The organism is Lysobacter sp. TAF61 (assembly GCF_052113485.1).
Taxonomy (GTDB): Bacteria; Pseudomonadota; Gammaproteobacteria; order Xanthomonadales; family Xanthomonadaceae; genus Lysobacter_J.
In genome coordinates, this window is record NZ_JBFRDH010000007.1 from 115343 (window position 1) to 225379 (window position 110037).

General features: G+C 67.8%; 112 protein-coding genes and 2 riboswitches (2 of these 114 only partly in view). Of the genes, 51 read left to right on the forward strand and 61 right to left on the reverse strand.

Going from position 1 to position 110037, the window contains the following annotated elements; all coding sequences use genetic code 11:
• A protein-coding gene (locus AB4Y64_RS15755) for a ShlB/FhaC/HecB family hemolysin secretion/activation protein (RefSeq protein WP_441817410.1) crosses the window boundary here: on the reverse strand, positions 1-276 show its beginning. It extends 1419 nt beyond the left edge of the window; the window shows 276 of its 1695 coding nt (coding positions 1-276); its start codon is at positions 274-276; its stop codon lies off the left edge, out of view.
• Positions 277-483: 207 nt separating this feature from the next.
• Positions 484-583, forward strand: a riboswitch (glycine riboswitch).
• A 3-nt stretch (positions 584-586) separates the two neighbouring features.
• Positions 587-701: riboswitch (glycine riboswitch) on the forward strand.
• A gap of 54 nt (positions 702-755) precedes the next feature.
• Here AB4Y64_RS15755 and gcvP point away from each other — a divergent pair.
• Positions 756-3650 (forward strand): aminomethyl-transferring glycine dehydrogenase, encoded by a 2895-nt coding sequence (gcvP, locus tag AB4Y64_RS15760; protein WP_441817411.1) that lies wholly within the window; start codon positions 756-758, stop codon positions 3648-3650.
• A 56-nt stretch (positions 3651-3706) separates the two neighbouring features.
• Here the strand turns inward: gcvP and AB4Y64_RS15765 are convergent, their stop codons facing one another.
• The 3 genes from AB4Y64_RS15765 to AB4Y64_RS15775 all read right to left on the reverse strand — a co-directional run bounded on the left by AB4Y64_RS15765 (position 3707) and on the right by AB4Y64_RS15775 (position 5591).
• Complete coding sequence (locus tag AB4Y64_RS15765) at positions 3707-4282, reverse strand: hypothetical protein (RefSeq protein ID WP_441817412.1); 576 nt, start codon at positions 4280-4282, stop codon at positions 3707-3709.
• Between the two features lie 164 nt (positions 4283-4446).
• Positions 4447-4725, reverse strand: coding sequence for a DUF4242 domain-containing protein (locus tag AB4Y64_RS15770; RefSeq protein WP_441817413.1), 279 nt, complete (start codon positions 4723-4725; stop codon positions 4447-4449).
• Between the two features lie 50 nt (positions 4726-4775).
• Positions 4776-5591, reverse strand: coding sequence for a methyltransferase domain-containing protein (locus tag AB4Y64_RS15775; protein WP_441817414.1), 816 nt, complete (start codon positions 5589-5591; stop codon positions 4776-4778).
• 167 nt (positions 5592-5758) lie between these two features.
• On the opposite strand from AB4Y64_RS15775, the gene AB4Y64_RS15780 reads away from it, so the two are divergent.
• Together AB4Y64_RS15780 and AB4Y64_RS15785 are read left to right on the forward strand one after the other, a co-directional pair.
• Positions 5759-6472 (forward strand): response regulator, encoded by a 714-nt coding sequence (locus tag AB4Y64_RS15780; RefSeq protein ID WP_441817415.1) that lies wholly within the window; start codon positions 5759-5761, stop codon positions 6470-6472.
• Between the two features lie 95 nt (positions 6473-6567).
• On the forward strand, positions 6568-9423 hold the full coding sequence (locus AB4Y64_RS15785; protein WP_441817416.1) for a hybrid sensor histidine kinase/response regulator: 2856 nt from the start codon (positions 6568-6570) through the stop codon (positions 9421-9423).
• A 668-nt stretch (positions 9424-10091) separates the two neighbouring features.
• Here AB4Y64_RS15785 and AB4Y64_RS15790 read toward each other — a convergent pair.
• Positions 10092-12749: a M1 family metallopeptidase gene (locus AB4Y64_RS15790; protein ID WP_441817417.1), complete on the reverse strand. Its 2658-nt coding sequence runs from the start codon at positions 12747-12749 to the stop codon at positions 10092-10094.
• A gap of 362 nt (positions 12750-13111) precedes the next feature.
• On the opposite strand from AB4Y64_RS15790, the gene AB4Y64_RS15795 reads away from it, so the two are divergent.
• From AB4Y64_RS15795 to AB4Y64_RS15805, 3 genes are all read left to right on the forward strand, one after another.
• Positions 13112-13603, forward strand: coding sequence for a hypothetical protein (locus AB4Y64_RS15795; RefSeq protein WP_441817418.1), 492 nt, complete (start codon positions 13112-13114; stop codon positions 13601-13603).
• A gap of 124 nt (positions 13604-13727) precedes the next feature.
• Positions 13728-15440 carry a mechanosensitive ion channel family protein gene (locus tag AB4Y64_RS15800; RefSeq protein ID WP_441817419.1) on the forward strand — a complete coding sequence of 571 codons (1713 nt, stop codon included), beginning with the start codon at positions 13728-13730 and terminating at the stop codon, positions 15438-15440.
• Between the two features lie 183 nt (positions 15441-15623).
• Positions 15624-16430, forward strand: a complete 807-nt coding sequence (locus tag AB4Y64_RS15805) for a transporter (RefSeq protein WP_441817420.1) — start codon at positions 15624-15626, stop codon at positions 16428-16430.
• On the opposite strand, the gene AB4Y64_RS15810 is transcribed toward AB4Y64_RS15805, so the two are convergent.
• The gene (locus AB4Y64_RS15810) at positions 16405-17172 is read right to left on the reverse strand and encodes a DUF72 domain-containing protein (RefSeq protein WP_441817421.1); all 768 of its coding nucleotides are present in this window, start codon (positions 17170-17172) and stop codon (positions 16405-16407) included. The two genes, AB4Y64_RS15805 and AB4Y64_RS15810, sit on opposite strands and share 26 nt — an antisense overlap.
• A 176-nt stretch (positions 17173-17348) precedes the next feature.
• Here AB4Y64_RS15810 and AB4Y64_RS15815 point away from each other — a divergent pair, with 176 nt between their 5' ends.
• Positions 17349-19463, forward strand: coding sequence for a catalase (locus AB4Y64_RS15815; RefSeq protein WP_441817422.1), 2115 nt, complete (start codon positions 17349-17351; stop codon positions 19461-19463).
• 79 nt (positions 19464-19542) lie between these two features.
• Here the strand turns inward: AB4Y64_RS15815 and AB4Y64_RS15820 are convergent, their stop codons facing one another.
• The 7 genes from AB4Y64_RS15820 to miaA all read right to left on the reverse strand — a co-directional run bounded on the left by AB4Y64_RS15820 (position 19543) and on the right by miaA (position 26236).
• Positions 19543-20835, reverse strand: coding sequence for an adenylosuccinate synthase (locus AB4Y64_RS15820; protein WP_441817423.1), 1293 nt, complete (start codon positions 20833-20835; stop codon positions 19543-19545).
• 254 nt (positions 20836-21089) lie between these two features.
• Complete coding sequence (locus tag AB4Y64_RS15825) at positions 21090-21278, reverse strand: DUF2065 domain-containing protein (RefSeq protein ID WP_441817424.1); 189 nt, start codon at positions 21276-21278, stop codon at positions 21090-21092.
• A gap of 17 nt (positions 21279-21295) precedes the next feature.
• The gene (gene hflC, locus AB4Y64_RS15830) at positions 21296-22159 is read right to left on the reverse strand and encodes a protease modulator HflC (RefSeq protein WP_441817425.1); all 864 of its coding nucleotides are present in this window, start codon (positions 22157-22159) and stop codon (positions 21296-21298) included.
• The gene (hflK, locus tag AB4Y64_RS15835) at positions 22156-23274 is read right to left on the reverse strand and encodes an FtsH protease activity modulator HflK (RefSeq protein ID WP_441817426.1); all 1119 of its coding nucleotides are present in this window, start codon (positions 23272-23274) and stop codon (positions 22156-22158) included. Before hflK ends, hflC begins: the two co-directional genes overlap by 4 nt.
• Before the next feature lie 104 nt (positions 23275-23378).
• Positions 23379-24704 carry a ribosome rescue GTPase HflX gene (gene hflX, locus AB4Y64_RS15840; protein WP_441817427.1) on the reverse strand — a complete coding sequence of 442 codons (1326 nt, stop codon included), beginning with the start codon at positions 24702-24704 and terminating at the stop codon, positions 23379-23381.
• Positions 24705-24829: 125 nt separating this feature from the next.
• The gene (gene hfq, locus AB4Y64_RS15845; RefSeq protein ID WP_441817428.1) at positions 24830-25108 is read right to left on the reverse strand and encodes an RNA chaperone Hfq; all 279 of its coding nucleotides are present in this window, start codon (positions 25106-25108) and stop codon (positions 24830-24832) included.
• A 159-nt stretch (positions 25109-25267) separates the two neighbouring features.
• Entirely contained in the window at positions 25268-26236 is a 969-nt protein-coding gene (miaA, locus tag AB4Y64_RS15850) for a tRNA (adenosine(37)-N6)-dimethylallyltransferase MiaA (protein WP_441817429.1), read from the reverse strand.
• Between the two features lie 78 nt (positions 26237-26314).
• Here miaA and AB4Y64_RS15855 point away from each other — a divergent pair, with 78 nt between their 5' ends.
• The gene (locus AB4Y64_RS15855) at positions 26315-26515 is read left to right on the forward strand and encodes a hypothetical protein (protein ID WP_441817430.1); all 201 of its coding nucleotides are present in this window, start codon (positions 26315-26317) and stop codon (positions 26513-26515) included.
• 310 nt (positions 26516-26825) lie between these two features.
• Here AB4Y64_RS15855 and folP read toward each other — a convergent pair whose 3' ends face one another.
• From folP to rlmE, 3 genes are all read right to left on the reverse strand, one after another.
• Positions 26826-27725, reverse strand: coding sequence for a dihydropteroate synthase (folP, locus tag AB4Y64_RS15860; protein WP_441817431.1), 900 nt, complete (start codon positions 27723-27725; stop codon positions 26826-26828).
• Between the two features lie 242 nt (positions 27726-27967).
• Positions 27968-29863 carry an ATP-dependent zinc metalloprotease FtsH gene (gene ftsH / locus AB4Y64_RS15865; protein WP_441817432.1) on the reverse strand — a complete coding sequence of 632 codons (1896 nt, stop codon included), beginning with the start codon at positions 29861-29863 and terminating at the stop codon, positions 27968-27970.
• An 81-nt stretch (positions 29864-29944) separates the two neighbouring features.
• Positions 29945-30592 (reverse strand): 23S rRNA (uridine(2552)-2'-O)-methyltransferase RlmE, encoded by a 648-nt coding sequence (gene rlmE / locus AB4Y64_RS15870; protein ID WP_441817433.1) that lies wholly within the window; start codon positions 30590-30592, stop codon positions 29945-29947.
• Positions 30593-30684: 92 nt separating this feature from the next.
• Here rlmE and yhbY point away from each other — a divergent pair, with 92 nt between their 5' ends.
• Both yhbY and AB4Y64_RS15880 read left to right on the forward strand, forming a co-directional pair.
• Entirely contained in the window at positions 30685-30990 is a 306-nt protein-coding gene (gene yhbY, locus AB4Y64_RS15875) for a ribosome assembly RNA-binding protein YhbY (protein WP_441817434.1), read from the forward strand.
• A gap of 30 nt (positions 30991-31020) precedes the next feature.
• A complete protein-coding gene (locus tag AB4Y64_RS15880; protein WP_441817435.1) occupies positions 31021-31395 on the forward strand; it encodes an Mth938-like domain-containing protein in 375 nt (124 codons plus the stop codon).
• Between the two features lie 9 nt (positions 31396-31404).
• Here AB4Y64_RS15880 and AB4Y64_RS15885 read toward each other — a convergent pair whose 3' ends face one another.
• From AB4Y64_RS15885 to surE, 4 genes are read right to left on the reverse strand one after another with little or no spacing between them, the layout of a single operon-like run.
• Positions 31405-32202 (reverse strand): peptidoglycan DD-metalloendopeptidase family protein, encoded by a 798-nt coding sequence (locus AB4Y64_RS15885; RefSeq protein ID WP_441817436.1) that lies wholly within the window; start codon positions 32200-32202, stop codon positions 31405-31407.
• A gap of 23 nt (positions 32203-32225) precedes the next feature.
• Entirely contained in the window at positions 32226-32843 is a 618-nt protein-coding gene (locus AB4Y64_RS15890; RefSeq protein ID WP_441817437.1) for a YqaA family protein, read from the reverse strand.
• A gap of 46 nt (positions 32844-32889) precedes the next feature.
• Positions 32890-33567 (reverse strand): protein-L-isoaspartate(D-aspartate) O-methyltransferase, encoded by a 678-nt coding sequence (locus AB4Y64_RS15895; RefSeq protein ID WP_441817438.1) that lies wholly within the window; start codon positions 33565-33567, stop codon positions 32890-32892.
• Positions 33564-34364 carry a 5'/3'-nucleotidase SurE gene (gene surE / locus AB4Y64_RS15900; RefSeq protein ID WP_441817439.1) on the reverse strand — a complete coding sequence of 267 codons (801 nt, stop codon included), beginning with the start codon at positions 34362-34364 and terminating at the stop codon, positions 33564-33566. The genes AB4Y64_RS15895 and surE overlap by 4 nt, the downstream gene beginning before the upstream one ends.
• Positions 34365-34516: 152 nt before the next feature.
• On the opposite strand from surE, the gene AB4Y64_RS15905 reads away from it, so the two are divergent.
• Positions 34517-35098, forward strand: coding sequence for a Smr/MutS family protein (locus AB4Y64_RS15905; RefSeq protein WP_441817440.1), 582 nt, complete (start codon positions 34517-34519; stop codon positions 35096-35098).
• A 30-nt stretch (positions 35099-35128) separates the two neighbouring features.
• Here the strand turns inward: AB4Y64_RS15905 and AB4Y64_RS15910 are convergent, their stop codons facing one another.
• From AB4Y64_RS15910 to AB4Y64_RS15950, 9 genes are all read right to left on the reverse strand, one after another.
• Positions 35129-35368, reverse strand: coding sequence for a hypothetical protein (locus AB4Y64_RS15910; protein ID WP_441817441.1), 240 nt, complete (start codon positions 35366-35368; stop codon positions 35129-35131).
• A gap of 148 nt (positions 35369-35516) precedes the next feature.
• Positions 35517-36578 carry a tRNA pseudouridine(13) synthase TruD gene (gene truD, locus AB4Y64_RS15915; protein ID WP_441817442.1) on the reverse strand — a complete coding sequence of 354 codons (1062 nt, stop codon included), beginning with the start codon at positions 36576-36578 and terminating at the stop codon, positions 35517-35519.
• Positions 36575-37054: a 2-C-methyl-D-erythritol 2,4-cyclodiphosphate synthase gene (gene ispF / locus AB4Y64_RS15920; protein ID WP_441817443.1), complete on the reverse strand. Its 480-nt coding sequence runs from the start codon at positions 37052-37054 to the stop codon at positions 36575-36577. Before ispF ends, truD begins: the two co-directional genes overlap by 4 nt.
• Positions 37055-37064: 10 nt before the next feature.
• The gene (ispD, locus tag AB4Y64_RS15925; RefSeq protein WP_441817444.1) at positions 37065-37751 is read right to left on the reverse strand and encodes a 2-C-methyl-D-erythritol 4-phosphate cytidylyltransferase; all 687 of its coding nucleotides are present in this window, start codon (positions 37749-37751) and stop codon (positions 37065-37067) included.
• A gap of 4 nt (positions 37752-37755) precedes the next feature.
• Positions 37756-38085 carry a cell division protein FtsB gene (ftsB, locus tag AB4Y64_RS15930; RefSeq protein WP_441817445.1) on the reverse strand — a complete coding sequence of 110 codons (330 nt, stop codon included), beginning with the start codon at positions 38083-38085 and terminating at the stop codon, positions 37756-37758.
• 17 nt (positions 38086-38102) lie between these two features.
• Positions 38103-39392, reverse strand: a complete 1290-nt coding sequence (gene eno / locus AB4Y64_RS15935) for a phosphopyruvate hydratase (RefSeq protein WP_158731731.1) — start codon at positions 39390-39392, stop codon at positions 38103-38105.
• Between the two features lie 162 nt (positions 39393-39554).
• Positions 39555-40388: a 3-deoxy-8-phosphooctulonate synthase gene (gene kdsA, locus AB4Y64_RS15940; RefSeq protein ID WP_441817446.1), complete on the reverse strand. Its 834-nt coding sequence runs from the start codon at positions 40386-40388 to the stop codon at positions 39555-39557.
• Positions 40389-40454: 66 nt separating this feature from the next.
• A complete protein-coding gene (locus AB4Y64_RS15945) occupies positions 40455-42119 on the reverse strand; it encodes a CTP synthase (RefSeq protein WP_441817447.1) in 1665 nt (554 codons plus the stop codon).
• Between the two features lie 389 nt (positions 42120-42508).
• A complete protein-coding gene (locus AB4Y64_RS15950; protein ID WP_441817448.1) occupies positions 42509-42757 on the reverse strand; it encodes a hypothetical protein in 249 nt (82 codons plus the stop codon).
• Positions 42758-43045: 288 nt separating this feature from the next.
• Here AB4Y64_RS15950 and parE point away from each other — a divergent pair, with 288 nt between their 5' ends.
• Positions 43046-44953 carry a DNA topoisomerase IV subunit B gene (gene parE, locus AB4Y64_RS15955; RefSeq protein ID WP_441817449.1) on the forward strand — a complete coding sequence of 636 codons (1908 nt, stop codon included), beginning with the start codon at positions 43046-43048 and terminating at the stop codon, positions 44951-44953.
• 19 nt (positions 44954-44972) lie between these two features.
• On the opposite strand, the gene AB4Y64_RS15960 is transcribed toward parE, so the two are convergent.
• The 7 genes from AB4Y64_RS15960 to AB4Y64_RS15990 all read right to left on the reverse strand — a co-directional run bounded on the left by AB4Y64_RS15960 (position 44973) and on the right by AB4Y64_RS15990 (position 54105).
• A complete protein-coding gene (locus AB4Y64_RS15960) occupies positions 44973-46226 on the reverse strand; it encodes a winged helix-turn-helix domain-containing protein (protein WP_441817450.1) in 1254 nt (417 codons plus the stop codon).
• A 10-nt stretch (positions 46227-46236) separates the two neighbouring features.
• The gene (gene hutG / locus AB4Y64_RS15965; protein WP_441817451.1) at positions 46237-47025 is read right to left on the reverse strand and encodes an N-formylglutamate deformylase; all 789 of its coding nucleotides are present in this window, start codon (positions 47023-47025) and stop codon (positions 46237-46239) included.
• Between the two features lie 44 nt (positions 47026-47069).
• Positions 47070-48464 (reverse strand): glutathione-disulfide reductase, encoded by a 1395-nt coding sequence (gene gorA, locus AB4Y64_RS15970; protein ID WP_441817452.1) that lies wholly within the window; start codon positions 48462-48464, stop codon positions 47070-47072.
• Positions 48461-49717, reverse strand: coding sequence for an NAD(P)/FAD-dependent oxidoreductase (locus tag AB4Y64_RS15975; protein ID WP_441817453.1), 1257 nt, complete (start codon positions 49715-49717; stop codon positions 48461-48463). The genes gorA and AB4Y64_RS15975 overlap by 4 nt, the downstream gene beginning before the upstream one ends.
• A 28-nt stretch (positions 49718-49745) precedes the next feature.
• Positions 49746-51482, reverse strand: a complete 1737-nt coding sequence (locus tag AB4Y64_RS15980) for an N-acyl-D-amino-acid deacylase family protein (protein WP_441817454.1) — start codon at positions 51480-51482, stop codon at positions 49746-49748.
• An 11-nt stretch (positions 51483-51493) separates the two neighbouring features.
• Positions 51494-53485, reverse strand: a complete 1992-nt coding sequence (locus AB4Y64_RS15985) for a serine hydrolase domain-containing protein (protein ID WP_441817455.1) — start codon at positions 53483-53485, stop codon at positions 51494-51496.
• Between the two features lie 140 nt (positions 53486-53625).
• A complete protein-coding gene (locus tag AB4Y64_RS15990) occupies positions 53626-54105 on the reverse strand; it encodes an FKBP-type peptidyl-prolyl cis-trans isomerase (RefSeq protein WP_441817456.1) in 480 nt (159 codons plus the stop codon).
• A gap of 96 nt (positions 54106-54201) precedes the next feature.
• Here AB4Y64_RS15990 and AB4Y64_RS15995 point away from each other — a divergent pair, with 96 nt between their 5' ends.
• Both AB4Y64_RS15995 and AB4Y64_RS16000 read left to right on the forward strand, forming a co-directional pair.
• Positions 54202-54795, forward strand: a complete 594-nt coding sequence (locus tag AB4Y64_RS15995; protein ID WP_441817457.1) for a C40 family peptidase — start codon at positions 54202-54204, stop codon at positions 54793-54795.
• 134 nt (positions 54796-54929) lie between these two features.
• On the forward strand, positions 54930-55613 hold the full coding sequence (locus tag AB4Y64_RS16000; RefSeq protein WP_441817458.1) for a C40 family peptidase: 684 nt from the start codon (positions 54930-54932) through the stop codon (positions 55611-55613).
• Positions 55614-55759: 146 nt separating this feature from the next.
• On the opposite strand, the gene AB4Y64_RS16005 is transcribed toward AB4Y64_RS16000, so the two are convergent.
• A complete protein-coding gene (locus tag AB4Y64_RS16005) occupies positions 55760-56260 on the reverse strand; it encodes an acyl-CoA thioesterase (RefSeq protein WP_441817459.1) in 501 nt (166 codons plus the stop codon).
• Positions 56257-56865, reverse strand: coding sequence for an NADPH-dependent FMN reductase (locus tag AB4Y64_RS16010; RefSeq protein ID WP_441817460.1), 609 nt, complete (start codon positions 56863-56865; stop codon positions 56257-56259). The genes AB4Y64_RS16005 and AB4Y64_RS16010 overlap by 4 nt, the downstream gene beginning before the upstream one ends.
• Before the next feature lie 133 nt (positions 56866-56998).
• On the opposite strand from AB4Y64_RS16010, the gene AB4Y64_RS16015 reads away from it, so the two are divergent.
• From AB4Y64_RS16015 to AB4Y64_RS16025, 3 genes are all read left to right on the forward strand, one after another.
• Positions 56999-57421, forward strand: a complete 423-nt coding sequence (locus AB4Y64_RS16015; RefSeq protein ID WP_441817461.1) for a hypothetical protein — start codon at positions 56999-57001, stop codon at positions 57419-57421.
• A gap of 91 nt (positions 57422-57512) precedes the next feature.
• Complete coding sequence (bla, locus tag AB4Y64_RS16020; protein WP_441817462.1) at positions 57513-58406, forward strand: subclass B3 metallo-beta-lactamase; 894 nt, start codon at positions 57513-57515, stop codon at positions 58404-58406.
• Complete coding sequence (locus AB4Y64_RS16025; protein ID WP_441817463.1) at positions 58406-58894, forward strand: NUDIX hydrolase; 489 nt, start codon at positions 58406-58408, stop codon at positions 58892-58894. Before bla ends, AB4Y64_RS16025 begins: the two co-directional genes overlap by 1 nt.
• A gap of 46 nt (positions 58895-58940) precedes the next feature.
• On the opposite strand, the gene AB4Y64_RS16030 is transcribed toward AB4Y64_RS16025, so the two are convergent.
• Positions 58941-60227: a dicarboxylate/amino acid:cation symporter gene (locus tag AB4Y64_RS16030; RefSeq protein WP_441817464.1), complete on the reverse strand. Its 1287-nt coding sequence runs from the start codon at positions 60225-60227 to the stop codon at positions 58941-58943.
• Positions 60228-60372: 145 nt separating this feature from the next.
• On the opposite strand from AB4Y64_RS16030, the gene AB4Y64_RS16035 reads away from it, so the two are divergent.
• Positions 60373-62067: an alkaline phosphatase gene (locus AB4Y64_RS16035; protein ID WP_441817465.1), complete on the forward strand. Its 1695-nt coding sequence runs from the start codon at positions 60373-60375 to the stop codon at positions 62065-62067.
• A gap of 94 nt (positions 62068-62161) precedes the next feature.
• On the opposite strand, the gene AB4Y64_RS16040 is transcribed toward AB4Y64_RS16035, so the two are convergent.
• Positions 62162-62581, reverse strand: a complete 420-nt coding sequence (locus AB4Y64_RS16040; RefSeq protein WP_441817466.1) for a CopD family protein — start codon at positions 62579-62581, stop codon at positions 62162-62164.
• A 123-nt stretch (positions 62582-62704) separates the two neighbouring features.
• On the opposite strand from AB4Y64_RS16040, the gene AB4Y64_RS16045 reads away from it, so the two are divergent.
• Entirely contained in the window at positions 62705-63313 is a 609-nt protein-coding gene (locus AB4Y64_RS16045; protein ID WP_441817467.1) for a class I SAM-dependent DNA methyltransferase, read from the forward strand.
• Between the two features lie 126 nt (positions 63314-63439).
• Positions 63440-64711, forward strand: a complete 1272-nt coding sequence (locus tag AB4Y64_RS16050; RefSeq protein ID WP_441817468.1) for a polyhydroxyalkanoate depolymerase — start codon at positions 63440-63442, stop codon at positions 64709-64711.
• Positions 64712-64833: 122 nt separating this feature from the next.
• Here AB4Y64_RS16050 and AB4Y64_RS16055 read toward each other — a convergent pair whose 3' ends face one another.
• Both AB4Y64_RS16055 and AB4Y64_RS16060 read right to left on the reverse strand, forming a co-directional pair.
• A complete protein-coding gene (locus AB4Y64_RS16055; RefSeq protein ID WP_441817469.1) occupies positions 64834-65760 on the reverse strand; it encodes a sensor domain-containing protein in 927 nt (308 codons plus the stop codon).
• On the reverse strand, positions 65757-66119 hold the full coding sequence (locus AB4Y64_RS16060) for a PadR family transcriptional regulator (RefSeq protein WP_441817470.1): 363 nt from the start codon (positions 66117-66119) through the stop codon (positions 65757-65759). The genes AB4Y64_RS16055 and AB4Y64_RS16060 overlap by 4 nt, the downstream gene beginning before the upstream one ends.
• 185 nt (positions 66120-66304) lie before the next feature.
• Between AB4Y64_RS16060 and AB4Y64_RS16065 the strand changes: the two genes are divergently transcribed.
• Both AB4Y64_RS16065 and AB4Y64_RS16070 read left to right on the forward strand, forming a co-directional pair.
• Positions 66305-66658, forward strand: coding sequence for a hypothetical protein (locus tag AB4Y64_RS16065; protein ID WP_441817471.1), 354 nt, complete (start codon positions 66305-66307; stop codon positions 66656-66658).
• 128 nt (positions 66659-66786) lie between these two features.
• The gene (locus tag AB4Y64_RS16070) at positions 66787-67791 is read left to right on the forward strand and encodes a peptidylprolyl isomerase (protein WP_441817472.1); all 1005 of its coding nucleotides are present in this window, start codon (positions 66787-66789) and stop codon (positions 67789-67791) included.
• 63 nt (positions 67792-67854) lie between these two features.
• On the opposite strand, the gene speG is transcribed toward AB4Y64_RS16070, so the two are convergent.
• On the reverse strand, positions 67855-68427 hold the full coding sequence (gene speG, locus AB4Y64_RS16075) for a spermidine N1-acetyltransferase (RefSeq protein ID WP_441817473.1): 573 nt from the start codon (positions 68425-68427) through the stop codon (positions 67855-67857).
• A 124-nt stretch (positions 68428-68551) separates the two neighbouring features.
• Here speG and AB4Y64_RS16080 point away from each other — a divergent pair, with 124 nt between their 5' ends.
• Positions 68552-68845, forward strand: coding sequence for a hypothetical protein (locus AB4Y64_RS16080; RefSeq protein ID WP_241918785.1), 294 nt, complete (start codon positions 68552-68554; stop codon positions 68843-68845).
• Positions 68846-68867: 22 nt separating this feature from the next.
• On the opposite strand, the gene AB4Y64_RS16085 is transcribed toward AB4Y64_RS16080, so the two are convergent.
• A complete protein-coding gene (locus AB4Y64_RS16085; protein ID WP_441817474.1) occupies positions 68868-69767 on the reverse strand; it encodes a DUF2785 domain-containing protein in 900 nt (299 codons plus the stop codon).
• Position 69768: 1 nt separating this feature from the next.
• A complete protein-coding gene (locus tag AB4Y64_RS16090; RefSeq protein ID WP_441817475.1) occupies positions 69769-70569 on the reverse strand; it encodes a DUF4349 domain-containing protein in 801 nt (266 codons plus the stop codon).
• Positions 70570-70696: 127 nt separating this feature from the next.
• Between AB4Y64_RS16090 and AB4Y64_RS16095 the strand changes: the two genes are divergently transcribed.
• Genes AB4Y64_RS16095 through fdhD form a run of 3 tightly spaced genes read left to right on the forward strand, consistent with a single transcriptional unit; the run spans position 70697 to position 74012 of the window.
• Positions 70697-72979, forward strand: coding sequence for an FdhF/YdeP family oxidoreductase (locus tag AB4Y64_RS16095; protein WP_441817476.1), 2283 nt, complete (start codon positions 70697-70699; stop codon positions 72977-72979).
• Positions 72976-73212, forward strand: coding sequence for a helix-turn-helix domain-containing protein (locus tag AB4Y64_RS16100; protein ID WP_441817477.1), 237 nt, complete (start codon positions 72976-72978; stop codon positions 73210-73212). The genes AB4Y64_RS16095 and AB4Y64_RS16100 overlap by 4 nt, the downstream gene beginning before the upstream one ends.
• Entirely contained in the window at positions 73197-74012 is an 816-nt protein-coding gene (gene fdhD, locus AB4Y64_RS16105) for a formate dehydrogenase accessory sulfurtransferase FdhD (RefSeq protein WP_441817478.1), read from the forward strand. Before AB4Y64_RS16100 ends, fdhD begins: the two co-directional genes overlap by 16 nt.
• On the opposite strand, the gene AB4Y64_RS16110 is transcribed toward fdhD, so the two are convergent.
• Positions 73965-75935 carry an alpha/beta hydrolase family protein gene (locus AB4Y64_RS16110; RefSeq protein ID WP_441817479.1) on the reverse strand — a complete coding sequence of 657 codons (1971 nt, stop codon included), beginning with the start codon at positions 75933-75935 and terminating at the stop codon, positions 73965-73967. The genes fdhD and AB4Y64_RS16110 overlap by 48 nt on opposite strands.
• Before the next feature lie 216 nt (positions 75936-76151).
• Here AB4Y64_RS16110 and AB4Y64_RS16115 point away from each other — a divergent pair, with 216 nt between their 5' ends.
• From AB4Y64_RS16115 to AB4Y64_RS16135, 5 genes are all read left to right on the forward strand, one after another.
• A complete protein-coding gene (locus tag AB4Y64_RS16115; protein WP_441817555.1) occupies positions 76152-77969 on the forward strand; it encodes a DUF885 domain-containing protein in 1818 nt (605 codons plus the stop codon).
• A 109-nt stretch (positions 77970-78078) separates the two neighbouring features.
• On the forward strand, positions 78079-78507 hold the full coding sequence (locus tag AB4Y64_RS16120) for a VOC family protein (protein ID WP_441817480.1): 429 nt from the start codon (positions 78079-78081) through the stop codon (positions 78505-78507).
• Between the two features lie 3 nt (positions 78508-78510).
• Entirely contained in the window at positions 78511-79332 is an 822-nt protein-coding gene (locus AB4Y64_RS16125) for a DUF72 domain-containing protein (protein WP_441817481.1), read from the forward strand.
• 117 nt (positions 79333-79449) lie between these two features.
• Positions 79450-80409 carry an aldo/keto reductase gene (locus tag AB4Y64_RS16130; RefSeq protein ID WP_441817482.1) on the forward strand — a complete coding sequence of 320 codons (960 nt, stop codon included), beginning with the start codon at positions 79450-79452 and terminating at the stop codon, positions 80407-80409.
• Positions 80410-80412: 3 nt separating this feature from the next.
• The gene (locus tag AB4Y64_RS16135; protein ID WP_441817483.1) at positions 80413-81702 is read left to right on the forward strand and encodes an NTP/NDP exchange transporter; all 1290 of its coding nucleotides are present in this window, start codon (positions 80413-80415) and stop codon (positions 81700-81702) included.
• Here AB4Y64_RS16135 and AB4Y64_RS16140 read toward each other — a convergent pair.
• The 3 genes from AB4Y64_RS16140 to AB4Y64_RS16150 form a co-directional block, all read right to left on the reverse strand.
• Positions 81697-82581, reverse strand: coding sequence for a cyclase family protein (locus AB4Y64_RS16140; protein WP_441817484.1), 885 nt, complete (start codon positions 82579-82581; stop codon positions 81697-81699). The genes AB4Y64_RS16135 and AB4Y64_RS16140 overlap by 6 nt on opposite strands.
• Positions 82582-82672: 91 nt before the next feature.
• Positions 82673-83569: a DMT family transporter gene (locus tag AB4Y64_RS16145; protein WP_441817485.1), complete on the reverse strand. Its 897-nt coding sequence runs from the start codon at positions 83567-83569 to the stop codon at positions 82673-82675.
• Between the two features lie 72 nt (positions 83570-83641).
• Positions 83642-84043 (reverse strand): cupin domain-containing protein, encoded by a 402-nt coding sequence (locus tag AB4Y64_RS16150; RefSeq protein WP_441817486.1) that lies wholly within the window; start codon positions 84041-84043, stop codon positions 83642-83644.
• Positions 84044-84186: 143 nt separating this feature from the next.
• Here AB4Y64_RS16150 and AB4Y64_RS16155 point away from each other — a divergent pair, with 143 nt between their 5' ends.
• From AB4Y64_RS16155 to AB4Y64_RS16190, 8 genes are all read left to right on the forward strand, one after another.
• Entirely contained in the window at positions 84187-85071 is an 885-nt protein-coding gene (locus tag AB4Y64_RS16155) for a LysR substrate-binding domain-containing protein (RefSeq protein WP_441817487.1), read from the forward strand.
• Positions 85072-85163: 92 nt separating this feature from the next.
• Positions 85164-85595: a YciI family protein gene (locus AB4Y64_RS16160; protein ID WP_441817488.1), complete on the forward strand. Its 432-nt coding sequence runs from the start codon at positions 85164-85166 to the stop codon at positions 85593-85595.
• A 43-nt stretch (positions 85596-85638) separates the two neighbouring features.
• Complete coding sequence (locus tag AB4Y64_RS16165) at positions 85639-85977, forward strand: YciI family protein (protein WP_441817489.1); 339 nt, start codon at positions 85639-85641, stop codon at positions 85975-85977.
• Between the two features lie 44 nt (positions 85978-86021).
• A complete protein-coding gene (locus AB4Y64_RS16170; RefSeq protein WP_441817490.1) occupies positions 86022-86435 on the forward strand; it encodes a VOC family protein in 414 nt (137 codons plus the stop codon).
• Positions 86432-86851 carry a VOC family protein gene (locus tag AB4Y64_RS16175; RefSeq protein WP_441817491.1) on the forward strand — a complete coding sequence of 140 codons (420 nt, stop codon included), beginning with the start codon at positions 86432-86434 and terminating at the stop codon, positions 86849-86851. Before AB4Y64_RS16170 ends, AB4Y64_RS16175 begins: the two co-directional genes overlap by 4 nt.
• A gap of 28 nt (positions 86852-86879) precedes the next feature.
• Positions 86880-87326 carry a YciI family protein gene (locus AB4Y64_RS16180; RefSeq protein ID WP_441817492.1) on the forward strand — a complete coding sequence of 149 codons (447 nt, stop codon included), beginning with the start codon at positions 86880-86882 and terminating at the stop codon, positions 87324-87326.
• A gap of 19 nt (positions 87327-87345) precedes the next feature.
• Complete coding sequence (locus tag AB4Y64_RS16185; protein ID WP_441817493.1) at positions 87346-87879, forward strand: SRPBCC family protein; 534 nt, start codon at positions 87346-87348, stop codon at positions 87877-87879.
• A 52-nt stretch (positions 87880-87931) separates the two neighbouring features.
• Entirely contained in the window at positions 87932-89212 is a 1281-nt protein-coding gene (locus AB4Y64_RS16190) for an RNA polymerase sigma factor (RefSeq protein WP_441817494.1), read from the forward strand.
• A gap of 3 nt (positions 89213-89215) precedes the next feature.
• Here AB4Y64_RS16190 and AB4Y64_RS16195 read toward each other — a convergent pair whose 3' ends face one another.
• From AB4Y64_RS16195 to AB4Y64_RS16205, 3 genes are all read right to left on the reverse strand, one after another.
• The gene (locus AB4Y64_RS16195) at positions 89216-89578 is read right to left on the reverse strand and encodes a DUF1428 domain-containing protein (RefSeq protein WP_441817495.1); all 363 of its coding nucleotides are present in this window, start codon (positions 89576-89578) and stop codon (positions 89216-89218) included.
• Positions 89579-89667: 89 nt separating this feature from the next.
• The gene (locus AB4Y64_RS16200; RefSeq protein ID WP_441817496.1) at positions 89668-90255 is read right to left on the reverse strand and encodes a YceI family protein; all 588 of its coding nucleotides are present in this window, start codon (positions 90253-90255) and stop codon (positions 89668-89670) included.
• Between the two features lie 131 nt (positions 90256-90386).
• Positions 90387-90728: a TfoX/Sxy family protein gene (locus AB4Y64_RS16205; RefSeq protein ID WP_441817497.1), complete on the reverse strand. Its 342-nt coding sequence runs from the start codon at positions 90726-90728 to the stop codon at positions 90387-90389.
• A gap of 78 nt (positions 90729-90806) precedes the next feature.
• Between AB4Y64_RS16205 and AB4Y64_RS16210 the strand changes: the two genes are divergently transcribed.
• The 4 genes from AB4Y64_RS16210 (at position 90807) to AB4Y64_RS16225 (ending at position 94822) form a co-directional block, all read left to right on the forward strand.
• Positions 90807-91748: a DMT family transporter gene (locus tag AB4Y64_RS16210; RefSeq protein ID WP_441817498.1), complete on the forward strand. Its 942-nt coding sequence runs from the start codon at positions 90807-90809 to the stop codon at positions 91746-91748.
• A gap of 87 nt (positions 91749-91835) precedes the next feature.
• Positions 91836-93482: an AAA family ATPase gene (locus AB4Y64_RS16215; protein WP_441817499.1), complete on the forward strand. Its 1647-nt coding sequence runs from the start codon at positions 91836-91838 to the stop codon at positions 93480-93482.
• 4 nt (positions 93483-93486) lie between these two features.
• Complete coding sequence (locus AB4Y64_RS16220) at positions 93487-94302, forward strand: general secretion pathway protein GspB (RefSeq protein ID WP_441817500.1); 816 nt, start codon at positions 93487-93489, stop codon at positions 94300-94302.
• A gap of 124 nt (positions 94303-94426) precedes the next feature.
• The gene (locus AB4Y64_RS16225; RefSeq protein ID WP_441817501.1) at positions 94427-94822 is read left to right on the forward strand and encodes a DoxX family protein; all 396 of its coding nucleotides are present in this window, start codon (positions 94427-94429) and stop codon (positions 94820-94822) included.
• Between the two features lie 84 nt (positions 94823-94906).
• Here AB4Y64_RS16225 and dbpA read toward each other — a convergent pair whose 3' ends face one another.
• A complete protein-coding gene (dbpA, locus tag AB4Y64_RS16230; protein WP_441817502.1) occupies positions 94907-96295 on the reverse strand; it encodes an ATP-dependent RNA helicase DbpA in 1389 nt (462 codons plus the stop codon).
• A 301-nt stretch (positions 96296-96596) separates the two neighbouring features.
• On the opposite strand from dbpA, the gene AB4Y64_RS16235 reads away from it, so the two are divergent.
• The 3 genes from AB4Y64_RS16235 (at position 96597) to AB4Y64_RS16245 (ending at position 98511) form a co-directional block, all read left to right on the forward strand.
• On the forward strand, positions 96597-97229 hold the full coding sequence (locus AB4Y64_RS16235) for a hypothetical protein (protein WP_441817503.1): 633 nt from the start codon (positions 96597-96599) through the stop codon (positions 97227-97229).
• Between the two features lie 94 nt (positions 97230-97323).
• Entirely contained in the window at positions 97324-97821 is a 498-nt protein-coding gene (locus AB4Y64_RS16240) for an RNA polymerase sigma factor (RefSeq protein ID WP_441817504.1), read from the forward strand.
• Positions 97822-97860: 39 nt separating this feature from the next.
• On the forward strand, positions 97861-98511 hold the full coding sequence (locus AB4Y64_RS16245; protein WP_441817505.1) for a hypothetical protein: 651 nt from the start codon (positions 97861-97863) through the stop codon (positions 98509-98511).
• Between the two features lie 22 nt (positions 98512-98533).
• Here the strand turns inward: AB4Y64_RS16245 and AB4Y64_RS16250 are convergent, their stop codons facing one another.
• Positions 98534-99466, reverse strand: a complete 933-nt coding sequence (locus AB4Y64_RS16250) for a fatty acid desaturase (protein WP_441817506.1) — start codon at positions 99464-99466, stop codon at positions 98534-98536.
• A gap of 270 nt (positions 99467-99736) precedes the next feature.
• On the opposite strand from AB4Y64_RS16250, the gene AB4Y64_RS16255 reads away from it, so the two are divergent.
• Both AB4Y64_RS16255 and AB4Y64_RS16260 read left to right on the forward strand, forming a co-directional pair.
• Positions 99737-99988 (forward strand): GIY-YIG nuclease family protein, encoded by a 252-nt coding sequence (locus tag AB4Y64_RS16255; RefSeq protein WP_441817507.1) that lies wholly within the window; start codon positions 99737-99739, stop codon positions 99986-99988.
• 65 nt (positions 99989-100053) lie between these two features.
• Positions 100054-100275, forward strand: coding sequence for an RNA-binding S4 domain-containing protein (locus tag AB4Y64_RS16260; RefSeq protein ID WP_441817508.1), 222 nt, complete (start codon positions 100054-100056; stop codon positions 100273-100275).
• 74 nt (positions 100276-100349) lie between these two features.
• Here the strand turns inward: AB4Y64_RS16260 and AB4Y64_RS16265 are convergent, their stop codons facing one another.
• The 3 genes from AB4Y64_RS16265 to AB4Y64_RS16275 form a co-directional block, all read right to left on the reverse strand.
• Positions 100350-100484 carry a hypothetical protein gene (locus AB4Y64_RS16265; protein WP_441817509.1) on the reverse strand — a complete coding sequence of 45 codons (135 nt, stop codon included), beginning with the start codon at positions 100482-100484 and terminating at the stop codon, positions 100350-100352.
• Between the two features lie 290 nt (positions 100485-100774).
• Complete coding sequence (locus AB4Y64_RS16270; protein WP_441817510.1) at positions 100775-101950, reverse strand: hypothetical protein; 1176 nt, start codon at positions 101948-101950, stop codon at positions 100775-100777.
• A 135-nt stretch (positions 101951-102085) separates the two neighbouring features.
• Entirely contained in the window at positions 102086-103792 is a 1707-nt protein-coding gene (locus AB4Y64_RS16275; RefSeq protein ID WP_441817511.1) for a PQQ-dependent sugar dehydrogenase, read from the reverse strand.
• 227 nt (positions 103793-104019) lie between these two features.
• On the opposite strand from AB4Y64_RS16275, the gene AB4Y64_RS16280 reads away from it, so the two are divergent.
• Positions 104020-105339, forward strand: a complete 1320-nt coding sequence (locus tag AB4Y64_RS16280) for an aminotransferase class V-fold PLP-dependent enzyme (RefSeq protein WP_441817512.1) — start codon at positions 104020-104022, stop codon at positions 105337-105339.
• A 7-nt stretch (positions 105340-105346) separates the two neighbouring features.
• On the opposite strand, the gene AB4Y64_RS16285 is transcribed toward AB4Y64_RS16280, so the two are convergent.
• A complete protein-coding gene (locus AB4Y64_RS16285; protein ID WP_441817513.1) occupies positions 105347-106333 on the reverse strand; it encodes an alpha/beta fold hydrolase in 987 nt (328 codons plus the stop codon).
• 144 nt (positions 106334-106477) lie between these two features.
• Here AB4Y64_RS16285 and AB4Y64_RS16290 point away from each other — a divergent pair, with 144 nt between their 5' ends.
• The gene (locus tag AB4Y64_RS16290) at positions 106478-107311 is read left to right on the forward strand and encodes a helix-turn-helix domain-containing protein (RefSeq protein ID WP_441817514.1); all 834 of its coding nucleotides are present in this window, start codon (positions 106478-106480) and stop codon (positions 107309-107311) included.
• Between the two features lie 26 nt (positions 107312-107337).
• Here AB4Y64_RS16290 and AB4Y64_RS16295 read toward each other — a convergent pair whose 3' ends face one another.
• Together AB4Y64_RS16295 and AB4Y64_RS16300 are read right to left on the reverse strand one after the other, a co-directional pair.
• On the reverse strand, positions 107338-108039 hold the full coding sequence (locus AB4Y64_RS16295; protein WP_441817515.1) for a GNAT family N-acetyltransferase: 702 nt from the start codon (positions 108037-108039) through the stop codon (positions 107338-107340).
• Between the two features lie 90 nt (positions 108040-108129).
• Complete coding sequence (locus AB4Y64_RS16300) at positions 108130-109083, reverse strand: helix-turn-helix domain-containing protein (RefSeq protein WP_441817516.1); 954 nt, start codon at positions 109081-109083, stop codon at positions 108130-108132.
• Here AB4Y64_RS16300 and AB4Y64_RS16305 point away from each other — a divergent pair.
• On the forward strand, positions 109061-109267 hold the full coding sequence (locus tag AB4Y64_RS16305) for a hypothetical protein (protein ID WP_441817517.1): 207 nt from the start codon (positions 109061-109063) through the stop codon (positions 109265-109267). The two genes, AB4Y64_RS16300 and AB4Y64_RS16305, sit on opposite strands and share 23 nt — an antisense overlap.
• 35 nt (positions 109268-109302) lie before the next feature.
• Here the strand turns inward: AB4Y64_RS16305 and AB4Y64_RS16310 are convergent, their stop codons facing one another.
• A protein-coding gene (locus AB4Y64_RS16310; protein ID WP_441817518.1) for a winged helix-turn-helix domain-containing protein crosses the window boundary here: on the reverse strand, positions 109303-110037 show its 3' end. 1515 nt of this gene lie beyond the right edge of the window; 735 of the gene's 2250 nt are visible here — the last part of the coding sequence; its start codon lies beyond the right edge, outside the window; the stop codon is at positions 109303-109305.

The window sequence follows — 110037 nt, forward strand, 5'->3', positions numbered from 1 at the left end:
GAGCTGTTCGGACCAGCGATTGACGTCGTCGAGCGTGCGCGGCGGTGCGCCCAACCCGGCCGCGGCGGTCTGCAGCACGATCGTCGCCGTTGCTTCGTCGCTGCTGCCGGCCGGCACCACGCGGAAATCGGCTGTTGCCGGGTCCGCCGATGCACCGCCCGGCACAACCAGCAAGCAGACGACCAGGGTGAGTAGACCGGCCCGGCCGGCCCGGCCCTTTGCGCCCCCGCGGAAGCCGGACGCGGCATGGGAGGCGGGACGGTGGGTCTTGTTCACGATCGGGATCCAGGAATGCGAAGTGCCCGTTGAGCGGGGGCTGCAACGCGGGGTGCATCCTAGGTCTCTGATTCGCCGGGGATATGAGATTTGTCTGAGTTGTCCCGGCGGCGACGTGCGAGCCGGCATTCCGGCCGCCGCGCCCCCGGTGCAGGGGCCGCAGCCCGCCTCCTCCGGGCCCGGGCCATGCCCTATAATTGCCGGCACAAGCAGACGGTGGGAGAAGCGGACCAGCCTGAACGGCCGGATCCGCTGCCGAAGGCGCAAACGCCCGGAATCGCTCAGGCCCCATTACCGCCGTCGGCTCAAACTCTGGAGAGACCGGAAACCCCTTGCGGGTCACCCGGCGCCGAAGGGGCAAGAAGCCAAGCGGGGTTCACCTCCCCCGACCCCGCGCTTCCAAACTCTCAGGCAAAAGGACAGAGGGGCACTCCAAGTGCGCTGCGCGCGCACGCCCGGCTCCCATCGAGCCAAACCGGATGCCCTGCATGAGCCAGAAGACCCCTGCTTCCTCCGCCGTGAGCTTGTTTGATCTCGAGCACCACGACGCGTTCCTCGAGCGCCACATCGGCCCCAACGACGCCGAAATCGCACAGATGCTGGGCGTGGTCGGCTTCGACTCGCTCGATGCGATGACCGACGCGATCGTGCCGGCCAACATCAAGTCGCCGTCGCCGCTGGCCCTGCCGGCGCCGATCACCGAGGTCGAGGCCATCGCCAAGATCCGCGCGATCGCCGACCGGAACCAGGTCTTCCGCAGCTTCATCGGCCAGGGCTACTACGGCACGCACACGCCCAACGTCATCCTGCGCAACATCCTCGAGAACCCGGCGTGGTACACGGCCTACACGCCGTACCAGGCGGAGATCTCGCAGGGCCGCATGGAAGCGCTGATCAACTTCCAGACGATGTGCGCCGACCTCACGGGCATGGAGATCGCCAACGCGTCCCTGCTCGATGAAGGCACCGCTGCCGCCGAAGCCATGACCCTGGCCAAGCGTTCGTCCAAGTCGAAGTCCGATGTGTTCTTCGTCTCCAGCGGCGTGCACCCGCAGACGCTGGAAGTGCTGCGCACGCGCGCCGAGCCGCTCGACATCGAGCTGGTCGTCGCCGACGACGCCGAAGCCATCAGCATCGACAGCTTCGGCGTGCTGCTGCAGTACCCGAACACCTTTGGCCAGGTCAACGATTACAAGGCACTGGCCGATGCCGTGCACGCGCGCGGCGGCCTGGTTGCCGTCGCCACCGACCTGCTCGCGCTGACCCTGATCGCCGCACCGGGCGAATGGGGCGCCGACATCGTCGTCGGCAACACCCAGCGCTTTGGCGTGCCGTTCGGCTTCGGCGGCCCGCACGCGGCCTTCATGGCCTGCCGCGACGCCTACAAGCGCTCGATGCCGGGCCGCCTGATCGGCGTGTCGATCGACGCCGAGGGCAAGGCCGCCTACCGCCTGACGCTGCAGACGCGCGAGCAGCACATTCGCCGCGAGAAGGCCACGTCCAACATCTGCACCGCGCAGGTGCTGCTGGCGGTGATGGCCAGCATGTACGCGGTCTACCACGGCCCCGAGGGCCTGACCCGCATCGCCCGCCGCACCCATCGCCTCGCCGCGATCCTGGCCGGCGCGCTGCGCCAGGCCGGCCTTACGGTGGGCCCGGACTTCTTCGACACGCTGCACATCGTTGGCGTCGACGCCGCCGCGATCCACGCCAAGGCCGAGGCCGCGCGCATCAACCTGCGCCGCATCGACGGCCAGAGCGTCGGCATCAGCCTCGACGAGACCACCACCCGCGCCGAAGTGATCGCCGTGGCCGCGCTGTTCGGCGCCAGCATCAGCGACATCGACGCACTTGACGTCGCCACCGCCGAGGCCCTGCCGGCCGGTCTCAAGCGCAGCAGCGGGTTCCTCACCCATCCGGTGTTCAACACGCACCACAGCGAGCACGAACTGCTGCGCTACATGCGCGCCCTGGCCGACAAGGACCTGGCGATGGATCGCACCATGATCCCGCTGGGCAGCTGCACGATGAAGCTCAACGCCACCGCCGAGATGATCCCGGTGACCTGGCCGGAGTTCGGCAACCTGCACCCGCTGGCCCCGGCCACGCAGGCGCAGGGCTACAAGGCGCTGATCGACGGTCTGGAAGCGATGCTGGTCGAGTGCACCGGCTACGACGCCGTCAGCCTGCAGCCCAACTCGGGCGCGCAGGGCGAGTACGCCGGCCTGCTGGCGATCCGCGCCTACCACCGTTCGCGCGGCGAGGATCACCGCGACATCTGCCTGATCCCGGAATCGGCGCACGGCACCAACCCGGCCTCGGCGCAGATGTGCGGCATGCAGGTCGTGGTGACCAAGTGCGATGCCAACGGCAACGTCGATGTCGATGACATCCAGCGCGCCGCCGAGAAGTACAGCGAGCGCCTGGCCGCGCTGATGATCACCTACCCGTCCACGCACGGCGTGTTCGAGGAAGACATCGTCAAGATCTGCGAGATCGTGCACACGCACGGTGGCCAGGTCTACACCGACGGCGCCAACATGAACGCCCTGGTCGGCGTCGCCAAGCCCGGCAAGTGGGGCTCGGACGTGTCGCACCTGAACCTGCACAAGACCTTCTGCATTCCGCACGGCGGCGGCGGCCCGGGCGTAGGCCCGTGTGCGGTGAAGTCGCACCTGGCGCCGTTCCTGCCGCGTACGTTCGGTGGCGAGGGCGATGTGGGCATGGTGTCGGCGGCGAGCTTTGGTTCGGCTTCGATCCTGCCGATCAGCTGGATGTACGTGACGATGATGGGCGCCGAAGGCCTGCGCAAGGCGACGCAAGTGGCATTGCTCAACGCCAACTACATCGCCACCCGCCTGGCCCCGCACTACGAGACGCTCTACACCGGTCGCAATGGTCTGGTCGCGCACGAGTGCATCCTCGACCTGCGCCCGCTCAAGGACGCCACCGGCGTGTCGGCCGAAGACGTGGCCAAGCGCCTGATCGACTTCGGCTTCCACGCCCCGACCCTGAGCTTCCCGGTCGCCGGCACGCTGATGGTCGAGCCGACCGAGTCGGAATCGCAGCACGAGCTGGACCGCTTCATCGACGCGATGATCCAGATCCGCGACGAGATCCGCGCGATCGAGGACGGCAAGCTGGACCGCGAGGACAACCCGCTCAAGAACGCCCCGCACACCGCCACCGCGGTCACGGCCAGCGAGTGGACCCATGCGTATCCGCGCGAGCTGGCGGCGTTCCCGCTGCCGTCGCTGCGCCTGCAGAAGTACTGGCCGCCGGTTGCGCGCGTGGACAACGTTTACGGCGACAAGAACGTCATGTGTGCGTGCATTCCGGTGGATGCGTACAAGGATGATGTGGTCGAGGCGTAAGGCTTCGTTGCTGCATGAAAAAGGCCCCGCATTGCGGGGCCTTTTTTGTTGGCCGGTCAACGTCGTCGGACGGGGGCTGACAGGGTGGCCAGCATGGAGCCGACGCGGGCCATGGCGCGGGCGTTTTCGGCGATGTCGCAACGCGACACCGGCCACACGCGCGACAGGCGCATGCGGGCGACACAGGCGATCGCCTGCCAGCGATCGCCGCGATCGTTACTGGCGCGCAGCGCGACCGGTTCGCCAGCCAGCGTGCGCTGCGGCGACACGCCGCGGCGGGTGCGTGCGCCCGGCACGCCCAGCGCGGTGCGCGAACGCACCGTGCGGTACGGCTTGTCCTGGGCGTGATCTGCGTAGACGTGATCGGCGTAGACGTACACCGTGGGCAGGTCGAACACGCGCGGCTCATCAGCCGACGCCAGGGTTTCATCCGACGCCGCAGCCGTTTCCGGTTCCGGTTCCGGTTCCAGCGTGGCGACAACGCGCACGCCCGGCAGGTCATGGATCGGCAGTGAACTGGACGTCGTCTGGGCTGCCCCATCCTCCACGGGCTGCGCATAAACCACGCGCGTCGCGATCGAATGGGTGGCTGCGACCATCGCCAGTGCGGAGATCAGGGTCATCACGTTCATGGTGGCAATTCCTTTGTTCTTGACCGGACGGCGATGCCCTGCCCGCTTCCCTGGGCCGGGGGCCGCTATGGCCATGCGTTGCGATTGCGATGAAAAGGTGCTGCTGCGTCTTCATGCCGGTGGCGTTGATGCCAACGGCGCACCGGCATGAATCGGCAGTCGGGTCATGCAGGCGCCATGGTCGGGTCGAGTACCGACTGCACTTGGGCGACTGCATCAGCGGGGAACCCGGCACGCTGCGCGTGTTCGCGGATCAACGACTCGTCACTGGCCAGGTAGACGCAGTAGGTCTTGTCGTTGGCCACATACGAGTGCAGCCACTGCACGCCGGTGCCGAGCTGGTCGAGCACCTCGTTGGAGCGCTGGGCGACGTCGCACAGGGCTTCGTAGGGCTCTTTGCCGATGCCGCTGATGTTTCTTTCGATGACGTACTTCCTGAGCATGGTGGTTCTCCGGTGGGTGGCACCCGACACGGGCGCCTGGGTTGCCGGCTTCAGGCCGGTGATTTCTTCGCGCCGAGCGCGTGCGGCTTGACCGCGTGGACGTTGACGCCATAGGCATGCAGGCGGCCATGGAACTTGCGGTCGATGCCGGTGCCGGCGAAGGCCTCGAAGCGCTCGCACACGCGCGCACGCTGCAGGCCGCTGTCGGTGATGAACTGCAGCAGCGCCGTTTCGGTCGAGGCGCCACCGATGCAGGCGGCCCACAGGTCGGCGTTGGCGCGGGCGCCTGCGGCCAGCTCGCGATCGACCGCCACGTCGCCCAGGTAGAGGGCGCCGCCGGGACGCAGCACGCGCATCACCTCCGACATCACCCGCGGTTTGTCCGGTGCGAGGTTGAGAACTCCGTTTGAGATCAGGATGTCGACACTGGCGTCGGCAACCGGCAGGTCCTCGAAGGTGCCCTCATGCAGTTCCACCCGATCCAGCAGCCCCGCTTCCGCCGCAGCCGCGATCGCGCAGGCGCGCATGGCCGCCGTCAGGTCGATGCCGATCGCCCGGCCCCGCGGACCGACCGCGCGTGCGGCCAGCAGCAGGTCCATGCCGGCGCCGCAGGCGTGGTCGAGCACCACGGCGCCGGCAGGGATCGTGCCAATCCGGAACGGATTGCCGACACCGGCAAAGCGCTCGGTGCACACCGTCGGCAGTGCCGCCAGCGCCGCCTCGTCGTAACCCAGCCGCTGAACCGCATAGGCGGCGCCGGTATGGAAATGGAAGCCGCTGGCCGGGTCACGGGCGACGCGCTCGTAGACAGCGCGGACCTGGCGGCGCAGGCGATTGCTATCCAGGGCAAGCGGGCAACGGCTCATGACGGTCTCCCTGTTCCTCTCGGAAGTGCCGTCGGCCAATCCGGCGGCATGGGGACCAATCTAGAAAGCGCGCGTATCGATCCGATGTCCTCCCGCGGCGGGTTTGTAACAGCGGGTAACGACGGCCGATACTTGCAGTGCAGTAACTGTGGAAGCAGGAGCCGGTGATGGCGCATACGCCCTGTGTGCTGGTGGTCGACGACGATCAGGCGACCCGCGAGATGCTCGTGGAGGCCTTGAGCACGCATGACTTCCGTGCGCTGCAGGCCGGCGACGGCACCGCCATGCGCGCAGAACTCGAACGCGAGGCCCCGGACATCGTCCTGCTCGACATCCGCCTGCCCGGCGAGGACGGCCTGAGCCTGGCGCGGTTCCTGCGCGAGCGTTACGACGTGGGCATCATCATGGTCACCGGCTCGGGCGACGTGATCGACCGCATCGTCGGGCTGGAAATCGGCGCCGACGACTACGTCGCCAAGCCATTCGACCCGCGCGAGCTGCTGGCGCGCATCAAGAGCGTGCTGCGGCGCATCCAGGCCCGGCCGGAAGCGCCCGTGGCGAGCAGTCCCGGCCGCCGCGTCCCCTTCGGCCGCTGCACGCTCGACCTCGATGCGCACCAGGTGTTCGACGCCGACGGACTGGAAGTGATGGTCACGCACATGGAGTTCGACCTGTTGCGCGTGCTCTACGAGCACCCCGGCAAGGCGCTCTCGCGCGACCAGATCCTGACCCTCACCCACAATCGTGAATGGGAGCCGTTCGACCGCTCCATCGACATCCGCATCGCCAGGCTGCGGCGCAAGGTGGAGGTCGACCCGGACAACCCGCGCGCGATCCGCACGGTTCGCGGCGTCGGCTACATGTTCGCGCCCTCCACGTAACCGTCGCGGGCGGAATTGTTTCTGCCGCGTAACAGTGGGCCGCGGCGATGTTGCGCCCTCCTATACTCGATCAACGCCTGCTGCGGAGCACTGTCATGACGCCCGGCGACCTTCCCTCCCGGAATGCCGCGCTCGATCTCGCCGCCGAACGCGAGCGCGCACTGCGCGACAGCGAGCTGCGCCTGCAGCAGGTGCTCGACAACACCTCGGCGGCGGTGTTCGCCAAGGACCGCGGCGGCCGCTACCTGTTCGTCAACCGCGAGTTCGAACGCCTGACCGGCCAGGACGCGACGGCGATCATCGGCCGCAGCGACCGCGACCTCTTCCCCGCCGAACAGGCCGCGGGCCTGCGCCGCAACGACATGCGCGTGCTGATGGAGGCGCGCGCGATGGAGTTCGAGGAGAGCGGTGTCTTCGCTGGCGAACAGCGCACGTACCTTGCGGCCAAGTTCCCGCTGCTGGATGTGGATGGCATGCCGTACGCCGTCTGCGGCATCGCCACCGACATCACCCGGCGCAAGCAGATCGAAACGGCACTGAGCAGCTCCGCGCTGGCGGTGTCGAGCGCGCGCGGGCGCGATCTGTTCGTGGAGCTGTCGCGGTACCTGGGTGCGATCGTCGACGTCGACGTGGCCTTCATCGCCGAGATGCGCGAGGAGGACCCGGGCATGATGCGGGTGCTGTCCTTCGTCGCCGACGGCGCGCCGCGCGAGAACTTCGACTACGCCCTGGCCAATACCGCCTGCGACACGGTCGTCGGCCATGGCTTCCGCATCTACCCGGCGGGACTGGGCAACCTGTTCCCGCTCGATGACGACTTCATCGAACTGGGTGCCGAGGGCTATGCCGGCTATCCGCTCACCGACACCCAGGGCCGGCCACTGGGGTTGATCTCGATCGTCTCGCGCCGCCCGCTGGAGCAGGCCGAGTTCATCGAGTCGGTGATGAAGATCTTCGCCGTGCGTGCATCCGCGGAGATCGAGCGCCAGCGCGCCGATGCCGCGCTGCTGGCCTCGCAGGTCAGCTACCGGCAGATCTTCGAGGCCAGCGAGGACGCGATCATAGTCTACGACCAGGCCGCCGACCGCATCGTCGACGTCAATCCGAAGGCCTGCTCGACCTCCGGCTACAGCCACGACGAACTGCTGCACATTGCCGTCGACAAGCTCGGCTCCGGCGAGCCGCCCTACACCGGAGCCGACGCCGCCGCGCATCTTGAGATCGCACGCGAACACGGCTCTGCACGCTTCGAATGGCGCCGTCGCAACAAGGACGGCAGCCTGCACTGGGACGAGGTGTTCCTGAAGTCGGCCAACATCGGCGGAGAGCCGCGCATCCTGGCCTTCATGCGCGACATCACCGAACGCAAGCTCGCCGAAGAGGCCGCGCAGCGCAATGCCGAGCACCTGCGCGCCACGGTCAACGCGGCGCTGGACTGCATCATCGCCATGGACGAGCACGGCACCATCATCAAGTTCAATCCGGCCGCGGAGACCTGCTTCGGTTACCGCGAGCGCGAGGCGCTCGGTCAGTCGCTGGCCGAGCTGATCATCCCCGAGCGCTACCGCGAGCGTCACCGCCAGGGAATGCAGCGCTTCCTGTCCGGTGGTCCCGGGCCGTACCTGCAACGGCGACTGGAAGTCACTGCGCTGCGCGCCGACGGCAGCGAGTTCCCGGCAGAACTGGCCATCGGCGTGGACGAGAGCCCGTCGGGGCGGATCTTCATCGGCTACCTGCGCGACATCACCGAGCGCATCGATGCCGAACAGAGCCGCTGCCGGCTCGAGTCGCAGCTGCTGCAGGCCAAGAAGATGGAGGCGCTGGGGCACCTCACCGGCGGCATCGCCCACGACTTCAACAACCTGCTCGCCAGCATCATGGGTTATGTGGCACTGGCTTCCGAGCGCAGCGTCGGCGGCGGCGACGCGCGCCTGGGCGGCTATCTGGAACACGCGCTGCAATCGTGCGAGCGCGCACGCGATCTGATCCAGCAGATGCTGATGTTCAGCCGCGGCCAGAAGGGCGAGCCGCGCGTGCTCGACCCCGCCCAGTGCATCGAGCAGAACCTGGCGGTGCTGCGCCCGAGCATTCCGTGCGATGTCGATGTGGACGTCGACGTGGTGGCGGGCGTCGGTGCGGTGAGCTTCGATCCGGTGCAGTTCGGCCAGGTCATGCTCAACCTGTGCCTGAACGCCTGCGATGCGATGCAGGGCGCGGGCCGGCTGCAGATCGCGTTGCGCGATGCGAGGGAGGACGGGCGGTTATGCAGTGCCTGCCAGCAGCCGGTATGCGGCAACTACGTCGAAATTGCCATCGCCGACACGGGCCCGGGCATCGAGCCGGCCGTGCTGGAGCGCATCTTCGATCCGTTCTTCTCCACCAAGCCGCCGGGCAAGGGTGCGGGCATGGGCCTGGCCACCGTGCACGGCATCGTGCATGAGCACGGTGGTCATCTGCTGGTCGAGTCGGAACCGGGGCGCGGCACCACGTTCCGGGTGTTGTTGCCTGTGTGCGAGGTGGACGCGGACGAGGTCGTGAGCCAGCAACGTGCGAGCACGCCGTCGGCGCATCCGCGTCTGAAGGGGCGCGTTCTGGTGGTGGACGACGAGCGCAGTGTCGGGGAGTTCATGTGCGAGCTGTTGTCGGGCTGGGGTGTGGAAGCCGATTTCGTTGCCGCTCCGGCGCAGGCGCTGGAACGTGTGCGGCAATCGCCAGCGCACTACCAGTTGCTGATCACCGATCATTCGATGCCGTCGATCACCGGCATCCAGCTGGCGCAGTCGCTGCAGTCGGTCGCGCCGCAGTTGCCGGTGCTGCTCTATACGGGCCTGGCCGACCGCGTCGGCGAGCAGCCGCTGCCGTCCAACATGCTGCGCACGGTCCTGCGCAAGCCGATCGATCATGCGCAGCTTGCGCGCGAGCTCTCTTCGATCCTTGAGGCTGCGTCTTGAGCCCCTCCCGCTTGCGGGAGAGGGGTTGGGGTGAGGGATAACGGGCCGCTTGGGCCCGTTGTTGTTTTGCACGCGTGGTCAGTGGGGGAGGAGGTGGGGTGCATTCCGTGAACCTCCGCTTCGCTCCGTTAATCGTTCACGGAATACACCCCACCCCCTCCTTGCCGAAGTTGCAGCCGTTTCATTGACTTCGCGTGTTGGCGCTCGTGCGCTGTCCGCGTGGCTGGGCTGCAACGGTGGGACTCGGGCTGCAGCGATCAAGGGCGGTGTCCGTGCCCTACTCATTCGCGCGTCCGCTCGGTGAGCTCGGTCCCGAACGCCCGCGAAAGGATCCAGTGGTTCAAAAAGAAAAGACGCGCGCCCGTCATTCCCGCGAAGGTGGGAACGACGGCTTTCCGGACGGCTTTCGGACGAAGACCGGGCAATGAATTACTGAAGCGTCGTTCGACGGGCCGGGGATTGATCCGCAGCGGGACATGGATGTCCCGCGCCCCGCATCGGACAAGGATGTCCGACTAAGGGGCGGAGCAATCCCCGGCCCGGCGGACGGCGCCACGGCGGAGTGGGCGCGATGCAACGACAGAACGGACGCGATGCAACGACCACTTGGACGCACACCCTCACCCCAACCCCTCTCCCGCGCGCGGGAGAGGGGCTCGATGCAGGCGTCAGCTGCCGTGCTTCTTCAACCAGGCATCCACGTCCGGCAGGCGCTCGTTGCGCACCTTCAGACGGTACGTCACGTTGGCGACCGCGGTATCGGCGTCGCGGCGGGAACCGGCGGCCAGGTGCTGTTCGGCGTACGCCTGGACCTTGCCGATCATCGCCGGATCCAGCGACTGGTTGGCCAGGCCCGGGTAGTAGCGGCTGCGCGAGGACGAGTCGACGCGCTTGTCGATATCGGCCAGGTGCGCGATCGCGAAATCGAACGCCAGGTCCGCGTGCTGCGAGGCGACGGCGCGGATCATGCCGGCGCTGTTGGTCGCACCCGGTTCGTCGGTCAGGGCCAGATCGAGTGCGCGCTGCGCCAGCGCCTGGTCCTGCGTCGAGGACAGCATCTGGTACAGCTCGTCCTTCATCAGCGGCGTGGTTTCAGCCTTCGCTTCGGCGTGCAGCTTGTCCCACGTTGCGGCATCGGCGTTATACGCGACAACGCCGAGGATGGTCTTGCGCAGCGCCGCCGGCATGGCCGCCGGATCCTTGTCCTGCGCGGCGTAGCGACGGCGCGCCTCGGCCACCACCTTGTCGTCGCCCAGCGCGCTGAGCGTCTCGATCAGGTGCGTGCGCAGGATCTTGACCGGATCGGATTCGCCCTGCTTTTCGTTCCAGCCAACGCGCGCGAACACCGGCGCCAGCTGGGCGATGGCGAAGCGGCGGAAGCGGGTCTGGCGCGCGACGTCACCTTGGTAGTAGTCGTTGAGGCCGTCGAGCTTGCCGGCGATATCCTCCCAGATCTGCGGGTCGGCGCCGGCCGGCGTGGCCTTGACCAGATCCAGGTAGTTGGCCGGCGACTGCAGACCGCCCATGCCCAGCGCCCAGGTGTCGCTCATCAGGCCGAGCTGGTCGATCGGCTCGAGCTTGGCGAAACCATCGCGGATCGATGCGAACTGCTGCGCCGAGTACAACGTGCGGTAGTAGCCGCTCTGGCCAGCATTGACCACGACCGGGCCGCAACCGGGCACGTCGAGCGAACCGGAACCGCCCTCGACTATCGTGCGCACCGGCTCGCCGCCCACGGACTGCGCGATCACCGGCACGCGCCACGACAACGGCTGCTTGCCGGGACGGTCCTTGGTGAACTCGCCCTGGCTCAGCTTGAGCGTGGTCTTGCCGTTGCTGCAGGTCGCCGACTCGACGGTGATCATCGGGATGCCCGGCTGCAGGGTGAAATCGTGGGCGATATCGAGGATCGGCTTGCCGGCGGCGGACTGCACCTGCTTCCACAGATCGTCCGACACCGTGTTGCCGTAGGCATGCGCCTTCATGTAGTTGCGCACGCCCTCGCGCCACGCGTCTTCGCCGACGTAGCCTTCGAGCATGCGGATCACCGCGCCGCCCTTCTGGTAGGTGATCGCGTCGAAGGCCTGGCTGGCCTGCTCGACGGTTTCCACGTGCTGCACCACCGGATGGGTGGTGGCCACCGCATCGCGGCTCATCGCACCTTCGCGGCCCGACACGGAGTACAGGCGCGTGTTCCATTCCGGATGCAGCTTCTGCGTGGTGCGCGAGGCCATCCAGGTGGCGAAGCCTTCGTTGAGCCACAGGTCGTCCCACCAGCTCATCGTCACCAGGTCGCCGAACCACTGGTGGGCGATCTCGTGCGCGGCGACGGAGAACACGCGCTGCTTGTCGGACTGGGTCGAGAAGCCCGGGTCGAGCAGCAGGGTGTGTTCGAAGGTGAAGATCGCGCCCCAGTTTTCCATGGCGCTGAAGAACTGGCTGGCGCCGGGCGAGGCGACGTTGTCGAGCTTGGGCAGCGGGTAAGGCGTGCCGAAGTAGTCGTTGTATTCGCGCAGCACATCGACCGAGGAAGCCAGCGCGAAGCGCGCCTGGTCGACCACGCCCTTCTGTGTGACCACGCCGACCTCGGTGTCGCCCATTTTGGCGGTGGCGCGGTCGAACTCGCCGACGCTGAAGAACAGCAGGTAGGTCGACATCTTCGGCGACTGCGCGAAGCGCACGCGGGTCATGCCGTTGCCTGCATCGGTGGTCGCGGTGGCCGGCATGTTGCTGACCGCCATCTCGCCGCTCGGCACGGTTGCTTCGAGGGTGAAGGTGGCCTTGTGCGACGGCTCGTCCCACGAGGGGATCATGCGTCGCGCATCGGAATTCTCGAACTGGGTGAACAGCGCGCGCTTCTTGCCGGCCTTGGTGTCGTAGTCGATCGCGAACAGGCCGTTGGCCTGGGTGCCGATCTTGCCGGCGTAGTCCATCGCCAGGCGATAGCTGCCCACGGCGAGCGGCTTGTCGAAGGTGAAGGTGGCGGTCTGTGCGTCGGCATCGACGGCGACCTTCGGGGCGGCGGCCTTGCCCTTGCCGCTGGCCGGCGTCAGCTTGACCGAGGCGAAGGTCATGTCGATCGCCTGCAGGGTGATGCTCGCGGTCGGCTCGAGCACGTCCAGGGTGATCGTCACCTGGCCGTCGAACGTCAGCGACTGCGCATGCGGCGTGATCGCCACGTCGTAGTGCGTCGGCCGGACGTTGCGCGGCAATTGCGTGGTGGTGGACGACTGGACAGTGGACGTGGACATCGGTGCAGCAGCCATGGCGGTGACACAGGTGCCGGCCAGTGCCAGCGCGATCGCGGAAACCAGAAAACGACGCATCAACTTCCCCAAATGAATAACGGTATGAACGGCCCTCGCGGGCCTGTACTGGGTTGGCGGCGGCGGTTGCTGCGTCCCATGCGGCAACTTGCCCCAGACTGGCTGTGCCGGTCCTGCCCGCTTCGAACCGGCTTTGCCGGTCCTGCCAATTTGAACCCGCTGTGCCGGTCCTGCCCGCTTGGGAGCTGATCGCAAATTGGGCCGTTTGACCAGAACCGGAAGTCATGCCGGATCGACCCTGGTTCACATTGCCGCCGCGGAGGCACGCTGGGGCGCCCGGGCGGCGATTACACCCGCCTGTCTTGCGGCGCTGGCATCATCGGGCGACCCCGAACGGTGGAGGCTCCATGCAGGTCAATTCCATGAGACTGGCCGCAGCGCTGGCCCTGGCGCTGCTCGTTCCGGTGGCAGCAGCGGCCCAGCAGGCCTATGTCCCCATCGAGCAACGCCTCAGCGCCGCGCAGCTGCGCGAAGTGGGCCTGTCGCCGCCCCAGCTGGAAACCCTGAACCGGATGCTGCGGGAGGCTCCCGTGCAGGGAGCGGCCGCGTCGCCGGCACCTGCTGCAGCGGTCGCGCCCCGTGCGGCGCAGGAAGAAGCCGCAGCGCAGCACGAAGCCAGCGAACTGGGCGGCCAGCCGATCCGCAGCCGGCTCAAGGGATCGGTCGCGAGCTGGGAGCCGGGCACCGTGTTCGAGCTCGAGAACGGCCAGCAATGGAAGGTGCTCAAGGGCAGCGGGAAACTGCGCACACCGCTGGATGCCCCGGAAATAGTGGTGGTGCCTGGCATTGCCGGCCGCTGGTTCCTGCAGGTCGACGAGGACCTGCCCAAGGCGCGCGTCTACCGGATCGACTGAGGCCGCCTGGCCGCCGCGACGCGCCCTTGACGTCGTTGTGCGGTAAACATGGCGTGCCGCCGCGGGTACGGGGTCGCGGGTGGCGTGGCCATGCGCCCCCGGGGATGCCAACGCCAGGACTTTCATGAGCACAGCAAACGGTCTTGCTTTGCGGCCCGGTCCGGTCCGGCACCTGCGCGCGGTGCTGCTCGCAACGATGCTGATCGCGGGCATGGCGCTGGCGCTGTCGGCGAACGCGGCGCTGCCGACGCTGGACGACGTCACCGCCCCTGCCGATGCGGATGCCGCCCCGCCGCCGGCGGCCGAAGCCACGGTCAAGTTCTTCAACCGCGACATCCTGACCCTGCGCAGCACCTTCCTCGGCCGTTCGCCCGAGCTGCGCGCGCGCACCGCCGAAGCCAACATCGAGCGCGTGGTGCAGTTGCCGGGGACGCCGAAGGTCGAGTTCCAGAACATCCCGCAGGGTTCGATGCTGATGCTGGGCGGGCAACTGGTGGGGATGGTCACGCCCGACGATCTGGACGCGCTCAACCACGAGACGATGGACCAGGCGCGCGCCCGGATCGCGCGCAACCTGGGCCAGGCCGTGGCGGCCGCCGAACGCGACCACGCGCCGCGCCAACTGATCAACGCCATCCTCAAGTGCCTGATGGCAACGGTCATCGCCGCGCTGGTGATGCTGGTGCTGCTGTGGTTGCGCCGGCAGGTCGAATCGCGCTTCCAGCGCTGGATCGAAGGCCGGGTGCAAACGCTGCGCCAGGAATCCACGCGCCACGTCGTCACCAGCATGCGCACCTTCGTCAACTGGCTCAAGCGCCTGGTGTTGTGGCTGGTCGCGCTGCTGGTGCTGGAGGAGTGGCTGCGCTATGTGCTGGGCCAGTTCGGCTTCACCCAGCCGTGGTCGCAGCGCATGACCGGCTGGATCGTCGACCTGTTCTCGTCGTGGGGCCAGGCCATTGCAGCGGCGGTGCCCGGCCTGGTCGCGGCGTTCGTGATCCTGTTCCTGGCCCGCGTGCTGACGCAGACCCTGGGCATGACGTTCCGCGCCGTGCAGAGCGGTCGCTTCCAGTTGTTCGGCATCGACGACCAGCTCGCCGAACCCACGCGCAAGCTGCTGGTGGCGGTGATCTGGCTGTTCGCGGTGGCCATGGCCTACCCCTACCTGCCCGGTGCCCAGACCGACGCATTCAAGGGCCTGAGCGTGCTGGTCGGCCTGATGATCTCGCTCGGCGCGTCGAGCATCGTCGGCCAGGCTGCGGGCGGCTTCACCCTGCTGTATGCGCGCACGATGGCGATCGGCGACCTGGTGCGGATCGGAGATGTTGACGGCCAGGTCCTGCAGATCGGCCTGTTCACCACGCGGCTGCGTAACCTGATGGGCGTGGAGATCAGCATCCCCAACAACGTCGTGCTCGGCGGCCAGCTGCACAACTACTCACGCAATCCCGACGGCCCCGGCCTGTGGCTGGAGACCGGCGTGACTATCGGTTACGACTCGCCGTGGCGGCAGGTGCACCGGTTGCTGCTCGACGCCGCTGCCAAGACCGCGAAGATCCAGCAGACCCCGGCGCCTTACGTGCTGCAGACGGCGCTGTCGGACTTCTATGTCGAGTACAAGCTGCGCGCGCGGATCCTGGAGCCGTTCCTGCGGCCGTTCGTGCTGACCGAGCTGCACTCCCACATCCAGGACGAGTTCAATGCGGCTGGCGTGCAGATCATGTCGCCGAACTACGAGGCCGATCCGGAGCTGCCGAAGATGGTTGCGCCGGCGCACTGGGAAGGTGTGCCGTTGCAGGAGGGCGCGGCGCCGGCTCACCGGCCGCACAAGCACGAGTGACGCCGGTTGCGCAGGGGGGCAGCGTTGTTGACTGCCGGCGTGTCGTTCGGAGGTTGATCGCGCGCCGGGGGGCGTTGAAGCTGGAAACACCTTCTGGCGACGTGATTTTTCTGTGAGAGCCCCCGCACGGCACCGCTAGTACGATCCGCCAACCGGCACGACCCGATGGCGAGGGACTCCTTCATGATGGCGCTCCGAGCGGCAGTTGCATTCGTACTGGGCGCATCATCGATCGTCCGCCCCGCGCACGCGCAGGACGCCGACGAACTTGCCAAACAGCTTTCCAATCCCGTCGCCAACCTGATCAGCGTGCCGCTGCAGTTCAACTACGACGACGGCATCGGGCCCGCCGATGACGGCAGCAAGGCCTTGCTCAATGTGCAGCCGGTGATTCCGGTCTCGATCAGCGAAAAGTGGAACCTGATTTCACGCACGATCATTCCGATCGCCTACCAGGACGACATCTTCCCGGGCGCGGGCAGCCAGTTCGGCTCGGGCGACATATTGCAGTCCTTGTTCTTCTCGCCCAAGGCGCCGACCAGCTCGGGCTGGGTCTGGGGCGTGGGGCCGGTATTGAACCTGCCCACCGCGAGCAACGACCTGCTCGGCGCGAACCAGTGGGGCGCGGGACCGACCGCCGTCGTGCTCAAGCAGACCCATGCCGGCTGGACCTTCGGCACATTGGTGAACCATGTCTGGTCGTTCGGCGGCGGCGACAATCGCGCCGACATCAGCAACACGTTCCTGCAGCCGTTCGTGTCGAAGGGCCTGGGTGAGGGCCGGACTGTCACCGTCAACCTGGAGTCGACGTACGACTGGAAATCCGAGCAATGGACGGTGCCTATCAACTTTGGTTACAGCAAGGTCAGCAAGATCGGCAAGCAGCTCGTCAGCTACCAGGGCGGCGTCCGCTATTACCTCGAAGCTCCCGACAGCGGCGCCGAATGGGGCCTGCGGTTCGCCTTCACTCTGCTCTTTCCGGAGCACTGACGAACAGCAGTTCCCGCAGCGCCAGCGCATCCGGAACTGCGCGCCCTGCGGCCGTGTTGTCGAAGATCACCCACGGCGGCTGAGCCATCGAAACGCGCGACACCTGGCCAGCGAGCCCGGCAAGGTCGTCCTGCGAGTAGCCGCTGTAGTACATCTTCGGCGATCCATGCAGACGCCAGTATCGGAACGATCCTTCCGCCGGTACGCGCGCCTCATCGCACGGTGGCGGGTCTGCAGCAACCATGCCCATGTCGAACTCGGCCAGGCTATCGCGCGCCTGCGCCGTGAACCAGCTGGAATGGCGCGGCTCGCAGACGCACCCACCCGTCCACCGCTCCCTGAGCGTGCGCAAGAAGGCACCCGCATCGCGCGCATGAAAATCGAGACTTGGCGGCAATTGCAGCAGCAAGACCGACAGACGATCTCCGAGTCCGGTCACTTCCGCGATGAAGCGATCCAGCAATCCCGCGGTGCCACGCAGCCGTGCAACGTGGGAAATGCTCTTTGGCACTTTGGCCGAGAACCGGAACGACGCCGGGACGCTCGCTGCCCAACGCTCGTACGTCCTGCGTTGATGGGGCCGGTAGAAAGAGGAATTTATTTCGACGGCGTCGAACACCGTCGCATAGCGCGAGAGAACGCTGTCGCCTTGGCCGAACGCGTCGCGGTTCGCGGCAGGAATGGACCAGCCGGCGCAACCAACGCGAGCGTGCGGAACCTTCCGGACAAGACGGGTGGACATGGAGAACTGCTCCTGGGCCGCCTGCAGGGGCAGGATCGCACCTGGGCAGCCTGACTGCAGTCAGGTTCGCACCAGGCGATGCGCGCGTTAAGGCGCGCGCGTTAAGGCGATAGACACACCATTCACTCCGCCGTCGCCAACATCACGACAAGCCCGGAGTCGACTGGAGTGGAGCAATGGCGACGAAGAAGAAGACCACCCCTCGCAAACGTCCCGGTGCAGTCAGGAGCGACGCCAGATCCGCTGCCGACCGACGCGGCAATGGCGACGAGCTGCACCAGCGCAGCGGCGGCACGCATCCGGCGCTGACCACCAACCAGGGCATCCCCGTCTCCGACAACCAGAACTCCCTGCGCGCCGGGCATCGTGGCCCGAGCCTGCTGGAGGACTTCGTCCTGCGGGAGAAGATCACCCACTTCGATCACGAGCGCATCCCCGAGCGCATCGTGCATGCGCGCGGTTCCGGTGCCCACGGTTACTTCGAACTGAGCAAGTCCCTGCAGCGCTACACCACGGCCCGGCTGCTGACCGAGGTGGGCGTGCGCACGCCTGTGTTCACCCGCTTCTCCACCGTGGCTGGCGGTGCCGGCTCGGTGGACACGCCGCGAGACGTGCGTGGCTTCGCCGTCAAGTTCTATACCCAGGAGGGAAACTGGGATCTGGTCGGCAACAACATTCCGGTGTTCTTCATCCAGGACGCGATCAAGTTTCCGGACCTGATCCACTCGGTGAAGATGGAGCCTGATCGCGGTTTCCCCCAGGCGGCGTCGGCGCACGACACATTCTGGGATTTCATATCGCTCACACCCGAAGCGATGCACATGATCATGTGGGCCATGTCGGACCGGACCATCCCGCGCTCCTTGCGGATGATCGAAGGCTTTGGCATCCACAGCTTCCGTCTGATCAATCGCAAAGGCGAGAGCACCTTCGTGAAGTTCCATTGGCGCCCCCGGCTGGGACTGCAATCCACGGTATGGGACGAAGCGGTGAAGCTGGCCGGCGCCGACCCGGATTTCCACCGCCGCGATCTGTTCGAATCGATCCAGTCGGGAAATTTCCCGGAGTGGGATTTCGGCGTGCAATTGTTCACCCAGGAGCAGGCCGACCGCTTCCCATTCGATCATCTCGATGCCACCAAGCTGATCCCCGAAGAACTGGTGCCACTGCAGATCATCGGACGCATGGTGCTGGATCGCTGGCCAGACAATTTCTTTGCCGAGACCGAACAGGTCGCCTACTGCCCGGCCAACATCGTGCCGGGTATCGATTTCAGCAACGATCCGCTGCTGCAGGGACGCCTGTTCTCCTATCTGGACACGCAGTTGCTGCGCCTGGGCGGGCCAAACTTCCACCAGATCCCGGTCAACGCGCCCAAATGCCCCTTCGCCAATCTGCAGCGCGACGGACACATGCAGATGGCGGTGCCGCATGGCCGCGTAAGTTACGAGCCCAGCTCGCTGCAGCCCGACACGCCAAGGGAGACGACCGCAGGCTTCAGCAGCCACGCAACTCCCGCCGAGGCGGAGGACAAGGGAAGGATCCGAGCCGACACCTTTGCAGACCATTACAGCCAGGCGCGCCTGTTCTTCCGCAGCCAGACGCCGCCGGAACAGGCGCACATCGCCTCGGCTCTGGTATTCGAACTGTCGAAGGTGGAGACAGTCCACGTGCGTGCCGCGATGGTGGGTCACCTGCGTCACGTCGATCCGGAGTTGGCCAGGCGCGTTGCCACCGGGCTGGGCATGGCGCAGATTCCTCCGGCGCCGGCGGCGGCCGTGGCGCCGATCGACATGAAGCCTTCCCCTGCCCTGCAGATCATTGGCAAGATGAAGGACACGCTGGTCGGCCGCGTCATCGGCATCCTGGTCAACGACGGCTCCAGTGCCAACACGGTGCGCAACCTGCGCAAGGCCGCAGAAGACGCCGGAGCCCGGGTGAAGATCGTCGCGCCCAGGGTCGGCGGCGTCACCCTGGACAATGGCAAGCCGCTCGCCGCCGATGGCCAGCTGGCAGGCACGCCGTCGCTGGTGTTCGACGCGGTGGCGATCGTGTTGTCTGACGAAGGTGGCGAACTGTTGGCGCAGGAAGCCGCCGCGGTGGACTTCGTCCGCGATGCTTATGGCCATCTCAAGGCCATAGCCTTCGACGTGGGCGCAACCGCCCTATTGCAGGCGGGCGGCATCGACGAGGATGCCGGCGTGGTGATGGCAAACGATCGCGAAGCGTTCATTGCCGCCGCCAGGACCCGGCAATGGGATCGGGAGCCGCTGCTGCGTACGCTGGCCTGACGTGTTCCTTGGAACAAAAAAAGCCCCGCATTCGCGGGGCTTTTTCCTGTGCTCAGGCAAGTCTGATCACGCAACTCGATCAGGCAAACGGATCCTGCAGCACGATGTTCGCGTCGCGGTCCGGACCGGTCGAGACGATCGCCAGCGGGCAGCCGGCCAGCTCTTCCAGCGCGCGCAGGTAGGCGCGTGCGGCAGCCGGCAGCTTGTCCCACTCGGTGACGTTGTGGGTGTTCTCTTCCCAGCCCGGGAACTCCAGGTACACCGGCGTGCACTCTTCCCAGCCGGCCGCGTCGAGCGGTGCGTACTCGGTGCGCTTGCCGCGGTACTCGTACGCGATGCAGATCTTCAGCTTCTCCATGCCGTCGAGCACGTCGAGCTTGGTGATGCACAGACCGGTGATGCCGTTGACGGCCACCGCGCGACGCAGCGCGACGATGTCCATCCAGCCGCAGCGACGCGGACGACCCGTGGTGGCGCCGTATTCCGCGCCGCGATCACGCAGGCCCTGGCCGACCTCGTCGTCGAGCTCGGTCGGGAACGGACCGCCACCGACGCGCGTGGCGTAGGCCTTGGCGATGCCGAGCACGTAGTCGATCGCGTCCGCGCCCACACCGGTGCCGGCATACGCGCCACCGACGGTGGTGTTGGACGAGGTCACGTACGGATAGGTGCCGTGGTCGATGTCGAGCAGCGAACCCTGAGCGCCTTCGAACAGCACGCGCTTGCCCTGCTTGCGCAGCTCGTGAAGGATGCCGGCGACGTCGGACTTCATCGGCTCGACGTACTCACCGAAGGCCAGTGCCTCGTCGAGCGTCTGCTGGAAGTCGACCGCGTCCACGCCCAGGTACTTGGTCAGGACGAAGTTGTGGTAGTCCATCGTGCTGCGCAGCTTCTCGGCGAGCTGCTGCGGGTAATGCAGGTCTGCGATGCGGATGCCGCGACGCGCCACCTTGTCCTCATAGGCCGGACCGATGCCGCGACCGGTGGTGCCGATCGCCTTGCCGCCGGCGGCCTTCTCGCGGGCCTGATCCAGGGCGATGTGGTACGGCATGATCAGCGGCGTGGCCGGGCTGATCTTCAGGCGCGAACGCACTTCGACACCGTTGCCCTCGAGCTCGCCGATTTCCTTCTGCAGCGCGGCCGGGGACAGCACCACGCCGTTGCCGATCAGGCACAGCGCGTCGGGGCGCAGGATGCCGGACGGAATCAGGTGCAGGACGGTCTTCTTGCCGCCGATGACGAGGGTGTGGCCGGCATTGTGGCCGCCCTGGAAGCGCACGACGGCGCCGATCTCCTTGGTGAGCAGATCGACGATCTTGCCCTTGCCTTCATCGCCCCATTGGGCACCGAGAACGACGACTGACTGACCCATTGCCAAGCTCCTGACTCCGTTGCATTGAGGACCGGCGCAATGCCGGGCTGCCGCGAGGACCCGCAAACAGCAAGAAAGCCGGAGGGGCGCAGGGCCCCGTCCGGCTTTTGTGCATTATCCGGGTTTTGGGGTACCGGGGCCACCCCGAAAGCGGGATTGGACAGATTCAGACGGGTGGACCGTCACCTCGCCTTCACCCCAATCCCCACCCCGGCCCGAGCGCATGGCGCCAATCCGAAGACCTGGCTTTTGATTTAGAGCCGCACCAGCCACAAAGACAGCAGCCCCAGCCCCACCACCACCGCCCCGACCACCCGCAGGTGCCGGTCCGGCAGCGCGTGCAGCTGCTCGGCGGCACGCTTCCAGCCACGCGGCGCTATGAAGAGGAACAACCCCTCCAGCACCGCCACCAGGCACAGCGCCGACACCAGCTCCAGCACCATGGCTCAGGCGCGCCCGGTCAGCGGTCCGACTTGAGGTATTGCAGGAACGGATCGTCGCGATCGAGCACGATCACGCCCTCGCCGTCGGCGAACGCCTTGCGGTACGCCTCCAGGCTGCGCTGGAACGCATAGAACGACGGATCCTTGTTGGCCGCCTGCGCATACAGGCGCGTGGCCTCGGCATCGCCCTCGCCGCGCAGCTTCTGCGCATCGCGCTCGGCCTCGGCCACGATCACCAGCTTCTCGCGATCGGCCTGGGCACGGATCGCCTGCGCCTGCTCGACGCCTTCGGCGCGCAGCTGGCTGGCCACCTGCAGACGCTGGCTGCGCATCTGGTTGTAGACCGAACCGACCACGTTGCTGTCCTGCGGCAGCTCGATGCGCTTGATGCGGATGTCGACGATCTTCACGCCCAGCGTCGCCGCGCCCGTATTGATCGCGACCAGCTGCTTGCCGATCACCGAGGTGCGGTCACCGGAAACCACCTGCTGCAGCGTGCGCGCATTGATTTCGTTGCGCAGCGAGTCCTTGATGATCGGCGCCAGGCGCTCGACCGCGGTGACCTCGTCGCCGCCGGTGGCGCGGTAGAACGCACGCGAATTCTCGATGCGGCCCAGGGCGAAGAAATCGACGCTGACGTTCTGCTTGTCGGCCGTCAGGTAACGCTCCGGCTCGGCGTCGAGCACTTGCAGGCGACGGTCGAACACGCGCGCGGTTTCAACCAGCGGCCACTTGAAATGCAGGCCCGGACCAATGTCGGTGCGCACCACGCGACCGAGGTTGAGCACGATCGCGGTACGGCCTTCGGTCACCACGAACACCGAGCCGAGCAGCGCGAACAGGGCGGCCACCACGGCGGCGATCCAAAGGGAGAATCTCATCGGGTCACCTCATCACGACCGGTCGGCCGGCTCGGTCGCGTGCTGCGACCACTGTCGGCGGGCTCGTTGGTAATCGTCGGCGGCAACAGCTCCGGCGTCAGCAGCGGCGCACCGGCCGCTGTCGAACCACCACCGCGCTTGTCCGGCATCGGCACGTAGATCAGCTGGCGCGAATCGCCGCCGATGATCTTGCGGTTGTCGCTGAGCACTTCCTGCAGCGTGTCCAGCCACAGGCGCTTGCGGGTCACATCCGGCGCGGCCTTGTACTGGTCGACCAGCAGCGAGAAGCGGTTGGCGTCGCCTTCGGCGCGGGCGACCGACGAGGTCTTGTAGCCCTCGGCCGCAGTGCGCACGCGCGAAGCTTCACCGCGCGCTTCCGGCACGACCTGCTTGGCGTAGGCCTGGGCCTGGTTGATCGCGGTGGTCTTGTCGGCGGCGGCGCGCTGCACTTCGTCGAACGCGTCCTTCACTTCATCCGGCGGACGCGCGTTGGGCAGGTTCAACTCGGTCACGACCAGGCCGGTGCGGTAATCCTGCAGGGAGGCCTGCAGGCGATGGCGCACGGTCACCGTCAATTCGGAGCGCGCATTGAGCACGGTATCGAGATCGGAGCGGCCGACCTGCTCGCGCACCGCACTCTGCGCGGCTTCCTTGAGCACGCGGTCGGCATCGCGCGAACCGAACAGGTACAGCTGCGGATCGCCGATGCGGTACTGCACGTTGATCTCGACGTTGACCATGTTGGCGTCGCGGGTGAACACGGGCACGGTGTCGCTGTACGCGTTGGACTGGGTCGCGTTGACCTTGGTCACGCGCTCGATCGGCCACGGCGCCTTGAAGTGCGGGCCCGGCTGCAGCACGCGCGAAAACTGGCCGAAACGCAGCACCACGCCGCGCTCCTGCTCGGTCACCAGCACGAAGCAGTTGAACACCAGCCACAGGCCGATGACGATCGCCACCCAGCGCAGGACGTTGCCGCCGCCGCCGGCGCCACCTCCGAAGAGGCCACGCAGGGGGTCGAGCAAGGCATCCAGGCCGCGGCCATTGGGTCTGCGCCGCGGGGTTCGACCGTTCGAACCGCCGGAATTGTCACTACCGGGTGTATTCCAGGCCATGCCTGCTCCAAGAAGGGGATGCATCCGCTGCCGCGTTCAGACATGCGGGCGTCGGTCGATTCTAGGTGGGGGTGCGACGGGGCTCAAGCAAGGCGATTGCCCGCTCAGGCGGCATATTCGTCTTCTTCGGGCGGCAACAGCGGCCGCAGGACCTCGCCGTGGGCCTGCACGAACAACCTTTGGGCATCGGCCAGGGCCAGGTCGACATTGATGACCCAGCCGTGTTCGTCGTGGTCCTCGCTGCGCACCGCGCCCAGTTCGTGCAGTCGCGCGCGCAGGCGCGCCGCTTGTGGCGGCAGGCGCAGTTCGCCGGTGACGTGGCGCAGCTCCAGCGCTTCGGCCAGGCCCTGGCGCAGCAGGTCGAGGCCACGGCCGTCGCGGGCCGACAGCCACACGCGCATGCGACCTTCGGCCGGACGGTCCAGTCGCGGTTCGACCGCTTCAGCGCTTTCCGCGCCAGCACCGAGCTTGTCGATCTTGTTGAACACCAGCAGCTGCGGCAGGTCGCCGGCCCCGATGTCCTTGAGCACGGCGTCGACCTGGGCAATGCGCTCGTCGCGCAGCGGATCGGCGGCATCGACCACGTGGATGAGCAGATCGGCCTCGCGCGCTTCCGACAGGGTCGAGCGGAATGCGGCCACCAGTTCGTGCGGCAGGTCGCGAACGAAACCGACGGTATCGGCCAGCACCACGTTGCCGCCCGACAGCTCGATGCGGCGCACGGTCGGGTCGAGCGTGGCGAACAACTGATCGGCGGCATAGGCCTCCGCGCCGGTCATTGCATTGAACAGCGTCGACTTGCCGGCGTTGGTGTAGCCGACCAGGGCGACGCGCGGCATCTCGCTGCGCATGCGGGCGCGGCGCATCTGGGTGCGCTGAACCTCGACTTTTTCCAGACGCTTCTGCAGTTGCTCCAGGCGCTTCTGCAGCAGGCGCCGGTCGGTTTCCAGCTGGGTTTCACCGGGGCCGCGCAGGCCGATCGAACCGCCGCGCTGGCGCTCAAGGTGGGTCCAGCCGCGCACCAGGCGCGTGGCCATGTGCTTGAGCTGCGCCAGTTCGACCTGCAGCTTGCCGTCGTGGCTGTGCGCACGCTGGGCGAAGATGTCGAGGATCAGGCCGGTGCGGTCGACGACGCGACGCTTGAGCTCGCGCTCGAGGTTGCGCTCCTGGCCCGGCGACAGCGGATGGTTGATCAGGATCAGGTCGGCACCGGTGGCCTCGGCCGCGGCCTTGACCTCTTCGAGCTTGCCGCTGCCGATCAGCATGGCCGCGTTCGGGCGGTCGATGCGCGCGGTCAGGACCGCTGCCACGGTGGCTCCGGCCGAGCGTGCCAGATCGGCGAACTCTTCCAGCAGGCCCTCGTCCGGCGGACCGCCGGCATGGGGCTGGATCAATAGCGCGTGTTCGCCTTTTCGGGATCTTTCAAACAAGCCGGGTCATGCCTGAGCGGGGGACAGGATCACAAGATGGGCATGAACAGCCCCGCAAACAAGGGCGGCAGCCCCTGCCCGGTCGCGGGAGGGGCTTGAGCATGGCCGCTGGCGCGCTGGACGGCTTATTCGGCCTCGTCGACCGGGCCTTCGCCATCGCCTTCGGGAGACTGCACGTAACCGCCGCCCGGCCCGACGCGGACGTTGCGCGCCGGCACGACGGTGGAGATCGCGTGCTTGTAGACCATCTGGCTCACGGTATTGCGCAACAGCACCACAAACTGGTCGAACGACTCGATCGTGCCCTGAAGCTTGATGCCGTTGACCAGGTACACCGAAACGGGCACGCGTTCGCGGCGCAACGCATTCAGGAAAGGATCCTGCAAAGACTGTCCCTTGGACATGGTGTAGCTCCCCAACTCGTTCTAGTTATAAGGGCGGCGTGGTACAGGGTGGCATGGCCGACAAGGTCGCCAGAACCTGTCCCCACAGCGGCGACCGGGACCGATGGTAGCGCAAACCCCCCTGACGCACCCGTCTGGATGCCGCCCTTTGCGACCGGGTCAACGCCTCGCCGGGATGTCCATGAACATCGCCCGGGCCTGCTCCAGTCGCGGCCGTTGCAGTTGCGGGTCGAACCACTGCGCATCGAGCTCGCCACGCAGCCAGGTGAGCTGGCGCTTGGCCAGCTGGCGGGTGGCGTAGACCCCCAGGTCGCGCATCTGCGCCGCCGTGCTGGCCCCGTCCAGATGCTCCCAGGCCTGGCGGTAGCCGACCGCGCGCAGCGCTGGCAGCTCCAGCGGCCGGGGATGATCGCGCAGCCCGGGTTGTGCGCGCAGCGCCCGGACTTCGTCGAGGAAGCCATCTGCCAGCATCTGGTCGAAGCGGCGCTCGATCCGCGCGTGCAGCAGCGCGCGGTCGTCTGGCGCCAGCACCAGCTTGAGCACTCGCAGCGGCAGGCGCGGCACCTGCGCGCGATCGCGCCGCCAGTCGCTGATGCTGCGTCCGGACAGGCGGTGGACCTCGAGCGCCCGCTGGATGCGCTGGGCGTCGGTGGCGTGGATCCGGGCCGCGGCCTCGGGGTCGATGCGGGCGAGCTGCGCATGCATCGCGGCCCAGCCGCATTGGCCGGCCTCGGCTTCGATCTGCGCACGCACGGCCGGGTCGGCCTCCGGCATCGGCGACAGACCCTGCAGCAGCGCGTGGAGGTACAGGCCGGTGCCGCCGGCGAGGATCGGCAGGCGACCACGGGCGACGATGTCGTCGAGCGCGCGCCGGGCATCCACCGCGAACTCGGCGGCCGAGTACGGCTGCCAGGGTTCGCGCAGGTCGATGAGGTGGTGCGGCACGCGCGCCCGTTCGTCGGCGGTCGGCTTGGCCGCGCCGATGTCGAGCCGGCGGTAGACCAGAGCCGAATCGACGCTGACGATCTCGCCACCGAACCGCTCGGCCCACTCCAGCGCAAGCGCGGTCTTGCCCGAAGCGGTCGGGCCCATCAGGGCAATCGCGATGGGACGCGAGTCGGCGGGCATGGGACGGCGGGCGGTTGGCGATGCGGACGCGTAGCCTCGCACAGGCACCGGTCGGGCGGAACCGTTGCCGGTGCAACCGTGTCGCGACGCACCATCGCGGCGCGACGCGCTGGCCTCTCCACAGTTCTTGTGGAGAACCACTGGGGCAAGGCTGTTGATAACCTGCTCCACGCCTTTGCCAGCAATGCTTCCCGGGTGTTTGTCCATTTTTTGGCCAGCGTGTTCGCGCTGTCCACAATGCCTGTGGACAAACCTGCGGACAGCGATGTGGGCAGATGACGGACAGGCTGCTGTGACGGGGCCTGCACCATCCTGGCCAATAAATCACCAGCGAAATTTGTTGACTTGGCGCACGGATTCGGCATGTCCGCGGCGACCGCCGTCGCCGTGATCGCATCGACGCCCTGGTGCCCGGAATGGTCACCTTGCGGGCACTTCACGGCCACCATGGGCTTCTATCCACAAAGCCTGTGGACAAGCCTGCGGACAGTTGTGTGGAGAGCACGCTGCACGCCTTGCGGCATAAGGAATGCAAGAGGGGTGGCGAACAATTGACCAGCAAAAAAGGTTGACTTGTGCGGTGTGCGCACTATTCGTCGTCGGGCCACCTGGGCATGGACGGCGTCGACTTCGCCCGCGGCAGCGTCTGCGCAGCCAGCGCGCTCCACACCTTCAGTGCATCCACGGTTGCTGCGACGTCGTGCACGCGCACCAGCTTCGCGCCGCGCTGCGCGGCGATCAGGTGGGCCGCCACCGAGCCATGGACGCGATCACGCGGCTCGCTGCGGCCGGTGATCTCGCCGATGGTCTTCTTGCGCGAGAGCCCGGCCAGCACCGGCACACCGAGTTCGGCGAAGCGTTCGAGTTGCGCGAGCAGCAGCAGGTTGTGCTGCGTGTCCTTGCCAAAACCGAAACCCGGATCGACGACGATGTTCTTCTTGGCGATGCCGGCCATCTCGGCGGCAAAGATGCGCTCGGCGAGGAAGCGATGAACTTCGGCAACGACGTCGTCGTACTGCGGCGACTGTTGCATCGAGCGCGGCTCTCCCCGCATGTGCATGAGCACCACCGGTACGCGCAGCTCCGCCGCGGCATCGAGCGCGCCTTCGCGACGCAATGCGTACACATCGTTGATCATGCCCGCGCCGGCCTGCACCGCAGCGCGCATGACTTCGGGTTTGGAGGTGTCGATGCTGATCGGCAGCGTGGTCTCGCGCGCCAGGCGCTCGATCACCGGGATGGTGCGGCGCAGTTCTTCCTCGAGGCTGACTTCATCGGCACCGGGGCGCGTGGATTCGCCACCGATGTCGAGGATGTCGGCGCCCTCCCCCGCCAGCTTCAATCCGTGCGCTACCGCGGCTTCGAGGGTGTCATGCGAGCCGCCATCGGAGAACGAGTCGGGCGTGACGTTGACGATGCCCATCACGCGCGGGCGATCGAGCACCAGCGGGCGGCCGTTGCAGTCGAGGGTGAGGGTGGTGTCGAACATGCGGGGGTCCTGGGCGTGTGCGTGCGCAGGGTAGCCCGGTGCGGCTCGGGGGGGAACCTGCCGGGTTGGGGGCGGCGCTGCGCTTCCTTCGACTTCGCTGCGCTACGCTCAGGACGAACGGAGTCCCCCCTCACCGTTCGTCCTGAGCGTAGCGCCGCAGGCGCGAAGTCGAAGGACCGTCGCGCCCACAAACAAAAAGGGCCGGGAATCACCCCGGCCCTTCCATTCGCTTCCCAATCCGATCAGGTCTGCGCCGCAGGCCCGCCAATCGCGCCCGGGCGCTCGCCGTCGTCCTTCGACGTCTTGCCCGACTTCGACCAGTCCGCCGGCGGGCCCGGCACACGGCCGGCCATGATGTCGTCGATCTGGTGCGCGTCGATGGTCTCGTACAGCAGCAGCGCATCGGCCATCGCGTGCAGCCTGTCGAGATTGCCCTTGAGGATCTCGGTGGTGCGGCCGTAGGCCCTGTCGAGGATATCGCGCACGACCTCGTCGATCTTGCGCGCGGTCTCGTTGGAGACGTTCTTGTGCTGCGTCACCGAGCGGCCCAGGAACACCTCGTCCTCTTCCTCGCCGAAGGTGATCGGACCCAGTTCGGACAGGCCCCACTTGGTGACCATGTTGCGCGCCATCTTGGTCGCGCGCTCGATGTCGTTGGAGGCACCGGTGGTGACCTTGTCGACGCCGAAGATCAGCTCCTCGGCAACGCGGCCGCCATACAGCGAGCACAACTGCGATTCGATCGCGGTGCGGTTGTAGCTGTACTTGTCGCCCTCGGGCAGGTACATGGTCACGCCCAGCGCGCGACCGCGCGGAATGATCGTGACCTTGTAGACCGGGTCGTGCTCGGGAACCATGCGACCGACGATCGCGTGGCCGGCCTCGTGGTAGGCGGTCAGCTTCTTCTCGTCCTCGCTCATCGCCATCGAGCGGCGCTCGGCGCCCATCAGGATCTTGTCGCGCGCCTTGTCGAAGTGCTCCATGCGCACGTCCTTGGCGTTCTCGCGCGCGGCGAACAGGGCGGCCTCGTTGCAGAGGTTGGCCAGGTCGGCGCCGGAGAAACCCGGGGTGCCACGGGCGATCGTCATCGGCTCGACGTCGTCGTGCAGCGGCAGCTTGCGCATGTGCACGCGCAGGATCTGCTCGCGGCCCTTCACGTCCGGCAGGCCGACCACGACCTGGCGGTCGAAACGGCCCGGACGCAGCAGCGCCGGGTCGAGCACGTCGGGACGGTTGGTCGCGGCGATCACGATCACGCCCTCGCCACCCTCGAAGCCGTCCATCTCGACCAGCAACTGGTTGAGGGTCTGCTCGCGCTCGTCATGACCACCGCCGAGGCCGGCGCCGCGATGGCGGCCGACCGCGTCGATTTCGTCGATGAAGATGATGCACGGCGCGTGTTTCTTGGCCTGCTCGAACATGTCGCGAACGCGGCTGGCGCCGACGCCGACGAACATCTCGACGAAGTCGGAACCGGAAATGCTGAAGAACGGCACCTTGGCCTCGCCGGCGATGGCGCGGGCGAGCAGGGTCTTGCCGGTACCGGGCGGGCCGACCATCAGCACGCCGCGCGGAATCTTGCCGCCGAGCTTCTGGAACTTGGACGGGTCGCGCAGGAACTCGACCAGCTCGCCGACTTCTTCCTTGGCCTCGTCGCAACCGGCGACGTCGGCCAGGGTGACCTTGACCTGGTCCTCGCCCTGCAACTTGGCGCGCGAACGGCCGAAGCTCATCGCGCCCTTGCTGCCGCCCTGCTGCATCTGCCGCATGAAATACACCCAGATGCCGATGAACAGCAGCCATGGGAGCACGTTGATGATGATGTAGAGCAGCGACGGCCCGCTCTGCGGCGGCGCCTGGTCGATGACGACCTTGTGCGAGATCAGGTCGTTGATGAGGTATTCGTCGCCGGGGCTGTAGGTGACGAACTTGCTGCCATCCTTGCGCTCACCATTGATGGTGGTCCGATCGTCGCCGATCTTGACCTCCTTCACGCGGTCCTGCTGAACCTGCTGGACGAACTGGTCGTAGGCGAGCGTCTCGCTGCCTGCCGCGCGCGGTCCGAACGCCTGGAACACCACCATCAATACGACGGCGACGATTACCCAGAGCAGCAGATTCTTGGCCAAGTCGTTCATCAATTCCTACCTGTCGCCCTCATGGCGTGGTTACAGCGGGGGCGGCGCCGGGGCGCCTGTACATCTCGGGGTTGTCGCACATTACTTCATAACCGCGCGCTTGCCCTGTGCCAGCGCGTACACCTCGGGCGAGCGCTTGCGCGATGCCTCCGGCTTGCGGATGACGACCTTGTCGTAGCGTCGCCGCAGCTCCTTCACGTACTCGTCGAAGCCCACCCCCTGGAACAGCTTGATCAGGAAGTTGCCGCCGGTACGCAGGTGCTGGTCGGCGAAGTCCATCGCCAGTTCGGACAGGTACATCGCCCGCGGCATGTCGACCGCATCCACACCGCTCTTATTGGGGGCCATATCCGACAGGACAAGGTCCACGCGCTGGCCCTCCAGGGAGGCGACCAGCTGCGATAGGACCTCATCCTCCCTGAAATCGCCATGAAGGAACTCGACCCCGGCCAGCGAGGGCATCTCGAGGATGTCCAGGGCGATCACCCGGCCCGGCCGGGCCGGATCCAGGCGGTCGAGCTCCCCGCGCAGCCACTGCGACCAGCCGCCAGGGGCGGCGCCGAGGTCGACCACGACCATTCCGGGCTTCAGCAGGCGGTCACGCTCGACCAGTTCCTCGAGCTTGTAGGCCGCGCGCGAGCGCAGTCCTTCCGCCTTGGCCTTCTTCACGAAGGGGTCGGAGAAATGTTCCTTGAGCCAGCGCTGGCTGGATTTGCTGCGAGTCGCCATCGGGCGTGGGGTGCCGGCGTGGAGGGGCCGTGGGGGCCGTGGGGGCGGTCATGATACCCTGCGCAGCCTACCCCCATGCTCCCCGTGCCCCAATGCAGACCGTCCTGACCGCCGCCCAGACCCGTTTCCTGCGCGGCCAGGCCCATGATCTGAAGGCCATGCTGCAGGTTGGCGGCAAGGGCGTGACCGAGTCGCTGATCGCCGAGGTCGCCCTGGCCCTGGAGCATCACGAGCTGATCAAGATCAAGGTCGCCGCCGAAGATCGCGACGCCCGCGACGCCATGATCGACGACATCGCCGCGCGCACCGGCGCTGCCCTGGTGCAGCGCATCGGCCACACCGCGATCCTGTACAAGCCCAGCCAGGACCGTCGCCAGATCGTGCTTCCGCGCGCCTGACCCCCGGCTCGAAGCGAGCGTCCTTCGCCGATGCAGCTCAACCTCGAACATCCCGACCAGGCGTTCTACCTGCGTGCCGCCGACGGCGCCTCGGCGCTGGTCAACGATCGCCGGCTGTATTCGAGTTTCATTCTTTCGCCCGACCGCCTGGTCGAGGACTGGCCCGTGCTTTCGGTCAAGGCGATCACCGCGCAGGACCTGGAGCCGGCGCTGGCGCTGGATCCGGAAGTGATCCTGCTCGGCAGCGGCGCCACCCAGGTGTTCCCGACGCCTGCCGTCATGGCCGCCTGCCTGGGCCGCGGCGTCGGCCTGGAAACCATGACCAATGCCGCCGCCGCGCGCACGTTCAACGTGCTGGCCGGTGAAGGCCGGCGCGTGGTCGCGGCCTTCGTGCTCAATCCCTGACGGCGGCGGTTACTTCTTCGGCAGGTACAGCAGCGGGTCGACCGGCTTGCCGTTGTAGCGGACTTCGAAGTGCAGCATCTCGCGCGGTGCGCCGCTGCGGCCCATCTCGGCAATCTGCTGCCCGGCCTTGACCAGCTGGCCTTCGTTGACCAGGCGATTGCGGTTGTGGCCATAGGCCGACAGCCACTGTTCGTTGTGCTTGATGATGATCAGCTCGCCGTAGCCGACCAGGCCCGAACCGGAATACACCACCACGCCATCGGCGGCCGCGCGCACCGGTGCACCGCTGCTGCCGGCGATGTCGATGCCCTGCTTGGTGGGTTCGCCGGCGACGTAGCGGCCGATCAGCTCACCGTCGGCAGGCCAGCGCCAGTTGAATCCGCTGGCGACCGGGGCCGCCTGCGGCGGAGGCGGCGTGGTGGCCGGCGGACGAGGAGTGGCGACTGGCGGCTTGCCCGTGGATGCCGGCCGCGGTGCGGCGGCGCCACCGGAGCTGGCAACCGGGTTGTTGCTGCCCGAACCCTGCGGATACAGGCGCAGGCGCTGGCCCGGATAGATCGTGTAAGGCGCGGGAATGCCGTTCCAGGCCGCCAGGTCGACGGCGCGGATGCCGTTGCTGGAGGCCACGCGGTACATCGTGTCGCCGCGCTGCACGACCACCGTCTTGCCGTATTTCGGAACCGAGGGCTTCACGGTCGTGGCGGTGGAACCGCCGCCCGGAGCGCGGGTGACCTTCGTGCTCGCGCAACCGCCCACGGCGGTGGCCAGCAATGCGGCGATGAGGAATGGGCGTGCAACTGCGCTCATGCGTGCTGGTGTCCTGCTTGCGCTCATGCTGCGAACTTGGCCTTCCATACCAGCCACGCCACCAGCGCGGCCAGCAACAGCAGCGCCGCCCAGCCGATCGGTTCGATATAGCGGCGCAGCGCCGTTTCCGCACGCGGCCCGCCGATGCGGATCGCGGCGGCGAGCAGGAACACGCGCTTTCCGCGGCCGATCGCCATGCTCAGGATGTATTGCAGCATGGGCACGCCGACGATGCCCGACGCCCAGGTGAAGATCTTCATCGGAATCGGCATGAAGCCGCCGAGGACGAGGAAGGTGAAGACCGCCCACGGCGACTCCGCCATCTTCGCCTGGACGATGCGGATGCCAGCCTCGATGGAATCGAGCATGCCCAGCGAGGCAAACAGCGGCTTGATCGCCTCGAAGGCGTAGTGGCCCAGCGCGTAACCGACCAGCGCCCCCAGCATCGAGCCGGCGAGGCTGAGCGTGGCGAACCAGAACGCACGCTGGGGCTTGGCCACGCACATCGGCGCGAGCATCACTTCCGGCATCACCGGGAAAATGATGGCTTCGACGAAACTCAGGCCGAAGAGGTAGGCAGGTGCATGGCGATGGCGCGCCCAGGTGATGGTGCGCTCGTACAGCGGTCCAAAGATCTTCAACGCCAGTCCTTCCGGTGCGTTACCTGGGTGGTTGCCGGTGCGGTGTTCAATCGATCATCCCTGACAGCAGCGGCACGAATACGACCGGAGCCAGCGTGTGCTGGGTGATGACGCCCTCGGCGTCCTTGTGCAGCTTGAGCAGCGATTGCGACGATGCACCGCCGACCGGTGCGATCAGCGTCCCGCCCGCGGCCAGCTGCGTGGTCAGCGACTCGACCAGTGCAGGCGCGGCCGCGGTGACGATGATGGCGTCGAACGGTCCGTTTTCGGCCCAGCCGATGCGGCCGTCGTCGTGCTTGCTGCGGATGTTCATGCCGAGCTGGCGGAAGCGCTTGCGCGCGGTGCGCAGCAGCTCGCCGATGCGCTCCACGGTGTGCACCTCCAGGCCCAGCGCGGCCAGGACGGCGGCCTGGTAGCCCGAGCCGGTGCCGATCTCCAGCACCTTCTTCGGTTCGGCCTCGAGCACGGCCTCGGTCATCTTCGCCACCACCCAGGGTTGCGAGATGGTCTGGCCGTGGCCGATCGGCAGCGCGGTGTCCTCGTAGGCGCGGGTCGCCAGCGCCTCGTCGACGAACAGATGGCGCGGCACGGTGCGGATGGCGTTGAGCACGCGCTCGTCGCGGATGTCGTTCTCGCGCAGGCGTTCGACCAGCCGGTCGCGGACCCGCTGCGAGGTCATTCCCGAGCCGATGGCTTCGGGCTGCAGGCGCATGCGCAACGTCATGCGCCCTGCCCCTGCCGGACCGTGCCGCGGTCGAGCGACACCGCCAGCCCGTCGACCCAGCTGGCCACCTGGTCGAGCGCCTGGTAGCGGGTCAGGTCGACATGGATCGGGGTGATCGAGATGTTGCCGGTGCGCAGCGCATGGAAATCGGTGCCCGGGCCGGCGTCCTGTTCCTGGCCTGCAGCGCCGATCCACCACCACTCGCGGCCGCGCGGATCGTGCTGCGGGATGCAGGCCTCGGCACGATGGCGATTGCCCAGGCGGGTGACTTCGAAGCCACGGACCTCGTCCCAGGGCAGGTCGGGCACGTTGACATTGAGGATGGTGTCGGCCGGCAGCGGGTCCACACGCAGGCGGGCAATGATCTCGACCGCGGCGCGCGCGGCGGTCTCGTAATGGCGGCCGGTGTGGTCGACGGTCTGCAGCGACATCGCCACGGCCGGCAGGCCGAGGAAGCGCCCTTCCATCGCCGCGGCGACGGTGCCCGAATAGATCACGTCGTCGCCAAGGTTGGCGGTGTTGTTGATGCCCGACACGACGATGTCCGGCTCGACCTCGAGCATGCCGGTGATCGCCACGTGCACGCAGTCGGTGGGGGTGCCGTAGACGCGCCAGGTCGATTCGTCGAGCCGCTGGACGCGCACGGGCGCATCCAGGGTGAGCGAATTGCTGGCGCCGGAGCGGTCCCGGTCGGGGGCGACCACCAGCACCTCATGGCCGGCGGCACGCAGGCCTTCGGCGAGGACGCGGATACCGGGGGCGTCGACGCCGTCGTCGTTGCTGACCAGAACTCGCATGAACTCCCTTGATGGTGGATTGACCGCCGGATGCAGGCGGCCCGGCGCGATGTGAATGCGCCTGCCGGACCGTGCGGTACCCATGATAGCCGATGGGGATCGGCCGGCATGCCCGGCGCCGGCGCGCGATCCACTTCGCCTAGACTTGCGGCATGTCCGACAAGCGCGACGAAGACGACGACGCCGAACTGTTCCGCGCCGCGATTGGCCCGGTGCGGCGGCTGCGCGACACCACGCCGCCACCGGCCGCGCCCAAGCCCCGTCCGCGCGCCCGTATGGCCGAGCGCGACGAGGCCCACGCCCGCGAACAGTTCCGCCATGCCCTGGATGAACACCCGCTCGATGCCGGCGACGCCCTCTCCTACCGCCGCGATGAAATCTCGCCGCGGCTGCTGCAGAAGCTCAAGCGTGGCGAGATCTCGGCGCAGGAGGAACTCGACCTGCACGGCGCCGACGCGCGCGAGGCCGAGCAGTTGCTGCGCGCATTCCTGCACGACGCCCGCCTGCACGGCGTGGGCTGCGTGCGCGTGATTCACGGCAAGGGGTTGCACGGCAAGGCATTGCACGGCGCCGCCTCGATAGCGAGCAGCGGCGCGCCCGTGCTGAAGAACCTGGTCGACCGCATGCTGCGTCAGCGCGCGGACGTCCTGGCTTTCCACTCCGCACCGCCCCCGCAGGGCGGCACCGGAGCGGTGCTGGTACTGCTCGCGCCCCGTCGCCTTCGCTCGTCCTGAGCCCGGCAACCGGGACGCCAGGCAGTGGTGTTACTGGTGACCGGTTTCCTGCGCGACCTGCTCGGCCGTCTTGCGCGGCGAGTTCACCCACACCACGTCGATACCGCGGCGGCGGGCGACGCGTTCGACATAGGCGATGTAAGCCTCGTCGTTGTCCATGATCGACGGTGCTTTCGGCTCGGGCACATAGGCGGTCCTGCTCTGCATGCCGGCACAGGCCGCCAGGCCGAGGACCGACACCAACACAGCCATGCGTAACGATGCGTTCATGACGACATCTCCATGACGTGATCGCCGTACCCGACGGGTACGACGGCACAAGGCCAAAAACACCTTGTACGATTTCGGCTTATACGCCGGCGCTTTAGGCGCACCAGTGCCAGCAGATGCTTTCCGACGAACGGTCGAAGTTACCCGTTCAGCCGCCACGACCGAGCGCGAGAACGTCACCCAGTTCGGCCAGAACGACAGTGGCATAAGTACCGGGTGGAAGGCTGAAAGCCAACTGGAGTACATCGCCGTCGAGCCACTGCCAGGTCAGGTCGGCCGGCTTCAGGCGCAGCGCGCGCCGCTCCTGTTTCAGGCCTTCGGCCTCCAGGCCTGCACGCAACGCGACAGCGTCTTCGTCGGACATCGCCGCAAGTTCAACGGCCGCCGCCGCACCCTGGCTGCGCAGGTCGCCCTTCCCCCACAGCGCGCCGCTGGGATGGATGTCGAACGCGGCCAGGCGTTGCGCAAGTTCGTCGCTGAAAGGTTCCGGCCCGAACACGCTGCGGCTGCCGTCGAGCAACCAGACCTCACCGTCCATGGCCTGGTTCCAGCTGCCGGACTCCACGCGCGCCGCCAGTGCGCGGTTGAACAACTCCGAACGCGCGGCCGAGATCAGCAGCGTGCGCTGCTCGCGGCGCACGCGCCGGCCGGCGAACATCGCCAGCGCGTTGGCGACGTTGTCGCCTTCGCGGCCGAAGCGCTGCTCGCCAAAGTAGTTGGGCACGCCGTGCGCCGCGATGGCCTGCAGCCGCGATTCGATCGCGCCGCGCTCGCCGGCGACTTCGCGCAGCACCAGCACGAAGCGGTTGCCGGCCAGCGCGCCGCGCGGCAGCTTGCGCGAATGCCAGGCGTTATCGAGCACACGCAGGCGCTCGCCGCCGTCCTCACCGGTCGCCAGCGTCGCCAGGTCGGGCGCCACGCGCTTGGGCAGGTGCACGCTGAAACGCTGCCGGGTCACGGCATTGCGGTCCTTGAGGCCGGCATAGCCGATCGCGACCTCACCCACGCCAGCCCATTCGGCGATGCGCCGTGCGGCGAAGGCGGTGTTCACGCCGCGCTTCTCGATGGTCAGCAGCAGGTGCTCGCCGCTGCCGCTGGGTTCGAAGCCGGACAGCTCCTCGACCAGGAAATCCTCGGCCGTGGTGCGCATGTTGGCGCTCAGCACCGGCTCGCCGTGCGCGCGCGGCAGCCTCGGCTCCTGCGCGTTCACGCGCGCACCAGCAGGCACACGGCCATCGCCGCGATGCCCTCGCCACGACCGGTGAAGCCGAGCTTCTCGGTGGTGGTGGCCTTGATGCTGACCGCGTCCTCGGCCAGGCCGAGATCGCCCGCCAGGAGGTGCCGCATCGCCGCAGCATGCGGGCCGACCTTGGGGCGTTCGCAGATCACGGTGATGTCGGCGTTGCCGAGCAGCCAGCCGCGTTCGGCGATGAGCGATTGGCAGTGGCGCAGGAAGGCGCGGCTGTCGGCGCCTTTCCACTGCGGGTCACCCGGCGGGAAGTGCTGGCCGATGTCGCCCAGCGCAAGCGCGCCGAGCATCGCGTCGCACAGCGCGTGGATGACGACGTCGCCGTCGGAGTGGGCCACGATGCCGCGGTCGTGCGGCACGCGCACGCCGCCGAGCATGACGTGATCGCCGTCGCCGAAGGCGTGTACGTCGACTCCCTGGCCGATGCGCATATTCATCTGTTCTGCCTCAACCCCGGTTGGAAATCAGATACCGCGCCAACGCCAGATCCGCCGGCGTCGTCACCTTGAGGTTGTCCTCGCGGCCTTCGACCAGCGCCGGATGGGCGCCAGCGCGCTCCATCGCCATCGCCTCGTCGGTGACCACGATGCCGGCCGCTTTCGCCTGCTCCAGCGCGGCCGTCAACGCGCCGCGGCGGAATGCCTGCGGCGTGAACGCTCGCCACAAGCGCTCGCGTGGCTCGGTGGCGGCGATGTTCGCCGCGCCGTCCGCGCGCTTGAGGGTGTCGCGCACCGGCGCGCCGAGAATGGCGCCGTCGGCATGGGCACTGGCCGAGGCGATCAGGCGATCGAGGTCCTCGCGGCGCAGGTTCGGCCGCGCCGCGTCGTGCACCAGCACCAGCGCGTCGCTGCCGACATCGGCGGGCAGCGCCTGCAATGCCGCCAGCACCGAATCGGCGCGCTCGCCGCCGCCGACGCAGCGCAACACCGGCTTGCCGTGCAGGTTGGCCCAGCCGGGCCAGAGCGCGTCATTGTTCGACAACGCGACCACGGCGCCTGCAATGCGCGGGTGCGAGAGCAGCGCATCGAGTGCGTGTGCGATCAGCGGGCGACCGGCGATCTCGAGGTACTGCTTCGGGGTCTCGCCGCCGAAGCGCGAGCCACGACCGGCAGCGGGAATGACGGCCCAGATCACGGGGCTACTCGCTTTTCGGCTCGGTGCCCGCTTCCGGCGCCGGCGCCGTGCCTTCCGGCTCGACCACGCGATAGAACGTCTCGCCCGGCTTGATCATGCCCAGCTCGCTGCGCGCGCGCTCCTCCACCGCCGCCTCGCCGGACTTGAGGTCCTCGACTTCGGCGGCGAGCGCGTCGTTGCGCTGCTGCATGCCCTGGTTCTCGTGCGACTGCTGCTGCACCTGCTGCTGCAGGCGGGCGACCGAGCGGCTGCCGCCCTCGCCCACCCACAGCCGGTACTGCAGGAACACCAGCAGTCCGGCCAGTGCCAGCAGCAGCAGTCGCAAGCCGCGCATTCGCCGGGTCTCCTGGCTCAGCGCTTGAGCGAGATGAAGGCGTCGCGGCCGGCGTACTTCGCCGCCGCACCCAGCTGCTCTTCGATGCGCAGCAGCTGGTTGTACTTGGCGACGCGGTCACTGCGGCACAGCGAGCCGGTCTTGATCTGGGTCGCGGTGGTGGCCACCGAGATGTCGGCGATGGTGGTGTCCTCGGTTTCGCCCGAGCGGTGCGAGACGATCGAGGCGTAACGGTTGGCGTCGGCCATCGCGATCGCTTCCAGGGTCTCGGTCAGGGTGCCGATCTGGTTGACCTTGATCAGGATGGCGTTGGCCACGCCCTTGTCGATGCCTTCCTGGAAGATCTTCGGGTTGGTCACGAACAGGTCGTCGCCGACCAGCTGCACCTTGTTGCCCACGCGCTCGGTCAGCAGCTTCCAGCCGGCCCAGTCGTTCTCGGCCATGCCGTCTTCGATGGTGATGATCGGGTACTGCGCGGCCCAGTTGGCGAGGAAGTCGACGAACTGCTCGCTGGTCAGGCGCTTGCCTTCACCGGTGAGGTTGTACTTGCCGTTCTCGAAGAACTCGCTGGAGGCGACGTCGAGGCCGAGCAGGATGTCTTCGCCGGCCTTGTAGCCGGCCTTGCCGATCGCCTCGAGGATGGTCTCGAGGGCTTCCTCGTTGCTGCGAAGGTCGGGGGCGAAACCGCCTTCGTCGCCCACCGCCGTGCTCAGGCCGCGGCCCTTGAGCACCGACTTGAGCGCGTGGAACACCTCGGTACCGGCGCGCAGCGCCTCGGCGAAGTTGTCCACGCCCACCGGCAGGATCATGAATTCCTGCAGGTCGACGTTGTTGTCGGCGTGCGCACCGCCGTTGATGATGTTCATCATCGGCACCGGCAGCACGGCCTCGCGGCCACCAGCCAGGTACTTCCACAGCGGCAGCTTCTTCGATGCGGCCATCGCGTGGGCATTGGCCAGCGACACGCCGAGCAGCGCGTTGGCGCCCAGGCGGCCCTTGTTCTCGGTGCCGTCGAGGTCGATCAGGCGGCGGTCGAGGCCGGCCTGGTCGGCGCCGTCGAAACCGGCCAGCGCCGTGGCGATCGCGCCGTTGACGTTCTCGACCGCCTTGCGCACGCCCTTGCCCAGGTAACGGGTCTTGTCGCCGTCGCGCAGCTCGACCGCTTCCTTGGTGCCGGTGGAGGCGCCGGACGGCACCATCGCGCGGCCGAAGCTGCCGTCGGCCAGGGTGACCTCGGCTTCGAGCGTGGGATTGCCGCGGCTGTCGAGGATCTCGCGGGCGTGGACTTTGGCGATGGTCGTGGTCATGTCTTCGAGGGAATGGTCGTCGTGGGAATGGTCAAAGGGGGGCCGTGGCCAGAACGATGCCGGCCGGTCGGGCGCCAGCCGGGGACGATAGCCGAGTTGGGGCGGCGCCGCGCGGTGGCGGCGCCGGAACGAGGTCGCAGGAGGCGGCGGCGCCCGGCATGATCAGGCGTCGGATTCCAGGAAACCGTTGCGCTTGGTGATCTCGTCGAGCTGCTTGAGCGTCTCCAGCAGCGCGCGCATCTTCGGCAGCGGCCAGGCGTTGGGGCCGTCGGACAGCGCCTCGTCCGGGACCGGGTGGGTCTCCATGAAGATGCCGGCGATGCCGACCGCCATCGCCGCACGCGCCAGCACCGGCACGAACTCGCGCTGGCCGCCGCTCTTGCCGTCGGCGCCGCCGGGCAGCTGCACCGAGTGGGTTGCGTCGAACACCACCGGGCAGTTGGTATCGCGCATCACGCTCAGCGAGCGCATGTCCGAGACCAGGTTGTTGTAGCCGAAGCTGGCGCCGCGCTCGCAGGCCATGATCAGCTCGTTGCCGGTCGCCTTGGCCTTGTTGGTGACGTGCTTCATCTCCCACGGCGAGAGGAACTGGCCCTTCTTGATGTTCACCGGCAGGCCGGTACGGGCCACGTTCTGGATGAAGTCGGTCTGGCGGCACAGGAACGCCGGGGTCTGCAGCACGTCGACGACGCTGGCGACCTCGTTCATCGGCGTGTATTCGTGCACGTCGGTCAGCACCGGCACGCCGATCTGCTTCTTCACTTCGGCCAGCACCTTCAGGCCCTCTTCCAGGCCGGGGCCGCGGAAGCTGGTGCCGGAGGTGCGGTTGGCCTTGTCGAAGCTGGACTTGAAGACGAAGTTGATGCCCAGCTCGGACGTGATCTCCTTGAGCTTGCCGGCAACGTCGAGCTGCAGTTGCATCGACTCGATCACGCACGGACCGGCGATCAGGAAGAAAGGTTGGTCGAGGCCGACTTCGAATCCGCAAAGTTTCATGCTTTGTGCTCTGAAGCCCTCCCCTTCAAGGGGAGAGTTGGGAGGGGATGGGTTACAGGCGTCGAATCACTCGGTCGCTTCTTTCAGCAGCCTTCCACCGGCCTGCGCCTTGTGCTCGCGCGCAGCGCGGACGAAACCGATGAACAACGGATGGCCGTCGCGCGGCGTCGACAGGAACTCCGGGTGCGCCTGGCAGGCCAGGAACCACGGGTGCTTGTCGCGCGGCAGCTCGACCATCTCCACCAGCAGGTCGTCCATCGACTTGGCCGAGATCACCAGGCCGGCGTCCTCGAGCTGGCTGCGGTAGCGGTTGTTGAACTCGTAGCGATGGCGATGGCGCTCGGCGACCACGTCGGCGCCGTAGACCTCGCGCGCCAGCGTCGCCGGCTTCAGGCGCTGCTCCTGCAGGCCCAGGCGCATGGTGCCGCCCAGGTCGCTGTCTTCACTGCGGCGCTCGATCTCGCCGGTGGCGGTGCGCCATTCGGTGATCAGGCCGATCACCGGATGCGGGCTGGCCTTGTCGTTCTCGGTGCTGTTGGCGCCGTCGAGACCGCCCAGGTGGCGGGCGACGTCGACCACCGCCGCCTGCATGCCGTAGCAGATGCCGAAGTACGGCACGCCGGCTTCACGCGCGTACTTGGCGGTGAGCACCTTGCCTTCGAAACCGCGGTCGCCGAAACCGCCCGGCACGAGGATGCCGTCGACGTCCTTGAGCGAACTGACGCCCTCCTCTTCGATCTCGCTCGATTCGAGCCACTTCAGCTTGACCTTGGTGCGCTGGCGCAGGCCGCCGTGCTTGAGCGCCTCGGCCAGCGACTTGTAGGCGTCCTGGTGGTCGATGTACTTGCCGACCACCGCAATGCGGACTTCGTCGACCGGATGCTCGCTGGCATCGACCACTTCGTCCCATTCGGTCAGGTCGGCCGGGCCGGCGTTGATGCGCAGGCGGTCGAGCACGATCGCGTCCAGGCCTTCCTCGTGGAAGCGGCGCGGCATCTTGTAGATGTTGTCCAGGTCGACGGCCGAAATGACGGCGCGCTCGGGAACGTTGGTGAACAGCGCGATCTTGCGACGCTCGCTGTCGGGCAGCGGCTGCTCGCTGCGGCACAGCAGCACGTCGGGCTGGATGCCGATCGAACGCAGCTCCTTGACCGAGTGCTGGGTCGGCTTGGTCTTGAGCTCGCCGGCGGCGGCGATGTACGGCACCAGGGTCAGGTGCATGAACAACGCGCCTTCCGAGCCACGCTCGCTGCGGATCTGGCGAATGGCTTCAAGGAACGGCAGCGACTCGATGTCGCCGACCGTGCCGCCGACCTCGACCAGGGCCACGTCGAAGCCTTCGGTGGCCTCGATGATGCAGCGCTTGATCTCGTCGGTGATGTGCGGGATCACCTGCACGGTGCCGCCCAGGTAGTCGCCGCGGCGCTCCTTGCGGATCACGTTGTCGTAGATGCGACCGGTGGTGATCGAATTCTTGCGGCTCAGGCGGTTGCGCAGGTAGCGCTCGTAGTGGCCCAGGTCCAGGTCGGTCTCGGCGCCGTCGTCGGTGACGTACACCTCGCCGTGCTGGAACGGGCTCATCGTGCCCGGATCGACGTTGATGTAGGGGTCGAGCTTCATCATCGTCACGCGCAGGCCGCGTGCTTCGAGGATGGCCGCCAGCGAGGCTGCCGCAATGCCCTTGCCAAGCGAGGACACCACGCCGCCGGTGACGAAAATCAGGGGAGTCATGGTTTTGCTACCGCTGGAAAGCCATAGTCTACAGGCTGCGTCGCTTTCCGGCGAGCCGTCCGGGCTCCGCAGGGCCGTTCAGATGGCCTGAAAACACTTCCACCCTTCGACTTCGGCCTGCGGCCTACGCTCAGGACGAACGGTGGTGGGAAGGCTACGGCCTGCGCGCTCAGGACGAACGGTGGGGGAAGGCTACGGCCTGCGCGCTCAGGACGAACGGTGGGGGAAGGCTACGGCCTGCGCGCTCAGGACGAACGGTGGGGGGAAGATTCCGTTCGTCCTGAGCGTAGGCGCATGGCGCCGAAGTCGAAGGACCTGCCGCAACCTCACAAACGGCGACGCCCCGGCAAGCCGGGGCGTCGCGGGTCAAGCCTGTTGAGCCGGACGGCTCAGCGGTCGTCCTCTTCCTCCGGCTCGACCTCCGGCCGGGACTTGGACTTGTCCTTCTTGCCGGCCTTGTTGGCGTCGGACTGGCCCTTGTCGGCCTTGCCGGCCTGCGCTGCATCGGCCTTCTGGGCCTGGGCAGCCTGTTCCTTGGCCTTGGCGTCGGCCTGGGCGTCATGCTGCTGCGCGAGAGCCAGCGGCGACGCGAGGATCGCGGCGATCAGGCTGGGGAGCAGAAGCTTGCGGGTATTCATGCGAAGAACCTCCTGGGGAACAGTTGCGACTTCGGCGTCACCATCTTACTTGCGTAACGCGTCACGGGACGCGGGGTTGACGACCGGGCGAACCCTAGCCGCGCGCACCCGAGCCGGGACTGAACGGCCTGCGCGAACTCGCCTGGACGCCGTCGCGGCACCCTCCCGATGTGCGGCCGGAACCCTGATGCTTCAAGGGCGCACGTCGCGGGCCGGAGCGCGCGGTTGAATTTCCGTCGCCACACGCCGACCATCCCCGCTCCTGTCCCCCGCGCTGTCGTGCCCAGAATGAGTTCCCGTTACAACGCAGCTGATATCGAAGTCCTGTCCGGCCTGGATCCCGTCAAGCGCCGGCCCGGCATGTACACCGACACCACGCGCCCGAACCACCTGGCGCAGGAAGTCATCGACAACGCGGTCGACGAGGCGCTCGCCGGCCACGCCCGCTTCATCGAGGTCACCCTGCACAGCGACGGCAGCTGCTCGGTCGGCGACGACGGCCGCGGCATGCCGGTGGACATCCACCCCGAGGAGAAGATCCCGGGCGTGGAGCTGATCCTCACGCGCCTCCACGCCGGCGGCAAGTTCAGCAACAAGAACTACACCTTCTCCGGCGGCCTGCACGGCGTCGGCGTCAGCGTGGTCAATGCGCTGTCGACCCTGGTCGATGTGCGCATCAAGCGCGACGGCAACGAATACCGGATGACGTTCAACAACGGCGACCGCGCCACGCCGCTGGAAGTCATCGGCACCGTCGGCAAGAAGAACACCGGCACGCGCGTGCACTTCTGGCCCGACCCGAAGTACTTCGACACGCCCAAGTTCAACCTGCGCTCGCTGCGCCACCTGCTGCGCGCCAAGGCCGTGCTGTGCCCGGGCCTGACCGTGCGCCTGTTTGATGAGGCCAGCGACGAGCGCAACGAGTGGTACTACGAGGATGGCCTGCGCGACTATCTGCGTGGCGAACTCAGTGAACGCGAGCTGCTGCCGCCGGACCTGTTCGTCGGCAAGCTGACCAAGGACACCGAGACCGCCGACTGGGCGGTGGCGTGGGTTCCCGACGGCGAGCTGGTGCAGGAAAGTTACGTCAACCTGATCCCGACCGCGCAGCACGGCACCCACGTCAATGGCCTGCGCACCGGCTTCACCGATGCGCTGCGCGAGTTCTGCGACTTCCGCAACCTGTTGCCGCGCGGCGTAAAGCTGGCGCCGGAAGATGTGTGGGATCGCGTCGCCTTCGTGCTCAGCATCAAGATGACCGACCCGCAGTTCAGCGGCCAGACCAAGGAGCGGTTGTCGTCGCGCCAGGCGGCCGGCTTCGTCGAGGGCGCCGCGCACGATGCGTTCTCGCTGTGGCTCAACCAGCACACCGAGATGGGCGAGCGGATCGCGCAACTGGCGATCGAGCGCGCGAGCGCGCGCCTGAAGACCGAGAAGCAGGTCATCCGCAAGAAGATCACCCAGGGCCCTGCCCTGCCCGGCAAGCTGGCCGACTGCAGCAGCCAGGACCTGTCGCGCACCGAACTGTTCCTGGTCGAAGGCGATTCGGCCGGCGGCAGCGCGCGCCAGGCCCGAGACAAGGACTTCCAGGCGATCCTGCCGCTGCGCGGCAAGATCCTCAACACCTGGGAAGTCGCCTCCGGCAGCGTGCTGGCATCGCAGGAAGTGCATGACCTCGCCGTCGCGATTGGTTGCGACCCGGGCAAGGACGACCTGTCGGGCCTGCGCTACGGCAAAGTCATCATCCTCGCCGACGCCGACTCCGACGGCCTGCACATCGCCACGCTGCTGACGGCGTTGTTCCTCAGGCACTTCCCGTCGCTGGTCTCGGCCGGGCACGTGTTCGTGGCGATGCCGCCGCTGTTCCGCGTCGACGTGGGCAAGCAGGTGTTCTACGCGCTGGACGAGGAAGAGAAGCGGATCCTGCTGGAGAAGATCGAGCGCGAGAAGGGCGACCGCAAGAAGGGCTTCAGCGGCCAGGTCAACACCACCCGCTTCAAGGGCCTGGGCGAGATGAACCCGTCGCAGCTGCGCGAGTCGACCATCCACCCCGACACCCGCCGCCTGGTCCAGCTGACCGTCGACGACGACGTGGAAACCCACTCGCTGATGGACATGCTGCTGGCCAAGAAGCGCGCCGGCGACCGCAAGCAGTGGCTGGAAACCAAGGGCGACCTGGCGACGCTGGAGGTCTGACGCTGCACCGCGCTGCGCCTCAGCGCACCGCGGCCAGTTGTGTTTTCACCATGCGGGCGAACGATGCGGGGCGGCACCGCCCCAGCGTGACCCGCGGTGTGCCGTGCCAGCGCGCGCAATTGTCGATGGCGCGGGCGATGTCTGCGGCCAGCGCGTCGTCCGCCACCACGCCTTCCTCAAGGTAAAGCGCCTTCACTTCGAACGTGCCGTCCCGGCGATGCGCTTTCGCATCCAGCCGGCCAACCAGCCGTCCACGCACCAGGATCGGCAGCACGAAGTAGCCATAGCGACGCTTGGGTTCGGGCGTGTAGCACTCCAACGTGTAGTCGAAGCCGAAGAACTCGCTGACCCGCTCGCGATCCCAGACCACAGGGTCGAATGGCGACAGCAGCGTGGTGTGGCTGGGGCGCAACTTGCCGGCGCGGGCCAGCGCCAGTTGCGGCGCCAGATCCGGGTGGACATAGCCGGGCGCCTGCCAGCCCTTGACCTCGACGCGCAGCAACGCGCCCTCCTCCACCAGGCCGTCCAGGTCGGCATCGCGCAGGCGCGGGCGCAGCCGGTAGTAGTCGGCGATCCAGCGTGCCTGGGTGATGCCCAGTGCGCGTACCGATTTCAGCAGCAACTCGCGCCGCGCCAACGCGGTGTCCAGCGACGCGCGCTCCCAGTCCGGCTGGACCTGACCTACCACACGCTCGGCCAGGTCATAGACGCGATGGAAGTTCTCGCGCCGGGTGACCATCAGCCCGCCCAGGGCGAAGGCGGCCTCGAGCCAGCGCTTTTCGTTCTTCCACTCCCACCAGCCGCCGCCCGTGCCGGCCTCGCGCTCGAAATCGGCCGCCTTGACCGCGCCGTGGCTGCGAACGTGATCGAGCAGGCCGGCGATGTCGGCGCCATGCGCCTCGTGCGTCCTGCGGGCGCTACGGATGGCCCAATGGTGGTCGCGGTGCTCGATCGCGCTGCGCATCAGCGTGTAATCGGCGATCGGGGCGAAACACGCCTCGTGCGCCCACAGCTCGAAGATGTCGCGCTGCGCCAGCAATTCCTCCAGCCACGCCGCGGGATAGTCCCCCACGCGCGAAAACAACACTAGATAAGGACTGCGCGCGACGACGTGGATGGTGTCGATCTGCAGCAACTGCATGCGCGCGATCGCCGCCAGCAGATCGGCCTTGCCGGCGCGCCGGCGCGGGCGGGTGGCCAGGCCCTGCGCGGCAAGATGCAGGGCGCGCGCCTGTGCCGGCGGCAACGGCGGCAACGCGACGGCAACGGTCACGCCGCGGCCTTCACGACTTCAACGTGGCCTGCAACAGCGCCGAGATCACCTTGCGCAGGTGCCCGGCCTTGGTGGCGTCATAGGCGAAACTGTCTTCGTCCATGTAGTTGCGCTGGCTGATTTCCAGTTGCACCGCGTCGATGCCACGCTCCGGCTGGCCGTAGTGGCGGGTGATGTAACCACCCTTGAACCGGCCGTTGACGACGAAGTCGTACTCGTCCTGCGCCGACAGCACGGTTTCGAGCCGATGCTGCAGGACCGCCGCGCAACTGACGCCGGCAGACGTGCCCAGGTTCAGATCGGGCAGCCGTCCTTCGAACAGGAACGGCAGGTCGCTGCCGCGGATCGAATGCCCTTCCCACAGCACCGCGTGGCCGTGCTGTCCCTGGATGCGGTCGAGCTCTGCGCGCAAGGCTTCGTGGTAGGGGCGCCAGTAGGTTTCCACGCGCTGCGCCACTTCGTCCGGCGACGGCGCCTGTCCTTCAAGGTACACCGGCTCGCCGCTGAACTGCACCGCCGGGCACAGGCCGGTGGTGTTCTGCCCCGGGTACAGCGAGGTGTCGTCGGGCGGGCGGTTGAGGTCGACGACGTAACGCGAATGGCGCGGCACGATGATCGACGCGCCAAGCTCGCGGGCGAAGTCGTACAGGGTCGAGACGTGCCAGTCGGTATCGGGCGCGATCCGTGCACGCGCGGTCATGCGTGCGGCCAGTTCCTGCGGAATGTGGCTGCCGTCGTGCGGCAGGCTGACCAGCAGCGGCGCGGTGCCGCGGTGCAGGGTGTAGATGTCGGTGCTCATTGCGGTGTTTCCTGGGCTCGTCCGGGACACATGGTGGCGGCGCGTCAGCGCATCAACACCACTTCCTCGGCGCTGGTCGGGTGGATCGCCACGGTATCGCGCAGGTCCTGCAGGGTGATGCCGCGCTTGAGCGCGACCGCGAAGCCCTGCAGGATCTCGTCGGCGGCTTCGCCCATCAGGTGGATGCCCACCACGCGCCGCTCTTCGCCGATGCAGACCAGCTTGAACAGGCTGCGATGCGGCACGTCGGCCAAGGCGAACAGCATCGGCCGGAACTCGGCGCGATAGACGTGCACTGCCGCATCGCCGTGCTCGGCGCGCGCCTGCGCTTCGGTCAGGCCGACCTGACCGATCGGCGGGTGCGAGAACACCACCGTCGGGATGTCGCGCTGGTCCAGCACGGCCTGGCTGCCGCCGTAGACGCGATCCATCAGGCGACGGGCGGCAGCGATGGCGACCGGCGTCAACTGCGCGTTGGCGGTGATGTCGCCGACGGCGTAGATGCCCTCAACGCTGGTCTCGTGACGCTCGTTGACCACGATGCAACCATCGGCATCGGTGGCGACGCCGACGGCCTCCAGACCCATGCCCGCGCTGTTGGGACGGCGTCCGGTGGCGAACAGCAGCGCATCGAAGCGACCGCTGGCGTTGCCGTCGGCGCCGCGCAGGCGCACGCCGGCCGCCGCACCCGCGCCCGCGCCCGTGCCCGCGCCATCGGCCTCGACTGCGACCAGCCGATGATCGAAATGCAGGCGCACGCCCGACTGGCGATAGTCCTCGGCCAATTGCGCGGCCACTTCGTGATCGAACTCCCTGAGCAGGCGCGGGCCGCGCACGAACATCTCGACACGGCTGCCGAGCGCCTGCAGCACGCCGGCCAGCTCCACGGCGATGTAGCCGCCCCCCACTATCGCCACGCGTTCTGGCGCGGCGCGCCACTGGAAGAAATCGTCGGAGACGCCACCAAGTGCGGCGCCTGGGATGTCAGGCCGCTCCGGCCGCCCGCCGGTAGCGATCAGCAGGTGCCTGGCGCGCAACCGCGCACCGTTTTGGCATTCGATGGTATTCGCGTCGACCAGGTGCGCGCGCATCGGCGCCAGTACGATCCCGGCCGCGTCGAGGCGGCGCCGGTAGCTGGCGTGGATGTTTTCGATGTAGCGCTCGCGGTGGACGATGAACTCGGGCCAGTCCAGCGGCGCCGGCTGCACCGGGAATCCGAGGGTCGGTGCAAGTTGCAGCCTGGCGGCCACATCCGCGGCCAGCCACATCGCCTTTTTCGGTACGCAGCCGACATTGACGCAGGTGCCGCCGAGCAGGTGCGGCTCGAGCAGGGCCACGCGCGCGCCGTGCTCGGCCGCGCGGAAGGCTCCGGCCAGTCCACCCGAACCGCCCCCGATCACGATGAGGTCGAATTCGCTGGTGGCTGGCTTGGCATTCATCCGAATCGCTCGATGCGGTAGGGCGTGGGGTCGATCTCCGGCGTGCGCCCGGAAATCAGGTCGGCGACCAGCTGGCCGGTCGCCGCGCTCATGCTGACGCCCATCATGCCGTGACCGGTCGCCAACCAGATGTGATCGCGGCGCGGCACGCGGCCGATGATCGGCACGTCGTCGCAGCTCATCGGCCGCCAGCCGAACCATTGCTCCTGCTTCTGCGCGCCGACCGGCTCGTGCAGGTATTCGCCGGCACCGCGCTCGAGCGCGGCAAGCCGGCGCGGGTTGAGGCTGTCGTCGTAGCCGCTGAACTCCATGGTGCTGCCGAGGCGGTAGCCGCTGCCCCAGGCGGTCACGCAGACCTGGCGCTCGCGCAGCACCAGCGGCCGCTTGGGCACCAGGGCCGGCGACGAATAGGTGATCGAGTAGCCCTTGCCGGGCTGCATCGTGCGTTTCAGCGACGGCGCGCCAATCTCGTCGGCCAGCTTCGGCGACCACGCGCCCAGCGCCATGACGACGTCGCCCGCCAGGACGCGGCCGTGTGCGGTGGTGACGCGCACGCCGCCCTGTTCCGGTTCGGCACCGATGAACGCGCAGTCCTCGACGATGGTGCCGCCGCGTGCCCGCACCACCCGCGCCAGTTCGGCGACGTAGCGGTCCGGGCGCAGCACGGCGTCGCCGTTGAAGCGGATTGCCCCCGCCAGGCCGGGCTTGAGTGCCGGCTCCATTGCCTCGTAGGCGCGGCCGTCGACGACATCGACCGACACGCCCAGCTCGCGCAGGAAGCCGACTTCGTCCTGGGTGTGTTCGAAATAGTCCTGGGTGCGGAAGATGTAATCCTCGCCGGACGGGGCGAACTCGCAGGCCAGTTCGTAGTTCTCCACCCAGTGCGGCAGGCGCGCGCGCGAATCGTTGAGGATGGCCGACTTGGCCACCGCGCTGGCGCGCCAGTCGCGCTCGTTGCAGCGCAGGGCGAACCGCAGCAGCCAGGTCCACAGGCGCGGATCGAAGCGCGGCGGGACGTACAGCGGCGCGTCGGGCGTCAGCATCCAGCGCAATGCCTTCAACACCACGCCGGGCGCAGCCAGCGGCGGCGCATGGCTGGGGGTGATGGTGCCGCAGTTGCCGTGCGAGCTGCCGCCGCCGATGCGACCGGCATCGATCACCCGCACGCTGCGACCGGCTTCGAGCAGGGCCACGGCGCAGGCCAGGCCGATCACGCCTGCGCCGACGATCAGGACATCTTCGCGTTGTTCCATGGGGGCAAGTTTAGTCGCTTGGGAAGGCTCATGGCTGGGCCGGTGCAGTGCCCTTCCAGCCCGGACCGCGCACCACGCGTCCCGGCTTGGCGCCGGTGTGTTCGCCGCCGCCGAGCACCTGCACGCCGTTGACGAACACGTCGCTGACGCCGGTGGCGTACTGCTGCGGCTTGTCGTACGTGGAATGGTCAGCGATCGCGGCCGGATCGAACACGGCGATGTCGGCAAAGCAGCCAACGGCGAGGCATCCGCGATCCTTGAGTTTCCAGTTGCGCGCCGGCAGTCCGGTCAGGCGGAAGATCGCCTGCTCCAGCGGCATCAGCTTCTGCTCGCGCACGTAGTGGCCGAGGAAGCGGGCGACGTTGCCGTAGGCGCGCGGATGCGTGCTCGACTTCAGGAACACGCCCTCCGGCGCCGACGACTCGGCATCCGAGCCCAGGCTCACCCACGGCTGGCGCAGGCCGAGCGCGACATTGTCCTCGCTCATCAGGAAGTAGGCGGTGTCCACGCGCGAATCGTCCTCGACGATCAGGTCGATGGCGGTGTCCTCCGGCGACGTGCCACGGCGCTTGGCGACATCCGCCAGGGTCAGGCCGGTCAGCGGCTTGAGCTTGTCGCTCTTGAAGCCGATGAACAGCACGCGCTCGGGCGAGCCGGCCTGCAGGCGCAGGTTCTCCCAGTCGCCGTCGCTGCGCTTCATCTCGGCGATGATGCGCGCGCGCGTGGCCGGATCCTTGAGTCGCTTGATCATCGCGTCGTGGCCGCCGTCCTGCACCCACGGCGGCAGGCTCGCGTCCAGGCCGGTCGCGCCGGCGGTGTAGGCATACATGTTGGCGGCGATGTCGACGCCCTGGCCGCGCGCGGCATCGATCCGTTCGATCGCCTGCGCCATCTTCGGCCAGTTGCCCTGCCCGGCCGCCTTCAAGTGGTAGACCTCGACATGCCGGCCACTGGCGCGACCGATCGCGATCGTCTCGTCCAGCGCTTCGAGCATGCCGTTGGCCTCGCTGCGCATGTGCGCTACGTAGCCGCCGCCGGATTCGGCCGCGGCCTTGCTCAGCGCGATCAGCTCGTCGGTGCGCGCGTAGAAGCCCGGCGGATAGATCAGCGAACCGCCGACACCGAGCGCGCCCTCGCGCATCGCCAGCCGCACCTGGTCCTGCATGCGCGCCAGTTGTTGCGCGTCGGGCTGGACATCGGCTTCGCCCAGTTCGTGGATGCGCACGGTGGCGGCACCGACGAACGAGGCCACGTTCGGGGTGATGCCGCGGTGCTGCAGATAGTCCAGGTACTCACCGAGCGTGGTCCACTCGATCGGGTAACGGATGTCGCCCTGCTGTTTCACCGCCTCGGTCTTCATTGCCGGCGTCAGCGGGCCCATCGACCAGCCTTCGCCGAAGATCTCCAGTGTCACGCCCTGGCGTGTGTCGCTCTGGCCGCGGCCGTCGGCGATCAGTGATTCGGTCGCCCAGCTCAGCACGTTGATGAAGCCCGGCGCGACGGCGTGACCATGCGCGTCGATTTCCCTGGTCGCCTTCGCCGGCGCACCGGGCGCGAGCAGCGCGACGACACGATCGCCGCGCACGGCGACATCGACCCGCCGGGCCGGCGCACCGCTACCATCGAACACCTGGCCGTTGCGGATCAGCAGGTCGTACTGGGCAACCTCCCGCGCAGGTTCCGGGCCGCTGCAGGCAGACAGCATGACGGTGGACAGCGCGACGGCAAGCGCGGCCGCGGCAGCAACAGGTTTCAGATGCAGCACGGGCAATCTCCTCAGAGTTTCCAGCCAACCATGTTCCAGGACCACATCAGCACGGCAGCGAAGGCGAAGATCGCCACCGCGCCGGTGTGCCGCAACTTGCGCCAGAAACCCCAGTGGCGCGCGCGCCACGCCGGCCACAACTGCACGATGCACACCACCGTCAGCAGCATCACCGGCAGCGCCCACCACAGCGCCAGGCGCAGTGGCACGCCGGGGTAACTGAACATCAGCGCGTTGCCACCCTTGGCGATCCCGAATGCGGCGATCGCCAGCAGCAGCGCCAGCAGCAACCACGCCGCCGCGGTGGCGTAGAGCCATTGCGCACTGCGCATGGCCGACATCGCCTCGCCGTTGCGGCGTTTCCAGCGGCGCATCCAGGCGCCGGTGATCACGCCCAGTGCGGTCAAGGCCGACAGCACGATCATCGCCATCAGCAGCTGCGAATCGTCCAGTGCGCCGGCGCGGTCGTAAACGTCATGCCCGCCCGGAGTGACGAAGCCGGTAATCGCGCCGTCCTGGCCAACCAGGAAAGCGAGCCGGCCAGGACCCTGCACGGCGCGGAACACGTTCGGCTTCTCTTCGACCCAGCGCGTGCTCTCCTCGCCACTGGTCAGGGTCAGGTATCCGTCTTCGGTGACCGCGACGGTGGCCGCGCTGGCCAGCAGCAGTTTCTCGAAACCGAGGAACGGGCGGCGTTCGCCCAGGTACTTGCCGGCGTAGGCCAGGCCGCGGGTCGCGAAATCCTTCGGCGGCGACGGCAGGGCGTCGTCGCGGGCCCGCGGGAAGTAGCGCTGCAGCAGCAGTTGCGGCAACTCCGCGGCCAGGCGCACGCCGCTGTCGGTATTGGTCGAGACGAACACGCCGAAGCCAAGCTCCGGCACCGCAACCAGATTGGAGTGGAAGTACATCGTCGCGCCGCCATGCTCCAGGCTCTGCACCTGGCCATAGCGCTTGCGGAAGAAGCCATAGGCGAAGCCGGTGGCATCGGGCGCGTTGCGGAACAACGGCTCGCCTTCCAGGCGCGCGAAAGCCGCGGCAGGCACGATGCGCTGGCCATCGAGCTCGCCGCGGTTGACCAGCATGGTAAGGTAGCGCGCCATGTCGGCGGCGTTGCTGGACACGCTGCCGGCCGGGGCGATCTGCGCAATGTATTCGAACGGTTCGCTGGCGTAGCCGCCGCCCTCGCGCTTGAAGCCCTGCGACCACAAACCCTGGAACCGCGCGTCGGCATTGCGCGCGTCGCCCTGGCCGAGCGGCTCGCGGAAGGTGGTGAGCTGCATGCCCATCGGTTCGAACAGGTCGCGCTCGGCCAGCGACTCGAACGGAACGTCGTTGACCTTTGCCAGCACGGCGCCGAGCAGCGCCAGGGAGTAGTTCGAGTAGACCGCATGCGTGCCGGGGGCGCGCACGCGTGCCGGACGGTGGTGCAGCAGGTAGTCGTGCAGGCTGAGGGTGGTTTCGGGCTTGCTGGCGAACAGGTGGCCGAGCGCGGTGTCTTCGTAGCCTGCGCTGTGGGTGAGCAGGTGGCGCACCAGCACCGGCGGGTAGCCGTCGTCGGGCAGGTGCAGGTCGGACGGGAGGTAGTCGTTGACCGGGGCATCGAGCAAGAGCTTGCCGGCATCGATCAGCTTGAGTGCCTCCAGGTAGGTGAAGGTCTTGGACACGGAGCCGACGCGGAAAAGGGTCCGCGCGGGGTCGACTTCGCGGTGTGGCGATTGCGCGGCCATGCCGTAGCCGCGAAGCAGGAGCGGGCCCTGCTGGTCGACCACCGCCACGGTGACTCCGGCGATGCCCAGGCGGCGCATGTAGCCGTCGATCACGCCGTCGACGTAGGCCGACAGGTCGGTGGCATCGACTGCGCGAGGTGGCGGGAGTGGTGTGGTGGCGTCGGTGGCCGGCGTTGCGGTTTGCGCTGCCGGCGCTGCGGCGGTTGCCACCGCCGTTGCGGTCAGTGCCATCGCCAGTGCGATTGCGCGCGCCCAGTGCGTGCGTGCTGCTGCCATCGACGCTACCCCTCCCCAGGAGAAGGGCCGATTAAAGCACGCTCGGGCGGCGATCTCCGGAGTGACGTTGTCCACAGGAGCGCAAAAACAAAACGGCCCGCTTGCGCGGGCCGTCTGCCATCCCGGTGAGGGAGCGCGGGTCAGTGCTGGTGGCCGCCTTCACCGTGGACATGGCCGTGCTCGACTTCTTCGGTCGAAGCCTCGCGCACTTCGACGATCTCGATCGCGAAGTGGAGGTCCTTGCCGGCCATCGGATGGTTGAGGTCGACGTCGACCACGCTCATCCCGACCTTCTGGATCGTGACAGCGCGCGGACCGAAGTTGGTCGGCAGCACCGCCTGCATGCCCGGCTCCAGGCGCGCACCCTGGAAGTGCTTCTTCGGCACGCGCTGGGTCAGGCCCTCGCGGCGCTCGCCGTAGGCGTCGACGGCAGCGACGTCGACTTCGAACTTGTCGCCGGCGACGTGGCCTTCCATCGCCTTCTCCAGGCCCGGGATGATGTTGCCGTGGCCGATCAGGATCGCCAGCGGCTCGCGGCCTTCCGAACTTTCAAGCGTCTCCTGGCCCTGCTCGGAGACGGAGTAGTGGAACAGGACGACGCGATCTTTCTCGATGTTCATTGCAAGGGGGCTCGGCATGGGGTGCCGCCAGTCGGTACGGTTCGGCGGCAGGGGGCGGCGACGGCTTGACCGTCGGCAACATGAACGGCCAAGCTAATGGCCGTGACGAAAGCGCCGCATTATCCCGGCAAGACCGCCCCCGCGCCACTGCGCGGGGCGCGCGCCGTCTGGGCCACAACCTCCCTTGCGCTCCTGTGCCTGGCGCTGGCCGCCTGCGGCGGCAGCCACGAAGTCGTGCGCCGGTCGCGGCCGCCGGCACGGACCTGGCCAGTCGTGCAGCCGCAGGACCCGGCGGCGGCCAACGCGGTCCTGATGCGGGCGATCAGCCTGGTCGGCACGCCCTACCGCTACGGCGGCAATACGCCGGAAGGCGGCTTCGACTGCAGCGGCCTGGTCAACTATGTCTACCGCGACATGCTCGACCTGCGCCTGCCGCGGACCTCGCGCGAGCTGGCCGGCTTCCAGGGCCCGCGCATCGTCCCCGAGCGGCTTGCCGCCGGCGACCTGGTGTTCTTCGGCCAGGGCGGAAACGTCAGCCACGTCGGTATATACGTAGGTGAAGGCCGCTTCGTGCACGCCCCCAGCACCGGCGGCACGGTCCGCCTGGACACCCTCGACGGCAGCTACTGGCGCGACCATTACAGCGGCGCCAAGCGTGTGCTGAATCAGGCGGCTCGACCAAATTCCTGAACAGGGACTTGGGGTTAGCGGTGGCATGATTTGTGACAACCCGCCCGCCCGTTAATGCATTTTTAACGAAATCTGAACCCAATCCACCTGTTTCACAGGCATGATCGCCCGGTCGACGACTTCGTGATGACCGCGTGACGCCCAACCCGCTCCGCCCCGGCCAAGCCGCCGCAAATCCCCGCCGCCCGTTCCGGGTGGGTGTTCAATTCTTCCTCGCCGCCGCACTGGCCCTGCTGGCCGTGCCGGCGCTGGCACAGCAGATGCCGTCGTCGTCGCTGGCCGCAGACTCCGCCGATGGCCCGGCCGCTGCCACCAGCACGATGCTGCCGGAGGCGATGAGCCTGTCCGACCGCGCCCTGCTGCTGGCAACCGACCTCAACCGTCTGCTGGCCCCGGGCTCCTCCGACGCCGCCGCCAACGTGCCGCCGGCCCAGCAGGGCAAGATCGCCTCGGTGCTGCAGCGGGCCATGGCCCTGCTCGGCACCCCGTACGTCTGGGGCGGAACCGACCCCAACAAGGGCTTCGACTGCAGCGGCCTGGTCGGCTACGTGTTCCACAACGCCCTGGGCATCGACCTGCCGCGCGTCTCGCGCGAAATGGCCAAGAGCGGCGAACTGGTCACCGACCGCGCCAAGCTCAATGCAGGCGACCTGGTCTTCTTCGGCCGCCGCGGCCGCGTCGACCATGTCGGCATCTACGTTGGCGAAGGCCGCTTCGTGCACGCCCCCAGCCGCGGCAAGGACGTCCAGGTCTCCAACCTCGACACCGGCTACTGGAGCGCCAAGTTCATGCAGGCCCGCCGCCTCGACGGCATCTGACCGCCTCCGCCCCCGTTCCCGAAAGGCCGCCCCAGGGCGGCCTTTTTCATTGGCGCCTCCGGCCACCGCGAACAACGTCCATGGATCCCCGGCCCGGCGGACGACGCCCTTCGAACGACTCACCCCGCCAGGCGCAGCCCGGCAACTCAGACCACCTGGGCCGCCTTGCTCAACTCATTCATCGTCGCCTCGATGCCCTTGCTCAACTCCATCACCTTGAGCGCGTACTCGCCCAGATGGCGATCGACATCGTTGACAGGATTCCAGGTCGGCACCGGCGTCGGCTTGCCGTCGGCCCCGTCGAGCGCGACGAAGACAATCACGCAATGCGTGCACAGACGATCCTCCTCCGGCCCCTGCATCGGATCGCGCGCCTTCACATCGACCGCGAAATGCATGCTGGTCGTGCCCGTGTGCACCAGCTTGGTGTGCACCGTGACCATGTCGGAAATGCGGATCGGCGCCACGAAACGGATGCCGCCCACCGCCACCGTGACACTGTAGGTACCCGACCAGCCCACCGCCGCCGCATAACCGGCCTGGTCGATCCACTTCATCACCACGCCACCGTGGACCTTGCCACCGTAATTGACGTCGGACGGCTCGGCGAGGAAACGCAGGTTCAATTCACGCTGTGTACCGCTCATGACGGGGCTCCGGTGGAAGGATCGGAAAGAGTCGCGCGCAGGTGGCGCACCACGGCATTGGCCACTCCGTGCACACCGTTCCTGAGGCGATCGTCGTTGAGGATGCCGTAGTCGGGCAGCTTGTCGGCCGCCTGACCTACCGCGACCTGCTGCGGCACTACCAGCAACCCGAGTTTGGCAAGCGCGTCGCGCAGCACCAGCAGCGAACGCAGGCCACCGAGCGGCCCGGGCGAGGCCGACACGATGCCGGCCACCTTGTCCTGGAACAACGCGACGCCGGACCCGCCGGCGTCGGTCGGCCGCGAAATCCAGTCCAGCGTGTTCTTGACCAGCGCCGGCATCGAACCGTTGTACTCCGGCGTGCTGATCAGCAACCCGTCGTGCCGGCCCATCAACGCCTGCAACTGGCGCACCGCATCGGGCATGCCGGCGGCCTCGATGTCGCCGTCGTAGACCGGCAGCGAATAGTCGCGCAACTCGATCAGCGTGACCTCGGCGCCGGCCGCGCGCGCACCGTCGGCCAGCACATGGACCAGGCGCCGGTTGTAGGACCCCTGGCGGAGGCTTCCGGCAAAAGCGAGCAGGCGTGGAACGGCAGCAGGCATCCAAGGCTCCGGAGGAACGGCCACACACCGGCCGCAGGCGCTCGATTATGCGCGGCGCGCGTGAGCTTGCAGCATGCGCGCCCGCGGGCGATCCTCGCGGCCTGGCAAGGACAGGCAACGCGAGGAGCACACAATGGGACGGACGATTCTGGGCATGCTGGCCGGTGCCGTGGTTGCCGTGGCGGTGATCCTGCTGGTGGAACTGATCGGCCACGCGGCCTATCCGCCGCCGCCGGGCCTGGACATCACCGACCCGGCCAACGAGGCCGCATTCGCCGCGTTCGTCGCGCAGATGCCGTTCGGCGCCAAGGCCACCGTGCTCGTGGCCTGGGTGCTGGGCACCTTCACCGGCGCCCTCGTCGCGGCGAAGATCGCGCGCCACCAGACCGCCGCCGCGCTGCTGGTCGCGCTGGTGGTGATCTCGGCGGTGCTGGCGATGATCCTCAAGTTCCCGCATCCGACCTGGCTGGCGATCGCCGGCCTGGTACTGCCGATCCCGGCGGCGTTGCTTGCGGTGCGACTGGTCTACCGGCGCAGCACGCTGCCGCGCTTGTGATCGCCGCCCGCGCAACCACGGGGTGAACACCGGCACATATCGGCAGGGTCGAAATCGCCGAAACTGTGCGCCCCCACGCGAGCCGTCGCCGATGCCCCTGCTGCGAATCTCCACTGTCGCTTCCGCGATTCTGCTCGCGGCCTCCGCTCCCCTGTTCGCCGCCCCGGCGAAGCGGCCCGAGGCGGTCCTGCCGCCGTCGCACGCTTACGAATCCTCCGACGAATGGCGCCAGCCGGTCGCGCCGTTCCGCATCGGCGAGCACACCTGGTACATCGGCACGGCCGGCCTGAGCGCGCTGCTGGTGAAGACCGACGCCGGCGCCGTGCTGATCGACGGCGGCATGCCGCAGGCCGCCGACATGATCCTGGCGCACATGCGCGAGCTCGGCGTCGCCCCATCCGACCTCAAGCTGATCCTGCACAGCCACGCCCATGTCGACCACGCTGGCCCGCTCGCCGCGATCCAGCGCGCGACTGGTGCGCGCGTGATCAGCAATGCCGAATCGGCTGCACTGCTGGCGCGCGGCGGCAGCGCCGACCTGCACTTCGGCGACGACATGCTGTTCCCGCCGGTGCACGCCGACCGCCTGGTGATGGACGGCGAAACGGTCGAGCTCGGTGGCATCGCCTTCACGGTGCATTTCACGCCCGGCCATACCCCGGGCAGCATGAGCTGGACCTGGGACGACGTTCGCGAACGCAAGCCGTTGCACATCGCCTATGTCGACAGCCTGTCCGCGCCCGGTTACCGGCTGGCCGGCAATCCGCGCTATCCGCACATCGTCGACGACTACCGGCGCAGCATCGAAACCGTGCGCGCCCTGCCCTGCGACGTGCTGATCACGCCGCACCCGGATGCCAGCGGCTGGACGCCCGGCAACACCGGTGCGCCGCACCCGCAACCGCTCACCTGCGCCGACTATGCGAGCCGCGCAGCGGGTAGGCTCGATGCCCAGCTCAGGACCGAATCCGAGGCGAAACACTGATGCCGTACACCCCGATCGTGGCCACCTTGGGCTACGTGCTTTCGCCCGACGGGCGCCAGGTGCTGATGGTCCACCGCAATGCGCGGCCGGATGACCACCAGCTCGGCAAGTACAACGGCCTGGGCGGCAAGCTCGAGCCGCTCGAGGACGTGGTCGCCGGCATGCGCCGCGAGATCCACGAGGAAGCCGGCATCGACTGCGAGGAGCTGCAATTGCGCGGCACCATCAGCTGGCCCGGCTTCGGCAAGCACGGCGAGGACTGGCTCGGTTTCGTGTTCGTGATCACCCGCTTCAGCGGCACGCCGCACGCGAGCAATCCGGAGGGCACGCTGGAATGGGTGCCGCTGGACAAGCTGCACGAACTGCCGATGTGGGAAGGCGACCGCAACTTCCTGCCACTGGTCTTCGACGGCGACGCGCGCTCGTTCCACGGCGTGATGCCATACCGCGACGGCCGCATGCAGTCGTGGAGCTACTCGCGGGTGTAGCTCGTCACAGCGTGCGCATCACTGCGGACGCATCACAGCGTGCGCATCACAGCCGGCCGATCTCGGCCTTCTCGCCCTCGGCGATGCCCAGGTTGCTCGACGCCGCCTCATACACCTCGCGATCGAGCAGCCCGGTTTCCTTGGCCACCAGCACCGGCACCAGCATCTGCCCGGTGACGTTGGTCATCGTGCGCATCATGTCGAGCACGCGGTCGATCGCCACCAGGTAGCCGATGCCTTCCAGCGGCAAGCCGGCCGCCGACAGCACCAGCGTCACCATCACGATCGCCGTGCCCGGCACGCCGGCGGTGCCGAAGCTGCCCAGCACGGAGGCTATGAGAATGGTGAAGTACTGGCTGGGCTCCAGGTGCAGGCCGAAGTACTGGGCGACGAACATCGACGTCAGCGCCGGATAGATCGCGCCGCAGCCGTCCATCTTGATGCTCGCGCCCAGCGGCACGGCGAACGCGGCGTAGTCGCGGTCGACGCCGAGGTTGTGGGTGACCGAGCGGATCGCCGCCGGCATCGCCGCGAAACTCGACGAGGCCACGAACGCGACCTGCATGCCCGGCGCCGCACCGCGGAAGAACTTGAGCGGATTGAGCCCGTGCAGCAGCAACAGGCTGCCGTAGACGAAGACGATGTGCAGCGCGCACGCCAGGTACAGCGCGAACACGAACGTGCCCAGCGGCAGCAGCTTCTCGAAGCCGTAGGCGCCGACCAGCGAGGCGATCAGCCCGAAGGTCCCCAGCGGGGTCAGTTCCAGCACGAAGCGGGTGACCTGCACCATCGCGTCGCTGGCCTCGGCGGCCAGCTTGCGCAGGTTGGCCGTGCGCTCGCCGAGCCTGACCATGGCGAAGCCGAGCAGGCCAGCGAACACGATCACCTGCAGGATCTTGCCGTCGCTGAGCGCCTTGAACGGATTGGTCGGGATGACATCGAGCAGCACCTGCGTCGGCGTCGGCACTTCGCGCACGGTGTAGTCCGGCGCCACCGTCAGACCGGCCAGGCCATGTCCGGGCTGCAGCAACCAGCCCATCGACAAGCCGACACAGACCGCCAGCGCGGCGGTGATCGCGAACCAGACAAAGGTGCGCCCGCCCAGCGCCGCCACGGACTTCTGCCCGTGCAGGCTGCTGATGGCGTTCATCACCGCGAAGAACACCAGCGGCACGGCGATCATCTTGATGCCGTTGACGTAGATCGTGCCGAGCGGACCGAACCAGGTTTCGGCGGAATGGCCGAACAGCCAACCTGCGAACGCACCCAGGACGAATCCGGCCAGTACGCGCTGCCAGAACGGGATGCGGAGCCAGGCCGAAACCACCTTCATCGAGACCTTCGCTTTGCCTTGCTTGTCGGTTTTGCACGATATCCCAGCCCGGACAGGCCTGCGACCCCGTGAATGCAACGCCGGTGTCCCAGCACTGCAATAACGCCCTGCATAATCGCGGTTTGCCTGTCGACGCCACGTGCCCATGCCCCGACTGTCCAGTGTTTGCCTGACTGCCGCCCTCACCCTGCTCGCCAGCGCCTGCTCCAGCCAGGGCGTGCGCAACGAAAGCGCATCGACGCCGCTGAACGTCGAGGTGCCCACCATCCAGCGCCCCGGCGGCGAGACGCCGGCCTGGTGGTTCCGCGACGGCGCGGCCCAGGCGGCGCAGCGCGGTGCGATGTCGGGCAAGGCCCGGAACGTGATCCTGTTCGTCGGCGACGGCATGAGCCTGACCACCGTCGCCGCCGCGCGCATCCTCGATGGCCAGCGCAAGGGCGGCTCCGGCGAGGAGAACCGACTGAGCTGGGAGCGCTTCCCGGCCACGGCACTGAGCAAGACCTACAACACCAACTCGCAGACGCCCGATTCGGCCGGCACGATGAGCGCCATGGCCACCGGCGTGAAGACCCGCGCCGGCGTGCTCAGCATCGGCCAGCAGGCAGCGCGCGATAACTGTCCGCAGGCATTGCAGGCACCGGTGCTGACGCTATGGGAACTGGCCGCCAGCCAGGGCCTGGGCACCGGCGTGGTCACCACCACCCGCGTCACCCATGCCACGCCCGGCGCGACGTTCACCCACTCGGCCGACCGCAACTGGGAAAACGACACCGACCTGCCCGACGACGCCAAGGCCGCCGGCTGCCTCGACATCGCCCGGCAATTGATCGAAACGCCCTACGGCAACGGCCCCGACGTGCTGATGGGCGGCGGCCGCGGCGAGTTCATGACCGCGCAGCAGTCCGATCCCGAGTACGACGACAAGGTCGGCCAGCGCCTCGACGGCCGCGACCTGATCGCGCAGTGGAAGCAGCGCCACCCGGACGGCAACTACGTCTGGAATGCCCAGCAGTTCGCCGCCGCGCCGACGCAGGGCCCGCTGCTGGGCCTGTTCGAACCCGACCACATGCAGTTCTCCTACGACCGTCCGAAGGACGGCGCCGGCGAGCCGACGCTGGCCGAGATGACCCGCGCCGCGATCACGCGCCTGCAGCACAACCCCAACGGCTACGTGCTGCTGGTCGAAGGCGGCCGCATCGACCACGCCAACCACTACGGCAACGCCTACCGCGCCCTGACCGACACCATCGCCCTGAGCGAAGCGGTGCAGGCCGCCGTCGATGCGACCTCGGCCGACGACACGCTGGTCCTGGTCACGGCCGACCACTCGCACACGCTGAGCTTCGTCGGCTACCCGGTGCGCGGCAATCCGATCCTCGGCAAGGTCCGTGGCGCCAGCGGCGAGGAAGGCGAAGCCGGCGACTATGCCCTCGACTCACAGGGCCTGCCCTACACCACGCTCAGCTACAGCAACGGCCCGGGCTATGTCGGCGCGAGCGCGCAGCAGGGCGAAGGACCGAAGAGGTTCCAGCACACCGTCAGCGGCGTGCAGGTTCCCAAGCGCGGTCGCCCGAACCTTCGCAACGTCGACACCGAGGATCCCGACTACCTGCAGGAGGCGCTGGTACCGATGAGCTCGGAATCGCACGGCGGCGACGACGTCGGCATCTGGGCGCGCGGCCCCGGCAGCGATGCCGTGCGCGGCAGCGTCGAGCAGAACGCGATCTTCCACTTCATGCTGCAGGCGATGCCGAAGCTGCGCGATGGCCTGTGCAAGGCCGGCGACTGCGATCCGCACGGCGTGCCGGTGACGCTGCCGGACCCGGCGAAGTTCCGCTGAGGCCGGCCCGCCGTCGCGGCCTGATCAGAACGGCCTGATCAGAACGGCCTGATCAGAACGGCCTGATCAGAACGGCCTGATCAGAACAGCTTGATCAGAACGGCTTGGCGATCACCAGGTACACGATCGCCACCAGCAGCAACACCGGCAACTCGTTGAACCAGCGCAGTGCCTTCGACGAAGGCAGTGCGCGACCGGCGTCCACGCCCTTGAGCCAGCGCCCGGCGACGATGAAGTACGCCAGCATCACCGCGACCAGCGCGAGCTTGGCGTGCAGCCAGCCGCCGCTGATCCCGAAGTGCAGCCACAGCGTCAGGCCGAGCACGAAAGCCAGGCCGAACATGATGTGGCCGAAGCGATACAGGCGCTTGCCCATCAGCACCAGCCGCGCGCGCACCGCCGCGTCGTCGCCGGCCTCGGCGATGTTGACCAGGATCCGCGGCAGGTAGAACACGCCGCCCATCCAGGCCATTACGAACACGAGGTGGGCGGTCTTGGTCCAGAGATAGGCCATGGGTTCTGCTCCGAAATGCGGGCAATAGGATGGCATACCCGATCTGCGTCATCCCGGCGTACGCGGGGATCCACCGTCCGGTTACGATGCCCCGTCCCGCGCCGGTCGCAATCCATCCAGACGATGAGCAAGCAGTACGACCAGAGTTACTTCGATCGCTGGTACCGCAAGGCCGCCAGCAAGGACCACGCCGTGGGCAGCGGTGCGCGCCTTGCACGCAAGGTCGCCCTTGCCGTGGCCACCGCCGAGTACCACCTGGAACGGCCGATCCGCAGCGTCCTCGACATCGGCTGTGGCGAGGGCGCCTGGCGCGCGCCGCTGCTCAAGCTGCGGCCGAAGCTGCAATACCTGGGGTTCGACAGCAGCCAGTACGCGATCGCCCGCCATGGCGCGCGCCGCAATCTGCACTTCGCCCGCTTCGGCGACTTCCAGCACCTGCGTCCGTGCCCGCCTGTGGACCTGGTGGTCTGCAGCGACGTCATGCATTACCTCGACACCCGCGAACTCGACCGCGGCCTGCCCGCGCTGGCCGAGTTGTGCGGCGGCGTCGCATTCCTGGAAACCTTCACCCGCGAGGACGAGACCGACGGCGACAACGACGATTTCAAGCAGCGGCCCGCGCGCTTCTATCGCCAGCGCTTCCAGGCCCTGGGCCTGATCGCGCTCGGCTCGCATCTGTGGTTGTCGCCTGCGCTCGCCGACCGCCTGGTGGCCCTGGAGCGCCCCGTCTGAAGCGCGTCCTGACGGGCTTTCCCGCCAATTCATCCAGCCATTGGACCGATCCGCTATGCTGCGATGCAGCATGCAGGCATGCCTTCGACGCACCACCCCGCCCTGATCGATAACCGGATTCGACGAATGCTCTATCAGATGCACGAGCTTGGACGCGCCTGGATGGCCCCGATGACTTACTGGGCCGAAGCGAGCGCCAAGATGTTCGGCGCCAATGGCGGGTGGATGGGGTCGTTGCCCGGCGCGGCCCAGGTCGCCGCCGGTTATGAATTGATGTACCGGATCGGCAAGGACTACGAGAAGCCCGAGTTCGGCATCCATTCGATCGACATCGAAGGCGTCGCCTACCCGGTGGTCGAACGCGAGATGCTGCGCAAGCCGTTCTGCCGGCTGCTGCGCTTCAAGCGCTATGCCGACGACGCCGGCAACCTCAAGGACCTCAAGGACGATCCGCCGGTGCTGGTCGTGGCGCCGCTGTCGGGCCATCACGCCACGCTGCTGCGCGACACCGTGCGCACCCTGTTGCGCGACCACAAGGTCTACATCACCGACTGGGTCGACGCGCGCATGGTGCCGACCAGCGACGGCGCGTTCTCGCTCGACGACTACGTCGCCTACATCGAAGAGTTCATCCGCCACATCGGCGCGAAGTCGCTGCACGTGATCAGCGTTTGCCAGCCGACGGTGCCGGTGCTGGCGGCGGTGTCGCTGATGGCTGCGCGCGGCGAGGACACGCCGCGTTCGCTGGTGATGATGGGCGGCCCGATCGACACCCGCCAGAACCCGACCAAGGTCAACGACCTGGCCACCGACAAGCCGCTGTCGTGGTTCGAGAACAACCTGATCCATCATGTGCCGCCGAACTATCCGGGCCATGGCCGTCGCGTCTACCCGGGTTTCCTGCAGCACGCCGGCTTCGTGGCGATGAACCCCGAGCGCCACTTCACCTCGCACTGGGACTACTACCAGGACCTGGTCAAAGGCGACCTCGACGATGCCGCCGCGCATCGCCGCTTCTACGACGAGTACAACGCGGTGCTCGACATGCCGGCCGAGTATTACCTGCAGACCGTGCGCATCGTGTTCCAGGAGCACCTGCTGCCGCGCGGCCTGTGGGACGTCAACGGCGAACGGGTCGATCCGTCGCGCATCCACGGCACCGCCCTGCTGACCATCGAGGGCGAGCTCGACGACATCTCCGGCCAGGGCCAGACGCGTGCTGCGCACACGCTGTGCACCGGCGTGTCCGAGGCCGATCGCGAACATCTCACCGTCAAGGGCGCCGGCCATTACGGCATTTTCAGCGGTCGCCGCTGGCGCACCGAGGTCTATCCGCAGGTGCGCGAGTTCATTGCCCGCTATGCGGTTCCGGCCGACACCACGGTGGACGTCGCCTAAGACACTGGATTCCCGCCTTCGCGGGAATGACGGTGGTCGACTGTCATCCCGGCGAACGCCGGGAACCACTTGCCGACCGTCATCCCGGCGGACGCCGGGATCCATTTGCTCTTGCTACAGCATCAGCTGTACTGCGCCGTCTTGACCAGCATGTGCTTGGCCAGCAGGCCATGCAGCTGCCCGAACAGGCGCACCAGGTGCATCGTTGCGAACAGCAGCAGCACGCCACCGACGATCACCAGCGGCCACAGCCACGGCTCGGATGCGCCGAACACCATGATGTCGTCGACGTACAGGTGCGAGCCGAAGCCCAGCAGCAGTGCGATCGGCGCGGCAATCATCGACAGCGACACGGTCAGGCCAACCACCGTCACCGTGAAGTACAAGATCCCCAGCGGCAGCATCATCAGGAAATACAGCTGCGTCGCCCACGTGCGCGGGTCGATGAAGAGGTCCTTGATGCGCTCCAGCAACGGCTGGCCGCGGCTGCCATAGAGGGGACGGCGCGGCATGCGCTCGCCCAGCATGGTCTCGACGATGCGGCCCTCGACCAGCGACAGCATCTTCACCGAACCGAAGTACAGGATCACGAACGGGATGCCGATGATCAGCACGCCAAGGCCGGCAGACATCGAGATGCCCGTCACCACCCAGGTGAAGTAGAAGATGCCGGTGGCCAGCGACAGCAGCATGTAGAACAGCGCACCGTACGTGCGCGGCTCGGCGATCACGCCGAAGAACTGGCCCAGCATCGACTTGCGCGGCGGCGGCGCCGGCGGTCGCAATGCGGTCTGCACCTTGACCTCGGTGTCGCGATAGATGTCGGCGACCTCCTCCGGCGCGCCATAGCTGCTGGCGACTGCCACGATCACCTCGGCCTCGGTCCTGCCGGGGTTCTCGGCCAGTTCCGAACGCAGGTATTCCTCGGCGTCGTACAACGCGTCCTGCACAAGCGCCGGATCGGCCCCGGCAAGGGAACGGCGCAGGTGTTCGAGGTACTCGGGGATCGTGGTCGGCAGGCCGGCGCTGCTGGAATTGAACGCGTTCATTTGTCAGGTCCTTCAAGGACGGTATCGACGGAATCACGGGTGGCGCGCCAGGCGGTGACCCATTCCTGCAGGACCGCACGGCCAGCTTCGGTGATCTGGTAGTAACGACGGGGCGGTCCCGCCATCGACGGCTCGACGTGGCTGTCGAGCAGGCCGGCGGCACCGAGGTTGCGCAACACCGGGTACAGCGCGCTCTGCTTGCCGCTCAGGACGCCCTCGGTGCGTTCCAGGCGCTTGGCGATCTGGTAGCCGTACATCGGCTCACTCGCCGCGGCCAGCACTGCCAGCAGCACCAGCGACACGGTGCCGGCACTGAGCTCCTTCTGGAATTTGCGCAGCTGGATGTCGAGATCGGTCATGGCGCGGTGTCCACGGAATGGTGCGGGTCGGGGGCCCCGCTATGCTGGTGGCAACACTACTATCAAGTTCTATATACAGAACCTGCCATTAGTAATACCCCCGTTCAGGCCGTTGCCGCCGCCTCCACCGCCACCCTGTTATGCATGGCCTGCGCCGCACTGCAGGCGGCGAGGAGAGCATCGCGATGCCACGGGGTGACAAGTCCGCCTACACCGACAAGCAGAAGCGCCAGGCCGAACACATCGAAGACAGCGAGCGCCAGCAGGGCCGCTCCGAAGAGGCGGCCGAGCGCATCGCCTGGGCGACGGTCAACAAGCAGGACGGCGGCGGCAAGAAGTCCGGCTCCGGCCGCAAGACCGCGAAGAAGGCGACGAAGAAGGCGACGAAGAAAGCCGCGAAACGGCCGGCAAAGAAGGCGGCAAAGAAGGCCACGAAGAAAGCCGCCCGCAAGGCGACGAAGAAGGTTGCAACAAAGGCAACGAAGAAGACCGCCAAGAAGGTAACGCGCAAGCGAGCCTCCAACGGCGCATCGTCCTGATCGATCTGCGACCCCGGTCGATATCCTGACCATCGGCGCGCCTGCGCAGCCGAAAGGGCTGGTGGTGGCGCGGGTGCTGGGCCAGAATCGGCCTGTTCATCTCCGGGGGTTCCATCGTGTCGAAGCCAATGAAGTCGCGTATGTGGCGCAATGCCGTGCTGTCGTCGGCGCTGCTTGCCGCAATGACCGCCATTCCTGCCGTTGCCGCCGTCCCGGAGCCGGCAGCACCGGCAGCGAAGGTCCGTTCGATGCAGGAGATCATCGATGCATCGGCGCCGTCGGACTGGCGCGTGCCTGACCCGAAGAACACGCTGTACGTCGACCTCGACAGCGGCCGTGTCGTGATAGAGCTGGCCCCGGCCTTCGCCCCGGCGCACGTCGCCAACATCCGCGCGATGGCCAAGAACGGCTACTGGAACGCGATGAGCATCAACCGTTCGCAGGACAACTTCGTCGTGCAGTGGGGCGACCCGGCCGAAGAGGACAAGGACCGCAAGCCGATGGGCCGCGGCACCAAGCCCAAGCTGCCGGCGGAGTTCGCACGCAAGGCCGATGGCCTGGCCTTCGACCGCCTGCCCGACAGCGATGGATGGGCACCGGAGGTAGGCTTCTCCAACGGCTTCCCGGCCGGCCGCGATCCGGCCACCAACACGGCCTGGATGGCGCATTGCTACGGCACCGTCGGCGCCGGCCGCGATGTCGCCGCCGATTCCAGCAACGCCACCGAACTGTATGTGGTGACCGGCCAGTCGCCGCGCCAGCTCGACCGCAACATCACCGTCGTCGGCCGCGTCATCAAGGGCATCGAGCTGCTGTCGGTGCTGCCGCGCGGCACCGGCCCGCTGGGGTTCTATGAGAACCCGGCACAGCGCACGCCGATCCGCTCGGTGCGCCTGGCCGCCGATGTGCCGAAGAAGGATCGCGAGGCCATCGAGTTGCTGCGCACCGACACGCCGCTGTTCACCGACCTGGTCGAGTCGCGGCGCAACCGTCGCGACGAGTGGTACAAGCACATGGCCGGCCACATCGACCTGTGCAACGTACCGCTGCCCACGCGTGCACCGCCGGCGAACCCGGTGAAGCCGGCGCCGGCACCGAAGGCCAAGGCGAAGCCGAAGACCAAGAAGGGCTGATCGCGCCCGGGGAAGCATGGGTCCCGGCGTTCGCCGGGACGACGGCCGGGGCAGCATGACGCGCTAGGTTTTTGTCCGCTGCTGCCTCGGTTCGCCTGTCAGCACCTCGTTCTGCAGCACCTCATTCTGGAACAGGCACATCCGCACCACGTCGTGGTAGCGGCCGTCGCTGAAGAACTCCTCGATCAATACGCCTTCGCGGCGGAAGCCGGCTTCGTCGTAGATCCTGATCGCGCGGTCGTTGTCGACGTCGACCAGCAGGTAGAGCTTGTAGAGGTTCAGCACGCGGAAGGCGTAGTTGATCGCCAGCCGCGTCGCCTCGCGGGCGTACCCGTGGTTCTGCTGTTCGGGCGAGATCATGATCAGGAATTCGGCGCGCCGGTGCAGGTGGTCGATCTCGACCAGTTCCACCAGCCCGACGCGCTCGTGCGCGCCGTCCTCGACGATGAAGCGGCGCTCGGACTGGTCATGGATGTGCTTGCGGTACAACTCTTCCAGCTCGACGAACGATTCGTACGGTTCCTCGAACCAGTAGCCCATCACGCTGCGGTTGTTGTTGAGCACGTGGACGAAATGCAGGTCGCCGCGCTCCAGCGGTCGCAGGGTAACGCCGGCCGGTGGGGTCCTGGTATCCATGCCCGCAACCCTACTCCATCGTCGTGACATCCTGGCGCAACCGGTGCGCAACCGGCGCGCCATCACGCGGTCTTATCCCGCCGCTCAATAGCCTGCCAGCGTCCCCCTCCGCAAGGTCCGCGCCATGCCCTTGATGCGTCTTCGAGTGACCGGCAGCGACGACAGTGTCCGCGCCATCAGCAACCTCCTGACGAGCCTGGACGGCATCGAGCACATCGAAGAGGTCGATGACCTGATGTCGCACCTGGACGACGACGATTCCAGTTCCGCCGGCCTAATCGACGACCAGGGTCCGGGCCAGCACGCGCTGGAGATAGAGGCGCCCAACCTGGCGACCGCTGCACGCGTGCGCGACGCGGTCGAGGCGCTCGCCTTCGACCTCGACGTGCTGGTGGAATTCGACACCGAGGAGGACTGACCGCGCGGATCGGCCTGTGGCCTCAGGGCAACGCCTTGAGGGCCGTGGCGATCCCGGGCAGCAGCGCTTTCACGCCTTTGTCCTGCGACAGGTCGGCCTCGACGTAGAGCGCTTCCAGGAACGCGTTCAGATCGTGGCGGCGCGCCAGCCATGCGCTGTCGCGCCAGGCCAGCGACGGATCGCCCAAGCGCGGCAGCAGGGCGGCGAACCAGGCCGACCAGGCCGCCTCGTCGCGGATGCCGCGCTGCGCGGCATACAGCACCGGCGCCGCCATCCGCTGCGGCTCGCCGAAGACGTAGGCGTGGGCACTGGCTGGAACGACCTGCACCGCGACCGCATCGACGATGCGATTCATCTGCGGCGCGTCCAGCGCCGGATTCAGGCTCAGCTGCATCAGCCAGTCGGCACCGTGGGCAACGCCGTGGCGCCAGCCGACATCCGGCTCGAAACCGCGGTAATCACGCACCGACTCGAAGTACACGCTCGCGCGCACCACCATCGTCGCGCGCTCGGCCGGGGTCATCCACGGCGCGATGCGATCGGTGCGCGCCACCTCCGACAGCACCAGCGCCGCGAACGGCCAGCGCACGCCAGCAGGGTCGGGCTCGGCGAGCATCGCGTACAGACGTTCGCGCATCGGTCGCAGCGTTTCAGGCGTCAGTTCGCCCTTGCGCATCCATGCCGACAGGCCTTCGAAGGCGATGCCGTCGCGCAGTTGCGGGTCGGTTTCGCCGAGGCAGTCGAGCAGACCCATGGCGAGCGTGGCGCGTTCACCGGCATCGGCAAGCGCGAACTGCGATTGCTTCAAGGCTTCAAGCAGGTCGCGGCCCCAGCCCGCGGGCGGGCACGCCTCCGCATTGGCAGCCACCGGGATCGACGACAGCAACAACAGCAGCGCGATAGACGCACGTGTACGCCACATCTCAATACCCTCCCCGACGGCGCAGTCGCCGCCATGCCCAGGCCGCGATCAACAGCACGACCGCCAGCGGGATCAGGAATGCGGCGGCGCGGATCGTCCACGCCGTGCCCACGGCCAGCGTCTGGCCGAAATCGCGCAGCGCCTGGCCAATCTCGCCGCGACCGCTTTGTGACGATGGCGGGAAGAACGAGATCGTCAGCTTCTGCGTGTCGATGCGCATGCGGTGCTGCGCCCCTTCCTGCTCGGCCGCCTGCAACTGCGCGTCGACATCGGCCAACTGCCGCGACAGCGCGATCATGTCGGCCACGGCTAGGTCGCGGCGTTGCTGGAAGGCCTGGAGCTGGCTGCGTTCGTTCTGCAGGCGCTGCCGCTGCAGGTCGTTGTCGCGCACCGCAACGGCCAGGTCTTCGGCATGGGTGCGGCGGTGGCCGACTTCGCCATCCTTGCCGGCCATCGCAACCAGCGGTTCGACACCGGCCGGTGCCACACGCACGGTCAGGCTGGCGTTGGGCGAGTCGCCGGCCTGCTGATCGACGTCGAGTACCGTGCAGTCGCCCAGGCGCTGGCTGTTGCAGGCGTCCTGGACCGTCTTCAGCCGCTGCGGAATCTGTTCGGCCGCCAGCCAGATCGAGACATCGTGTTCATAGGCCAGCATCGATCCGGCACGGTTGGCGGTGGGCCGCGCCGAGGCCGACCCGCCGGCGTCCATTGCGTCACGCTTTTCACTGCAGGCCACCAGTGCGACCAGCATCGCCAGCAGGGCTGGCAACAGGACCCCGAGCCGCATTCCGTTCCGCGCCATGTTCGGCATCCCCGCCCCTCGTCGAATGAACGGCGCGACTATGCCACGAGCGGATGCGTGCCTGTTGCCACAACCGGCCTATCATCGGCGCATGCGGGCTGACCGCCGGCACACGATCACTGCAGCGATGACCGACAACAAACCCATCGACCCCTACGACAAGCCTGCCGGCGGCTGGGATGCGCTCAGGAGCTCCTGGCATGCGCTGCGCGAGCAGCAGGTGCTGGTCAAGGGCGCCAACACCCTGTTGCGCGCCAACCAGCCGCGCGGGTTCGACTGCCCGGGCTGTGCCTGGCCCGACCGCAATGTGCACTCGACGTTCGAGTTCTGCGAAAACGGGGTCAAGGCGGTCGCCAACGAAGCCACCTCGAAACGGGTGACGCGGGAATTCTTCGCCGCCAACAGCGTCAGCGAACTGGCGCAGTGGGAAGACCGCCTGCTCGAAGCACAGGGCCGCCTGACCGAGCCGATGATCTATGACCCGGCCAGCGACCACTACCGGCCGCTCGATTGGGACGGCGCATTCGCGCTGGTGGCCGAAGCGCTCAACGCCCTGCCCTCGCCCGACGAGGCGATCTTCTACACCTCCGGCCGCACCTCCAACGAGGCCGCCTTCCTGTACCAGCTGTTCGTGCGCGAGTACGGCACCAACAACCTGCCCGATTGCTCGAACATGTGCCACGAAGCGTCAGGCGTGGCGCTGACCGAGCAGCTCGGCAGCGGCAAGGGCTCGGTCACGCTCGAGGATTTCGAGCACGCCGATGCGATCTTCATCTTCGGCCAGAACCCCGGCACCAACCATCCGCGCATGCTCGGCGAGCTGCGCACCGCGGCGCGCCGTGGCTGCCGCATCGTGGTGTTCAACCCGCTGCGCGAACGTGGACTGGAACGCTTCGCCAACCCGCAATCGCCAGCGGACATGCTCGGCGGCAGTGGCACGCGCATCGCCTCGGAGTACCACCAGCCCCGCATAGGCGGCGACCTCGCGGTGGCGACGGCGCTGTGCAAGGTGGTGGTCGAGCGCGATGCAGTCGATGCCGATTTCATCGCCACCCACACCAGTTGCTTCGACGACTTCGCCGCCGACCTGCGCGCAACCGCCTGGGATGAACTGGAACGCGAGTCCGGCCTCGGCCGCGCCGAGCTCGAACAGGCCGCGCAGACCTACATCGACAGCCCGGCGACGATCCTGTGCTGGGGCATGGGCATCACCCAGCATGCGCGCAGCGTCGCCACGATCCAGATGCTGGCCAACCTGCTGCTCCTGCGCGGCAACATCGGCCGGCCCGGCGCAGGCCCGTGCCCGGTGCGTGGCCACTCCAACGTGCAGGGCGACCGCACGATGGGCATCTACGAGCAACCCTCGCCGCGATTCCTCGACCGCCTCGGCGCCGAGTTCGACTTCCAGCCGCCCCGCGCGCATGGCCACGACACCATCGCCGCGATCGAGGCCATGCACGACGGTCGCGCCGGTGTGTTCTTCGCCATGGGCGGCAACTTCGCCGCGGCCACGCCCGACAGCGCCCGCGTGATCGATGCACTGCGCCGCTGCCAGCTCACCGTGCATGTCAGCACCAAGCTCAACCGCTCGCATCTGGTGCACGGGCGCCAGGCGCTGATCCTGCCGTGCCTGGGCCGCACCGAGATCGATCTGCAGGCGTCGGGCCCGCAGGCGGTGACGGTGGAGGACTCGATGAGCATGGTGCACCTGTCGTCGGGGATGAACCCGCCGGCGTCGGAGCAGTTGCTGTCGGAGCCGGCGATCGTGGCGCGCCTGGCGGCGGCGACCTTGCCGCACAGCCGCACGCCGTGGCTGTGGCTGGTCGAGGATTACGACCGCATCCGCGACCGCATCGCCCGCGTGATCGATGGCTTCGAGGATTTCAATACTCGCGTGCGTGCCTCCGGCGGCTTCCACCTCCGCCATCCCGGACGCGAGCGCGAATTCCCGACGGCCAGCGGCAAGGCGACGTTCCACACGCATGCGCTCACGCGCGCGCTCACGCCTGACTCCCGCGCCCGCGAGCGGGAGAGCGATCGGGGTGAGGGCAAGCTGTTCACGCTGATGACCGTCCGCTCGCACGACCAGTACAACACCACCATCTACGGCCTCGACGATCGCTACCGCGGCGTGCACGGCCTGCGTCGGGTCTGCTTCATCAATGCCGCCGACCTCGAGCGCCTGGGTTTCCAGGATGGCGAGCTGGTCGACATCACATCGGTATGGGCCGACGGCGAGCGCACCGTGACCGCCTTCCGCCTGGTCGAGTACGACATTCCCGAAGGCTGCCTGGCCAGTTACTTCCCCGAGACCAATGCGCTGGTTCCGCTCGATCATCACGCCGAGCGTGCACGCACGCCGGCATCGAAATCGATCCCGGTGCGCCTTGGCCGGAGTCAGGCGGCATGAGCGAGGACACCGCCCTGGCGCTGCTGCAACTGCTCGCGCAGGAGGACGGTCAGTCGATCCATCGCGTCGCCAAGCGCCTGGGAATGAGCCTGAGCGAACTGCAGCGCCTGCTGTCGGCACTGGGCAGCGATCCGCGCTTCGACGGGCTGGATCTGGTGGAGCCGCGCGAGGATGGCGAGCGCACCGTGTTGTGGCTCACCTCGCGGGGGCGGCAACTATGCGGGACCGTGTAAGCGAACCTCTGAGCGACGTGCAGGCGCTGCGCCTGCGCGGCGACACGCGCACGCCGCACGACGACCGCGTCATCGTCGAAACGCCGGTGGCGCTGCTGTACAACGGCGAGCCGTTCGTGGTGATGATGGCCACACCCGAATCGCTGCCCGACTTCGCCCTGGGCTTCGCCCTCAGCGAAGGCATCGTCGCCAGCGCGGGCGAGTTCCGCCTCGTCGATGTCGTCCGCCACGAGCAGGGAATTTCCCTGCACGCGGCCATTCCACAGGCCCGCTTCGACGCTCTGCAGGATCGGCGTCGCGGGATGGAAGGCCGCAGCGGATGCGGTCTGTGCGGCGTCGAGTCGTTGCAGGCGGCCCTGCGCCCGGTACCACGCGTTGCCGCGCCCGCGCCGGTGGGCATGGCGACGATCCAGGCCGCACTGGCCGCCCTTGCCAGTCAGCAACCGCTGAACCAGCACAGCGGCGGCGTGCACGCGGCCGGCTTCGCCCATGCCGGGCGGCTGCTGGTGCGCGAGGACGTCGGCCGCCACAACGCACTCGACAAGCTGATCGGCGCGATGGCGGCGCAGGACCCGCCATTGCGTGCGCAGGACGGATTCCTCGTCATCACCTCGCGCGCCTCCTACGAGATCGTGCACAAGGCGGCGACCGCCGGCATCGCCGTGGTCGTGGCCATTTCCGCCCCGACCGACCTGGCCATACGCACCGCCGAAGCGGCCGGCATCACCTTGGCGGCGTTTGCACGCGGCGAGTTACTTAACGTCTACGCCCACGCCGGTGGCATCGCCGGCGCTCCATGACGGCGCGACGATAAAGCTGCCGGCGAGGAATTCCAGCACCGACTCGTAGTATTTCCTGCGATTCTTCGCGTCGTAGAATCCGTGCGTTTCATCTGACGGGAAATAGCCGCGGAACCTGATCCCCTGCGCCTCCAGGGCCGCGCGCATCTTGCGCAGGTGCTGTGGCGACACGCGGTCGTCGCGCATGCCCTGCACCAGCATCACGCGCGCATCGATCCGGTCGGCATGCGCCGAGGGCGACGCATCGCGCAACTTCGCCATGTCGTCGCCGAGGACCCTGGTGAGGTAAGTGCGCCCCCATCGCGAGCGGTGCGTATCGCCCCAATCGAATATGGTCGGCAGGTCGTAGGGGCCGGCCATGCCGATCACGCAGCGGTACGTGCCCGGCTCGCGCACCGCGCCCATCAGCGCGGCGTAGCCGCCGTAACTTTCTCCCCAGATGCAGATGCGCGATGGATCCACGCCGGCATGCTCGATCGCCCAGTGCGTGGCGTCTGTGATGTCGTCCTGCATGGCGCGCCCCCATTGTCGGTAGCCCGCCTCCTCGAAGCTGCGGCCGCGCCCGTCGGAGCCGCGGAAGTTCACCCGCAGCACCGCGTAGCCGTGCGTCGCCAGCAGCTGTGCGTCGTCGTTGTAGGTCCAGCTGTCGGACACGCCGAAGGGCCCGCCGTGCGGCATCAGCACCAGCGGATGCAATCCGTCGCCCTGCGGCCGGTTGAGCCAGCCGGCGATTTCAAGGCCATCGCGGGCCTTGAACCGCACCGCTTCCACCGGCCGCATCGACGCCGCCTGCAGCCACGGCCGAGTCCGCGCCAGCAGTTTCATGTCGCCACTGGCCGGTTCGAGCAGGTAGTAGCGCGCAGGCTCTACCGCGCTCTGCACCGTCACCAGCACCTTGCGCCCGTCGCGACTGGCGCTGGTCACGCGCGCCAGCTCGCCGGGGAACGTCTGGATCAGCTCGCGCGACAGCGCGGCGTGCGGATGGCTTTCGTCGAAGAAGGCGATGCGCGGCTTCATCCCGCCGTAGACGGCGCCGATGGGCTCGTGCCCGTCGAACGACCACACCAGCGCCTGCGGATCCTCGTTGTCGTCGCCGGCCACGGTGTCGCGGGCGCCCGTCTGCAGGTCGATGCGTTCGATGACGTCGCCGCCCTTGAGCCGCTCGCTCCAGAGAAAGCCATAACGGCGGTCGTAGCTGGTGCCGATCGGCGTGGTTTCGATCCCGGACACGGCCTCGTCATTGATCGATTGCCACTGACCATCGCGCAGCAGGAAGACCTGCTGGCGATCGTCGTCGTCGCGGTTCCAGCTGAAGCGCACGGTGCCGGCACGGTCGGCGAGGAAGTCGGCGTCCGGCACCGGCGCATCGACGATCTCCTCGCGCTGGCCCAGGCCATCGGTGCGCGCCTTGCGCACGCGCGTCCAGCAATGGCCGAGGGTGACCTTGCGGCAGTCGGCGGTCAGCACGTGCTCCGGATCGTCGATCAACGGGTCGATCACATAACCTTCGAATGCCCGACCGCTACGACCGTCGACGTCGAGTGTGTACTGGTTGGGCAAACGGTAGGGCTGTTCGAGCGAGCCAAAGCGCATCGAGACCGATGCGAACAGGCGGGTATCGGACACCCAGAATCCGGAGTCGACGAAGCCGTCCTTGCCCGGATCCAGCGTGGCAACGATCTTCAGGTCGCTTGCGCGCAGGATGACCATCACCGTTCGCTCTTCCAGCGGCACCCGCGCGGCCAGGTAGTCGCCGCGGGGCGACAGGGTCATCGATTCGAACTGCGCAAGGCGCAGGAAATCGTCGAGCGCCGGTGCAGCCGGCCTTGCCGGCGCGGCCGGCGACGCTGCCGACGTGGTCGCCGGCCACGCACAGTTGAACCCGGCCAGCAGCAGCGCCGCGGCCATCCTGAGCTTGCTCATCCTTTCCCCAATCCCCGACCCCTCCCCGGGGCCTTCCTGGCCGCGACTCTAGCGCGCCACGCCGGTCGCGCGACAGGACCCAGGGCGGCAGGGCGACAGATTCGGCAAGGTCGTCGGCGCCCGACTCAACCAACGGCCCATGCCGCCGGGTCGCCACTGGCGATACTCTGGGGAGATCGCGGCCTGCCGCCTGTTCCGAGACCTGCCATGCGTTCGTTGCGCCCCCCCCTTCTCGCCGTCGCCGTGCTCAGCGCGACCCTGGCCGCCTGCCAGCCGCAGACCCCGCCGGCTCCGGCCGACACCGCCGCCACGGCGCCTGCCGCCCCTGCCTCCGATGCCGCCACCGATGCACGCTTCGCCGAGCTGTCGCAGCGCTGGCTCGACGGCTGGCTGCAGCTCAACCCGGTCAGCGCCACGCAGATCGGCAAGCACGACTTCGACAGCGAGGTCGACGACCTCAGCGCGGCCGGCCGCACCAAGCTGGTCGACTTCAGCAAGAAGCTGCTGACCGAGCTCGATGCGATCGACACCAGCAAGCTCTCGCGCGAGAACCAGATCGACGCATCGATCCTGCGCAACCAGATCCGCGGCGACATCTGGGGCATCGAGACGCTGCAGAGCTGGGCCTGGGATCCGCAGGTCTACAGCGGCCTGGCCGGTGGCGCGATCTACAACCTGATGGCGCGCGACTTCGCGCCGATGCCGCAGCGGCTGAAGTCGGCCACCGCGCGCATGCAGAAGATCCCGGGCATCTACGCGCAGATGCGCGAGAATCTGGACCCGGCACGGGTGCCGTCGATCCACGCCGAGACCGTCGCCAAGCAGAACGCCGGCGTGCTCAGCCTGATCGACACCTTCATCGTCCCCAACGCCGACCAGCTCAAGGGCGAGGACCGCAAGCAGCTCGACGCCGCCATCGCCGGCCTGCGCAAGGCCGTCGCCGAGCAGCAGACCTGGCTCGACAAGACCCTGGTGCCCAACGCCAAGGGCGACTTCCGCATCGGCCAGACGCTGTATGACGAGAAGCTGCAGTTCTCGCTGAACTCCTCGCTGTCGCGTGCGCAGATCAAGCAGCGCGCCGAGTCCGAGCTCAAGCGCGTGCGCGGCGAGATGTACGCCGTCGCCCAGACCGTGCTCAAGGACAAGCCGAACGCGCCCGAGCTCCCGGCCAACCCGAACGCCGACCAGCAGCAGAAGGCGATCGAGGCCGCACTCGAACTGGCCTACGCCGACAAGCCGGCACGCAACGAGGTGGTCGATTTCGCCAAGAAGACCCTGGCCGAGGCGACCGACTTCACCCGCAAGCACGACCTGGTCACCGTGCCCAACGACCCGGTCAAGATCATCCTGATGCCGGAATTCCAGCGCGGCGTCGCCGTTGCCTACTGCGATTCGCCCGGTCCGCTCGACAAGGGCCTGGACACCTACTACGCGATCTCGCCGATTCCCGACGACTGGGACGACAAGCAGGCCGATTCGTTCCTGCGCGAATACAACAGCCGCATGATCCACCTGCTGTCGATCCACGAGGCGATGCCGGGCCACTACCTGGAAGGCGCGCATTCGGCCAAGTCGCATTCGACGCTGCGTTCGGTGTTGCGTTCGGGCCTGTTCGCCGAAGGCTGGGCGGTCTACACCGAGGACATGATGGCCGACGCGGGCTATCTCGATAACGACCCGCTGTTCCGCCTGGTGCAGCTCAAGTTCTACCTGCGCACGATCGCCAACGCGATCCTCGACCAGGGCGTGCACGTGGACAACTGGAGCCGCGAGCAGGCGATGGAGCTGATGACGAAGCAGGCGTTCCAGCAGGAGCGTGAAGCGGCCGGCAAGTGGGTGCGTGCGCAGCTGACCTCGGCGCAGCTGCCGACGTACTTCGTCGGTGCGCAGGAGCACTTCGACATGCGCAAGGCGGTGGAGGCCAAGCTCGGCGACAAGTTCAACGCCAAGGCCTACCACGACCAGGTGCTGTCGTACGGCGCGCCGCCGGTACGTTTCGTCCGCGAAATGATGCTGGACGAACCGATCAAGTGACGTTCTGACCCACGCGCTCCGCTTCCGCAAGCGCCCAACCCCTCTCCCGCACGCGGGAGAGGGGCTTTCGTTTCCGCTATCCTCCCGGTTCCCACGCGAGGAACCCGCCATGTCCCCCGGCAGCACGGTCATCCCCACCCTGGTCTACCGCGACGCCCCCAAGGCCATCGACTGGCTGTGCGACGCGTTCGGCTTCCAGCGCAATGCCGTCTACGCCGACGGCGATGTCGTCCTCCACGCCCAGCTCGTCCATGGCACCGGCACCGGAAGGGGCATGATCATGCTCGGCTCGGCCAACAAGGACGGCGACTGGTCGAAGCTGATGATCCATCCCGACGAAACCGGACAGCGCGCCACGCAGAGCATCTGCGTGATCGTCGTCGACGCCGACGCCCACTACGCGCAGGCGACGAAGTGCGGCGCGCAGATCGTGATCGACATCGCCGACCAGCCTTATGGCGGCCGCGGTTACGCCTGTCGCGACCTCGAAGGCCATCTGTGGTGGTTCGGCACCTACGATCCGTGGAAGGACGCCTGAGCGATGGATGAGTTCGGCAGCGGTCCCAAGGCGGTCGATGGCATCCGTGCCGGTGTCGGCGGCTGGACCTACGCGCCATGGCGCGACAACTTCTACCCGAAAGGTCTGGTGCAGCGGCGCGAGCTCGAATACGCCAGCCGCCACCTGAGCGCGATCGAGGTCAACGGCACCTTCTACGGTTCGCAGAAACCGGCGACCTACGCCAAGTGGGCCGCGGAAACGCCCGAGGGTTTCCTGTTCTCGGCCAAGGCGCCGATGCGGATCATGCAGTCGCGCACGCTGGTCAAGACCGGCCCGCAGATCGAGGACTTCCTCGGCGGCATCGCCTCGCTCGGCGACCGGCTCGGGCCGATCGTCTGGCAATTCGACCAGGGACCGCCGCTGCAGCGCGACGTTTTTGCCGAATTCCTCGCCCTGCTTCCTGCCGAAGTGGGAGGTCGGCGGCTGCGCCATGTCCTCGACGTGCGCGACCCGGCATTCGTCGACCAGGACTATGTGACGCTGCTGCGCAAGCATGGTTTTGCCGGCGTGTTCACCGACTCGTCCGAGCATCCATCGTTCGCCGACGTCACCGCCGACTTCGTCTACGCGCGGCTGATGCAGACGCGCAGCGACATCCCCGACGGCTATCCCGATGCCGAACTCGACCGCTGGACGGCGCGTGCGCGCGAATGGGCGCAGGGCGGGCAACCGGCCGACCTGCCGTACCTTGCAGCGCAGCAGGCCGGGGCCGGGAAGCGTGATGTGTTCGTCTATTTCATCAGCGCCGCCAAGGAGCGCAATCCGGCAGCGGCGATGGCGTTGCTGCGCCGGCTGGGGGCCTGAGGGCGAGCTGCCTCCCGTCGAAACCCGGGGCATGGCCGATCCCTGCCAATCGGCACTCTCCCGGCGCGCTCGCAACAGGGTCACAATCCGTCCTCCTGTGCCGGAAGAGATCACGCCATGAGCAACCGTCGCGAGTTCATTTCCACCGCCGCCCTGACAGCCGCAGGCATCGCCTTCGCGCCCTTGGCGGCGTGCAGCAAGGAAACCGAACCGGGCGCGGCGACCGACGCCGCGCCGCCGCCGTTCAAGGGCCCGCTGATTACGCGCGCGGTGCCATCGAGCGGCGAGAAGATCCCCGTCATCGGCATGGGCACGTCCGGCAGTTTCGAGGTCGGTTCCGAACCGCCGGCGCGCGCACAGTTGCGCGAAGTGCTCGACACCTTCGTCGCGGCCGGCGGCAGGCTCATCGACACCGCCCCGACCTACTCCACCGCCGAAGACGTGCTCGGCGACCTGGTCGCCGACGCCCGGGCACGCGAGAAACTGTTCATCGCCACCAAGCTGTCGGGCGTCAGCGGCAGGGACCAGGGCCTGGCCCAGTTCGAGGATTCGCTGCGCCGGCTCAAGACCGACAAGGTCGAACTGCTGCAGGTCCACAACCTGCGCGACACGGCCACGCAGATTGGAGTGGCGCGCGAGTTGAAGCAGCAAGGCAAGACCCGCTACGTCGGCCTTACCCATTACCGCGAGGAAGGCCAGTCGCAATTGGCCGAGGAAATGCGCCAGTACAAGCCCGACTGGGTGCAGATCAACTACTCGCCGGTGTCGCGCGGGGCCGAGAAGGCGATCTTCCCGCTGGCGCAGGAGCTGGGCATCGCGGTGATGATCAACCGCGCCTTCGAGGACGGCCAGCTGATTTCGCAGACGCGCGACAAGCCGCTGCCGGCGTGGGCGGCCGAGGTCGGCGCCGATTCGTGGGCGCAGCTGATCCTCAAGTTCGTCCTCAGCCATCCGGCGGTGACGGTGGTGATACCGGCCACGTCCAAGGCGCGCCATCAGACCGACAACCTGAAGGCGGGCACCGGCGAGCTGCTCGACGCAAAGCAGCGCGACGCGCTGGTCGCGGCGCTGGCCTGACGGATGGCGAACTGGACCCACAAGATCGCCGCCCTCTTCGGCGTGACCGAAGAGGAAACGCCGCCGGTGCTGGCCGGGGCCCTGGTCTTCTTCCTGCTGTTCGCCGGCTATTTCATGCTGCGGCCGGTGCGCGAGACCATGGGCGTCGCCGGTGGCGTCGACAACCTGCAGTGGCTGTTCACCGGCACCTTCGTCGCGACGCTGGCGGTGATGCCGCTGTTCGGCTGGATCGCGGCCAAGGTGCAGCGGCGACACATCCTGCCGTGGACGTTCGGTTTCTTCGCCGCCAACCTGGTGGTGTTCGCGCTGTGCTTCCAGGCCGATCCCGAGAACCTGTGGGTCGCGCGCACGTTCTACATCTGGATCTCGGTGTTCAACCTGATCGCGGTGTCGGTGGTGTGGAGCGTGTGCGTGGACCTGTTCCCGACCGCACAGGCCAAGCGTGTGTTCGCGCTGATGGCCGCCGGCGCCAGCCTCGGCGGACTGGTCGGGCCGCTGCTGGGCATCGCGCTGGTGGAGCAGATCGGCCACGCCGGGCTGCTGTGGCTGGCGGCAGCGCTGCTGGTCGCGGCCATCTTCGCCGCGCGCCACCTGCAACGCTGGCGCGACGCCCATCCCGTGCGCGAGGAACTCACCGCCGGCGCGCGTGCGCGCCCGCTCGGGGGCAGCCCGCTGGCCGGCATCACCACGGTGATGCGCTCGCCCTACCTGCTCGGCATTTCCGCGTTCGTGCTGTTGCTGGCCAGCGTCAGCACCTTCCTCTACTTCGAACAGGCGCGCCTGATCGAACTGCGCTTCCCCGACCGCGCCGACCAGACGCAGGTGTTCGGCACGATCGATGTGATCGTGCAGAGTCTGACCATCGCCTCGCAGCTGTTCCTCACCGGGCGCCTGGTGCAACGACTGGGGCTGGGTGCGCTGCTGGTCGCGGTACCGCTGGTGACCATGCTCGGCTTCCTCTGGCTCGCGCTGGCGCCGACGTTCGCGGTGATGGCGGTGGTGATGGTGGTGCGACGATTCGGCGAGTACGCCTTCGTCCGGCCGGGCCGCGAGATGCTGTTCACCGTCGTCCCGACCGAGGCCAAGTACAAGGCCAAGAGTTTCATCGACTCGGTGGTTTACCGCGGCGCCGATGCGGTCAGTGGCTGGGCCAAGACGTTCGTCGACATGCTCGCGCAGCAGCCGGCCATCGCAGCGCTGGTGGGCGCGGCCATCGCCCTGGCCTGGGCGGTGACGGGTGCGAGCCTGGCGCGTGCGCAGGCACGGATTGCCGACGAGCCGGACGAGCTATAGCCGCGCCATCGCGCGCACGGGGAACGTGCCCGCGCCCTTCACCTTCGGCGGGATCGCGCTGAAGGCGAAGCCTTCGTCCGGCAGCGCCGACAGGTTGCACAGGTGCTCGACGATGAGGATGTCGGCACCCAGCAGGGTCGTGTGCACCGGACGTTCGCCGCCGCGGGTGTCGTCGATGTTCATCGAGTCGATGCCGACCAGGGCGACGCCGCAGTCGCGCAGATAGGCGGCCGCGTCTTCGGTCAGGAACGGGTGGTCGACGGCGTAGGCGGCTTCGCGCCAATGGGCGTCCCAGCCGGTGTGGACGAGCACGGCGCGGCCGCGCAGTTCCTTGTCGCGGAACCAGGAAGCTTCGATGGCGCGGACTTCGCGATGGTCGGCACGGACGACGATGCCGTCGAGGTCGGCGAACGCCGCGATTCTCACTTGCGACAGATCCTTGCCGTGCGCGTACCGGTGCGACGGGCAGTCGATGTAGGTGCCGGTGTTGGCGACCATCTCGATCTTCGCGATCTGGAACTGCGTGCCCGCCGCGTACTTCTCGCGCGATTGCTCGCGGCTGAGGTAGTCGCAGACGCGTGCCGCCGGCAGGCCGGGGTAGGTGACCAGGCCGTCCTCGATCACGTGGCTGAGGTCGACGTACACGCGGCCGCTTGATGCGCTTTCCGCCTTGCGCTTGTGCGGCTCGGTGATGATCTTCTTGTTGAGGATGCGGGCGGGGCCGACCATCAACAGGCGCAGGTCGCGGACGATGTAGTCGACCAGGGCCGCATCGGCGATGTCGTCGCCATCGATGTCGAGGCGGAAGTCCTGGCCCTGGATGCCGCCGCCGTTGGTGAATTCCAGGTCGAAGTCGAAAACTACGCGCTTGTCGGGCATGGGGTCCGTTCCATGGATTGTGTGGTGGATCCCGGCTTTCGCCGGGATGACGCATTGGCAAAGCCGTGCGTGGAGCGCACGGGCCAATGCGTCACTTCGCTGTGCGCTGGCTCAGGGCCACGCTGCCCAGGATCATCGCGCCGGCAATGCCCATCTTCAGCGTCAGCGGCTCGTCCAGCAGCATCCAGGCCCACGCCACGCCGAACACCGGGATCAGGTAGGTCACAGTCGAGGCGCGACCTGCGCCGATCCGGGCGATCAGGCGGTAATACATGACGAATGCCAGGCCGGTACAGAGCACGCCGAGCATGCCCGCCGACAGCCACGACTTCGTCGCGATGGCATGCGTCGGCCAGTTGGCGATGGCGAACGGCAGCGTCAGCAGCGCCGAGGTGCCGAGCGTCGCCGAGGCCACGGCCGCCGGCGGCAGGCCGGTCAGGTGGCGGCGCACCAGGTTGAGGCCGAGGCCGTACAGGAACGACGCGCCGGCACCGGCCGCCACCGCCCAGCCGATGCTGGCGCCGGCAGTCTTGTCGCTCGCCAGCACCACCACGCCGAGGAAGCCGACAAGCAGCGCGATCGCGCGGCGCGAGCCGATCTTCTCGCCGAAGAACAGGAAACCGACCAGCGCGGTGAACAGCACCGTCATCGCATTGGTGATCGCGCCCACGCCGGCCGGCGCGGACTTCGCCGCCCACGCGAACAGCATGAACGGCATCGCCGAATTCAGCGCGCCGATGATCGCTATCTTCGGCCACAACCGCGCCGGGAACTGCGAGCGCGCGCGCAACAGGAACGGCAGCAGGACCAGCGAGCCCAGCGCCAGGCGCATCTCCACCAGCGCCATCGCGCCGAAGTCGCCGACGGCCACGCGCATGAACAGGAACGAGCCGCCCCAGATGGCGCCAAGCACGCCCAGTTCCAGCGGCGTGATCCAGCCGCGCTCTTGCGTGTCGGGAAGCGTCGAAGCAGATGCAATGCTGGTCATGCCAAACCTCTTGATGAGGACGTACTCGTGGGGGAGGACGTGTGCGGGAACGAAGGCCAGCGCGCGGGCGGATCAGCCCTGCGTCGGGTGGTAGCAATGCGTGATCGATTCGGGGCTGCCGCCGGCAGCAAGGAACGAAGCGTAACGAAGGTTGACGCCGATCATCTGCACGCCGGTTTCGGTGCGCGGACGGTGCCGGCTGTCGGGCGCGAAGTACACGTATGTCCCGGCGCCGTGACGGGACTCGCCCTCGATCACTTCGCCGCTGATGACGTAGTAGGACTCGCCGGTCTCGTGATGATCCAGCACCGGCCACTCCGCGCCGGGCGCCATTTCGACCACCCACATGCGCAGGCCGGGGCCGGCCGGCAGGTCGCGGCGCAGGCAGCCCGGGCCGACCTCGATCGCCGGTACGGCATCGATCGACAGCGCCTGCATCCGTGATACCGCCATGACTTCGTGCAGCTGGCCCATTGTCTTCCCGCTCCTGCGTTCCGGGGCCGGGTCGGCGCCCATCGACTAATCTGGCTCTTGCCAGATCGCTATTGTGATTCCGTCCGCGCGCCGCACAAGCGCATACTTTGGCTGTCAGACACAAACCATATTTGAGGCTCGACATGGCACTGCGCGCGGACTGGCTGCCGGCCCTGACGGCATTCGAATCGGCGGCCCGGCACCAGAACTTCGCCCACGCCGCCGAGGAGCTGCACCTGACCGCCAGCGCGGTCAGCCACCACGTCCGCAAGCTGGAGTCGCGGCTCGGGGTGGCGCTGTTCCAGCGCCATGCGCGCGGGGTCGCCCTGACCGCCGAGGGCCGCAAGCTGGCCGATGCCGCCGGCAGCGCCCTGGCCGATGTCGACGGTGTATTGCGCAGCCTGCAACTGGGCCGCGAGGACAGCGACCGCATCCGCTTCACCACCCTGCACTCGCTGACCTACACCTGGCTGCTGCCGCGACTGGCGGCGTTCACCGATGCCCACCCGCACCTGCGCTTGAGCGTCGATACCGAGGTCGCGCTGGCCCGCTTCGATGACCCCGGCCCGGATTTCGGCATCCGCCACGGACCCGGGCACTGGGCCGGATTGACCGCGCACTTCCTGATGGACGAAGGGCTGCTGCCGGTGATCTCGCCGGCCTATCCCGGGCTGCAAGGGATCACCCAGGCCTCCGACCTGGCCGGGCACCCGCTGATCTCCGACCACTCGCGCCAGGGCTGGCACGACTGGTTCCGTGCCGCCGGCGTGCACGGGGCCAAGTTCGAGGAGCGGCTGACCTTCAGCGACAGCACCGATGCGATGAATGCCGCGGCGTTTGGCATGGGCATCGCACTGGCCCGTTCGCGCATCGTCGTGCCATACCTGGAGAGCGGGCGCCTGCAGCGCTTGCCGGTGCCGACCGTGAAGGCGCGCTGGGGCTACTACATCGTCTACCCGTCGCACCGCCGGCTGCGCGCAGCGGCACAGACGTTCGTGGACTGGCTGCTGGCGCTGCCGACGGACTGAAAAAAACTCTGCGGGCGTGTCGATCCCGCCCGCCCCCGTTCGTCGTCCTGACAAGAGCCCCACTGCGGCGGTTCGAAAAACAGGAGACGACGATGCGCTTCATGGTGATCGTCCGCGCCAATGCGGACTCGGAAGCCGGCGTGATGCCGAGCGAAGAACTGCTGACCCAGATGGGCCAGTACAACGAAGAACTGGTGAAGGCCGGCGTGATGGTCGGCGGCGAAGGGCTGCACCCCAGCAGCAAGGGCGCCCGCGTGCGGTTCTCCGGCAAGCAGCGCACCGTCATCGACGGCCCGTTCGCCGAGTCCAAGGAACTCATCGCCGGCTACTGGCTGTTCCAGACCGGCTCTCTGGCCGAGGCGGTCGAGTGGGTCAAGCGCGCGCCTGCGTTGTTCGACGGCGACGAGCCGTGCGAGATCGAGATCCGCCAGATCTTCGAGGCCTGCGACTTCGGCGCCGAATTCACGCCGGAGCTGCGCGCCCAGGAAGACCGCCTGCGCGAACAGATCGCCGCGCGCCAGTGATCCGCTCCCCTCTCCTTCCCCTCCCAAGACACCAGGCTTCCCCATGCAGTTCCTGATGCTCTACACGCCGGACGCCGCGCAGGCCACGCAACCTGGTTGCGACGACCACATGCAGGAGATGCAGGCTTTCATCGAGCGTAGCCGCGCTGCCGGTGAACTGCTCGCCACTGGCGGCCTGTTCGCCAGGCCCACGCGCGTGCGCCGCAACGACAGCCACTACACGGTCACCGACGGACCCTTCAGCGAAAGCAAGGAAGTCATTGCCGGGTTCGCGCTGATGCGGTTGCCCTCGGAAGAAGCCGCGCTCGATGCCACCCACAAGTTCCTCGCCATCGCCGGCAACGGTGTGTCGGAGATCCACCGCGTCGCCGGCGCCGACTGATCCTTTCACCCCCTCCATCCCCACTCCACTCTCAAGGACGTCCCATGAAGATCAACGCCTATCTCACCTTCAACGGCAACTGCGAGGCCGCCATGCGCTTTTATGCGCAGGCGCTTGGCGGCACGCTCGATCCCATCACCAGATTTGGTGACAGCCCGGCCTGCGACCACGTGCCGGCCGACCACCACGACAAGATCATGCACGCGCGCCTGCACGTCGGCGACCAGGTGCTGATGGCGTCGGATGGCATGCCGACCGACAACTACGAAGGCATCAAGGGCTGCGCGATCGCGCTCAACGTCGACTCCGCGGCCGAGGCCGAGCGCGTGTTCAAGGCGCTGTCGGAAAAGGGCCATGTGGTCATGGCGCTGGAGAAGACCTTCTGGGCGGTCAGTTTCGGCATGCTCGTCGACCACTTCGGCGTGTCGTGGATGATCAACTGCGAGCGCGAGGCATGACCGCCATGGGCAGCCAGATCTACGTCAACCTGCCGGTCAGCGACCTCGACCGTTCCGTCGACTTCTTCGAGAAGCTCGGCTATTCCTTCAACCCCGACTTCACCAACGAACAGGGCGCCTGCATGGTCGTGTCCGACAGCATCTACGTGATGCTGTTGACGCAGGCGTTCTTCCAGACCTTCACCCGCAAGCCGGTCAGCGATGCGACCCGGTCCACCGAGGCGATCGTGTGCCTGTCGATGGACAGCAGCAACGCGGTCGACAGCATCGTCGCCAAGGCCGTGGCCGCCGGCGCGAAGACGCACTTCGACGCCAGCGACCAGGGTTTCATGTACGGACACGGCTTCGAGGACCTGGACGGCCACCTGTGGGAGTTCATCCACATGAAACCCGGCGCCGTGCCGGCCAACTGCTGATCCACCCACCGCCACGGGAGCCGCCGCCATGCGATTCATGATGCTGATGATCCCCAAGGGCTACGAGTCCGCCGAGCCGGGGACGATGCCCGACGCCGATGCCGTCTCGGCAATGATGAAATACAACGAATCGCTGCAGAAGGCCGGCGTGCTGCTCGCCCTCGATGGGCTGCACCCGCCGTCGATGGGCGCGCGCGTCAGCTTCACGGATGGCAAGCCGCATGTCACCGACGGCCCCTTCAGCGAAGCCCGGGAAGTGCTGGGCGGCTACTGGATGATCCAGGTGAAGTCGCGCGAGGAGGCCATCGCCTGGGCCTCGCGCTGCCCGGCTTCCAACAACGAAGTGATCGAGGTCCGGCAGGTGCAGGAAATGGCCGACTTCCCCGCCGATGTGCAGAAGGCCGCGGCGGGATTCGAGCAGATGCAGCAGCACGCCGGACCGCCCACACCCATCGATTCGAAACCGAAACATTGACCCCCTAACGGAGCCACGCATGTTCAAGTTCATCGCCATAGCCGTCGTCGTGTTGATTGCGGCCGTCCTGCTCTTCGCCGCGACCCGCCCCGACACCTTCCGCGTCGAACGCCGCGCCCATATCCAGGCGCCGCCGGAGCAGGTATTCGCGCAGATCAACGATTTCCGCCGCTGGCAGGCGTGGTCGCCGTACGAGAAGCTCGATCCGCAGATGCAGCGCGAGATCGGCGGCGCGGCGCAGGGCACCGGCGCCACCTACCGCTGGGATGGCAACAGCAAGGCCGGCGCAGGGCGGATGGAGATCGTGCAGTCGGTGCCGTCGTCGCGGATCGAGATCCAGCTCGACTTCAGCCGCCCGATGCAGGCGCGCAGCACTGCGCAGTTCACCATCGTCCCGCAAGGCAACGGCAGCGACGTGACCTGGTCGATGAACGGCGACCAGCCGTACATGTCCAAGCTGTTCAGCGTGTTCGTGAACATGGACCGGATGATCGGCAAGGACTTCGAAGCCGGCCTGGACAATCTCAGGCAGTTGTCCGAGCGCGGCAGCTGATGCTACTTCGAGCACTTGCAACGGCATTGCGTCGGTGGTGTGATCGGTCGCCATGACGGCGACCGACATCCACCGCAGCATCGATGCCGTATGGCGCATCGAATCGGCACGATTGATCGCAACGCTCGCGCGCATGGTGCGCGACGTTGGCCTGGCCGAGGAACTGGCACAGGACGCGCTGGTCGCGGCACTGGAGCGCTGGCCCGAAACCGGCGTGCCCGACCAGCCCGGCGCGTGGCTGATGGCCACCGCCAAGCACCGCGCTATCGACCGCCTGCGCCGCAGCAAGCTGCTGCAGCGCAAGCACGAGGAACTGGCGCGCGAGCTCGAATCCGAACAGGAAAGCGCCGACGACGCGCACCTGGACAAGCTCGACGATCCGATTGGCGACGACCTGCTGCGCCTGGTGTTCACCGCCTGCCATCCGGTGCTGTCGACGCCGGCGCAGGTGGCGCTCACGCTGCGCCTGCTCGGTGGCCTGAGCACCGACGAGATCGCACGCGCGTTCCTGGTGCCGGAGCCGACCATCGCCCAGCGCATCGTCCGCGCCAAGCGCACGCTGGCCGACAAGCAGGTGCCGTACGAAGTGCCGCGCGGCGAGGAACTCGCACAGCGCCTTTCTTCGGTGCTTGCAGTGGTCTACCTGATCTTCAACGAAGGCTATGCCGCCACTGCGGGCGACGACTGGATGCGCCCGGGCCTGTGCGAGGACGCGCTGCGCCTGGGCCGCATCCTCGCCGGGCTGGTGCCGAACGAACCGGAAGTCCACGGCCTGCTCGCGCTGATGGAAATCCAGGCCTCGCGTGCGGCGGCGCGCGTGGACGGCAACGGCGAGCCGGTGCTGCTGCTCGAACAGAACCGCGCCCGCTGGGACCAGTTGCTGATCCATCGCGGGCTGTCGGCGCTGGAGCGCGCGGAGAAACTGAGCGCCATGCGTGATCCGCCGCGCGGCCCGTACACGCTGCAGGCCGCGATCGCCGCCTGCCATGCCCGTGCATTGACCGCCGAGGAAACCGACTGGGCCGGCATCGTCGGCCTCTACGGCGCGCTGGCGCGGCAGGTGCCGTCGCCGGTGGTGGAGCTCAATCGCGCGGTGGCCCTGTCGATGCTGTTCGGGCCGGCAGCCGGACTGGCCGTGGTCGACGCGCTCACCGGCGACCCCTTGCTGAAGGATTACCACCTGCTGCCCAGCGTGCGCGGCGACCTGCTGCGCAAGCTCGGCCGCTTCGACGAGGCGCGCAGCGAATTCGAGCGCGCCGCGGGCATGACCCGCAACGCGCGCGAACAGACACTGCTGCGGCAGCGCGCCGCAGAGTGCCTGGCACAAGGCTGACCGTCAGAGCGAGACGATCGGCTTGAAGCCGCCCCAGAACATGCGCTTGCCGTCGAACGGCGCGTTCTTCGGGTTCATCATGTCGGCCAGGCGCGGATCCTCCATCACCTGCTTGTTGATCTTGTCGCGCTGCGCGCGCGACTTGTAGACGATCCACGAGAACACCACGACCTCGTCGGCCTTGAGCTTCACCGCCTGCGGGAACGAGGTCAGCTTGCCTGGCTTGACATCGTCGGCCACGCATTCGTTGACCTCCAGCGCGCCGTATTCGCGCCAGATCTTCCCGGCCTTGCGCGCCATCGTGCGGTAAGCGGCCAGGTTCTTCTTCGGCAGCGGCAATACATATCCATCAACATAGAAAGCCATCGTCTGCTTCTCCTTCTGTGGTGACCGTGTGGTCGGATGGTCCGGCATGCACCGTTAGCGCACCGGCAAGAATCTCTTTGCGCTTCCCGTCAAGGCGCCTGCACCGCCTCCACCTGGATGCGCAACGTCACGTTCATGTCGAAGCCGAAATCCTTGCCGGCATCGATGCCGAACTCGTCGCGGCGGAACGTGCCCAGCGCATCGGCGCCGCACAGCTCGCGCTTGTACATGGGGTGCGGGACGCACTTGAAGCGGTCGATGGTCAGGTCCAGCGGCCGCCTCACGCCGCGCAGGGTCAGTTCGCCGTCAACGCGGGTCGGAGCACCGTCGCGGAAATCGACCAGGCGCCCCTTGTAGACCGCCTTCGGGTACTTGCCGCTGTCGAGCAGGTCGGCCTCGCGCGCCTTGTCGTTCATCACGTCCAGGCCGTAGTCGACGCTGGCGGTATCGATGGTCACTTCCACCGAACCGGTGCTGGCTGCCTTGTCGAGCGAGATTTCGCCCTGGCTGCTGTTGAACTTGCCGCGCCACACCGACACGCCCATGTGGTCGGCCTCGAAGCTCGGATAGGTGTGGGCCGGGTCGATCTCGTAGCGGACCGGTTTGGCCGATGCGGCCGCGGCCAGGACGAGAAGCGAGGCGGCAAGCAGGACGGGGGCGGAGCGATGGCAGGTCATGACGGGTTCCGGGTGTGGACGAAGTGAGGCGGCCCGGCGCTGCGCGTTCGACGCGCGGTGGCTGCCTTCACTGTCACGACGAACGGGCCGGCGCGAAATCGACATCGCCGCGCAAATTCGTTCGCCCGCCGCTACATCCGGCGCTTGGACGGGCTCTTGCGCAGCGCGGCGGCGTAGGCCAGCTCGGCCCAGGGCTTCATCGCCTGCGGCGATTCCATGGCCGCCGCCGGCACCGACCAGTAGCTCATCCTGATCGGCAGCTGCTGGCCCAGATAGATGTACGGCTCGCTGCCCGCGGCCTCGAAATGCAGGCGGGTCTCGTTGTCCACCTTCAGGTACAGGGCTTCCTCGATGACGACGCCGACCAGGGCGCCGTCGAGGTAGATGCCGTGTCCGCCGAACATGGCCCGGGTGCTGACCCGGCCCAGCCCGTCCAGCAGGTCGTGCAGATGGGCGATGAAGGCGTCGCTCATGATCGTGCGATCCCTCGGTTGTTTCTTCCTGGTGCCTACAATAGCGCCCCACGCCCCCACACGCCCCGCCAGGACCGAATGAGCCCGACCAGCAAGGCGCAACTGCAAATCCATTTCTGCGTGATGCTGTGGGGCTTCACGGCGATCCTCGGCAAGCTGATCACGCTGCCGGCGTTGCCGCTGGTGTGGTGGCGCATGCTGATCGTGGTCGCCGCGCTGGCGCTGCTGCCGCGCGTCTGGCGCGGCCTGCGGGCAATGTCGCCGCGGTTGATGCTGGCCTATGCCGGCATCGGCGCGCTGGTCTCGCTGCATTGGCTGACCTTCTACGGCGCGATCAAGCTGTCCAACGCCTCGGTCGGGGCCACCTGCATGGCGCTGGGCACCGTGTTCGTGGCGATGATCGAACCGTGGCTGACCCGCACCCGTTTCTCCAAGCGCGAACTGGCGCTCGGCCTGATGGTGCTGCCCGGCGTGGTGCTGGTGGTCGGCGGCGTGCCGGCCGGGATGCGCGCGGGCATTGCCGTGGGCGCGATGTCGGCGCTGCTGGTGGCGCTGTTCGGCTCGCTCAACAAGCGCCTGGTCGAACACGGCGATCCGCTGACCGTGACCGCGCTGGAGCTGGGCGCCGGCACGTTGACCCTCACCGTGCTGGCGCCGCTGATGCCGCTGGTGTTCCCGGCGTTCGCCGGACCGCTGCTGGTCGTTCCCAGCGGCCACGACATCATCCTGCTGCTGGGCCTGTCGCTGGCCTGCACGCTGCTGCCCTTCACCCTGTCCCTGGTTGCGCTGCGCCACATGAGCGCGTTCGCGCAGCAACTGGCGGTGAACCTGGAGCCGGTCTACGCAATCGTGCTGGCGGCGCTGCTGCTGGGCGAACAGCACGAGCTGACCCGGCTGTTCTACGTCGGCGTGGTCATCATCCTGGCTGCGGTGTTCGTGCATCCGTTGCTGGGCAAACCTCGGCGCCTGCAGCATCCGCAAGTGCTGGGAACCGCCGAAGCCAAGGGCGCGGCCGACTAGCCGCCGGCACGCGGGCACGGCCCATGGCGGCCCGCTCCACCCGGTTTTTGTGGCAGGCTTGGCGCCATCACTCCCTGCAGGTTGCGCATGTATCTCGAGCACTACGGCCTGACCGAGCCGCCGTTCTCGATCACGCCGGACCCGCGTTTCGTGTTCCTCAGCGAACGCCACCGCGATGCGCTCGCGCACCTGCTGTTCGGCGTCGACCAGGGCGGCGGTGGCGGTTTCGTCCAGCTCACCGGCGAGGTCGGCACCGGCAAGACCACGTTGTGCCGCTTGCTGCTGGAGCAGATCCCGGTGACGACGCGGGTGGCGCTGGTGCTGAACCCGCGCCTGACCCCGGTCGAACTGCTCGAGACGATCTGCGAGGAACTGCACCTGGACCTCGAAGGCCGGCGCGGCAGCCTCAAGGCGCTCGTCGACGCGCTCAACGCGTACCTGCTGGACGCCTACGCGCAGGGCCTGCGCGTGGTGCTGATCATCGACGAGGCGCAGAACCTGTCGGTCGACGCGCTGGAGCAGGTGCGCCTGCTGACCAACCTGGAAACGCCGACGCAGAAGTTGCTGCAGATCATCCTGCTGGCCCAGCCCGAGCTGCGCACGATGCTCGACCGCGCCGAACTGCGCCAGCTCGCCCAGCGCATCACCGCGCGCTACCACCTCACGCCACTGGATGCCGCCGAGACCGGCGAGTACCTGCGCCATCGTTTTCGCGTCGCCGGTGGCCAGCACTTCCCGTTCAATGCCGCCGCGGTCAGGCGCATCCACGCGCATTCCGGCGGCGTGCCGCGCCTGATCAACAACATCGCCGAACGCAGCCTGCTGGCCGGCTATGCCAACGATGCCCGCCTGGTCGACGGGCGCTGGGTCGATCGCGCCGCAGCCGAAGTGCTGCCGCGCAAGGCGCGCCGATGGTGGCCGCCGAAAGCCGTGCTGGCGATACCTGCGGCCATCGCCGCCATCGCGTTGCTCGCCCTTGCCGTGACGCTGTGGTGGCCGCGGGCTCCGGCGCTGTCGCCTGCCACCGCATCCACTCCCGCCGCGCCGGCGATGGCAAAACCGGTCCGGCCCTCGACGCCAGATCGCCTGGATGCGACAGGATTTGCCGCACGTCTCGCTGCGGCGGCGGCAACGCCCACGGCCGCCTGGGGCCAGTTGCTGGCGCGCTGGCAATTGCCGTCGGCGGCGTCCGATGTCGCCATCGCCGCGGCGTGCCCGCCGGTGCTGGCCGAAGGCGTGTATTGCCTGCGTGGCCGCAGCAGTCTCGACGCGCTGATTGCCCAGGACCGCCCGGTGCTGTTGCGCCTGCGCCAGGGCAGCGGCGAGGAGGACGGCACCGAGGCCTGGGCGTTGCTGGAAGGCGCGGATGCGCGACAGGTGCGGCTGCGGCTGGGCAACGAGGTGGTCGCGGTCGACCGGATCGCCCTGCCGCAGTTCTGGGACGGCGAACTGGCCGCACTGTGGCGCGGCCCGGCGTTCCTCGCCGAGGCGCCACGCCTGGGCAGCCAGGGCGCAGCGACCGACTGGGTACGCGCGCGCCTGCAACCGCGCTACCTGCCGGCGCAGGCAGGCGCCGCGGGTTTCGATGTCGCGATGCAGGACGCGGTGCGCAAGTTCCAGCGCGATCGCGGCCTGGCCAGCGATGGACTGGTGGGCCCGGCGACGTTGCTGGCGCTGGCCGCGATCGATGGCGACGGGCCGCGCTTGCGCGCGCCTGGCGAAGACGGGGAATGAATCGATGTCGCTGATCCTCGACGCCCTGCGCAAGTCCGAAGCCGAGCGCCGCCGCGGCCAGGCGCCGGACCTGTATGCCGAGCTGCCGCCGCTGGTGACCCGCCCGGTGATGCGCCGGCCGGCCTGGCCATGGTGGCTGGCCGGTAGCCTGGCCGTGCTGGCCACGCTGTGGTGGGTTCGCGATCTCCGGTCCACGGCCGGAGTGGTGGCCGTCAGTGATGCGCCTGCACCGCAGGCCTCGAGCCAGCCGCTCGAAGCCGCATCGGCGCCCACGTCCGCAGTGACCAGCGCCAGCGCCCGTACCGCGTCGCTGGAGCCGGCTGCCGCTGCAACGGCGCCTGTGCGCCCGATCCCTGCCGCGCTGCCGCCGCCAAGCGAGCCGACAGCGGCGACCAAGGCCGCGACGCGCGTTGCCGACACGGCCGTTTTGGCTCCTGCGGTGCCCTCGCCCTTGCCAGGGCGTGCCTCGCAGGAGCGCGCCTCGCCGCAGCCCGCCCCGCCGCAGCTTTCGTTGCCACCGCCCCCACCGTCATCCCAGCCGGTCGCCGTTGCGCCTCCCGCGCCGGCGCCTGTCAGCGCTGGAGCGGCGCCTGCCCCGATGCGCCTGGCCGACCTGCCGGTCGGCGAGCGCGAGCAGTTGCCCGCGCTGAAGATCAGCATGCACATGTGGGGGCCCACGCCTGCCCAGCGTTTCGCGATCATCGACGGCGCCCGCGTCGGCCAGGGCGACCGGGTCGGCGATGCGGTGGTGGAGGAAATTGCCGCCGACAGCGTGATCCTCAACTGGCACGGCGAGCGCGTGGCCCTGCCGATCCGCTGACCGGCGGCCCGCCGCAGTTGCGCCGGAGGCCACGCTGGCGTGACCATCAGCACGTCCGCCCCCATTCAAGCAGTCGCTTCCCGTCCTTTCAGCCAGCCACGTCCAGTCACCAAGGGGTTCCGCCATGAATAGCAGCACCCAGCAAGACTCCGGCAAGTTGATCCTGCGTATCGCGCTCGGCGCTCTGGTTTTCCTGCACGGCATCTCCAAGCTCGACGGTGGCCTGGAGGGCATCACCAAGATGGTGGAAGCACAGGGTTTCCCGGGTGTTTTCGCCTATGGCGTGCTGATCGGCGAGATCCTTGGGCCGCTGCTGGTGATCACCGGCTTCTTCTCGCGCATTGGCGGGATCCTGGTCGCGATCAACATGCTGTTCGCGCTGTACCTGGTGCACCAGGGCGACATTGGCCATCTCAACCAACAAGGTGGCTGGGCGATCGAACTGCAGATCATGTACCTGGCCACGGCCGTGGCGATCGCGCTGCTCGGGCCGGGCAAGTACGCCTTCAATCAGCGCTGACCGCGCAGAAGCCCCTCTCCCCTTTCAGGGCGAGAGGGCGCTGCTTGCGAGCCACTGGCTCGCGCGCACTCGGGGTGAGGGCGGCTACATCCGGTTGACGCGGAACTTGCGTCCCTTGATCTTGCCTTCGCGCAGCCGCGCCAGCGCCGGTGCGGCCTGCGCGCGTGCCACCGCTACATACGAGCGCGTGGCGAACACGTCGATCTTGCCGACCGCGTCGGCCTTCAGCCCGGCATCGCCGGTGAGCGCACCCAGGATGTCGCCCGGCCGCAGCTTGTCGGTTCGGCCGGCATCGATGCGCAGCGTCACCATCGCCGCCGCCGGCACGCCCGATGCCTTGCCCGCGAGCGGGGTGGCCTTGTACCAGATCAACGGCAATCCCTGGCGCTCTTCGATCGCGCTCGCGCGCGCCTGCTCGCGTGGACTGCACAGGCTCAAGGCGACGCCTTCGCTGCCGGCGCGTCCGGTGCGGCCGATGCGGTGCACGTAGATGTCCGGGTCGGGCGGCATGTCGTAGTTGACCACCATCGCCAGTTCCTTGACGTCGAGGCCGCGCGCGGCGACATCGCTGGCGACCAGCACGGTGCAGCTGCGGTTGGCGAAGCGCACCAGCACTTCGTCGCGGTCGCGCTGCTCCATGTCGCCGTGCAGCGCCAATGCGGTGAATCCGTAGTGCGCCAGCGAAGCGGCGACCTCGTCGACATCGCGGCGCATGTTGCAGAACACCACGCACGATTCGGGCTTGTACTGCAGCAGCAGCGCGGCCAGCAGCGGCGTCTTCTTCGTCGTGTCGGCTTCGTAGAAGCGCTGGTCGATGGCGGCATGCTGTTGGTCGCCTTCGACGGTGACCTCAAGCGGTTCGCGCAGCAGGCCGCGGCTGATCTCGCGCACGGCCTCGGGGAACGTCGCCGAGAACAGCAGGCCCTGGCGCGACTTGGGGGTCTTGCCGACGATCTCGCGGATCGCCTCTTCGAAGCCCATGTCGAGCATGCGGTCGGCTTCGTCGAACACCAGGGTGCGCAGCGCCGACAGGTTCAGGGCGCGCTTGCGCAGCAGTTCCTGGATCCGGCCCGGCGTGCCGACGACGACGTGCGGTGCGTGTTCGAGCGAGGCCAGTTGCGGCGCCAGCGGCATGCCGCCGCACAGGATCGACAGTTTCAGGTTCGCAATGGCGAAGGCGAGCTTGCGCAGTTGCTTGCCGACCTGGTCGGCCAGTTCGCGGGTCGGGCACAGCACCAGTGCCTGGGTCGCGCTCTGGGCGGGGTCGAGGCGGTGCAGCAGCCCCAAGCCAAACGCGGCGGTCTTGCCGCTGCCGGTCGGCGCCTGGGCGATCAGGTCGTGCCCGGCCAGGATCGCCGGCAGGCCGGCGGCCTGCACGGGCGTCATCTTCGTATAGCCCAGCGCCTGGACGCCCTGCAGCAGGGCCGGTTCCAGGGTCAGGGAGGTGAAGTCGTCGGAGAGCGTGTCGTTCATGCCGCCATGATCGCAGCTATCGACCGAGCACGGGCTCGGCGCCTTGCGCTGCTGGCTTCTCCCAGGAGAGGGGTTGGAGTGAGGGCTGACGAAGACCATGAAATGAAGTGCCGGAGCGTCGTCCGCCGGGCCGGGGATTGCGGAGCAGTGGGCCACGGATGGCCCACGCCCGGCATAAAGACAGGATGTCGTCTGCCGGGCGTAGCAATCCCCGGCCCGGCGGACGACGCCGCCCGGAATCCGCGGAAGCCTCGAAAAGCAGAGACCAGGATGGATGCCAGCGTGCGCCGGGAGTATGGGAATGAGGCGCTATGCTCCCGCCATCGGCCTGCCGGCCTGCCTGGATCGCCGTGGCATGACCACCGACCCGCAGTTCACGCATATCCGCATCGTCCTGGGCATTGTCCTGGGCCTGGCGCTGACCACGCTGCTCAAGGGCATGGCCCGCTTCGTCCAGCATCCCGGCCGCGACCAGATCTACTGGGTGCACCTGGGCTGGGCGCTGTCGATGTTCATCGTGCTGGTGCACTTCTGGTGGTGGGAGTTCGGGCTCAGCCACGTCCACCCGTGGAGCTTCATCGCCTACGCCTTCCTGATCCTGTACGTGGTGGTGCTGTACGTCCTGTGCACCCTGCTCTTCCCCGACGACCTGGCCGACTACGCCGGCTGGCGCGACTACTTCACCTCCCGACGCGGCTGGTTCTTCGGGATCATGGCGCTGCTGTACGTGATCGACTTCGGCGACACCCTCATCAAGGGTCACGAGTACTACCGCCGCTTCAGCCTCGAATATCCGCTGCGCAACCTCGTCCTGATCGGCCTGTGCCTGGCCGCGATGAAGATCCGCTCGGAAACCTTCCACCGCTGCTTCGTCGTCGCCGCCATCGTTTACGAACTGAGCTGGATCTACCGCCTGTACGACTACATCGACTGATGGCTTTCGCGCCGGCTGTGACGAATCGCCCCCGCCCGCGAATCATGCAGTCGACCAGGCAAACAACGGTATCGACATGGAGCAGGCGGCCAGCATGACGGCGGACACCCGGCAGCAGTTCCAGACCCTGCTGGAGGCCCACCGTGGCATCGTCTTCAAAGTGGCCGCGACCTACGCCAGCCATGCCGAAGACCGCGCCGACCTGGCCCAGGAAATTGCCGCGCAACTGTGGCGCGCCTTCCCCGGCTACGACAGGCAACGCCCGTTCCCCACCTGGATGTACCGCATCGCCCTCAACGTGGCGATCTCCTGGCTGCGCGGCGAGGGCCAGCGCCGGCGCCAGACCGTGCCGCTCGACGACAGCCTGCACGAGCTGCCCGACGAGCGCGGCATCGACGCCGAAACGCGGCAACGCCTGGAGGTGTTGCAGCGCTTCATCGCCGGGCTCGACCCGATGCACCGCGCCCTGCTCCTGCTCTATCTGGAGGAACGCAGCACGCGCGAAATCGCCGAGATCCTCGGCATCAGCGAAACCAACGTATCCACCCGGATCAGCCGCCTCAAGCAGCGCATCCGCCAGGGCATGGCGTGACCTCCCGTTACGCCCGGCCCCAAGCGACAAGGAACGAACATGGAACTCGATGAACTGAAAGTGGCCTGGCAGACCCTCGACCGCCGCCTGCAACAGCAGACCGCGCTGAACCTGCAGCTGCTCACCGAAACCCGCATCGACAAACTGCGCTCGCGGCTGCGGCCGCTGTGGTTCTGGCAGTTGCTGCAACTGCTGACGGGCGTGGCGCTGACGGTGCTGTTCGCGCGCTTCTGGGTGGCCAACACCGATTCGCCGGCGCTGCTCGCCAGTGGCCTGTTGATGCACGCCTGGAGCGTGCTGCTGATCATCTCGTCGGTGATGGAACTGCTGTTGATCACCCGGATCGACTACGCCGGCCCGGTACTGACCATCCAGAAGTCACTGGCGCAACTGCGGTTGTGGCGCACGCGCGTGGCGCCGTGGCTGGGACTGCCGTTCTGGCTGCTGTGGATGCCGCTGGTGGCGATCGCCTTCAAGCAGCTGTTCGGCGTGCAGATGCACCCGGTCGTGTACTACGTCGGCATTCCGATTGGCGTGGCCGGCATGCTGGCGACGGTCTGGTTCCACTTCTGGGCGCATCGCCCGCAGCGCCGCCATATCGGTGAAGCGATCGACGCCGGCAGTGCCGGGCGCAGCGTGGCGCGCGCCCAGCAGTGCCTGGATGAGATCGCGCGGTTCGGTCAGGAATGAGCCTGGCCGAACCGCAAGCCGGTCAGGCCGTCGCCCGACGCGGGAAGCCGACCATGCGCTGGGTCTCTTCGCACCACAGCTTCAACCGTGCGCTGCGCAGGCTGGTCCACATCGTCAGTCGCGGCGCCGCCTGCAGCAGCGGGCTGGATTCGAACGCCTCGCGCAGGCGGTAGTTGGGAATGCGGCTGGCGAGGTGATGGATGTGGTGGTATCCGATGTTGCCGGTGAACCAGTGCACGACCCGCGGCAGGTCGAAGTAGGAACTGCCTGCGACGGCGGCGCGACCGGAATCCCAATCCTCGCGACGGGCCCAGTAGGCCTCCTCGAAGGTGTGCTGGACGTAGAACAGCCACACACCGGCGGCGCCGGCGATCAGCACGACCGGCAGGTGCACCATCAGCACCGTGTGCCAGCCGATGCTGAAACCCAGCGCAAGGAAGGCGACCACCAGCATCAGGTTGTTGAGCAGCACGCTCGCCCATTCCTTCTTCCAGGTGAAGGGAAGGTCGAACGGGAAACGGTGCTTGATCACGAACTGGTAGAACGGACCCACGCCCAGCAGAACCGGCGTGCTGCGGTACAGGCGGTAGCCCAGGCGACGCAGGCGCGGCAGCGCGCGGTACTCGGCGACGGTCAGGGTGTCGATATCGCCCATCTCGCGGCGGTCGAGATTGCCCGAGGTGCCGTGGTGCACGGCATGGGTCTTCTTCCAGTAGCCGTACGGGAACAGCGTGACCAGGCCGAGGCAGCGACCGACGATGTCGTTGGCGCGCTGGCTGGCGAAGAACGAACCGTGTCCACAGTCGTGCTGGATGATGAACATGCGCACGTACAGTCCCGCGGCCGGCAGCACCAGCAACAGCGTCCAGCCGAAGCCCCAGCCGTCGACCACGCTCCAGGCCATCAGGGCCCACAGCGCAATGAATGGAACGAGGGTGTTGATCAATTGCCACACGGCGCGACCCAGGTGCGGTCGGGCGAAACGGGCGCAAAGCTGGCGGAGGGTGGCGGCAGTAGGTGACGCGGAGGCTGGGGCGCTCAAGGCACTTCTCGGTGTGGACGCTGCATTGTGGGTGCGCGGATCGACGGCCACAATGACGTTCGTATGCGTATGGTGATGAGATCGTTCCGAAACTGCGACGCCGGCAGCGGCGGCAAGCCCGCCCCACGGCGGTTCACGCCCGCCCTCGCCAGCGCGACCGCTCCTACGCTAGGCTGCGGCTGCATGAACGCCTGGTATGTCTATTTGCTGGAGTGCCGCGACGGCAGCCTGTACACGGGCATCACCACCGATGTCGCGCGCCGCTATGCCGAGCATGAATCGGGCAAGGGCGCCAGATACACCCGCGCGCGTCCCCCGGTCCGCCTGCTGGCGCAGTTCCCCTACCCCGACCGTGCCGCCGCCAGCCGCGCCGAATACGCGATCAAGCAACTGCGGCCCGACCAGAAGCGCGCGTTGTGCGCCACCGCCGGCTGACGCCGGCACCATTGCGCAATGCCAGCCCGGCTGCGACCCTGACCGCCCTTCACGACCCCACCGCCATGCAACAGATCGAATTCGAACTCGACCGCGACCACGTCGAACTCAACCAGCTGCTGAAGCTGGTCGGCCTGTGCGACAGCGGTGGCGCCGGCAAGGCGATCGTCGCCAGCGGCGCGGTCAGCGTCGACGGCGCTGTGGAGCTGCGCAAGACGTGCAAGATCCATGCGGGCCAGGTCGTCACCATCGACGACGTCGAGATCAGTGTGGTCCAGGCTGCGTGATCCAGGCTGCGTGATCCAGGCTGCGTGATCCAGGCTGCGTGACCCAGGCCGCGTGACCGAAGCGGGCGGATGACTCAGGCCAGCGCCGAGAAGATCTTCGCCAGCAGTTCCTTCAGCGGCACCTGCATCAGCACGACCGGCAACAGCGGCAGCGCCGAAGCAATCGCGAACTGGATCAGGATGAAGCGCTGCAGCGGCACCGTCGCCATGTTGCTGACGGTCGCGTAGACACCGGTCAGATCGCACAGCGCCGACGAATCGCCGGCTTCGAGAATGGGCGAAGCGCCGCCACGCGCGCGACCGAGCCACTTGTTCTCGAAGCCTTCCGAGCAGTCGGTGCCCAGCGCGCCGTAAGCCAGCAGGCTCAGGGACGATCATCACTCATACCCGACCCCCAAACCCGACGATTGGGCGCGACGGACCCGCGCGCGTCGGGGCATGGTGACTGCAGCGACGTGACGAACGGCTCACGCCGCGCACGCGCCGGGAGCGGCTGCGATCAGCTCTCGCCGGCGTGCGCCTGCTTGACCGCCTGCTGCGAAACACCGTCGGGCTGCTTGCCGCCCGGAACCAGCGCGGTGCCCGGATCGAACTCCGACAGCGGACTCTCTGCCGGGCATGCCTGGTCGGGGAAGCCGAAGTCCTTGCGCAGGTTCAGGCCGCAGGTATTGAGCGCATCCAGGTCGGTGTTGGGCGTCTTGCAACGCTTGTCGAAGGCGCGCACGAACGAATCGCGGCGGCTGACGAAATCCTCGCCGCACTTGCGCATCAGGCGCAGGCGGTCGAGGTCGTCCTGGGCCGGATTGACGCCGTCGAGTCCGTACAGTTCCAGTTCCTCGACGGTGAGCAGGCGCAGGCCGCGATTGGGCACGGCCATCATCAGGTCGGCCACTGCGGTCGCGGCGCCGTTGCGCTCGAGGTAATCGCGCACGCGGTCGTAGACCACGCGCAGTTCGGCATTGAGCTGCGCGCGCGTGGTCGCGGTCGAGCTCATGCGGATGATGCGATGGATGCCGACCTGCCCGGCGATCATGCGGGTGTCGCCGGCGCTGAGGATGAACACGCAGGCGCTGTGGCAGATCGCGCCTTCGCGCACCCAGATGGTCCAGCGCGACTCGGCGATGAAGTCGCCGGCCTTGATCGCATCCTCGACCTGGCCGCCGGCCGAATCGATGTCGAGCACGCGCTTGTGGATGCCCAGTTCATCGGCGACGTGCGTGACGCGCTCCATCAGCGAACCGAACTCGGCAGTGATCTTGCCCTTGTAGCGCAGGCGCGCCACGCCGCGTTCCACGCAGGGCTTGAGCGCCTCGGCTATCCCTGCCTGGTCGAACTTCGCCAGCACGTTGCCATCGCCCAGGGTGGCGTAGTCGAGTTCGCAGCTGATCGAGGCCTCGCCCGAGGTCAGGTTGAGTTCGGACCAGTCGATCTTCGGATTCTCCTGCTCCTTGCCCTTGGCCTTGTCGCGCACGCTGGTCTTGGCCTTGCGCGGGCCTTCCGGTGTCGCCGGCGGTAGCTTGACCGGCGCGGTGCTGATCGCGCCGCCGTCCTGGGGACTGTTCACCTCTTCGATGACCATGGCCTGGGTCGTGACCGGTTCGGCGCGCTGGCAGGAAGCCAACACCAGGCAGACGAGCAACGTCCAGGAAACCCTGGGCCATGAGTGCTTGAGCATGTATCGCAAGAATGTTCCGCTCGTATCGGGGATGAATGCGCGCCGCCGGCGCGTGCGTCCACCCAAGGATACGACGTGCGGGCTGACTGACGGCCTAGCGCGGGCCCCGTCGAACGGGGCTCGCGCCGACAGCGGCTAGGGCCGCCTCACGCCCGCGTCCCTGCGACCGCCGAACCGCCTCGACAGCCCCTCGCGCAACAGCTGCTGCGGCGACATCTGCGAGGCCGCCCGCGGGGCCCCGAGCGCGGCACTTTGCGGGATGCCCAGGGCATCGGTCTCGATCACGAAGATCTCGCCATCGAAGTCGACCAGGTAGACCTGGCCGGCATTGTCGGCATTGATGCTGACGATGTTGGTGGGCGCGCCGGTGTCGGGAGTGAAGTCGCCATTGCGCAGGGTGAACTCGTTGGCCTGCAGCGTCGTCCCCGGCACCAGGCGCGCGATCGGCAACGACCAGATGTTGGGGCGGACGAAGTCGGCAAAGATGTATTCGCCCAGCAGCGACTCCACCGGCCCGCGGTAGACCAACCCGCCAGTCACCGAACTGCCGTTGACCGGCCCGGTGCCGTGCGAGTACTGCGCCACCGGGGGCGTCATTCCCGCCGTCGGCCCGCCGCGGAATACCGCGGTGCCCTCGAGGATCGGCCAGCCGAAATTGGCACCGCCGTCGCCGGGGCGCATCAGGTCGATCTCCTCGATCGCGCCCTGGCCGACATCACCGATCAGCAGGTTGCCGGTCTGCGTGTCGAAATTGTTGCGGAACGGATTGCGCAGCCCGTACGCCCACACTTCCGGTGCGCCGCCGGCGCTGGCGAACGGGTTGCCGGCCGGGATCGCGTAGTCGCGGTCCGGATCGGCGGGGAATGCATCGCCGGCCGGGTCCAGGCGCAGGATCTTGCCCAGCAGCGTATTGGTGTTCTGGCCGTTGTTGTCCGGATCGCCGGCGCCGCCGCCGTCGCCGATGGCGACATAGAGCATGCGATCGGGTCCAAAACCAATCCAGCCGCCGTTGTGGTTGTTGCGCGCGTGCACCACGCGCAGGATCGCGTCGCCGCTGGTCGGATCGGCGCGGTTGAGGTCGCCGGCGATGGTCAGGTAGCGACGCACTTCGATGGTTCCATCCGGCGCGGTCACGAAGACATAGAAGCGGCCGCTGGTGAAGAAGTCCGGCGCGGTTGCAAACCCGAGCAGGCCGCGCTCGCCGTCGATCGAGATGGTTCCGGTCAGGTCGAGGAATGGCGTGGCCGACACCGAGCCGTTCGCGGTCATGATGCGGATGCGGCCCTCGCGTTCGACCACGAACAGTCGCCCGCTGCTGTCGGGCATCGGGGCGATGAAGATCGGGAAATTGAGCCCGCTCGCGATCCGGCGCACGCGGAACGCCGCGCCGCGCACATCGGTGACGGTGATCGAAAGCGACTGGGTGACGCTGACAGTGCCGTCGCTCGCGGCAATGGTGACCAGATAGACGTTGTCGCCGTTGGCATCGACCGGCTGTTCGAAGTCCGGTGCGGCGACGAACGACAACGCGCCCGCCGAAGTGATGCGCAGCCGCGCCTGGTCGACGCCACCGGCCAGGGAGAACGTGATCGCATTCCCGTCGGGGTCGGTTGCGGTCGCGGTGTAGAAGACCGCCGCGGTGTCCTCGGGAACCGTCGCCGTCGCGCCCGACGTGAAGACCGGCGGCCGGTTGGCGGGCGACGGCGGGGGAGAGACGCTGCCCCGCGGTCTGCCGCCACCGCCGCCGCAGGCAGCGAGCGCCGCGGTCAGCGCGGCAACCAGCCCAGCAAGAAGAATTCGGGCAACCCATCCCCGTGATGCGCGTCGTCTGGTCTGCACCATGGCGCTGCTCCTTCGTACCCGCGACGGGCCGCGATGGCCCGACGACGGGACGGCGCGGAAGAGGCTCGCAGAACCCGCGCCGTTCGGGCGTGAAGAGCGGCTTCACCGGGATTGGACGGTCGCCTTGTCCGACCTGCGGTCGCTCTGGCCGCCGCTTGGCGTTTACCTGGTTTGAACCGCGCCGGGCGCAGGCTGCGCCGGTCGCGAACGCCTCCCAGGAGAACGCCATGAGCCCCTCTGTTTCGCGCCGCCAGTTCCTGGCCCTGCCCGCTGCCGCCGGCGCGGTCGCCCTGTTGCCCGCCGGGCTGCTGGCCGCCATTGCGGCGGAGACGCCCGCACTGCCCGACCTGTCGGACTGGGGCAAGGTCCGCGCGCAGTTCGCACTCGACCCGGGCTACGCGCACTTCGCCAGCTTCTTCATCGCCAGCCACCCGGCGCCGGTGCGCGATGCGATCGAAGCCTATCGCCGTTCCATCGACCAGAACCCGTTCCTGGTGATCGAGCAGGGCCTGTTCGAGGACGCAGCTCACAACGTGCCGATGCAGGTGCAGAAGGAACTTGCCGCCTACCTTGGCGGCGAGCCCGAACAGGTCTGCCTGACCCGCAGCACCACCGAAAGCCTGGCGCTGGTCTACCACGGCCTGCCGCTGAAGGGCGGCGACGAAGTCCTCACCACGGTGCACGACCACTACTCGCACCATGAGTCGATCCGCCTGGCGTGCCACCGCACTGGCGCGACGATGCGCAAGATCACCCTGTTCGAAGAAGCTTCCAAGGCCACCACCGACCAATTGGTGGAGCGGCTGTTGCAGGGCATCAAGCCCGGCACGCGCGTGGTCGGACTGACCTGGGTGCACTCCGCCACTGGCATGCGACTGCCAATCCGGCAGCTCGCCGCCGCACTCAAGGCCCGCCATCCCGAGGTGCTGCTGGTGGTCGACGGTGTGCATGGCATCGGTGCCGCCGACGAGACCGTCGCCACGATGGGCGCCGACTTCTTCTGCGCCGGCTGCCACAAATGGATGTTCGCGCCGCGCGGCACCGCGTTGATCTGGGCGAAGAGCGAAAACTGGGCACGCCTGCGCCCGACGGTTCCGACCTTCAGCGACATCGAGGTCTACAACGCCTGGATGGAGGACCGCGAACCGGCTACGCCATCCAACGCCGCGCGCATGGCGCCCGGCGGTTTCCATGCATTCGAGCACCAGTGGGCGATGTCGGCCGCGTTCCGGATGCACGCGGCCATGGGACGGCCACGCGTTGCCGCCCGCATCGCCAGCCTCAACGACCAGCTCAAGAAGAACCTGGCGCAGAACCGCAAGATCACCATCCATACGCCGATGTCGGGCGATCTGTCGGCGGGCCTGGTCGCCTTCGAGATCGACGGCCTCAAGACCGAAGACGTGGTCAAGCGCCTGCTCGAACGCAAGGTCATCGCCAGCAGCAGCCCCTACGCCGTCAGCTATCCGCGCCTGGCGCCGAGCCTGGTCAACACGCCCGAGGAGGTGGACCGCGCCGCACGCGCGGTCCACGAGATCGCCGGCTGAGGCGGCCTCACACGCCCCACAGCGCGCGCGCTTCCTCGGCGATCACTTCCGGGAACTCCTCCGGGAAGAACAGCTTCGCGCCTTCGATGCGGCGGATCCCGCGCGAATTGCCGAAGCTGCGCTGCAGATGCTGCGCGCCACGCTCGGAGAAGATGTCGTCGCCGGTGCCCCAGATGATCCGCGTCGGCCCTTCGAAGCGCGCCAGCGACGGGCCGATGCCGTGCAGCCACGGGCGGTCCAGTCCGATCGCATAGGCATGCGTGCGGTCGGCATTGCGGACCAGCGGACCGAGATAGGTATCGACGGCCTCGTCGCTCGGGTGGGTCGGATAGGTGAACGTCTGCCCACCCAGTCCCTGCTTCGAGCGCGCCAGCGTCTTGTCGGCCAGCCACGGCGCCAGCCACTCCTCGACGAACTTGCCCTGCCTGGCCAGCTCGATCACCGGCATCAGCGCCGGCGGCGGGCATTCGATCTCCGAGTCGCAGTTGGTCAGCAACAGCGACCGCACCCGTTGCGGATACTTCGCCAGGAACAGCTGCGCGGCCTGGCCGCCGCTGTCGTTGGCGACCACGTCGACGCGGTCGATGCCGAGGCGATCGAGCAGATCGGCCAGCATCGCCACCTGCGCATCGGGCGCCACGCTCTGCCCGGCTGCGACCTCGGTGTTGCCCAGTCCGAGGAAGTCCGGCGCGATGCAGCGACGGTACGGCGACAGGCGCTGCAGCGCGCCGCGCCACTGGAAGCCGTTGAGCGGGAAACCGTGCAGGAACAGCGCCGCCTCGCCGCTGCCGCGCTCGGCGTAGGCGATGTTGCCGAACGGTGTCTTCATGAAGCCACTGGCCGCGCGGAACGCCGCAGCCGCGGCCGCGTCGTCGCCGGCCGCCGCGGCACCACCACCTGCGGCCGGCTGCACGCCCAGCGCCGATGCGCATCCGCCCAGCACACCGGCTGCCAGGGCGCCCACTGTCATTCCAAGGAACTGCCTGCGAATCATGGTCGTCATCTCCACGGGGCGTCCCCCCCGTCGTTGACGCAAATGATTGACCTGGCATGGCATGCGATCAACGAAGCGCGAGGTCATGACGTCATGACCTGGGAGGTCATGGAACTCGCGGCAGGCCGCCCTTATGCTGCGGCCGTGAACAATCTCGCCGCCCCCAGGCCGCAATCGCGACCCCGCCCCCAGGTAGGCGCGCTGCTGCGCGAATGGCGCGCGGCGCGGCGCCTGAGCCAGCTCGACCTCGCCCTCGATGCGGGCATGTCGCCGCGCCACCTGAGCTGCCTGGAAACCGGCAAGGCCCAGCCCAGCCGCGACATGGTCACGCGCCTGGCCGATGCCCTCGACATGCCGCTGCGCGAACGCAATGCGCTGCTGGTCGCCGCCGGCTACGCACCGCGCTATCCGGAAACGGCACTGGCGACGCCGGAACTGGCGCAGGTGCGCCGCGCGATCGAGTTCATCCTCGCCCAGCAGGAGCCCTACCCGGCCTTCGTCCTCAACCGCCGCTGGGACGTGCTGATGGCCAACGAAGCGGCCATGCGCGTCAATGGATTCGTGATGCGCGGCCGCGCCAGTGCGCACCGCAACATGATCCGGCAGATATTCGATCCCAACGATCTGCGCCCGGCGGTGGCGAACTGGGAGGAAGTGGCCGGCGACCTGATCCACCACCTGCACAGCGAAGTCGCCGCCGCCCCGACCGACCTGGCGGCGCGCGAACTGCTCGACGAAGTACTGGCCTACCCCGGCGTGCCGGCACGCTGGCGCATGCGCGATCTCGACAGCGCGCCGGCACCGCTGCTGACCACGGTGCTGCAGCGCGACGACCAGCAGCTGCGCTTCTTCTCGACGATCACCACCTTCGGCACGCCACGCGACGTGACCCTGGACGAGCTGCGGATCGAATGCTGCTTCCCGGTCGACGAAGCGACCACGCAGTTGTGCCGGGAACTGGCCGCAACCCCGACCTGACGCCAGCGCGCCCCAGGAAGCGCGCCCTAGGAAAGTTCGGCCCGTCGCAACGACCAGAAGCCGATGTCGCGGCGGTCGCGGTAACCGCTGCGTTCGTAGAGCTGCTTGGCGCGCAGGTTCTCGTGGCTGACATGCAGGTACGGCGTGCGGCCACGATCGAGCACGTCGTTGCTCAGCCACGCCAGCAGATGGCGTGCATAGCCGCGACCGTTGAAGTCCGGATGCGTGCACACGGCGCTGATTTCCTGGAACTCGTCCATGCCCATGCGCTCGCCGATGATCGCCGCCAGGCGGCCGTCCTGGTAGATGCCGAAGTAGCGGCCCAGGTCCATCGTGTGCGGGCGGAAATAATGCGGATACACCAGCGCGGTCAGCGCCAGCACGTCTTCGCGATGGCTTTCGCCCAGCTCCAGGATCGCCGGGCCGTCGACCTCGTCGATGCGCTGCGGGCATACCATCTGCGCCAGCATCGCCAGCTTGTCCAGCCGCCAGCCATCGGGCACGGCCGGCGTGACACCGAGCAGCAGGACGGTGTCGTCCGGCGGAACCAGCTGGGTGAGCGCGGTGCCGATATCGGCGCCGTCGGCGGCGACGCCGAAGAACGGCGCAACGTGCGCCGGGTACCGGGCGGCATCGCCGATGCGCAGCGCCAGGTCGCGATGGCGGCTGCGCAGCGATTCCCAGATCGGGTTGTCGAGGACGCTGCTGTCGGGGGCATGGTCGGGCATGCTCCGAATGCAAGCAGAGATCGACAGGCGCGGCAAGACCACATCGTCAGGGTTTGCCAGATCTGGCGCGCCCGGCGCGCCTGGCCGCGCTCAGGATGAAATCACCGGCCCCTTGCGACCGCGTTCGCCGTCACGCAGCGCACTCCTGAACCGGGTGGCGTTGGTCCCGCTCCTGGCGCGGAATGCCCTGGCGAAACTGCAGGCGTTGTCGAAACCGCACGACTCGGCGATCTCGGTGATGTCCATCGAGGTCGTCTCCAGCAGGTCGTAGGCGCGCTCGATGCGAAGGCGCGACGCCGCGGTCTGCACGCTCTCGCCGTACAGCTCGTGGAACGACTTCGACAGGTACCACAGCGAGTAGTTGCTGATCGCCATGATCTCGCTCATGCGCACCATCCGGTGGGCGTTGCCTTCCAGGTACAGCCGCGCGCGCTGCAGGCGGTTGAACAGGCGCCGCTTGCGCGTGCGCGAATGCCCGGGGCAATGGCCGAGCGCGGCGACATGACGCGCCTGCACGGCCGACATGTGCAGGATCAGCGGCCGCAGCGCGCGCACCAGGGTGCGGTCGGGGACGCTCTCGTGCGCCTGCAGCACGCGCACGGCGCCGTGCCACAGGCGCAGCGCCAGGATGCGGTCGCGACGCGACATCGCGCCCTTGCCGACGAACAGATAGGCGTCCTGCAGCATCGGCATCAGGTCGGCCGGCACCAGCAGGCCCAGGGTGAGGCCGTTGTGGTCGGCCTGCACTTCCGGCGATGATTCGGCGTCGAGCGCGATCCATGCGCCGGTGCGCAGGCGGAACGAGCCTTCGACGGCGCTGACCTGGGCACTGCCGCGGATCTGCATCCACAGCGAGAACGACGCCCGCGCCAGGTTGACGCTGCCCAGCCGCGAGGCGGCCGCCCAGCACACGCGGCCGGGTGCGTCCGCGGCGATCTCGCGGAACTGGCCGTCATGGGCCCAGACCCGATGTGGCGACAACGGCGACGTCACGGCCGCCAATGGCCGCGCGGCGCCGGCGATGAACACGGTGGGCGTGGCCACGCCGGACTCGGGCAAGGTCGACGCGAGCAAGGTCGACGCGGGCACACCTGTGGCAGGCATCGGCATCCGCGAACTGGCCATGGCACTCCTCCTTCTGGGGACTGCCTCGATTTGCCGATTTCGCGGTTCTGATGTCCTGCCGTTGTGGAGAAATCTTGCTGAAATCGCGGTATCGGATTCCTGATGGAGTTCCGAAAGCCTTGCAGCGCCTCGCCCGCGTCAGCGTTGGCCGGGTTCAGCTGTTTGTTCAGCAGTTTCCGGCAGCTGCGCCCAGCCGATGTCGCTGTCGTCCTGGGTGCTGTAGGAGTAGTACAGCCAGCCGCTGCCTGCGTCGAAACTGACTCCGGTCAGTTCGCCGCCGCGCGGGTCCAGACACGGACCGCTGCGGCTGCCGGCAGGCGCATTCACGGCGATCCAGCGCATGTTGCAGTCGCCGCCGGCGCCGACCATCCAGTTGCCTTCAGCGGAGGTGACCAGGCGACGGCTCTGCAGGTAGAAGCCGGCGCTCGGCACGATCCGCGGCAGCGCACCGCCGGGATCGGCGTGCAGGTCGTCGATCAAGCGCGGCCCCTGCAGGTCCAGGCCGGCTTGCCACAGGCCCCAGGAGGCGTTGCGGATGAAGACCACGCGCCGCTCCTGCGGATCGAAGCGTGCCAGCGCGACGTCGTCGAGGCTGGCCAGCGCCTGCAGCAGCAACCCGCGACGCTGGTACAGGGTCAGTCCCAGCCGCCCGGCGCCACGGTCGGCCACCACCAGCAACTGCCCGGGTTCGGCGCCATAGGCGCCGTAGGTCGGTCGCCCTTCCGGCAAGGCCAGCTTCTGCACCGCGCCGGTGGCCGGCGTGATCTCGTACAGTGCCTCGTTGTCGCCATCGGCGCCGATCATCAGCACGGTCTTGCCGTCGGCCGACCACGCGGCCGGATGGCGCGGGAATGGCACGAAGTTTTCGATCGG

Coding starts and splice junctions, on each gene's coding strand:
- gcvP (WP_441817411.1), top strand. CDS start 756: ATGCCCTGCATGAGCCAGAAGACCCCTGCTTCCTCCGCCGTGAGCTTG.
- AB4Y64_RS15765 (WP_441817412.1), bottom strand. CDS start 4,282: ATGAACGTGATGACCCTGATCTCCGCACTGGCGATGGTCGCAGCCACC.
- AB4Y64_RS15770 (WP_441817413.1), bottom strand. CDS start 4,725: ATGCTCAGGAAGTACGTCATCGAAAGAAACATCAGCGGCATCGGCAAA.
- AB4Y64_RS15775 (WP_441817414.1), bottom strand. CDS start 5,591: ATGAGCCGTTGCCCGCTTGCCCTGGATAGCAATCGCCTGCGCCGCCAG.
- AB4Y64_RS15780 (WP_441817415.1), top strand. CDS start 5,759: ATGGCGCATACGCCCTGTGTGCTGGTGGTCGACGACGATCAGGCGACC.
- AB4Y64_RS15785 (WP_441817416.1), top strand. CDS start 6,568: ATGACGCCCGGCGACCTTCCCTCCCGGAATGCCGCGCTCGATCTCGCC.
- AB4Y64_RS15790 (WP_441817417.1), bottom strand. CDS start 12,749: ATGCGTCGTTTTCTGGTTTCCGCGATCGCGCTGGCACTGGCCGGCACC.
- AB4Y64_RS15795 (WP_441817418.1), top strand. CDS start 13,112: ATGAGACTGGCCGCAGCGCTGGCCCTGGCGCTGCTCGTTCCGGTGGCA.
- AB4Y64_RS15800 (WP_441817419.1), top strand. CDS start 13,728: ATGAGCACAGCAAACGGTCTTGCTTTGCGGCCCGGTCCGGTCCGGCAC.
- AB4Y64_RS15805 (WP_441817420.1), top strand. CDS start 15,624: ATGATGGCGCTCCGAGCGGCAGTTGCATTCGTACTGGGCGCATCATCG.
- AB4Y64_RS15810 (WP_441817421.1), bottom strand. CDS start 17,172: ATGTCCACCCGTCTTGTCCGGAAGGTTCCGCACGCTCGCGTTGGTTGC.
- AB4Y64_RS15815 (WP_441817422.1), top strand. CDS start 17,349: ATGGCGACGAAGAAGAAGACCACCCCTCGCAAACGTCCCGGTGCAGTC.
- AB4Y64_RS15820 (WP_441817423.1), bottom strand. CDS start 20,835: ATGGGTCAGTCAGTCGTCGTTCTCGGTGCCCAATGGGGCGATGAAGGC.
- AB4Y64_RS15825 (WP_441817424.1), bottom strand. CDS start 21,278: ATGGTGCTGGAGCTGGTGTCGGCGCTGTGCCTGGTGGCGGTGCTGGAG.
- hflC (WP_441817425.1), bottom strand. CDS start 22,159: ATGAGATTCTCCCTTTGGATCGCCGCCGTGGTGGCCGCCCTGTTCGCG.
- hflK (WP_441817426.1), bottom strand. CDS start 23,274: ATGGCCTGGAATACACCCGGTAGTGACAATTCCGGCGGTTCGAACGGT.
- hfq (WP_441817428.1), bottom strand. CDS start 25,108: ATGTCCAAGGGACAGTCTTTGCAGGATCCTTTCCTGAATGCGTTGCGC.
- miaA (WP_441817429.1), bottom strand. CDS start 26,236: ATGCCCGCCGACTCGCGTCCCATCGCGATTGCCCTGATGGGCCCGACC.
- folP (WP_441817431.1), bottom strand. CDS start 27,725: ATGTTCGACACCACCCTCACCCTCGACTGCAACGGCCGCCCGCTGGTG.
- ftsH (WP_441817432.1), bottom strand. CDS start 29,863: ATGAACGACTTGGCCAAGAATCTGCTGCTCTGGGTAATCGTCGCCGTC.
- rlmE (WP_441817433.1), bottom strand. CDS start 30,592: ATGGCGACTCGCAGCAAATCCAGCCAGCGCTGGCTCAAGGAACATTTC.
- yhbY (WP_441817434.1), top strand. CDS start 30,685: ATGCAGACCGTCCTGACCGCCGCCCAGACCCGTTTCCTGCGCGGCCAG.
- AB4Y64_RS15880 (WP_441817435.1), top strand. CDS start 31,021: ATGCAGCTCAACCTCGAACATCCCGACCAGGCGTTCTACCTGCGTGCC.
- AB4Y64_RS15885 (WP_441817436.1), bottom strand. CDS start 32,202: ATGAGCGCAGTTGCACGCCCATTCCTCATCGCCGCATTGCTGGCCACC.
- AB4Y64_RS15895 (WP_441817438.1), bottom strand. CDS start 33,567: ATGACGTTGCGCATGCGCCTGCAGCCCGAAGCCATCGGCTCGGGAATG.
- surE (WP_441817439.1), bottom strand. CDS start 34,364: ATGCGAGTTCTGGTCAGCAACGACGACGGCGTCGACGCCCCCGGTATC.
- AB4Y64_RS15905 (WP_441817440.1), top strand. CDS start 34,517: ATGTCCGACAAGCGCGACGAAGACGACGACGCCGAACTGTTCCGCGCC.
- AB4Y64_RS15910 (WP_441817441.1), bottom strand. CDS start 35,368: ATGAACGCATCGTTACGCATGGCTGTGTTGGTGTCGGTCCTCGGCCTG.
- ispF (WP_441817443.1), bottom strand. CDS start 37,054: ATGAATATGCGCATCGGCCAGGGAGTCGACGTACACGCCTTCGGCGAC.
- ftsB (WP_441817445.1), bottom strand. CDS start 38,085: ATGCGCGGCTTGCGACTGCTGCTGCTGGCACTGGCCGGACTGCTGGTG.
- eno (WP_158731731.1), bottom strand. CDS start 39,392: ATGACCACGACCATCGCCAAAGTCCACGCCCGCGAGATCCTCGACAGC.
- kdsA (WP_441817446.1), bottom strand. CDS start 40,388: ATGAAACTTTGCGGATTCGAAGTCGGCCTCGACCAACCTTTCTTCCTG.
- AB4Y64_RS15945 (WP_441817447.1), bottom strand. CDS start 42,119: ATGACTCCCCTGATTTTCGTCACCGGCGGCGTGGTGTCCTCGCTTGGC.
- AB4Y64_RS15950 (WP_441817448.1), bottom strand. CDS start 42,757: ATGAATACCCGCAAGCTTCTGCTCCCCAGCCTGATCGCCGCGATCCTC.
- parE (WP_441817449.1), top strand. CDS start 43,046: ATGAGTTCCCGTTACAACGCAGCTGATATCGAAGTCCTGTCCGGCCTG.
- hutG (WP_441817451.1), bottom strand. CDS start 47,025: ATGAGCACCGACATCTACACCCTGCACCGCGGCACCGCGCCGCTGCTG.
- gorA (WP_441817452.1), bottom strand. CDS start 48,464: ATGAATGCCAAGCCAGCCACCAGCGAATTCGACCTCATCGTGATCGGG.
- AB4Y64_RS15975 (WP_441817453.1), bottom strand. CDS start 49,717: ATGGAACAACGCGAAGATGTCCTGATCGTCGGCGCAGGCGTGATCGGC.
- AB4Y64_RS15985 (WP_441817455.1), bottom strand. CDS start 53,485: ATGGCAGCAGCACGCACGCACTGGGCGCGCGCAATCGCACTGGCGATG.
- AB4Y64_RS15990 (WP_441817456.1), bottom strand. CDS start 54,105: ATGAACATCGAGAAAGATCGCGTCGTCCTGTTCCACTACTCCGTCTCC.
- AB4Y64_RS15995 (WP_441817457.1), top strand. CDS start 54,202: ATGGCCGTGACGAAAGCGCCGCATTATCCCGGCAAGACCGCCCCCGCG.
- AB4Y64_RS16005 (WP_441817459.1), bottom strand. CDS start 56,260: ATGAGCGGTACACAGCGTGAATTGAACCTGCGTTTCCTCGCCGAGCCG.
- AB4Y64_RS16010 (WP_441817460.1), bottom strand. CDS start 56,865: ATGCCTGCTGCCGTTCCACGCCTGCTCGCTTTTGCCGGAAGCCTCCGC.
- AB4Y64_RS16015 (WP_441817461.1), top strand. CDS start 56,999: ATGGGACGGACGATTCTGGGCATGCTGGCCGGTGCCGTGGTTGCCGTG.
- bla (WP_441817462.1), top strand. CDS start 57,513: ATGCCCCTGCTGCGAATCTCCACTGTCGCTTCCGCGATTCTGCTCGCG.
- AB4Y64_RS16025 (WP_441817463.1), top strand. CDS start 58,406: ATGCCGTACACCCCGATCGTGGCCACCTTGGGCTACGTGCTTTCGCCC.
- AB4Y64_RS16030 (WP_441817464.1), bottom strand. CDS start 60,227: ATGAAGGTGGTTTCGGCCTGGCTCCGCATCCCGTTCTGGCAGCGCGTA.
- AB4Y64_RS16035 (WP_441817465.1), top strand. CDS start 60,373: ATGCCCCGACTGTCCAGTGTTTGCCTGACTGCCGCCCTCACCCTGCTC.
- AB4Y64_RS16040 (WP_441817466.1), bottom strand. CDS start 62,581: ATGGCCTATCTCTGGACCAAGACCGCCCACCTCGTGTTCGTAATGGCC.
- AB4Y64_RS16045 (WP_441817467.1), top strand. CDS start 62,705: ATGAGCAAGCAGTACGACCAGAGTTACTTCGATCGCTGGTACCGCAAG.
- AB4Y64_RS16050 (WP_441817468.1), top strand. CDS start 63,440: ATGCTCTATCAGATGCACGAGCTTGGACGCGCCTGGATGGCCCCGATG.
- AB4Y64_RS16055 (WP_441817469.1), bottom strand. CDS start 65,760: ATGAACGCGTTCAATTCCAGCAGCGCCGGCCTGCCGACCACGATCCCC.
- AB4Y64_RS16060 (WP_441817470.1), bottom strand. CDS start 66,119: ATGACCGATCTCGACATCCAGCTGCGCAAATTCCAGAAGGAGCTCAGT.
- AB4Y64_RS16065 (WP_441817471.1), top strand. CDS start 66,305: ATGCCACGGGGTGACAAGTCCGCCTACACCGACAAGCAGAAGCGCCAG.
- AB4Y64_RS16070 (WP_441817472.1), top strand. CDS start 66,787: ATGAAGTCGCGTATGTGGCGCAATGCCGTGCTGTCGTCGGCGCTGCTT.
- speG (WP_441817473.1), bottom strand. CDS start 68,427: ATGGATACCAGGACCCCACCGGCCGGCGTTACCCTGCGACCGCTGGAG.
- AB4Y64_RS16080 (WP_241918785.1), top strand. CDS start 68,552: ATGCCCTTGATGCGTCTTCGAGTGACCGGCAGCGACGACAGTGTCCGC.
- AB4Y64_RS16085 (WP_441817474.1), bottom strand. CDS start 69,767: ATGTGGCGTACACGTGCGTCTATCGCGCTGCTGTTGTTGCTGTCGTCG.
- AB4Y64_RS16090 (WP_441817475.1), bottom strand. CDS start 70,569: ATGGCGCGGAACGGAATGCGGCTCGGGGTCCTGTTGCCAGCCCTGCTG.
- AB4Y64_RS16095 (WP_441817476.1), top strand. CDS start 70,697: ATGACCGACAACAAACCCATCGACCCCTACGACAAGCCTGCCGGCGGC.
- AB4Y64_RS16100 (WP_441817477.1), top strand. CDS start 72,976: ATGAGCGAGGACACCGCCCTGGCGCTGCTGCAACTGCTCGCGCAGGAG.
- fdhD (WP_441817478.1), top strand. CDS start 73,197: ATGCGGGACCGTGTAAGCGAACCTCTGAGCGACGTGCAGGCGCTGCGC.
- AB4Y64_RS16110 (WP_441817479.1), bottom strand. CDS start 75,935: ATGAGCAAGCTCAGGATGGCCGCGGCGCTGCTGCTGGCCGGGTTCAAC.
- AB4Y64_RS16120 (WP_441817480.1), top strand. CDS start 78,079: ATGTCCCCCGGCAGCACGGTCATCCCCACCCTGGTCTACCGCGACGCC.
- AB4Y64_RS16125 (WP_441817481.1), top strand. CDS start 78,511: ATGGATGAGTTCGGCAGCGGTCCCAAGGCGGTCGATGGCATCCGTGCC.
- AB4Y64_RS16130 (WP_441817482.1), top strand. CDS start 79,450: ATGAGCAACCGTCGCGAGTTCATTTCCACCGCCGCCCTGACAGCCGCA.
- AB4Y64_RS16135 (WP_441817483.1), top strand. CDS start 80,413: ATGGCGAACTGGACCCACAAGATCGCCGCCCTCTTCGGCGTGACCGAA.
- AB4Y64_RS16140 (WP_441817484.1), bottom strand. CDS start 82,581: ATGCCCGACAAGCGCGTAGTTTTCGACTTCGACCTGGAATTCACCAAC.
- AB4Y64_RS16145 (WP_441817485.1), bottom strand. CDS start 83,569: ATGACCAGCATTGCATCTGCTTCGACGCTTCCCGACACGCAAGAGCGC.
- AB4Y64_RS16150 (WP_441817486.1), bottom strand. CDS start 84,043: ATGGGCCAGCTGCACGAAGTCATGGCGGTATCACGGATGCAGGCGCTG.
- AB4Y64_RS16155 (WP_441817487.1), top strand. CDS start 84,187: ATGGCACTGCGCGCGGACTGGCTGCCGGCCCTGACGGCATTCGAATCG.
- AB4Y64_RS16160 (WP_441817488.1), top strand. CDS start 85,164: ATGCGCTTCATGGTGATCGTCCGCGCCAATGCGGACTCGGAAGCCGGC.
- AB4Y64_RS16165 (WP_441817489.1), top strand. CDS start 85,639: ATGCAGTTCCTGATGCTCTACACGCCGGACGCCGCGCAGGCCACGCAA.
- AB4Y64_RS16170 (WP_441817490.1), top strand. CDS start 86,022: ATGAAGATCAACGCCTATCTCACCTTCAACGGCAACTGCGAGGCCGCC.
- AB4Y64_RS16175 (WP_441817491.1), top strand. CDS start 86,432: ATGACCGCCATGGGCAGCCAGATCTACGTCAACCTGCCGGTCAGCGAC.
- AB4Y64_RS16180 (WP_441817492.1), top strand. CDS start 86,880: ATGCGATTCATGATGCTGATGATCCCCAAGGGCTACGAGTCCGCCGAG.
- AB4Y64_RS16185 (WP_441817493.1), top strand. CDS start 87,346: ATGTTCAAGTTCATCGCCATAGCCGTCGTCGTGTTGATTGCGGCCGTC.
- AB4Y64_RS16190 (WP_441817494.1), top strand. CDS start 87,932: ATGACGGCGACCGACATCCACCGCAGCATCGATGCCGTATGGCGCATC.
- AB4Y64_RS16195 (WP_441817495.1), bottom strand. CDS start 89,578: ATGGCTTTCTATGTTGATGGATATGTATTGCCGCTGCCGAAGAAGAAC.
- AB4Y64_RS16200 (WP_441817496.1), bottom strand. CDS start 90,255: ATGACCTGCCATCGCTCCGCCCCCGTCCTGCTTGCCGCCTCGCTTCTC.
- AB4Y64_RS16205 (WP_441817497.1), bottom strand. CDS start 90,728: ATGAGCGACGCCTTCATCGCCCATCTGCACGACCTGCTGGACGGGCTG.
- AB4Y64_RS16210 (WP_441817498.1), top strand. CDS start 90,807: ATGAGCCCGACCAGCAAGGCGCAACTGCAAATCCATTTCTGCGTGATG.
- AB4Y64_RS16215 (WP_441817499.1), top strand. CDS start 91,836: ATGTATCTCGAGCACTACGGCCTGACCGAGCCGCCGTTCTCGATCACG.
- AB4Y64_RS16220 (WP_441817500.1), top strand. CDS start 93,487: ATGTCGCTGATCCTCGACGCCCTGCGCAAGTCCGAAGCCGAGCGCCGC.
- AB4Y64_RS16225 (WP_441817501.1), top strand. CDS start 94,427: ATGAATAGCAGCACCCAGCAAGACTCCGGCAAGTTGATCCTGCGTATC.
- dbpA (WP_441817502.1), bottom strand. CDS start 96,295: ATGAACGACACGCTCTCCGACGACTTCACCTCCCTGACCCTGGAACCG.
- AB4Y64_RS16235 (WP_441817503.1), top strand. CDS start 96,597: ATGAGGCGCTATGCTCCCGCCATCGGCCTGCCGGCCTGCCTGGATCGC.
- AB4Y64_RS16240 (WP_441817504.1), top strand. CDS start 97,324: ATGACGGCGGACACCCGGCAGCAGTTCCAGACCCTGCTGGAGGCCCAC.
- AB4Y64_RS16245 (WP_441817505.1), top strand. CDS start 97,861: ATGGAACTCGATGAACTGAAAGTGGCCTGGCAGACCCTCGACCGCCGC.
- AB4Y64_RS16255 (WP_441817507.1), top strand. CDS start 99,737: ATGAACGCCTGGTATGTCTATTTGCTGGAGTGCCGCGACGGCAGCCTG.
- AB4Y64_RS16260 (WP_441817508.1), top strand. CDS start 100,054: ATGCAACAGATCGAATTCGAACTCGACCGCGACCACGTCGAACTCAAC.
- AB4Y64_RS16265 (WP_441817509.1), bottom strand. CDS start 100,484: ATGGCGACGGTGCCGCTGCAGCGCTTCATCCTGATCCAGTTCGCGATT.
- AB4Y64_RS16270 (WP_441817510.1), bottom strand. CDS start 101,950: ATGCTCAAGCACTCATGGCCCAGGGTTTCCTGGACGTTGCTCGTCTGC.
- AB4Y64_RS16275 (WP_441817511.1), bottom strand. CDS start 103,792: ATGGTGCAGACCAGACGACGCGCATCACGGGGATGGGTTGCCCGAATT.
- AB4Y64_RS16280 (WP_441817512.1), top strand. CDS start 104,020: ATGAGCCCCTCTGTTTCGCGCCGCCAGTTCCTGGCCCTGCCCGCTGCC.
- AB4Y64_RS16285 (WP_441817513.1), bottom strand. CDS start 106,333: ATGATTCGCAGGCAGTTCCTTGGAATGACAGTGGGCGCCCTGGCAGCC.
- AB4Y64_RS16295 (WP_441817515.1), bottom strand. CDS start 108,039: ATGCCCGACCATGCCCCCGACAGCAGCGTCCTCGACAACCCGATCTGG.
- AB4Y64_RS16305 (WP_441817517.1), top strand. CDS start 109,061: ATGAACACGGTGGGCGTGGCCACGCCGGACTCGGGCAAGGTCGACGCG.